Origin of the sequence: Deinococcus aestuarii, from assembly GCF_018863415.1 — a bacterium.
Lineage (GTDB): Bacteria > Deinococcota > Deinococci > Deinococcales > Deinococcaceae > Deinococcus > Deinococcus aestuarii.
In genome coordinates this window covers 1-111,373 of record NZ_JAHKSN010000002.1, presented here as the reverse complement: position 1 = coordinate 111,373, position 111,373 = coordinate 1, and the positions used below count along the sequence as shown (strand labels likewise).

Below are 111,373 nucleotides of genomic sequence, written 5' to 3'. Positions count from 1 at the left end.
CGGGGCGAGCGGGCGCCCGGCGGCTTCCTGGGCACCGGGACGGGCAAGGCCACCCCGGCGGGGCTGAAGGCGAGCGAGGCTTTCCTGCGCGCCGCTCTGCGAGACAACCCGCAGAACGCGCTCGCGGCGGGGGTCCTGGGCAGCGTGCAGCGCAAGCAGGGCAAGGAGGCGCAGGCCCGGGCGCAGTACCTCGCGGCGGGGCGGCTCTACGCGGCGCAGGGCCACACCCCGGCGGGCATGGCGGCGAACCTCGCCTGGGCGACGGGCGGGGCCGAGGCCCGCGTCGGCGGCGCGGCGGGTGTACGGTGAGCCCATGAGGCGCCGCCCCCTCGTCTGGCTGTCCGCGCTGCTGCTGTCCGTCCCCCCCCTGCCCACCGCGCGTGCCCAGGCGGCCCCGGCCCTTCCCGGGCAGGCCCAGCCCGTCGCGCCCGGCACCCGGCCCGCGCCGGGCGTCCCCACCCTCACGCTGACCCCGCCCGTGCCGGGGGTGGAGCGGGTGGAGGTCCTCGGCAACGGCTACATCGAGGTCGCCCACGCCCTGCTGACCCTCACGCCGGAGGAGCGGGCGGGGGCGCGGTCCCTGGCGGGCGAGGTCGTGCGCCGCGTGTTCGCCGCCCGTCCGGGGCTGGTGGAGGTGGATGTCAGCGTGTACGACAAGGCGACCTATGCGGGCTTCGGCGGCCCCCCGCCGCTGCTGACGGCCTCGGTGCCCCGGACGCGGCTGAACGACTTCGAGACCTGGGTCAGCGGGCAGGGAGACTACGAGCGGGCGTGGGTCGAGCCGGAGAGCCGCCCCACCTTCCGCGTGCCCGACCTCGTGCGCGAGGTGCTCCAGTTCTTCAGCCCGCGCCCGGAGGGGCAAAGCCAGGCCGCGCAGAGCCGGGCGGCGGTGGAGCTGACGAGCGCCCGCGTCCTCGGGGGGCTGCGCGGCGGGCTGCTGTTCAAGGGCAGGCGTGACGCCGGGCGGGTCGCCGCCCTCACCTTCGACGACGCGCCGCACCCGATGTACGAGCCGCTGCTCCTCGACCTGCTGCGGCGCACGGGAGATCGGGCCACCTTCTTCGTGATCGGGCGCAACGCGCGGGCCTACCCCTACTTCGTGCGCGACATGGTGGCGGGGGGGCACGAGGTCGGCAACCACACCTACGACCACGTCCGGCTCCCGCCCCTGAGCCTCGCCGCTGCCACCGACGAGATGCGGCGCGCCAATGAGACCCTCACCGGGATCACCGGCCAGCCCGTCCGCTACTTCCGCCCGCCGGGGGGCGACTACACGCCGGGGACCCTCCAGGCCGCCGAGAGCCTGGGCCTCGTCACCGTCTTCTGGACCGACGACCCCGGCGACTTCACCAACCCCGGCGACGCCACCCTCGAAAACCGCCTGAGGCTGGGGCTGCGCCCGGGCGGCATCGTCCTCCTCCACGACAACGCCCCCGAGACGCTGGACGTGCTGCGCCCCTTCCTGCAACTCGCCCGCCGCGAGGGCGTGGAGCTGACGACGGTGGGGGGATTGCCGAAGTAGGGGCGGCGGGGACGGTCAGGCCCCCGTCGGGTGGATGACCGCAGGGACTGGTCCGTCTCGTTTCGGAGGGCGCCCGGCCCGTTCACCCCCTCTGCAAGCAGTTCTGCGAGTTCCGGCTTCCCCCTGCAAGACGCTTGGTGCGAGTTGCAGGAAGGGGCTGTTAGGGCATTTTCGTCGTTCGGGAGCAGGACGAGCCGTGCTCGTCACCCCTCTCCCCTTGCGGGAGAGGGGGTGAAAGAACGCACCTGGACGATGTTCTCCCTGTTGCGCGTTGAGCGTTCAAGGGGGAGGAGCAAAAAGAATAGTCCTCGTCTTCCCGTGGTCCTCCACTACCGCGCCGTCCACCCCAGGTCGAGGTCGAGCACCGCCCCCGTCATCCCCCAGGCGGCGGGGCTGGCGACGTAGCTGGCGAGGGCGGCCACGTCCTCCGGGTCGAGCAGTCTCTTGATGGCGGCGGCTTCGAGCAGGACTTTGCCCTCGACCTCCTCCTCGCTCATGCCGCGGGTGCGGGCCTGATCCCTGATCTGCCTATCGACCAGGGGCGTGCGGACGTAGGCGGGGCAGAGCGCGTTGACGGTGAGGCCCTGGTCCCCCGCCTCCAGCGCCGCCGTGCGCGTCAGGCCGATCAATCCGTGCTTGGCGCTGATGTAGGCGCTCTTGTAGGGGCTGGCGACGTGCCCGTGGATGCTCGCCACGTTGATGATCCGGCCCTGCCCGCTGCGGGTGAGGTGCGCCCAGGCGTACTTGCTGAGCAGGAAGGGCGCGGTCAGCATCACGTGGAGCATGGCGTCCCAGGTGTCCTCGGGAAACTCGGCGATGGGGTCGATGTGCTGGAACCCCGCGTTGTTCACGAGCACGTCGAGCCCACCGAGCGCGGCGACCGCCCCCTCGACCGCCCGCACGCAGTCCTCGCGGCGGGTGAGGTCGCCGGGAATGAAGGTCAGGCCGTGTTCCGAGGCGACCCCGCGCGCCTGGGGCCGGTCGAGGTCGAGGACCGCGACCCGCAGGCCGTCACGCTGAAGGCGCCGGGCGATGGCGAGGCCGATACCGCTCGTGCCCCCCGTGACGAGGGCGGCGCGCGTTTCTGGGGAAGTCATGCGGGGAGTCTAGGGAGGGCGCGTCACGGCGCGGTTGCAGTGGAGGGGGAGGGCCGGCGCCACCTCATCCCCCGTCCCTCACTCCGCCCGTCAGCGCCCGGTGCAGCCCTTCCGTCTCGGGCAGGGGAGTCAGGCCGAGGTCCGCGAGGGCGGCGCGCAGGGCGGCGTAGGTCCGGGCGGCGGCGGCGGGGTGGGCGCGGGCGGCGTGGGCGCGCATCAGGGCGCGGGCGGCGGGCTCGTGCGCGGGGTCGAGGGTCAGCGCGCGCTCTGCCAGCCGCGCGGCGAGGTCGGGTCGGGCGGCGCGCAGGGCATGGCCCGCCTCCGCCGCCAGCGCCTCGGGCAGCCGGGCGGCGTAGCGTTCGGCCTCGGCCTGCACCGCCTCCAGGTCGGTGTCGGCCAGGCCCCCCGGCAGGGCGAGGAGGGCCCCGGCGCGGCCCGGGGTGCCGGGGGGGGCACCGAGGTGCGCCCGGGCCTCCCACAGGTCCACCGTCAGGTCCGGCCCGCCCCTCAGCCGCAGCCACTCGCCGCGCTCCAGGAAGGTGCCGCTCGTCACCCCCTCCTCCAGCACCTGCCCGAGCGCGTGCAGGGTCACCCGGAAGTTGCGCTCGCCCACCTGGGGATCGGCCCCCGGGAAAAGGGCCTCCTGCGCCGCCTCGCGCGCCAGCCCCGGGTCGTGGACGGTGAGCAGGGCGAGGAGGTCGCGGGCGCGGGCGCGGCCCCACTCGCGCGCCGCCTGTCCCCCCCGCGTGACGGCCACCCGCCCGAGCACCTGGACCCGCACGTCCACCCCGGGCACCTCGCCCTGGCGGGGCAGATGACCGTAGCCCAGCGCGTGCGCGACGGGCCGCAGCCCCGCCTCTTCCCCGGGCGCGTCCGCCGCGAGCCGGGCGAGGAGCGCCGCCCGGGCGGCGCGCTCGGGGGTGGGGGAGAGCAGCGAGCGCCGGGCGAGCAGGAAGGGGAAGGCGGCGGCGGCCCGCGCCGCCGCCGGGGCGTCCCCCGCCCGGCCGGTCGCCGCGTACACGGCCAGCGCCGCCGCCCCCGTCCCGAAGGCGTCCCCGCAGGCGGTGAAGACCTCGCGCGCCGCCTCCAATTCGGGCAGCGCCCCCGCCGCGTCCCCCCCGTGCAGCCGCCCGAGCGCGGCCGTGAGCCGGGTCAGGCCCTCCACATAGCGGTCGCCGCCCGCGTGGGCCAGGGCCCGGGCCTCGTGCTCGGCGGCGGGGGCGGGGTGTCCGGCCCGCGCCTCCAGGTAGGCCAGCCCCAGGCGCGGCTCGACCTGGAGGCGGGGCACCACGTCCTGCGCGAGGGTCAGCGCCCCCTCGTAGGCGGCCCGCGCGTCCTCCGGGCAACCCGCCACCACCTCCGCGTGGCCCAGCCGTGCCAGGGCGAGCGAGCGCACGAAGAGGCTCTCCAGCCGCTCGCCCTCGGCCAGCCCCTCGCGGGCGCGGCGGGCGGCCTCCCCCGGCTCGCCGAGGACCGCGTGCAGGAAGCTGGCGAGCAGCAGCCCCTCGCGGTGGTTTTGCGCCGCCCGCGCCCCCCCCGCCTCACCCCGGGCGGCGTCCAGCGCGAGCGCGAGCGCGTCCCCGAGCCGCCCGGAACGCAGGGCGTAGCGCGCGCCCCGCGCCAGGTCGGGGTGCAGGGCGAGCGCCCGCGCCGGGTCACCCGCGTTGAGATAATTCTCCGCCCGCATCCGCTCTGTTCGCGCCACGTCGGTCCCGCTCGCCAGGGTCTGCGCCGTGTCCAGCGGCCCCCACGCGAGGTCCGGCTGCACGGTGTCGAGGGCCACCTGCGCCTCGCCGAGTGAGCGCGCCAGGGGGTCCGCCCGCCCGTAGGCCGCCAGCGCCTCGGCGTAGCGGGACGAGAGCCGCAGGGCGTCTCCCGACAGGGCGTGCAGGGCGGGCGTCCAGGCATCGGGCGGCACCCGGGCGAGGCTGCGCTCGACCAGGGTGACCCGGCCCCCGTCGAGCCAGCGGCCCCCGTGCTCGGCGAGGAGTTCGGCCGCCCGGGCGGTGTTGCCCGCCGTGAGGTGCGCGGCGAGCGCTTGCCGCGGCCGCCCCGTCCGCTCGAAGTAGGCCGCGCCGCGCGCCGCGAGGATCCGGGCCTCACCGGGGGCGAGCAGGCCGCGCAGGTGCGCCCGCAGCAGGGGGTGGGCGCGGTAGCTGTCCCCCGTCCGCGTCAGGAAGGTGCCGCCGCTCGCCAGCGCGCCGAGCAGGGTGCCCGCCTGGGTCTCCTCCAGCACGTCCGCGATCAATTCGGGCGTGAGGTCCTCGAAGACGCTCCCGCGCGTGAGCAGCGCCCGCAGGCTGGGGTCGAGCGGCCCGAGGACCTCCTGCGCGAGGTAGGCAAATAAGGTGCCGAGCTGCGCTTCCCCCCCGTCGAGGTCGGCGAGGGCCGAGAGCCGCACCCGCCCCTGAGCCGCCGCCTGCGCCAGAAAGCGCGCCGCGATGGGCCACCCCTCCGTGACCGCGTGGGCGAGCCGGACCTCGGCACCCGTCGCCACGACCCCCTGCGCCGCGAGCAGTTCGGCGAGTTCGGCGGGCGTAAAGGCGAGGTCGGGGGCGAAGACGCGCGTGAGGTCGCCGCTCAGCTCCAGCCGGGTGAGGCCCTGGCCCAGGAGCGGCGTGCGCGAGAGCAGGGCGACCCGGCCTCCCAGCAGCTCGCGCAGCACGCCCTCCGTCAGCGGCCCGGCGAGGTGCTGCGCCTCGTCGAGGACGAGCAGGGCGCCCGAACGGTCGAGCACGTCGGCCACCCGAGCCGCCACCCGCCGGGGGACGGCCCCCGCGTCGAGCAGGGCTCCGGGCCCCTCGCCCCCCGGCAGCCCCGCCACCGCGACCGCCAGCCCCGCCGCGAGGACCTGCGGGTCGGCGTCGTCCGCGTCGAGGGTCAGCCACGCCGCCCGCCCGAGGTCCGGCAGTCCGGCGGCGAGGGCCGTCGTCTTGCCGTACCCCGCCGGGGCGACCACCGCGACCACCCGCGAGGCCCCCAGCAAGGAAAGCAGCCGGGGCCGCGCCACCGCCCCCCGCACCTGCGGAGGCCGCGCCCGCCGCGAGGAGGCGTGCTCGCGCCAGTCTGTCGTCACGCCCGCCATGCTAGAGCATGGTGGGGAGGGGGCGGAGAAAGGAGCCGGGCCCAACCGACTGCCCCCGCCCGAAGCCTGTGGTGAGGATGCAGCTTTTACCCCTCCCCCCTCGTGGGGGAGGTCGGGAGGGGGGGAACGCGAACGCCATCCCAGCGCCCTCCGTCGCCCATACAAGTCCTTTCCACCCAAGCCCCTACAATCCCAGCCACGCCCCCACCGCCGCCGCCCCCAGCACGACCAGGGCGCTGTTCACCCGTGTCCGCCACAGCAAGAGGAAGGCGACCCCGGCGAGCAGCGCGGCGGGCCAGGACGTGACCGAGGTGCGGGCGAGCACGAGCGCCCCGGCAAGGATGACGCCCCCGCCGAAGGGCAGCAGGGCGTTCCGGAACGCCCCTACCCACGGATGCGCGCTGTGCCGCTGCCACACCAGGATCGCCACGGCGCTCAGGAGCGCGGTCGGGCCGTAAAAGCCCAGCGTGGCGGCCAGGGCGCCCGGCAACCCGGCGGCGGCGTACCCGTAGTGCGTCACCGCCAGCATGTTCGGCCCCGGCATGAGCTGACCCAGCGCGAAGCCGTTCGCCAGCGTCCGCGCGTCGATCCAGCCGTGCTGGAGTACCAGGGCGCGTTCGATCTCCGCCACGTTCGTCCCCCCGAAGCTGATCAGGCCCAGCCGGGCGAAGGCGAGCAGCATCTCCAAGAGGTTGACCGGATCGCCCGTCATGGTTGCCCGCCTCCCCGTGGACGGTGCAGCAGCAGCCCCGCCCCCACGAGCACGAGCAACACGGGCAGGAGGTCGAGCCGCCACACCCCCAGCGCCAGGAAGGCGAGCACCGTGACCACCGGACCGCCCCGCACGCCCCACCCCACCCGCACGACGGGGAGCGCCGCCGTGAGCAGCACCGCGAGCGCCGCGCAGGCCGCCCCGTGCAGGGCGCTTTGCAGGGTCGGCGGCAGCCCGCCGGGCAGCCCCAGCGTCACCGCGCTCACGGCCAGCATGGCGAGGAGGCCGGGGGTCAGCACCCCCACCGTCGAGGCCGCCGCCCCCGCCCGCCCGCCGAGGCGCGCCCCCACCATCGCGGCGAGGTTCACGGCGTTCGGCCCCGGCGTGAGCTGCGCGAGGGTAAAGGTCTCCGCGAAGTCCTCGTCCGTCATCCAGCCCCGCGTCGTCAGCGCCCGGCGGGTGTGGGCGGGCAGCCCCCCGCCGATGCCGGAGAGCGCCACCCCCACGAACATCCGGGCCAGCGCGAGCGGGGTGGGGGAGAGGGTGGCGGGCGGGTCGTCCTCCGGCGCGGCGGGGTGGGCGCGGGTCATGCCCGGAGGGTAAGCCGCCGCCCGCCGCCCCTGCCCGTGACTGGCGGGGGAACATCGGCGCACGCAACGCACGAAAGGAAGGAGCCGGGGCTCAGTCCAGCTTGCGGCGGCCCGGCACGGCCACACAAGCAGCTCGGCGAGTCTGGAGGCTTTTATCTCGACCAAGTTCAGAATATGTCCACTGGAACCAGGAAGGTTGGAGTCGCTTTTTTGACCCTCTCCCCCTGCGGGTGACTCGGAGCAACGGGTGAGGGGGCGTGTGCCCCACCACCCCGCTCACTCAGAGCCAGGAAACGCCTTGTCCTCGGTGGAGAGAAAAGCCTGGCGAATCTGGAGGCGAGTGGACAGCCGGAGAGACCAGCGGGCGGTCAGTGAAAAGCGTCCGGTAGGTGTCCGGCTGTTTCCCGAACTGGAGCAGGCCGGGCTTCAGGCGTTCCCGGTCCGGGCTCCAGCCGGGCGGCCCCTGGTCCCGTCCGCTGTCCGGTCCCGTCCCGTCCCCGCGTGCGCCAGCCAGATGGTGTGGTGGGCGCCCTTGCCGGGGCGGGCGCGGACGGTGTGGACCTCGACCCGGAAGCCCGCCCGGTTCAGGCGGGTGGTGAAGCGGGGCTCCGGCGTCGCCGACCAGACCGCCAGCACGCCGCCGGGCCGCAGCGTGCGCCGCGCGGCGGCCAGCCCCTGCGGCGAGTACAGCCAGTCATTCCCGTGGTGGGTCATGCCCTCGGGGCCGTTGTCCACGTCGAGCAGCACGGCGTCGTAGGCCCCCTGCCCCCGCCGCAGCAGCTCGGCCACGTCGCCGAGGTGGACGCGGGTGCGCGGGTCGTTCAGCGGGTAGCCCGCGCACTCGCCCAGCGGTCCTTTGTTCCACTCCACGACCTCCGGCACGAGTTCGGCGACCGTGACCACCCCCGCCGGGCCCAGCGTCCCCAGGGCGGCGGCCAGCGTGAAGCCCATGCCCAGGCCGCCCACCAGCACCTGCGGCTGCGCCCGCCCCGCGACGGCCGCGCAGGCGAGGTGGGCCAGCGCGTCCTCCGAGGCGTGCTGGCGGCTGTTCATCAGTTCGCTGACGTACCCGGAAATCTGGATGGAGAATTCGGGCAGCTCGCCCCGGCGGTACAGGCACAGCGACTGCCCGGTGCCGGGAATGGGCGCGCGGCCCAGGGGCTTCCAGGGAATCACGCGGGCGTCCGGGGCGGCAGGAACGGGAGACGGGCAGGCATTCGCCGACTCTACCCCTTCGGGCTTCCCCCTGACCGGCACAGCACGCCATTTCGCCCATTGCGCCGACCCACCCGCCGCGTACTCTGAGGCACCTATGACCACACCCACACCGGACGCCGCCGTGCACGTCCGCGACCTGCGCAAGAGCTACACGGTCCACGACAAGGAGCCGGGCTTCCTGGGCAGCCTGCGTTCCTTCGTTCGCCGCCAGTCCCGGCAGGTCGAGGCCGTGCGCGGCGTGTCCTTTGACCTCTCTCCGGGCGAGGTGGTCGGCTTCCTGGGACCCAACGGGGCGGGCAAGACGACCACCCTCAAGATGCTCTCGGGCCTGCTGCACCCTTCATCCGGCGTGGCGCGGGTGGCGGGCTTCGAGCCCCGGCGCCGCGAGACCGACTTTCTCAAGCGCATCACCCTGGTGATGGGGCAAAAGCAGCAGCTCATCTGGGACCTCCCGGCCCTCGACTCCTTTCTCGTCAACCAGGCGATCTACGAGATTCCCGACGCCCAGTACCGGGCGACGATGGCCGAATTCACCGAGGTCCTCGGGCTGGAGGGCATCCTGAAAAAGCAGGTCCGCAAGCTCTCCCTGGGCGAGCGGATGAAGTGCGAACTCGCCGCCGCGCTGCTCCACCGCCCGCAGGTCCTCTTTCTCGACGAGCCCACCATCGGCCTCGACGTGAACATGCAGGAGGCGGTGCGCGCCTTTATCCGCGACTACAACGGGCGGTACGGGGCCACCGTGATCCTCACGAGCCACTACATGGCCGACGTGACGGCCCTCGCCCGCCGCATCCTCGTGATCGACCGGGGCGAACTCGTCTTCGACGGCGACCTCGCCCACCTCGCCGCGCAGGGCAGCGCGGGCAAGACCGTGAGGCTGCAACTGCGCCACCCCGTGACGGAAGCCCACCTCACCCGCTACGGCTCGGACGTGCGCGTGGACGGCCTGAGCGCCGAACTCACCGTCCCCCGCGCCGAGGTGAGTGCCCGGGCCGCCCGGCTGCTCGCCGACCTCGACGTGGCCGACCTGACGGTGGAGGACCCGCCCATCGAGCAGGTCATGGGGGAGCTGTTCGGGCGGGGGCGGGAGGTCGAGCGTGTGTAGGCGGGTCGCTTGTCGCGTGTGGCTTGCCGAAGGCGGCCCCCCATGACCCGCCGCAAGATGGGCACCCTCTTCGCCGTCCACTTCGCCGAGATGACCGAGTACCGGGCGGAGATCATGATCTGGATGCTGTCGAGCACCCTCAGCCTCGTGATGATGCTGGTGTGGATGGCGCAGGCCGCCGCCGCGCCGGGCGGGCAGATTCGCGGGTACGGCCCGCAGGAGTTCGCCGGGTACTTCCTCGCCACCTGGGTCGTGTCGCAACTCCTCGTCGTCTGGGTCGCCTGGGACCTCGACCTCGACATCCGGCAGGGGACCCTCTCGCCCAAATTGCTGCGGCCCCTCGATCCGCTGTGGCTGCGGTACATGGACCACCTCGCGGGCCGGATCGTGCGGCTCCCCGCCCTGCTCGCCCTCGCGGCCCTCTTCGCCTGGATCACGGGCGCGCGCTTCGCCACCGACCCCGCCGCCTACCTCGCCTCTCTCGGCCTCGCCTTCCTGGGGTTCAACACCCGCTTCCTGTGGGAGTACGTGATCGGCCTGCTCGCCTTCTGGACCGAATCGAGCACGAGCTTTCAGGAGGTCGTGTGGCTCGTGTACGCCGCGCTCGGCGGCATGTTCGCGCCGCTGGCGTTCTACCCGGAGTGGGTGCAGCGGGTGGCGGTGTGGACGCCCTTCCCCTACATGCTCGGCCTGCCCGCGCAACTCCTGGCGGGCCAGGCCACCCTCGCCGACGCGGGGCGCGGGGCCCTCGTGCTCGCCCTCTGGCTGGCCGTCTTCTGGGCCCTGCGGCTCGTCGTGTGGCGGCGGGGGTTGAGGCAGTACGGGGCGGTGGGAGCGTGAGGCCCGTGGAAAAGGCCTGCCAGGGGCTACGGTCGGGCTGCCTGCCCGCCGCACCCGCTGGGCCCCACAGCGGAGGCACCCCATGACCGCCACCTGGCGCAAGGTCCGCACCCTCTTCGCCACCCAGTTCGCCGAGATGACCGAGTTCCGCGCCGAGATCGTCATCTGGATGCTCTCGGGGACCCTGAGCCTGGTGATGATGCTCGTCTGGATGGCGCAGGCGGGGGCGGCTCCGGGCGGGCAGATCGGCGGGTACAGCCCCGCCGAGTTCGCCACCTACTTCCTCTCGACGTGGCTGATCTCGCAACTGATGGTCGTGTGGGTCTCCTGGGAACTCGACCTCGACATCCGGCAGGGCACCCTCTCGCCCAAGCTGCTGCGCCCGCTCGACCCCCTCTGGATGTGGTACGCCAGCCACCTCGCCGAGCGGGTGGTGCGTTTTCCCCTGCTGCTCGGCCTCGTCGCCCTCTTCGCGTGGCTCGCCGGGGCCCGCTTCACGACCGACCCCACCGCCTACCTCGCTGCCCTGGGGCTCGCCTTCCTGGGCTTTTGCGCCCGCTTCCTGTGGGAATACACCATCGGGCTGCTCGCCTTCTGGACCGAATCGAGCACCAGTTTTCAGGAGGTCGTGTGGCTCGTGTACGCCGCGCTCGGCGGGATGTTCGCCCCGCTCGCCTTCTACCCCGAGTGGGTGCAGCGGGTGGCGGTGTGGACCCCCTTCCCCTACATGCTCGGTCTCCCCGCGCAACTTCTGGCGGGCAAGGCCACCCTGGGCGACGCCGGACGGGGCGCCCTGGTCCTGACCGCGTGGCTGGTCGTCTTCTGGAGCCTGCGCCTGCTGGTGTGGCGGCGGGGCCTGCGGAAGTACGGGGCGGTGGGGGCGTGAGGCGCGTGGGGCGTGGCCTGTGGCCCGGACAGGGGGCCCTCCTCTTCCTCAACAAGCCACGGGCAACAGACCACAAGCGCACCGAAGGTGCCCCATGACCCGCTACCTCCGCCTCATCCGCATCTTCACGGGGGCGACCCTCGCCGCGCAGCTCGAATATCGGGCGAACTTCGTGGGGGCCGTGCTCGCCTCGCTGGGCGAAGTGGGCGTGGCCCTGCTCGGCATCGCGGTGCTGTTCGGGCAGCCGGGCACGACCTCGGTGGGCGGCTGGTCCTTCCACGAGGCGCTGCTCGTCGTGGGGCTCTTCACCTTGACGGAAGGCTTCATCAGCGTCTTCATCCAGCCCAACCTCTCCAAGATCGCCGAGGCGGTGCGCACGGGCAGCATGGACTTCACCCTCCTCAAGCCCATCGACGCGCAGTTCGGGGTGAGCACGCGCTACATGAACGTCCTGCGGGTGACCGACCTCCTGATCGGCCTGGGGCTGACGATCTACGCCGCCTCGCACCTGACCGTGACGCCCCTCGGGGTGCTGGGGGCCGCTGCCCTGTACGTCTCCGCGCTCGTGATCGTGTACTGCATCTGGCTGGTGCTCTCCACGACCGCCTTCTGGTTCGTGAAGACGCAAAACGTCACCGAACTCTTTAACGGCGTCTTCGGCGCGGCCCGCTTCCCGGTCACGGCCTTCCCGCTGCCCGTCCGCGCCTTTCTCACCTTCGTCGTGCCCGTCGCCTTCATCACGACGGTGCCCGCGCAGGCCTTGACCGGCGAGCTGACGCCCGCCCTCGCCCTCGCCTCGCCGCTGGTCGCCGCCGCGTTCTTCGTCGGCGCGCGGCTCTTCTGGCTCAGGGCGGTGGGGAGCTACACGAGCGCGAGCAGTTGAAGCCCGCCGGAAAACTCACGACATGGCCGCCCGATGAAGGTATCGTGTAGGCCGCCTCAACGCATGGGTGTGGTGGGTCGCTCGCCGGGTCCGGTGGGCCAGGGTGGGCGCCCGGTCGTCAGGGTTTTGTGACGGTGGCCGCCGTGGAATGGCCTGTCCCGGACGGGCTCACCCTTCCGAAAAGGCGCGTAAAGGAGCTTGCGATGTTTCCAGTCAACTTCGAGTACAGACGGGCTCACTCGGCCCAGGAGGCGTTGGCGGCCCTCCAGGAGCACGGCGGGGAGGCGCGGGTTCTGGCGGGCGGCCAGAGCCTGATCCCGGCGATGCGCTACCGGCTGGCGCGTCCCGCCGTCTTGGTGGACATCAACCCGGTGCGCGAGTTCGACTTCCTGCGTGAGGAAGGCGGCCAGCTCCGCATCGGCGCGACCCTGCGGGACGCCGCGCTGGAATTCACCCCCTGGGTGGGCGAACGCTACAGCCTCCTCGCCGACGTGTCGCGGGTGGTGGCCGATCCGGTCGTGCGGCACCTGGGCACCGTCGTGGGCAGCGTGTGCCACAACGACCCCGCCGGGGACTGGACGAGTGCGGCGCTCGCCGCCCGCGCGACCATGCTCGTCCACGGCGCGGACGGCGAGCGCGAGGTGCCGATAGACGATTTTCTGGTGGACGCCTACACGACCGCCGTGCAGGACGGGGAACTGGCCGTCGAACTCCGCATTCCCACCCCGGGCGCCCGCACCCGGGGCTCCTACCAGAAGATCGAGCGCAAGGTCGGCGACTACGCGACCGCCGCCGCCGCCGTGCAGCTCAGCCTGAACGAGGACGGCACCGTGCGCGAGGCGGGCGTAGCGATCACGGCGGCGGGCAGCACCGCCCTGCGGGTCGCCCAGGCCGAGGCGATGCTGCGCGGCCAGCGCCCCACCCTGGAGCTGCTCCAGGCCGCCGCCGCCGAGGCCTCCACCCTCGCCTCCCCGATGGCGGACGCCCGCGGCAGCGTCGCCTACAAGAAAGACATGGCCCGCGTCCTCGTGCTGCGCGGCCTCAAACAGTCCCTCTCGCGCCTGGGAGTCCCCGCATGACCACCCCCCCCTCCAAGCTTCCCGTCTCCATGACCGTCAACGGTCGCCCCGTCACGGGCTACGTCGAGCCCCGCACCCTGCTCGCCCACTTCATCCGCGAGCAGGCGGGCCTGACGGGCACCCACGTCGGCTGCGACTCGTCGAGCTGCGGCTGCTGCGTGGTGCTGATGGACGGCGCCCCCGTCAAGTCCTGCACGGTGTTCGCCCCGATGGCGGAGGGCCACTCCATCCAGACGGTCGAGGGGCTGGCGCAGGGCGGGCAGCTCCACCCCATCCAGCAGGCCTTCTCCGACCAGCACGGCCTGCAATGCGGCTACTGCACCCCGGGGATGATGATGACCAGCCTCGCCCTGCTCTCCCGCAACCCCGACCCCAGCGAGCACGAGATCCGGGAGGGCCTGTCGGGCAACCTGTGCCGCTGCACGGGCTACAACAACATCGTCAAGGCCGTGCAGCAGGCGGCGGGGGCGATGGCGGCGAGCGCGAGCACGGCGGCGGACGACTGAGCCTGTCTCCCGGAACGTAGAACCGGGCCCCCCCGCCTGAACGCCAAAGCCGCTCCCGACCCCGCCGGAGGACTCCTATGGGCATTCCCGACACCACCCCCGAAAAGCACGCCATCGGCAAGTCCATGAAGCGCCGCGAGGACCCGCGCTTCCTCCAGGGCAAGGGCCGTTACCTCGACGACATCAACCTCCCGGGCCAGCTCTACATGGCGCTCGTGCACAGCCCCTACCCGCACGCCAACATCCTGAACATCGACTCCACGGAGGCCATGAAGGTGCCCGGCGCGGTCGCCGTCGTCACCGCCAAGGAGCTCAACGCCCACGGGGTCGGGCGCCTGCCGACCTTCCACGGCTTCGACACCCAGATGGTGCTCGCCGACGGCAAGGTTCTCTACCAGCACCAGGAGGTCGCCGCCGTCTTCGCCGAGACGAGGGAGGCCGCCTACGACGCCGCCGAACTCGTGGAGGTCGAGTACGAGCCGCTGCCCGCCGTGGTGGACCCCTACCACGCCAGGACCGACGAGGTGATCATCCGCGCCGACCGCGAGGCGCAGACGAACCACATCTTCGAGTGGGAGGTCGGGCAGGAGGAGGAGGCCGACCGTGCCCTCGCGGAAAGTGCCCACGTCGTCCGCCAGCACATCAAGTACCAGCGGGTCCACGCCGCGCCGCTGGAGACCTGCGGCTGCATCGCCGAGTTCGACGTGATGGGGCGGCTGAACTTCTACGTCACCTCGCAGGCGCCGCACGTGTACCGCACGGCCCTCTTCCTCGTCACCGGCATCCCTGAGGACAAGATCCGGGTGATCGCCCCCGACATCGGCGGCGGTTTCGGCAACAAGGTGCCCGTGTACCCCGGCTACGTCTGCGCCATCGCGGGGGCGCTGGTGATCGGGCGGCCCGTGAAGTGGATCGAGACGCGCACCGAGAACCTCTCTTCGTCCTTCGCCCGCGACTACCACATGGACATCGAACTCGGGGCCGACGCCGAGGGCAAGATCACCGCCCTGAAGGTGAACACGGTGGCCGACCACGGGGCCTTCGACGCCGCCGCCGACCCCAGCAAGTACCCGGCGGGCATGTTCGGCATCATCACCGGGTCGTACGACGTGCCGCAGGCCTACGCGAAGGTAGACGCCTACTACACGAACAAGATGCCCGGCGGCATCGCCTACCGCTGCTCCTTCCGCGTGACGGAGGCCGCCTACTGCATCGAGCGCGCGATGGACATCTTGGCCGACGACCTCGGCATGGACCCGGTGGAGCTGCGCCGAAAAAACTTCCTGCGGCCCGAGCAGTTCCCCTACGCCTCGCCCCTGAGCTTCACCTACGACAGCGGCGACTACGAGAAGACGCTCGACGTGGCGCTCGAAAAGATCGGGTACGCCGACCTCCTGAAAGAGCAGGCCGAGAAGCGGGCGCGCGGCGAACTCATGGGCATCGGCCTCAGCTCCTTCACGGAGGTGACGGGGGCGGGGCCGTCGAAGCAGTTCGACATCCTGGGCATCAAGATGTTCGACGGCGCCGAAATCCGCATTCACCCCAGCGGCTCGGGCATCATCCGCACGGGCAGCAAGTCGCAGGGCCAGGGGCACGAGACGACCTGGGCGCAGATCGTGGCCGAGGAGCTGGGCCTCGACCCCCAGAACTTCCTGGTGGAGGAGGGCGACACCGACACCTCGCCCTACGGTCTGGGCACCTACGCCAGCCGCTCCACGCCGGTCGCGGGCGGCGCGCTCGCCCTGGCGGCCCGCAAGATCCGGGACAAGGCGAGGAAGATCGCCGCGCACCTGCTCGAAGCCGACGAGCAAGACGTGGAGTGGAAGAACTACAAGTTTCAGGTCATGGGCGCCCCCAGCCAGTCGGTGACGATGCAGCAGGTCGCCTTCGCCGCCTACACCAACCCCGGCGACAACGAGCCCGGTCTGGAGGCGACCCTCTACTACGACCCGCCCAACATGGTCTTTCCGCACGGCACCTACGTCGCGGTGGTGGACGTGGACCGCGAGACGGGCGAGGTGAAGGTGCGGCGCTTCCTCGCGGTAGACGACTGCGGCACGGTCATCAACCCGATGATCGTGGAGGGCCAGATTCACGGCGGGCTGGCGGAGGGCTTCGCCATCGCCTTCATGCAGGAGATTCCCTACGACGAGTACGGCAACAACCTCGCCACCAACTTCACCGAGTACCTGATTCCCACGTCGCTGGAGACCCCGAAGTGGGAGACGGGCAGCACCGTCACCCCCAGCCCCCACCACCCCATCGGCGCCAAGAGCATCGGCGAGAGCCCCAACGTCGGCTCGCCCGCCGCCTTCGTCAACGCGGTGATCGACGCCCTCTCGCCCCTGGGCGTGCGCCACCTCGACATGCCGCTCACCCGCGAGAAGGTGTGGAGCGCCATCCGCGAGGCGGAGGGTCAGCCGGTCTGAGTCCGGACGCGGCTGGATGAGGAGGGGGAGCGGACGCAGAATTGGGTTCGCTCTCCCTCCGGCCCTGAGAGTCAGGAACCTATAGGCATTTTGTTGGACTTCGACAGAACAAGGACGGCTGAGACGATGTTTTTTGCTCTTCTCCCTTGAGGGGGGAGGCTGGGACTGGCACAGCTCCGCAGGAGAGGGGGTGAACCGTCACGCCGTCCAGAGGCCAAGAGGAAAGGTGAAACCATCTTCCTGGCCGTGAAGTTGGCTCGCCTGCCCCCTCACCCCAACCCTCTCCCGCGAGGGGAGAGGGAGCATAAGACCGCATCCGTCACGCCGTCCCCCACGTCACACCCCCAGGAGGTACCCTCAACCATGTCCCCTGAGTTCTCGTCCCGCTCCGGCCATTTCGCGCGCATCGCGGCGCTGGAGACGGCGGGACAAAGCTTCGTGACGGCCACGGTGGTTATGCGCCGGGCCCCGGTGTCCTCGCACCTGGGAGACCGGGCGATCATCCATCCGGATGGCCGGATGGAGGGCTTCGTCGGCGGCGCCTGTTCGCGGGAGATCGTCCGGAAACACGCGCTGCTGGCCCTGGACCTCGGGCAACCCCGGCTGGTGATGATCCGCCCCGACGCCTCGGAGTTTCCGGCTGCCGGGGTGAGCGAGACCGAGGTCGTCGTGCCCATGACCTGCGCCTCTGAGGGCTCGGTGAACGTGTACCTCGAACCCCACCTGCCCACCCGGACCCTGCTGGTGGTGGGCCTGACCCCGGTGGCCGAGCTGGTGGCGCGGCTGGGGGAGACGGTGGGCGAGCGGGTGTGGCGGGTGGTCACCGCTGAGGAACGCCGCGATCTGGAGCCCGGCGCGCAGGGACCCACGCTGGAGGAGCTGGGCGCCGCCCTGGAGGCCCTGCCCGCCCCGCTGCGCGCCGGGCTGTCCGCCGTCGTCGCCTCCCAGGGGCACTACGACGAGCTGGCGCTGGAGGCGCTGCTGCGCGCGGGCGTGGGCTCGGTCTCGCTGCTGGCGAGCCGCCGCCGGGCCGCGAGCGTGGTGGAGTTGCTGCACCTCCAGGGCCTCGGCCCCGAGCAGACGGGCCGCATTCGTGCCCCGGCCGGTCTGGACCTGGGGGCCCGCACGCCGGGCGAGGTCGCCGTGTCTATCCTGGCGGGGCTGATCGCGGAGCGCCGGGGCGGGCGGCGTGACGTGGAGGCCCAGTCGGCCGGGGCCACGCCCCCAGCTCCGGCCCGGGCGCCCCAGGTCGGCGAACCGTCCGCGTCCGGGCCGGGGGACAGCCCGGAGTTCGCCGTCAGCCCGGTGGACGGCGAGCGGGTGCGGATCGCGGGGGCGCTGCACTTCGCCGACCACGAGGGCACGCGCTACTACTTCAGTTGCCCCAACTGCAAGCGCCGCTTCCTCAAGGAGCCCGAGCGGTACCTGAGGGCCCCCGCGCCCGAGGCCTGAGCTGGAGGACTCGGGGAGGTGGGCCAGGGGCACTCCCGACCTGCCCCCCCTCCCTCTCGACGTTTGCCGAGCACACGCCTGGCAACCTGAGCGCCACCCGGTGCGGCGAGCCCTTCACGCGGAACCGGACCGGACGGGCGTGTGCCGTTCCGGAGCGTGATCTCCCCGCCGTGGCGTCCCTGGGCAGTGCCCACACGCCCACCCTGGGGGCTGTTCCTGCCTTCACCCCCGACCCCACATGAAGCGTGCGCCATCTGGCGCGGGGGGGGCGGGGGTGGCTAAATTCGGGGCATGACCCAGCCCGGCGCCACGCTGACCACCCCCGCGAGCGGGACCCCGCCTCTGCTGTTCACGCCGCTCAAACTCCGCAGCCTGACCCTGCAAAACCGCGCGGTCGTCTCGCCGATGTGCATGTACAGCGCGCAGGGCGGGCTGGCGAACGACTTCCACCTCGCCCACCTCGGGCAGTTCGCGCTCGGCGGGGCGGGGCTGATCTTCACCGAGGCGACCGCCGTCTCCCCGGAGGGCCGCATCAGCCCGGAAGACCTCGGCCTGTGGACCGACGAGCAGATCGTCCCGCTGGGGCACATCACCGACTTCGTGCACCGGTACGGCGCTTTGATCGGCGTGCAGCTCGCCCACGCGGGCCGCAAGGCGAGCACCTACGCCCCCTGGCGCGGGCGGGGCGCGGTGCCCACCGAGGCGGGGGGCTGGCCGGTCCTCGGGCCGGGCGACGAGGGGTACAACGAAGTCTTCCCGCACCCGACCGCCATGACGGTGGACGATATCCGCCGGGTGACCGCCGACTTCGCCGCCGCCGCCCGCCGCGCGCAGATGGCGGGGTTCGACGCCGCCGAGATCCACGCCGCGCACGGTTACCTCCTCCACCAGTTCCTCTCGCCGCTCGCCAACACGCGCACCGACGAGTACGGCGGCTCCTTCGAGAACCGCACCCGTTTCCTGCTGGAGGTCGTCCGGGCCGTGCGGGCGGCGTGGCCGATGCACCTGCCCCTCTTCGTACGCGTCAGCGCGACCGACTGGGCGCCCGGCGGCTGGGACGTGGACCAGACCGTCGCCCTCGCGGGCCTGCTCCGCTTCGAGGGGGTGGACGTGCTCGACGTGAGCAGCGGCGGCCTGACGCCAGCGCAGCAGATCACCCCCGGCCCGCTCTATCAGGCCCCCTTCGCCGCCCGCGTGAGGCGCGAGGTCCCCGACCTGCTCACGATGGCGGTCGGCATGATCGATACCCCCGCCCAGGCCGAGCAGGTGCTCGCGGAAGGGATGGCCGACCTCACCGCCGTCGCCCGCGCCTTCCTGCGCGACCCCCACTGGCCGCAGCGGGCCGCCCGCGAGTTCGGCCTCACGCCCGCCCTGCCGGACGTGTACGCGCGGGCCGGGTGGTAGAGGGCGGGTGGCCTGTGGCTTGTCGCCTGGAGAGAAAGGACAGCGAGGTGGGAAACGTGGCCTCTGCCTCCCACCCCCACCCTCTTTGTCCACAAGCCACCCGCTACAGGCCACCCGCCTCCTCCTCGATCCGCCCGTCGAGCAGGTGCAGCGCCCGGTCGGCCCGGGCCGCGAGCCGCTCGTCGTGGGTGACGAGGAGGACCCCGGCGCCGTCCTCGCGGGCGAGCTGGGTCAGGAGGCCCGCGACGACCTCGGCGTTGGCGCGGTCGAGGCTGCCGGTGGGCTCGTCGGCGAGGACCACGGCGGGGCGGGCGGCGAGGGCGCGGGCGACGGCCACCCGCTGACGCTCGCCGCCGCTCAGGACGCCCGGCAGGTCGCGCTCGCGGCCCGTCAACCCCACCCGCGCGAGCAGGGCCCGGGCCCGCGCGCGGCCGTCCTGCCCGGTCAGCATTGCGGGCACGAGGACGTTGTGCAGCACGCTGAGGTCTTCGAGGAGGTAGTGGTGCTGGAAGACCAGCCCGACCCGACCCGCCCGCCGGAGGGCGCGGGCCTGGGTGCCGAGGGTGTCCACCCGCTCGCCCGCCCACCACACCTCGCCGCCCCGGGGGGTGTCGAGCCCGCCCACGAGGTGTAGCAGGGTGCTCTTGCCGCTGCCGCTCGGCCCGGTCACGGCGACGACCTCCCCGGCGGCGACCGCCAGCGAGACGCCGTGCAGCACCTCCACCCCACCGAAGCCGTGGCGCAGGTCGCGGGCGAGCAGGGCGGGAGCCGCGCCGGGAGCCGGGAACATCACGCGGGGAACTGTAGCGCAGCGGGCCGGGCCGCGCGGCTTGGGCGGGCCCTTGGCCCCGCCACCCCTCACGGGTGGGTGAGCACCCCGGTGACCGGCGGGGCACTCGCCGTCTCCTCGCGCATCAGGTGGGGGAAGTCCACCCGCGTGAAGACCCGCAGCCCCGCCTCCACGACCTCGGGGTCAAACTGGGTTCCCGCGTTCCGTCTCAACTCGGCGAGGACGTCCTCGCGCGGCCACGCCCGCTTGTAGGGCCGCTCGCTCGTCAGGGCGTCGAACACGTCGGCCACCGCGACGATGCGGCCGGTGACCGGGATACCCACCCCGGCCCGCCCGAGCGGGTAGCCCGCGCCGTCCCAGCGCTCGTGGTGCGACTCCGCGATCTCCTCGGCCATGCGCAGGAGCCGGGAGTGGCCGCCCGAGAGGATGCGCGCGCCGATCAGGGTGTGGGCCTTCATGCGCTCGAACTCCTCGGGGGTAAATTTGCCGGGCTTGAGCAAGATGGCGTCGGGAATCCCGATCTTGCCCACGTCGTGCAGCCGCGCGGCGATGCGCAGCAGGGCCACGTCCCCTTGCGGGAGCCCCAGTTCCCGCGCGATCAGGGCCGAGACGTGCCCCACCCGCCAGGTGTGCTCGCCGGTCAGGTCGTCGCGGTACTCGGCGGCTACCGCCAGCCGGGTGACGATCTCCACCTGCGCCTGCTCCAGCTCGTGGGTGCGCTCGCGGACGAGGGCCTCGGCCTCCTCACGTGCCGTCTCGGCCATCGCGCGCTGGAGGCGCTGCATCTCGGCGTCGTGGCGGGCGCGCTCCACGTCGAAGCGGGCGCTCAGCTCGCCCGTCTTCTTGTCGCTCTCCTCGTTGAACAGGGCCCGTTCGCCCTCGTGGTACCGCTCGTGGTGGTGCAGGGCCCGCTCGAAGTCGCGCGCCCGCTTGTGGACCTCCGCCAGCGCCCGGTGAGCCTCATAGACGGTTTTCCGGTGATCGGCCTCCTGGGCCAGGGTGAGCACCCGCTCCAGGGACACCAGCGCGGCGCCGAGGTCGCCCAGTTCCGCCTGGACCTCCCCGAGGTGGCGCAGGGCGTCGAGTTCGCCCTCCAGGTCCTCGATCTCGCGGGCGATGGTGACGGCCTCCGCGTGGGCGGCCGCCGCCTCGCGCCACTGGCCGCGCCCCGCGAAGATGTTGCCCAGGCCGTCGAGGGCGGACAGTTCGCCGGGCCGGTACTGGACCGCCCGTGAGAGCCCGAGCGCCTCCCGGAAGGAGTGCTCGGCCTGCCCGTCGTCGCCGGACCTTTCCTGGGCGATGCCCACGTTCAGGGTGGCCGTCGCCTCCATCAGCCGGTCCTCGCGGGAGCGGGCGGTTTGCAGGGCCTCGCGGAAGTACGCCAGGGCATGTTGCGACTCGCCGATCTCGGTGTAGAGCAGGCCCAGGTTGATCAGGACGATCCCCTTCGTTCGCTCGTTCTGGACGCTGCTGTTGAGCAGGTGATACGACCGGGTCAGGTTGGTGAGCGCGTCGGGATAGGCCCCGAGGCTGATCTGCAAGACGCCGATGTTACACAACAGGTTGGCCTCCTCCGCCGGGTTGCCGAGCTGCCGGTGAAGCTCCAGCGCCTTTTGTAGACGGTCCAGGGACCGGGCATAGGCCCCGCTGCGGTGGGAGACCCCCGCGAGCAGGTTGAGGACCCGGGCGGTCGAGGCGGCCTGCTCCCGCCCGGTGAGCGTGAGGGCCGCTTCGAGGTACCCCTCCGCACTGGGCAACTCCCCGAGCTGCAAGGCCGTCCGGCCCAGGGCCTCCAGCGTCTCGCCCTGCCCGCCGAGGTCGCCGAGGTGCTCGAAGCCGACCAGCGCCGCTTGCAAACACGCCAGGGCCTGCTCGCCGTCTCCCCGCCCGGCATGTCCCAGCCCCTGGAGGTAACTGGCGCGGGCGGCGCCCTGGGCATACCCGCCCTCGTGGGCCAGGCGGGTCGCCGTCAGGGCCAGCTCCACGGCGTGTCCGTCGTCGGTCCCCAGCGACGCGGCGGCGGCCTCGTTCAGCAGGTCCACCCTTTCCGGGAGGTCACGGTCCCCAGCGTCTGGCATTCCGTCGAGGACTCTCGGCACGGCTGCATCCTGTGCTCCCGCGCCTTTCCGGGGTCTTACAAGGGGGAAGGACGGGGAAAAGATCTCCCCGTCCTCCCGTGGTGTGCCGCTCAGTATTTGACCGCGTTGGTCAGGAACTTCTCGAGGTCGAGGCGTCCCTTGCCGAGCAGATCCTTGTAGGCCGAGTTCCTGCCGTTGTTGTAGAGATCCTGGCCGGTCTCGGCCATCTTCTTGGTCACGTCCTTGAGGGGAACCGCCAGCGTCTGGCCGAGCGCGAGCGCGAGGCCGCCCGCCACGATGGGCGCCGCCATCGACGTGCCGCTCCACGACACCAGCAGGCCGTCGGGACCTGCCGTGAAGATGTTCTCGCCGGGCGCCATCAGTTCGAGCCGGTCTTTCTGATAGTTGGAGAACGAGGACTTGAGGTCGAGGGCGTTGACGCTGCCCACGCTCAGGCTTCTCTCGCCGTCCGCGCCGTCGGAGGCGTGCTGGGCGGGGAAGGTGATGGTCTTGGCGTTGTCGTTGCCCGCCGAGGAGACGACCAGAACGTTTTTCTTCTCGGTGGCGTACTTGACCGCCTGCTCGATCACGTCGGACTTGGTGACGCTGCCCAGGCTGAGGTTGATCACCCGGGCGCCCTTCTCGACGGCGTAGTAGATGGCGCTCGCCACATGGTCCGTGTCGCCCGCGCCGTCCGAGTCCAGCACGCGGATCGGCAGGATGGTCGCCAGGGGGGCCACCTGCAAGACGATCCCGGCGACCGCCGTGCCGTGGCCGTGCCCACCGACCCCGAGGACGCCCTGCTCCTGGGGGAGCGCGTCGTTGCCCACGTAGTCCTTCCACTCGGTCGCGGGGGCCAGGCTGTCGATGAAGGCCGGGTGGGCCAGGTCGATGCCGGTGTCGATGACGGCGACCTTCACCCCTGCGCCCAGACCGGGGGCGAGCGCGTGGGCTTTTTCCAGCAGAATCTGCTTGAACGGGGCGGTGTTTTCCGGGACGAGGGCATAGGTGCCGCCCGCCCACATGCTGCGTGCCCCGCCCGCCCACATGCTCCGGGCGCCGCCCGCCCACATGCTGCGCGCCCCGCCCGCCCACATGCTCCGGGCGCCGCCCATGAGCGCGATCCCGCCCGCCTGGAACTGGTCGATGTTGGGCTCGGCGACGGGCTCGTCTCCCAGCGCCTGCGCGCGCAGGTTCCGGGTCTTCGCGGCGCCCGCGTCGAGCCCCACGACGGCAAAGCCCGCCTCCGCGTTCAGCTCGACGACCCGGCCGCCGTAGCGCGCCCCCAGGGTCTGCGGGGTGTCCTGCGGGGTGACGGGCACGCTCATCACGTACTCGGGGCGCTCGCTCTGCGCCGTGGGAACGGTGGAGGCCTGGTTGCAGCCCGCGATCAACGCCGCCGTACACAGCCCAAGCGCGGTTCGAACCAGAAGTTGAGGCTTCATGTTGCTCCTTTCGTGAGGGGGATGTGGCCCTCCGCCACGGGACGACACACATCCCTCTCCGGGCATAGTGTGAAAAATGCCTTGAAAGATTTCTTACATGAAGGTTTTCTTACGAATGCTCTGGAGAAGGCCGCGAGGAACCGGGAGCTGGCCCGTCTTCCAAATGGGGGCGCGCCGATGCTCTAGCATGGCGCCGATGTCGCGCCTGGACGATCTCCAACGTTCCCCCCTCTTCCAAAACGTCCCCGAAGACGCGGTGCGCGAGGCGGCCCGGGCCGTCACGGAACGGAGCTTCCGGCCCGGCGGGGTCCTGATCGAGCAGGACGCGCCCGGCGAGGCGCTGCACCTGATCACGCGCGGCGTGGTGCGGGTCAGCCGGGTCAGCCTGGGCACCCGCGAGCGCGTGATGGGCGACCTCTACGCGCCCGGCGTGGTGGGCGAGACCGCCGTGCTCTCGCGCCAGGAGCGCAGCGCGACCGTGCGGGCGCTGACCGAGGTCCACACGCTGATGCTCTACCGCGAGCACTTCGAGCAGATTCTCAGGCGCCACCCGCGCGTGTTGTGGAACCTCGCCGCCCTGCTCGCCGAGCGCGTGACTGCTCTCAACGACGAGCTGATCGCCTCCGGGCAGAACACCGAATCGGCGCTCGCCCACGTCTTCTCGAACCTCCACCGCCAGCGCGTGCGGGCGGGCGTGCCGCACCCCGAGGAGCTGCCGCTCACGACCCACGACATCATGCAGCGCGTGAGCAGCAGCCGTGAGACCGTCGCCCGCGTCCTGAGGCGCCTGGAGGACCGGGGAGTCCTGCGTGCCAGCGGCCACGCGGTCACCCTGCTCGACCCCGGCGCCCTGGAGGCCGTCGCCGTCGAGGAGGCCGATCCCGTCTGAGGGCTCCCTCCCCCTCCCCCCGTCACGCCTCCTTGCGCAGCAGCAGGCTCTTGAGGTAGAGGCTTTCGGGCACGCTCAGGAGGTGCGGGTGGTCGGCGGGCTGGTAGGTCACGGTGACGACCTCGGCGTCGCACCCGGCCTCCCCGGCGGCGACGCGGGCGGCGTCGAGGAGGTCGCTCACCCCGATGTAGTGGGCGCAGGTGCTCACGAGGAGGTGCCCGCCGGGCCGCAGCATCCGCAGGGCGCGCGCCGCGCCGTCGGTGAAGAGGCGCTTGGCGCGCGGCACGTCCTCGCGGCGCTTGGCGAGGGTGGGGGGATCGAGCACCGCCGCCCCGAAGGTTCGTTTCTCGCGCTCCAGCGCCGTCAGCGTCTCCAGCGCGTCCCCCCAGCGCACGCCGACCTCCACCCCGTTCTCGCGGGCCTCGCGCTCCAGCACGCCGAGGGCCTTCTCGTCCTTGTCGAGCGCGACGGGCCGCGCCCCCGCCCGCGCCGCGTGCAGGCTGAAGCCCCCGGTGTACGAGTACACGTCGAGAAAACCCTCGCCCGGACGGACGAGCGAGCGCATCAGGCGGCGGTTGTCGCGCTGGTCGAGGAAAAAGCCCGTCTTCTGCGCGTCGAAGGGACCAAAGTGCAGGGTGAGGTCGTCCTCGAAAAAGGTCACGCGCTCCGGCACGTCGCCCCAGAGGGGACCCGTGCGGAGGTCCAGCCCCTCGCGGCGGCGCTCGCCCGTGTCGCTGCGCTCGTAGGCTGATCCCGCCCCCGTCTCCTCGCGCAGGGCCCGCAGGATCAGGTCGCGGTGGCGCTCCGCGCCCGCGTTGCGGAGTTGCACCGCCAGCACGTCCCCGAAGCGGTCGGCCACCACGCCGGGCATCCCGTCCGCCTCGGCGTGCAGCACCCGCAGGGCGTCGGTGCCCCCAATCCGCCCCGCCCGCCGCGCCAGGGCTGAGCGCACCCGCGAGCGGTAGAAGTTCAGGTCGATCTCCTCGCGGGTCCAGGTCAGCATCCGCAGGGGCGTCGCCCCCTCGGGGTTGAAGTACCCGCGCCCGATGACCTTGCCGTCCGGCCCGCGCACGTCCACGACCTGCCCCGGGGTGAGGCCCGCGTCCGAACTCTCGATGTCCCCGGCGTGCCCGAAGGGGTAACGGCCGAGGGTTCGCCGCACCGCGCCCGGCTTCAGGGTCACGCCCGCCTGTCTGCTCGCCTTCGTCATCCGGGCAGGGTAGCAGGGGGCGGCTGGGGGTTTTGGAATGGGGAAGGGGGCTTCCCCGCCCGTCCAGACCCGCCGCGCATGACACGGCAAGAAGGCCTGGGCCGCGTGAGGCTCTGACCCCGGATGAACCCCGACCTCACCCCTTTCCTCGGCGGGCGGGTGCGCGTGGTCGTGGACCGCCCGCTGGGCAGCGTCCAACCGCGCTGGCCGAACCTCGTCTAAGAGGTGAATTACGGCGAACTCCCGGGAACGGTCGGCGGCGACGGCCAACCCATTGACGCCTATCTGCTCGGCTGGGCCGAACCCGTGCCCGAGGCGGAAGGGCTCGTCGCCGCCCTGATCGTCCGCGCGGACGCCGTGGAGGACAAGCTCGTCGTGCGGGATGGGGTGACCCTGACGGATGGGGAGATCATGAAGGCCGTATCGTTTCAGGAGCGGTATTTCAACTCGCGCGTGGTGCGTTAGCCTTCCGCCCATGACGGCTCCAGACAGACCCGTGACGCTGATCACCGGGGCGACGGGCGGGATCGGGACGGCGCTCGCGCGGGCCCTCGCGGGGAGGCACGGCCTGATCTTGCAGGGGCGGGACCGGGAGCGGCTCGCGGCCCTCGGCGCCGAGGTGGGCGGGACGGCGCTGCCGCTCGACCTCGCCCGCCCGGAGACCTTCGAGTCGGCGCTGGCGGGCGTCGGGCGCGTGACGAACGTGATCCATAACGCGGGCGTCGTTAAGCTGGGGGCGGTCGCCGGACAGGAGCACACGGTGTGGACCCACACCCTCGCGGTGAACGTGGTCGCCCCCGCCGAGCTGACCCGCCTGCTCTTGCCGCGCGTGCGGGCGGAGCGGGGCACCGTCGTCTTCGTGAACAGCGGCGCCGGGCTGCGGGCGAACCCGGAATGGGGCAGCTACGCGGCGAGCAAGTTCGCCCTCCGCGCCCTGGCCGACGCCCTGCGCGACGAGGAGGCCCGGCACGGGGTCCGGGTCACGACCGTCTACCCGGGCCGCACCGCCACTCCGATGCAGCAGAAGGTCCGCTCGCAGGAGGGGGGCGCCTACGATCCCGGCGACTTCATCGACCCGGCGACGGTCGCGGCCACCATCCGCTTCGTGCTGGAGGCGCCGCGCGACGCCACCCTGCCCGACGTGAGCGTGCGGCCCGGGCCGCGTTGAGGTTTGGGCATGGACACCTTCGACGTGATCGTGGTGGGGGCCGGAGCGGCGGGCGTGAATGCGGCGCTCGTGCTGGGGCGGGCCCGCCGGAGGGTCCTCCTTCTCGACGGCGGCCCGCCCCGCAACGCCCCGGCGGGGGAGGCCCACGGTCTGCTCACGCGCGACGGCATCCGGCCGCTGGACCTCAAGGCGCGGGCGCTCGCCGACCTCGCCCCCTACCCGGTGACGGTGTGCGCGGCGGCGGCGCGGGAAGCCCGCCGCACGCCGGAAGGCTTTGCGGTGCGGCACGACGGGGGGTGGGCGCTGGGCCGCCGCCTGCTCCTCGCCGCCGGGGTGCGGGACGTGTTGCCGCCGGTCGCGGGGCTGCGCGAGCGCTGGGGCCACCTCGTCCACCACTGCCCGTACTGCGACGGCTGGGAGTACCGGGGCCGCCCGCTCGGGGTGCTCGGGAGTGGGGACGCCGGGCACCACCTCGCCCTCAACATGCGCGCGTGGTCGGATCAGGTCACCCTCTTCACCGACGGGCCGGACGGCCTGACGGGCGTGCAGCGCCGGGACCTCGCGCGGCTGGGGGTAAAAATCGTGAGGGCGCCGCTCGCCCGCCTGACGGGACGGGACCGCCTGTGCCTCCACCTGCGTTCCCGCGAGACCCGCCTGCTCGACGGCCTCTTCCTCAGCCCCGAGCAGACGCCCGGCAGCACCCTGCCCGCCTCGCTGGGCTGCGAGCTGAACGAGAAGGGCCGGGTGATCGTGGACGAGCGCGGAGAGACGACGGTGCCGGGCGTGTTCGCGGCGGGGGACCTCGCCGGGGCCCCTCAGTACGTCGTCAACGCCGCCGCGAGCGGGATGACGGCCGCCGTGGGCATCAACACCACCCTCATCCACGAGGAGGTCGAAGCCCAGGGCGCGGCCTTCCATAAAGGTGGGGCTTGAGGGCTGTCCTTTTCGACCTCGACGGCACGTTGCACGACCGGGCCGCGACCCTGCGGGGCTGGCTCACCGGGCATGTGGAGCGGCACGCTCTCCCCGCCGGGTATGCCGAACGCTTCACCGTGCTCGATGACCTCGGCTACCGCCCCAAGCGCGAGGTGATGCCGCTCCTCGTGCGGGAGTTCGGCCTGACGCATGACCCGCGGGCGCTGCTGGACGACTTCTCGGTGCACTCGCTCGCCGATCCCGTCCCCATGCCCCACGCCCACGACGTGCTGTGGGAGTTGCGGGCGCGTGGCGTCCTCGTCGGCGTCGTGACGAATGGCTGGGTGGAGGCGCAGACCGCCTGCCTGGAGCGCTGCGGGCTCGCCGGGCTGGTGGACGACGTGGTGATCAGCAAGAGAGTCGGCCTGAGCAAGCCTGACCCTGCCATCTACACGCTTGCCCTGGAGCGATTGGGTGTCACGGCGGCGGACGCCTGGTTCGTCGGCGACTCGCCCCGCAACGACGTGTGGGGGCCGCAGCAGGTGGGATTGCGCGCGGCCTTCCTCCCCACCGGGCACGCGCTGAAGGGGGAGGTGCCCGACGCGCTGCTGGGCGACCTGCGGGACGTGCTGAGCCTGCCGGGATGTTGAGGGTCAATCCACCGCGCACCCCCTGCTACCATGCCCCGCGTGACCGCCGAGCCCCTGCCCGTCTTCGAGGTGCTGCCCGAGTTGCGGGCGGCCCTGGCACGGCACCCGCTGGTGGTCCTCCAGGCGCCGCCCGGGGCGGGGAAAAGCACCGGCCTGCCGCTGGAACTCCTGAACGAACCCTGGCTGGCGGGGCAGTCCATCGTGATTCTTCAGCCCCGGCGGGTGGCGGCGCGGGCGGTCGCGGCCCGGCTCGCCGAGGGGCTGGGCGAGGAGGTCGGGGAGACGGTGGGCTACCGGGTGCGCTTCGAGTCGCGTGTCTCCCCCCGCACCCGCATCGAGGTCGTCACGGAAGGCATCCTCACCCGCCGCCTGCAACACGACCCGGAGCTGCACGGCGTCGGCCTTGTCATCCTCGACGAGTTCCACGAGCGCTCGCTGAACGCCGACCTCGCCCTCGCCCTGCTGCGCGAGGTGCAAGGGGCGCTGAGGGACGACCTGCGGGTGCTCGTGATGAGCGCGACCCTCGACCCCGCCCTGCCTGGGCGGCTGGACGCGCCCCTGGTGCAGAGCGCGGGGCGGGCCTACCCGGTGGAGGTGCGGTACTTGAACGCCGATCCCACGGGCCGGGTGGAGGACACCGTGGCCCGGGCGGTGCGGGAGGCGCTGGCCGAGCACCCGGAGGGGGACCTCCTCGCCTTCCTGCCCGGCGTGCGCGAGATTCGTGGGACGCAGGCGGCCCTGTCGGACGTGGGCGCGGTCGTGCTGCCCCTCTATGGTGATCTGCCCCTTTCTGAGCAGCGCCGCGCCCTCGTCCCCGACCCCGCCGGGCGGCGCAAGGTCGTGCTGGCGACCTCCATCGCGGAGACGAGCCTGACGCTGGCGGGCGTGCGCGTGGTGGTGGACGGCGGGCTCAGCCGGACGCAACGCTTCGACCCCGGCACCGGCCTCACCCGCATGGTGACCGAGCGGGTCACGCGCGACGTCGCCGAGCAGCGGGCGGGCCGGGCGGGTCGCACCGCGCCGGGCACCGCCTACCGCCTCTGGAGCGAGCGGACGCACGCCCTGCTGCCCGCCGCCCGCCCCCCCGAGATCCAGGAGGCCGACCTCGCCCCCCTCACCCTCGAACTCGCCGGGTGGGGTGCGCCCGATCCGCAGTCGCTCGCCTGGCTCGACCCGCCGCCGGGGCCCCGTGTGGCCGTCGCCCGCGATCTGCTGCGCGACCTCGACGCCTTGGACGACGCCGGGCGCATCACCGGGCGCGGCTCGGCCCTTCTGGAACTTCCCACCCACCCGCGCCTCTCCCACCTGCTGCACGACGGCGCGGTGCTCGGCCTGGGTGCCCTCGCCGCCGACGTGGCCGCGTTGCTGGAGGAACGTGATCCCCTCGGAAGCGGAGCCGGGGCGGACCTCGCGGACCGGGTAGCCGCGCTGCGGGCGTGGCGGCGGGGCGAACGGGGCGGGGGAGAGATCGCCGTGCTGGAGCGGGTCGAGCGCCTCTCCCGCCAGTGGCGCGCGGCCCTGCGCGTCCGACCCGACGATACGCCCCCCGACGCCTTCGCGGTGGGGCGGCTGGTCGCCCTCGCCTACCCCGAGCGGGTGGCCCTGGGCCGGGAGGGCGGTGGGGGCCGCTCCCTCCTCGCGGGTGGGCAGGGGGCGCGGCTGCCGGAGGGGGACCCGCTCGCCGGGAGCCCCGCCCTCGCCGTCGCCCACCTCGACGCCGTGAGCGGGAAGGGGACCGGGGAAGGCCGCATCCACCTCGCCGCGCCCCTCGACCCCGCCGTGCTGGAGGAGCGGGCCCGGACGCGGGACGTGGTGCGCTGGGACGCCCGCACCGGAACCCTCGTCGCCCAGCGGGAGCGGCACGTCGGCGCCCTCGTGCTGGACGCGCGGCCACTGCGCGACCTGCCGCACGGGGCGCGGGTGGAGGCCCTCGCCGGGGCCGTCCGCTCCGAGGGGCTCCACCTCCTGAACTGGACCCCCGAGGCCGAAACCCTGCGCGCCCGCGTCGAGTCCCTGCGCCGCTGGCGACCCGAGGAAACGGAATGGCCCGATCTGAGTGACCCGGCCCTCCTCGCCACCCTGGAGGACTGGCTCGGCCCTCCTCTGGAAGGCGTCCGCACCCGCGACGACCTGAAACGGGTCAACCTCGTCCCGGCCCTGACCGCCTTCCTCCCCTGGCCCCTGCCACAGCGGCTCGACGAGCTGGCCCCCGCCCACCTCACCGTCCCCACGGGCTCGCGCATCCGGCTCACGTACTTCCCGGACGGCAGCCCGCCCGTCCTCGCCGTCAAGTTACAGGAACTGTTCGGCCTCGCCGAGACACCGACCGTGAACGGGGGCCGCACGCCCGTGCTGCTGCACCTGCTGAGCCCCGCCGGGCGGCCCGTGCAGGTGACGCAGGACCTGAGATCGTTCTGGAACTCCTCGTACTTCGAGGTCCGCAAGGACCTGCGGGGCCGCTACCCCAAGCACCCCTGGCCGGACGATCCCTGGACCCACGCGCCGATGCGCGGGACGAAGAGGCGGGGCGAGTAGCGTGCCTCCCGTCTCCCTCATCACCGGGATGATGGCCTCGGGCAAGTCCACGGTGGCGCAGGCGCTCGCGGAGCGGCTGCCCCGCAGCGTGCATGTGCGCGGCGACCTCTTCCGCCGCATGATCGTCTCGGGCCGGGTGGACATGACCCCGGACGCAGGCGAGGAGGCGTGGGCCCAGCTCCGCCTGCGCTACCGCCTCGCCGCTCAGACTGCTCTTGGCTATCACGCGTCAGGCTTCACGCCGGTCGTGCAGGACGTGATCCTCGGCCCCGTGCTGGGGGACGTGACCGCCCTGTACGCCGCCGTGCCCCTGCGCCTGGTCGTGCTGTGCCCGTCGCCGGACGTTGTGGCCGCCCGCGAGGCCGGACGGCACAAGCGCGGGTACGGCGCCTTCACCCCCGGGGACCTCGACCGCGCGCTGCGCGAGGAGACGCCGCGCCTGGGCCTGTGGCTGGACTCCTCGGTCCTGACCGTCGCCGGGACCGTGGAGGCCATCTTGCGGCACTTCGGCTCGGGGGAGTGAACGGATGAGGCCTCAGCCCGCGCCGCCCACGCCCTCGGCGGCCTCCTGCTCGTCCGGGTTGAGGGGGCCGCGCGTCGCCCAGGTCAGGAGCAGCGCCGCCGCGCACCCGAGGAGCGGGCCGAGCAGGTGCGGCCAGGCTTCCGCCAGCCTCCCCGACACGAGCGCCGGGCCGAAGACGCGGGCCGGGTTCATCGCCACCGCCGAGACACCCGCCGACACGAGGTGGTCGAGGGTGACCGCTCCCCCCACCGCGAGGCCGAGGGCGGGCTTGAGCCCCCCGCTGCGGTGGGCGGTTGCCAGGATCACGGCCACCAGCACGGCGCTGCACCCCGCGTCGAGGAGCAGCGCCCCCACCGCCGGGACGCGCTCGGTCGGCGGCGGGATGTGCGCGAAGGTCAGGACCAGCCCGCCCGCCAGGACCGAGGCGGCGAGCTGGGCGGCCCAGTACGGCCCCACCAGCCGCCACGGGAACGCCCCCCGCAGCGCGAAGGCCAGCGTCACCGCCGGGTTGATGTGCGCCCCCGACACGTCGCCGAACGCGTAGATCACCGTGAGCACCACCAGCCCGGGCACCACGGCGGCGGCCACCGTCTCGGGCAGGAGGCCCAGCCGCGCCAGCAGCAGCGCGCCCACCCCCGCGAGGGTGAGCAGGAACGTCCCGAACGCCTCCGCGACGAGCGCCCGCCCGACGTGGCGGACCGTCCACGCCTCCTGCCCCTCACGTTCCTTCGCGCCCGTCACGGACGGCAGCATGACACCGCCCCGACGGGAGAACCTTCACCAACCGCGAACCCTCCGGGGCACAAAAAACCCGCCCGGGTGGGGGCGGGGGTTACGTCGAGCAGAGGTCAGAACAGGCGGGCGAGCGCGCCGCCGATCAATGTGACGGCGAGGACGGCGGCCATCACGGCGAGGGTGCGGGCGGGGCTCAGCGGGTTCACGCGGCCCGTCCCTGCCCACCCTGCGAGGTGGGGTGGATGCTGCCCAGCGCGGCCTTGAGGTGCTTGTACACCTCGCGCTGGAGTTCGAGGTCCTCGGGCAGCTCGTACTTGAGCTGCTCCATCGCCTGCACGATGTGGGCGCCGCCGGGGCTGCGCTCGTGGTCGGGCCGCGCCCACTCGGGCAGCTCGGGCGTGGCGGCAGGCTCGCGCCGCCCGTCGTTCCAGTCCACCCACTGCTTGGGCAGGTCGTACAGGTAGCGCCCGATCCCGAACTGCACCGCGCAGCGCTTCAGCGCGTCCGAGGAGGCGGCCTTCAGCGTGCCGTACTCGCCCTCGCCCGCCTCGCCGATGTCCTCGCGGGTCACGCCGAGCACGGTCAGGCGACCCTTGACGGTAGGCGAGGTGGTGCCCGGGATCACCTCGATCTCGAAGGACCACGCATCGGGGCAGATGGCGTCCAGGCGGTCCTGCACGGCGCGGGCGTCCACGTAGGCGAGCAGCAGCGCGCGGCCGCGATCCTTGGTGAAGGACTGGGGCTTCCAGCCCACCAGGTGAGCGGGAAACGGAGCCTGGAGTCGTTTCTGAACATCGCTCAACTTCATGGATTTAGTCTATAACAGAACACAATTACGGTCAAGGCGTAATCGCGGGGCGTGAAGCCGGGCTTTGGATGAAGTGAGGCGGCGGAGGCTGGACCACGGTCCAGGGCGAAGATCGCCCGTCCTAGAACGCCGCACGATGGGTTCCCCCGCCACGCCGTACCATGCCCCGCATGACCCGCACCGCGACCGTTCACCGCGCCACCAGCGAGACCGACGTGACCGTCACGCTCGACCTCGACTCCGCCGCCTCCGAGCCGCCCGCGACCGGGCACGGCTTTCTCGACCACATGCTGGACGCCCTCGCGCGCCATGCCCGCGTCGGTCTGAGCGTGCGGGCGCGGGGGGACCTCCACATTGAGCCGCACCACCTGATCGAGGACGTGGGGATCACGCTGGGGCAGGCGCTGACGCAGGCGCTCGGCGACCGCCGGGGCATCGAGCGCTACGGCAGCGCCTTCGTGCCGATGGACGAGACGCTCGCCCACGTGGTCCTCGACCTCTCGGGGCGGGCACACCTCGCCTTCGAGCCGGAGCGGCTGGACGTGTGGGGGGACGCGGGCGGCATGACCCACTACCACCTGCGCGAATTCCTGCGGGGGCTTTGCAACCACGCCGGGGTGACCCTGCACGTCCGCCTCCTCGCCGGGCGTGAGGCGCACCACGTCATCGAGGCGATTGTGAAGGCGTTCGCCCGGGCGCTGCGGGACGCGGTGCAGGTGACCTCCTCCGACCTCGCCAGCACGAAGGGAGTCCTGTGAGCGCTCCCGAAGTCCTCCTCCTCGACTACGGCGCCGGGAACGTCCGCAGCGCCGCCAAGGCCCTGGAGCGCGCGGGGATGCGGGTGCGCGTCTCCGACTCGCCCGCCGACGTGCCCCATGCTCCCGCCCTCGTCGTGCCCGGGCAGGGCCACTTCCGGCAGGTCATGGAGGCCTTCGACACGGGCGGGTTTCACGGCCCGGTTATGGACGCCGCCCGCGCGGGCACGCCCCTCCTGGGCATCTGCGTGGGGATGCAGATGCTCCTCACCGACTCCGAGGAGGCGCCCGGCACCCCGGGGCTGGGCCTCGTGCCCGGCACGGTCCGCAAGTTCGAGCCTGTCCCCGAACGCAAGGTCCCGCAGATGGGCTGGAACAGCCTCGACCCGGTGGGCGACTCGCCCCTGCTGCGTGATCTCGCCTGCCCCGCCTACGCCTACTTCGTTCACTCGTACTACGTGCCGCTGACGGTGGACGTGGACGCGGGGGCCGTGACCGAGTACGGGGTGCCCTTCTGGGCGGCCTTCAGCCAGGGCAATGTCCACGCCACCCAGTTCCACCCGGAAAAGAGCGGGGCGGTGGGGCTGGCGATCCTCGAACGCTTCCGGCGTCATGTGCTGGAGGGCTGAGGCGCAGATGTCGGATGAAGATGTGACGTTAACGCTCGGTCGGTCAGAGGCCCCCGTCCTTTTCGAGTGGCCCGCCCGTCGTGATGACGCTGGGGTCTGCTTCGCTCATTCGGCCAAGCAAAGGGCCGTCTGGCTGTTTGAGGGGAGACTCGAACAGGCTCTTGAAGAGATTTTGAAGCCGGACTACAGACTCATGCTCCAGCAGGCCAGGGAAGACTTGCTCGGCTCCTGACTCCGTACTTCTTTCACCCGCCCCGCCCGGTCTGGATTCCCCCGTCCGGCTCCCAACCCCAGCCGGTAGACTCGCCCCATGACCAACGTGCTTCCGCCGGGTGTGCTGCCCCTCGACCACGGCCACCTGCAAAAGCTCGCCACCGCCGATCTGGTGCGGCCCGACCACCTCCTTGGGGCGCACCCGGTCACGGAAGGCGGCGTGGAGGGCGTGCGCTTCGCCGTGTGGGCGCCGAACGCCCAGCACGTCAGCGTGGTGGGAGACTTCAACGGCTGGAACGGCTTCGACAATGCCATGCAGAGGCTCGACTTCGGCTTCTGGGGGGTGTTCGTGCCCTCGGCGCGCCACGGGCAGCGCTACAAGTTCCGGGTGACGGGCGCGGACGGGCGCACCGTGGACAAGCTGGACCCTTACGGCACCTTCTTCGAGGTCCGGCCCCTCACCGCCAGCATCGTCTGGGACCAGCCCTTCGAATGGTCCGACGACACCTGGATGCGGGGGCGCCGGGCCGGGTACGACCGCCCTATCAGCGTCTACGAGGTCCACGTCGAGTCCTGGGCGCGGCGCGAGGACGGCTGGTTCCTCAACTACCGCGACCTCGCCCACCGCCTCGCGGAGTACGTGACCTACCTCGGCTACACCCACGTCGAGCTGATGGGCGTGATGGAACACCCCTTCGACGGCTCGTGGGGCTATCAGGTCACCGGCTACTACGCCCCGACGAGCCGGATGGGCAGCCCCGAGGACTTCAAGTACCTCGTCAACCACCTCCACGAGAAAGGCATCGGCGTGTACCTCGACTGGGTGCCCGGCCACTTCCCGACCGACGAGGTGGGCCTCGCGCACTTCGACGGCGGCCCCCTCTACGAGTACGCCGACCCCCGCAAGGGCTTCCACAACGATTGGAACACCTACATCTTCGACTACGGCCGCAACGAGGTCGTGATGTTTCTGATCGGTTCGGCCCTGAAGTGGTTGCAGGACTTCCACATCGACGGGCTGCGGGTGGACGCGGTGGCCTCCATGCTCTACCTCGACTTCTCGCGCACCGAGTGGGTGCCCAACATCCACGGCGGGCGCGAGAATCTGGAGGCCATCGCCTTTCTCAAGCGGCTGAACGAGGTGACGCATCACATGGCGCCCGGCAGCGTGACCATCGCGGAGGAGAGCACCGCCTTCTCCGGCGTGACGACGCCGACGCCCCACGGCCTGGGCTTCGACTACAAGTGGGCGATGGGCTGGATGAACGACACCCTGCGCTACTTCGAGGAAGACCCCCTCTGGCGCAAGTACCACCACCACGCGCTGACTTTCTTCAACGTGTACCGCGCCACCGAGAACTACGTCCTGGCGATCAGCCACGACGAGGTGGTCCACATGAAGAAGTCGATGGTCATGAAGATGCCCGGCGACTGGTACGCCCAGCGCGCGAACTACCGCGCCTTCCTGGCCCTGATGTGGAGCACGCCCGGCAAGAAGCTCCTCTTCATGGGGCAGGAATTCGCCCAGCCGACCGAGTGGAGCTTCGAGGGCGGGCTCCCGTGGCACCTCGCCGACATTCCCGACCACCGGGGGGTCATGAACCTCGTGCGGCGGCTCAACGCCCTCTACCGCGAGCGTCCCGACTGGCACGTGGGCGACGTGGGTTCCGAGGGGCAGGTGTGGGTCAGCGGGGACGACGCCGACAACAGCGTGTACGCCTACCTGCGCCGCGACCCCACGGGCACGGCCTGGAGTCTCGTCGTCGCCAACCTGACTCCGGTGTACCGCGACCTGTACCCCATCGGCGTGCCCCAGAAGGGCGAGTACCGGGTGCTCCTCTCCACCGACGACGGCGAGTACGGCGGCTTCGGCACCCAGCAGCCCGACCTGACGACCAGGGACGAGGGGTGGCACGGTCAGCCCTGCCACCTGCGGCTGAACCTCCCGCCCACCAGCGTGCTCGTGCTCGAATACGCGGGGGAGACGGGGCCAACCGTGCCCGCCGAGCCCCTGGCCGAGGCGCGGACGACAGAGGCCGAGGCCCGGGAGGACGTGGCCGACCCTGAACTCAAGGAGACGGCCCCGCCCGTGACGCCGCCGACCGGAGACGGCGGGGCCGGGGACAGCGAGTCGCGTTGACCCCGCCCGAACGCCCCCGCCCCGACGCCTTGACCGCCGTCAGCCTCGCGCTGCTGGCGGTGGTGGCCGTGCTGCTGCTCCTGCCGCTGTTGGGTGGCCCGCTCCCCAGCCCGTACCTCGTGGCCCTGCTCCTCGTGGCGCGGCTGGGGGTGCAGTTCCTGCGGGCCCGGCGTGACCCCACCCTCCGCCGCCCGGCGAGCTGGGCCCTCGACCTCATCCTGATCGGGCTGCTGTTCTACGCGGCGTCCAACCAGCCGCCCGGCTGAGCTTCGACAAACCTTCAACGTCGAGCGGCAGAATTTCGGGGTGTCGTCCGCCCGGCGAGTTCTCCCAGACCTGCTGCGCCGCCTGTCCCCACCCCACCGCCTGCGAAGCGTCTACGAGCGCGTCCTGGGCACCGAGCTGGAGGTGCAGGTCGTCGCCGACACCCGCGCCCGGGCCGAGGAGGCCGAACGCGCCGCGCTAGACGAGATCGACCGCCTGACCCTCGTCCTCAACCGCTTCGACCCGGCGAGCGAGCTGCGGCGCTGGCAGACCCGGCCCGGCGAGCGGGTGGCGCTCAGCCCCGACCTCCTCCACGTCCTGCGCGCGGCGGACCGCTGGCGGGAGGCGACCGGGGGCGCGTTCCACCCCGGCGCGGACGCTTTCGGTGTCCTCTGGAAACGGGCCGAGGAGACGGGGCGTGTCCCTGACGACGGAGAACTGGCCGAACTCGCCAGGCGGTTGTGGGACCCCCCGTGGACCCTCCACCCGGACGGCACGGCCACCCTGCACGCCGACCACCCCCTGGGCCTGAACGCGCTGGCGAAGGGATACGTCGTGGACCGCGCCGCCGAGGCCGCCCTCGCCTGCCCGGGGGTGCGCGCCGTGCTCGTGAACGCCGGGGGGGACCTGCGCACGCTGGGGGGAGGGGGGCTGACCGTCGCCGTCGCCGACCCCTTCAGCGGGCGGGATGACCTGCCGCCCCTCTGCCGGGTTCCCGTGCGGGACGGGGCCCTCGCTACGAGCGGGGACACCCGCCGGGGCTACCGGGTGGGGGAGGGGTGGCACTCGCACCTCCTCGACCCGCGCACCGGCTGGCCCGTGACCGACGTGCCCGGCGTGACCGTCACCGCCCCCGACGGCCTCACCGCCGACGCGCTCGCCACATCCCTGAGCGTGCTCGGCGTGGGGGGGCTGGCCCTCGCGGACGCCACCCCGGGCGCGGCGGCCTTGATCGTCACGCGGGACGGGGGGCGGCACGCGAGCACCCGCTGGTCCGCCCAGCCCCCCTGACCGCCCGCCGCCTTAACGCCCAGCCAACCTGATCACGTCACCCTCGGCTACGGTTCGCCTCGCCCAAAAGACGCCAAGCTCAGGCCCGACGCTTTCCCCTCACGGAGACTCCGACCATGACCCAGGACACCCGCCGTTCCGTTCTCCGCAGGCTCGCCCTCGGCGCCGCCGCCCTCCTCGCCTCCCGCGCCCTGCCCGCTGGGGCCGCCGCCGTGAGCCCGACCACCGGGAAGAAATGGGTGGCAGGTCAGGCCCTCGACATCACCTTCACCGTCGCCACCCAGGCGGGGGGCCGGGTGAGACGCCCCTACGTCGCCGTCTGGATCGAGGACACCCAGGGCAACCCGGTGCGGACCCTGACCGTCTGGGCGCAGACCACCGGGCGCGGCCCGCGCTGGATTCCCGATCTGCGCCGCTGGTACCGCGAGAACAGCGAGCTGCTGGACACCGTGAGCAGCCCCACCCGCAACCCCGGCACGTACGCGGTCGCCTGGGACGGCAAGACCGACCGGGGCGCCCTCGTCCCCCAGGGCGACTACTACGTGTGCATCGAGACCGCCCGCGAACACGGCCCCTACAGCCTGGTCCGCGAGAAGGTGACGGTGGCGGCCACCTCCTTCAAGAAGACCCTGACGGCGAACAACGACATCGAGGCGGCCAGTGTCTCTTTCGGCAAAGCCTGAGTCCACCGCTCCCGCCACGGCAGCCCGCCGCCCCCGCTCCCTGAAAGCCCGGACGCACGTCTGGCTGCGCTGGCTGCACACCTACACCAGCATGATCAGCCTGCTCGTGGTGCTGTTTTTCAGCCTCACGGGCATCACCCTCAACCACCCTGACTGGGCCTTCGGGAGCGCCGACACGCGGCGGGAGGTGACGGGCACCCTGCCCGCCGGGTGGATTCGGGACGGGGAGGTGAACTGGCTCGCCGTCGCCGAGGAGCTGCGGGCGCGGCAGGGCCTGCATGGCCGCGCCGAGGACACCCGCGTGGACGGGAACGAGGCCAGCCTGTCCTTCCGGGCTCCGGGGTACAGCGCCGACGCCTTCATCGACACGCGGACCGGGAAGTACACGGTCAACGTGGAGGCGCAGGGGGCCGTCGCGGTCCTCAACGACCTGCACCGGGGACGGGACGCGGGCGGGGCGTGGGCGTGGCTGATCGACCTCAGCGGCGTGTTCCTGACAGTCGTGTCGCTGACTGGGCTGGGCATCCTGCTCTACCTGAAAAAGACCCGGGTAAAGGCGCTGGCCGCCATGCTCGGGGCGGGGGTGCTCGTCCTCGTGCTCGCCCGGCTCGCCATCCGCTAGGGCGAGGCTTGAGCGCCCGGCCCGGGTCGCGCTATGCTCCTCCCATGACCGTGAACGGCGCGTGGTGGTGGCCCAGCTTCGCCTGGGCATAAGCCGCGCCGTTTTTCCCTTCCGCAGACCGGACGCGCCCAGGTGGACTCCCTTCCACCGGGCGCGTCTCCTTTTGCCCCTTCACCCAATGACACAGCACCCAACGACCCAGCCCAGGAGCCCCATGACCCAGCCCACGCCGCAACCCGCGCCCCGCCCCACGCCCCCCGCCGCCGTCGCCGTCCATGAGCTGAACGCCGACCTCGACACGCCCGTCACCGCGTACCTCAAGGTCGCCCGGGGGCACGCGGTCAGCTTCCTGCTGGAGAGCGTGGAGGCGGGCGAGAAACTGGGCCGCTACTCCTTCATCGGCGTGGGGGAGGCGGGCCGCTTCACCTCTCGCGCCGGGCGGGTGACGGCGACGGGCACCTTCGGGAACTTCGACGGGCCTGAACCTGACCCCCTCGCCCGCCTGTACCACGCCACCACGCGACCCGTGGCCCTGCCGCCCGGCCTGCCCGCCTTCGTGGGCGGCGCGGTCGGGTACGCGGCCTACGACCTCATCCGCGCCTACGAACGCCTCCCCGACGCCAACCCCGACGAGCTGAACGTTCCCGACGCCCTCTTCATCGTGCCCGAGGGCATGGTCATCTACGACCACCTCAAGCACCGGTTGATCGCGGTCGCCACCGCCGACACCCAGGAGCGGGCGGACGCGACGGTCGAGAATCTCACTGCCCGGCTGCGCGGCCCGCTCCCCGACGAAGTACCCGGACGTGAGCCCACCCCCGCCCCCCGCTTCACGAGCAACTTCACCCCGCAGGGGTACATGGACGCCGTGGAGCGCAGCCTGGAGTACATCCGCGCCGGGGACGTGTTTCAAGTCGTGCCCTCGCAGCGGTTCAGCGCCGAGCTGGAGACGCACCCCTTCGCCCTCTACCGCGCCCTGCGGCGGGTCAATCCCAGCCCCTACCTCGGTTACCTGGCGCTGGGGGACGTGACGCTGGTGGCGTCGAGCCCCGAGAGCCTGCTGCGGAGCGACGGGCATACCGTGATCACCCGTCCCATCGCCGGGACCCGCCCGCGCGGCTCGGACCCCGAGACCGACGACGCCCTCGCCGCCGAACTCCTCGCCGACGAGAAGGAGCGGGCCGAACACCTGATGCTGGTGGACCTGGGCCGCAACGACCTCGGGCGGGTGAGCGGCTACGGGACGGTGCGGGTGCGGGACGCCTTTTCGGTCGAACGCTACAGCCACGTCATGCACATCGTCTCCACCGTGACGGGCGAGCTGCGGGAGGGCCAGACGCCCCTGCACGCCCTCGCCTCCGTCCTGCCGATGGGCACGGTCTCCGGCGCCCCCAAGATTCGGGCGATGGAAATTATCGACGAACTCGAACCCGTCCGGCGCGGCCCCTACGGCGGCGCCTTCGGTTACATCGCCTTCGACGGCAGCCTCGACATGGCCCTGACCTTGCGGACGATGGTGATTGCGCACGGGAAGGTCCACATCCAGGCGGGGGCGGGCATCGTGGCGGACAGCGACCCGGCGAGCGAGGAACTGGAGACGCGGAACAAGGCGGCGGCGCTGATGCGGGCGGTGGAAATGGCGGCGGGGGGGCTGTGATGGTCGTTGAACCCGCCGTGCCGGAAGACCTGCCGGACATCCTCGACCTGCAACGCCGCGCCTATATGTCTGAGGCGGCCCTGTACCCGGAGGCGACTCTCCCGGCCATGACACAGACTCTGAAGGAGTTGCGGGCAGAGGCTGAAAGACAGACCCTTCTGAAAGGCACGCTGGACGGACGGCTCATCGCCTCCGTGCGGGGCTTTGTCGACGAGGCGGGAGTGGGGCAGATCGGGCGTCTGATCGTGGACCCCTTCGAGCAGGGCCGGGGCTATGGCACCCGCCTCCTGCACAGCATGGAGTCCATGCTCCCTGTTCAAACTCTGGAACTGTTCACGGGCGAGCGCAGCACCCCTAACCTCAGGCTCTACGAGCGCCTGGGCTATGTGTGCGACCGCTCCGAGCATCACGGCGGCGTGACCCTGATCTTCCTGCGAAAAGAGAAAGCGACGGTGACGGCATGACTCCGCGAATCCTCCTCATCGACAACTACGACTCCTTCACCTACAACCTCGTCCAGTACCTCGGCGAGTTGGGCTGCGACCTGACGGTGTGGCGGAATGACGACTTCTCTCTCGAAGACGTGCGGAGGTTGAATCCCGACGCCATCGTCGTTTCTCCCGGTCCCTGCACACCGCTCGAAGCGGGGATGAGCGTGGAAGTCGTCCGCGAACTGGGGCCCGAGTTCCCCACCCTCGGCGTCTGCCTGGGCCACCAGAGCATCGGCGAGGCGTTCGGGGCGCGGGTGGGGCGGGCGCTGCAACCTGTCCACGGCAAGACGAGTCCGGTCAGGCATGACGGCTCGGGCCTCTTCGCGGGGATCGGCGACGACGTGCGCGTGACCCGCTACCACTCCCTCGTGGTGCGCGACCTGCCGCCCGAACTCGTGCCCGTCGCGTGGACGAGCGACCCCGGCGAGGAGGTGCTGATGGCCCTGCGCCACCGCGACTACCCCGTCTTCGGCGTCCAGTTTCACCCCGAATCCATCGCTACCGAGGACGGCAAGACGATGCTGCACAACTTCCTGAACGTGGTCCGCGAGTACCGGGCGCAGAAGGAGCCCGCGTGACCCCTCTCTTTTCGCTGGCGGCTGGCCGCTGCAAGCTGGTGGCCCCGTGATGCACGCCCGCCTGATGAACGGTGAACTCCTGTCCCAGCCCGAGGCGGCGGCCTTCATGCGTCAGGTCATGGACGGGGACGTGAGCGGCGTGCGCCTCGCCGCGGCCCTGGCGGCGCTGCGCGTGCGGGGCGAGACGCCGGAGGAGATCGCGGGCTTCGCCCAGGCCATGCGCGAACACGCAGTGCGGGTGGAGGTCGAGCCGCGTGACGTTCTGTTAGACGTGGTGGGCACCGGGGGCGACGGGGCGCACACCTTCAACATCTCCACGACGACCGCCTTCGTGGTGGCGGCGGCGGGCGTGCCGGTCGCCAAGCACGGCAACCGTGCCGCGAGCAGCCGGGCGGGCAGCGCGGACGTGCTCGAATCCCTTGGCGTGAACCTCGACGCCTCCCCGGAGGCCGTGGCGGAGGGCATCAACTCCCTAGGCATCGGCTTCATGTTCGCGCGCAACTACCATCCAGCGCTGCGCCACGCTGCCCCCGTCCGCGCCGACCTCGCCGCCCGGACGGTCTTCAACATCCTGGGGCCGCTCTCCAACCCCGCCGGGGCCACCCACCTCGTCGTAGGAGTCTTCAAGCCGGACCTGACCCGCACCCTGGCCGAGGTGTTGCGTCTCCTGGGTGCGAAGGGAGCTACCGTCGTCCACGGCAACGGCCTTGACGAGTTCACCGTCTGCGGCGAGAACACCGTCACGGGCCTGCGGGACGGCGAGGTGATCGACCGCGCCGTGCATCCCGAGGAGGCGGGCGTCGGCCTGCACCCCCGCGAGGCCATCGTGGGTGGCACCCCCGCCGAGAACGCCGAGATCACCCGCGCCCTGCTGACGGGCGGCGGCACCCCGGCCCAGCGCGACATCGTGGCGCTGAATGTGGGGGCGGCCCTGCGGACGGCGGAACGGGTGGGCAGCATCCGCGAGGGGGTCGAGCAGGCCCGTGAGGTCATGGCGAGCGGGGCCGCGTGGGAGTTGCTGGAGCGGTACGCGGCGCACACGCGGCGGGGTGTGGAGGGCTGAGGGCAGGCTGAGCGTCACCGTGTCCGCCATTTCGCCCATCCGGTCCCGGAAGGGGAACGTGTAACCTGGTTCCAGCGCGCCAAAGACGCCTCCCGTCCACGGAAAGGGCCCAGCCCACTGCCGAGCCCCGCCTCCGACAACCCTGACCTTCCTTTCGGCCCGACACTGTGGACTCGGGGCCTCTCGAAAGGGAGTCGTCATGCGCAACCTGCCCGTCCGTCCACTGCCCGCCTCGCCCAGCCTCGACCACCTCAGGGGGCAGGCGAAGTCCCTGCTGAAAGCCTTCCTCGCCGGGGACGCTGGTGCCCGAGAACGTGTCGTCGCGCAACTGCCCCAGCTCGGGGACGTTCCCTGGGACCGGCACGCGAGGCTGGCCGATGCCCAGTTCGTCCTCGCGCGGGAGTACGGCTTTCCGAACTGGGCAAGGCTCAAGACCTATGTCGAAGCGGCCGGGCCGTCGGCGACGACCGTCAACCCCCGCGACCAACGCCGCTCGGCCCGTCGGCAGGTTGTTTACGAATTGGCGGCGTCCCTGCTGATCTGGTCACGGCAACACGAGGCTCAGGCCCTCGGCGCCCGCTTCGCGCTCATGCCCCTGCGTGACATTCTGGCCGTTCGGGAACAGTTGAACGGCGCAGGCGAACTCCCGGCCGTGGTGGACGGACTTCTTGAAGGATTGCGTCACCCTCGACCCAGAGTGCGTTTCGACTGCGCGAACGCCCTTGACCACCTCGCGGACGAACGCTGTGCCGGGCCCCTGCGGCGACTGTTGGACGATCCCGTTCCGCGTGTCCGCCGTGCCGCCCTGCACTCCCTGAGCTGCGACGCTTGTAAGCTCAGCCCGCTTGAGCCCGGTGAAGACCTTGTGCCTACCTTAATCAACATGGCGTTGAGCGACCCGAGCATTCGCGTCCGCCGCGCCGCCGTCCCGTTGCTCGAAAGTCACTGCCGGGACGGGCGGGTGGAGGAGACCCTGCGGACGTTGGCCCTGAGCGACGACCCGGCAATCGGGCGCACGGCCCGTGAGGTCCTGCGGCGACGTGACCTCCTCAGAGACGACACCGCCTGAGCCTCACCTCGGCGGCAACAACACCTTCCCCTCCAGCGGCGAACTCAGCACGATGCTCGTGTCGCAGGTGAAGCCCATCCCGATCAGGTCGCCCAGCATCGTCTCCAGCGCCCCCACGTCGGGCACGGCCACCTTGAGGATGCAGGAGTTGTCCCCCGTCACGCTGTGGCACTCCAGCACCCCGTCGTGCTTCTTGGCCCACCGGACGAGCGTCGGGTCGTTGCGCCCCGAGTCCTGCACCCCGATGAAGGCCGTGATCGTCCGTCCCAGCGGCTTGCTTGCCACCCGCACCCCGTACCCCAGAATCACGCCCGCGTCCTCCAGCCGCCGCACCCGCTCGGTGACCGCCGGGGCCGAGAGCCCGACCCGCCGCCCCAGTTCCCGCATACTCAGCCGCGAGTCGGTCTGAAGTTCTTCGAGAATGCGGTGGTCGAGGTGGTCGAGGTGGCCGCCGTGCTGCTTCATGACCGCATCTTATCAATTGCAAGGTCAGAAGTGGCGTTTGACAGCCTGTCGCGTACCGGGCGTCTCACGTGTACGGCCCGCGCCCATTCCAAAGGCCTCCCCCAAGCCCAACAATGGAGGAGGAAAAGTCACATTTCGTTCCAGCCCGAGGAGACCCGAATGTCCCGTTCAACGACACTGCACCCGCAGGCGACCGTCCGGTCCCAGCAGATGCTGCCCCGCAACCACCGCGCGCCGAGGTGGGCCAGCGTGCCCGACGAGCAGTGGTACGACTGGAAGTGGCAGCTCAAGAACCGCATCAACTCCGCCCTGGAGCTGGAAGAGGTCATCCGCCTCACCGAGAGCGAGCGGGCGGGCGCGAGCGCCAAGGGCATCTTCCGCCTCGACATCACCCCGTACTTCGCCTCGCTGATGGACCCGGAGGACCCCACCTGTCCGGTGCGGCGTCAGGTCATCCCCACCCATCACGAACTCGAACCCTTCACGGCGATGATGGAGGACTCGCTCGCCGAGGACAAGCACAGCCCCGTGCCCGGCCTGGTCCACCGCTACCCCGACCGGGTACTGATGCTGGTGACGACCCAGTGCGCCAGTTATTGCCGCTACTGCACCCGCAGCCGCATCGTGGGCGACCCCTCCGAGACCTTCAACCCCGCCGAGTACGAGGCGCAGCTCAACTACCTGCGGAACACGCCCCAGGTGCGCGACGTGCTCCTCTCGGGCGGTGACCCCCTGACCCTCGCCCCGAAGGTGCTGGGCCGTCTTCTCTCCGAACTGCGCAAGATCGAGCACATCGAGATCATCCGCATCGGCACGCGCGTCCCGGTGTTCATGCCCATGCGCGTGACCCAGGAACTGTGCGACGTTCTGGCCGAGAATCACCCGCTGTGGATGAACATTCACGTCAACCACCCCAAGGAGATCACGCCGGAAGTCGCGGAGGCGTGCGACCGCCTCACGCGGGCGGGCGTGCCCCTCGGCAACCAGAGTGTCCTCCTGCGCGGCGTGAACGACCATCCCGTGATCATGCAGAAGCTGTTGCGCGAACTCGTCAAGATTCGGGTGCGGCCCTATTACATCTATCAGTGCGACCTCGTGCATGGGGCGGGGCACCTGCGGACCACGGTGAGCAAGGGCCTGGAGATCATGGAGAGCCTGCGCGGGCACACCAGCGGCTATTCGGTGCCGACCTACGTGGTGGACGCGCCCGGCGGCGGCGGCAAGATTCCCGTCGCGCCTAACTACGTCCTGTCCCACTCGCCCGAGAAGCTGATCCTCCGCAACTTCGAGGGCTATATCGCCGCCTACTCCGAGCCGACTGACTACACCGGCCCCGACATGGCTATCCCCGAGGAGTGGCAGCGCCGCGAGCCCGGCCAGAGCGGGATTTACGGTCTGATGGAGGGCGAGCGCATTTCCATCGAGCCGCGTGAGTTCAGCGAGAGCCGCGTGAGACCCGGCGCGACCCAGCACCGCCTCAACAGCCGCGAGGACAAGTGGGCGGCGTACGGGGTGGGGAGCGTGGCCGTGACCGACACTGCGCCGGATGGGATGGTGCAGGTGGCAGAGACGGTGAGCGGGGATTGAGGCAGGGCGACTTGCTGTAAGCGGCGATCACTCCGTCGCCCCCTCACCCCAGCCCTCTCCCACCAGGGGAGAGGGAGCAAAAGAAGCAAATGCTTGAGCCAAAGCGTCGTTCTCCCCTCTTCCCTTGCGGGAGAGGGGTCGGGGGTGAGGGGGCGTGTGACCAACCCTGCCGCCCCACCCCACAGGAGCCCCCATGACCACCCTCCCCAAGCCCCGCCAGCCCCTCCTCAAAACTGCCCTCCCCGGCCCCAAGACCGCCGAGATCATGGCGCGCGACGCGAAGCACCTCTCCACCTCCTACATGCGGCCCTATCCCTTCGTGCCGGACCACGGCGAGGGCGTGTGGCTGACCGACGTGGACGGAAACACCATGCTCGACTTCTTCGCGGGCATCGCCGTCAGCACGACGGGGCATGCGCACCCGCATGTCGTGAAGGCCGTGCAGGAGCAGATCACCAAGTTCGCCCACGTCTGCCTCACCGACTACCCGCAGGAAATCACGACGAGCCTGGCCGAACGCCTCGTCGCCCAGATCGAGCGTCCCGGCGAGAAGTGGCGCGTGTTCTTCGGCAACTCGGGGGCGGAGGCGGTCGAGGCGGCGGTGAAGCTCGCGCGGAATCACACCGGGCGCACGCATATCATCTCCACGCTGGGGTCCTTCCACGGGCGGACGTACGGCGCGATCACGCTCACGGGCTCCAAGACGAAGTACAAGCGCGGCTTCGGTCCCCTGCTGCCGAACGTCTCGCACGTCCCCTATCCCAACCCCTTCCGCCCGCCGCTGGGCAGCACGCCCGAAACGTGCGGTCAGGCCGTCCTCGACCACATCGAACTGCTGTTCCAGACGGTCATTCCTGCCGATGAGGTCGCCGCCGTCGTCATCGAGCCGATGCAGGGTGAGGGCGGGTACATCGTGCCGCCCGCGGACTTCCTGCCGGGGCTGCGCGCGTTGTGCGACAAGCACGGCATCCTGCTGATCTTCGACGAGGTGCAGGCGGGGATGGGGCGCACCGGGAAGATGTTCTCGTTCCAGCACTTCGACGTTCAGCCCGATATCGTGACCCTCGCCAAAGGCATCGCCTCAGGCCTGCCCATCTCCGCGATGCTCGCCAAGGAGTCGGTCATGACCTGGCCCGTCGGCTCGCACGGCAGTACGTTCGGCGGCAACCCGGTCGCGGCGGCGGCGGCCCACGCCACGCTCGACCTCCTCGAAGGTGTGGTGAAGCACCCCGGCTGTGGCGAGAGCCTGATGGACAACGCGCGGGAGGTCGGCGCCTCCATCCTGGCCGAGCTGCGGAAGATGCAGTCGGACTTCCCCTTCCTGGGCGACGTGCGCGGCGAGGGGCTCTTCATCGGCCTGGAGTTCGTGAGGCCGGACGGGAGCCCCGACGGGGGGCTGCGGGACCGCGCCAGCCTCGCCCTGTTCGAGCGCGGCCTCCTGAACCTCGACTGCGGCGAGGCCGTCATCCGCATCAGCCCGCCCCTGATCCTGACGCGCGAGGAGGCGGGGACGGGGCTCAAGATCATGCGGGAGACGCTGGCGGCGCTGTAGGTCGGGATGGGGCGAAGGTGGGACTGGATGTGGGGAAGTTCACGGTCCACCTTCCACAGTTCACACTCCCCCGGGCGTGTTACGCTGTGATCAGAAAGGGGGCCGACCTTGACCGTCACCATCGACGATCCGACCAAGACCGGGTACGCCGCCGAGGTGGTGGCGAACGCCTTCCTCGACCTCGCGCGGGCGGAGGGGCGGACCCTGACGCAGATGCAGGTGCACAAGCTGGTGTACATCGCGCACGGGTGGACGCTGGCGCTGCTGGGGCGGCCCCTGATCTACAACACGGTCCACGCCTGGCAACGCGGCCCGGTCGTCCGGCGGTTGTGGGACCACTGGGGAAGCCGGGGCCGCACGCCCATCGCCGAGCCGCTCGACGTGTCGCCGGGCGAACCTGACCTGAGCAATGATCCCGCCGCCCTGGAAGTGATCCGCAGCGTCTGGATGACCTACGGGCAGATGGACGGCGACGAACTCTCGCGGCTGACGCACCTTCAGGGCACCCCCTGGATGCAGGTCTTCGGGCGCCCGAACGACCTGATTCCCAACGAGGTCACCCGCGAGTACTACACGGCGCTCTCCCGCAGCGCCTGAGCCGGAGCGCATGACTGGTCCCCCGCCCAATCCGGTCACGCCGCAGGGCGCCACGCCCATCACCGCCGTGCAGATGAGCGCCATCCAGGCCCGGGTGGAGGGCGGCCTGGAGAGCGAGCGCCGCCAGCGGGCCGACGAGGACTACCTCCGCGAACGGCAGGCCCTCTCGCTCCGGGAGGTCCGGGCGCAGCAGCGCTGGCGCGGCTGGGCGGGCTTCGCGGTCTTCGCCCTGGCGACCGCGTGGCTCGTCGCCGACGTGGTGCTGACGGTCGCGGTCGGGTGGGGCACGTTGGGGGGCCGCCCCTTCCGGCTGGAGGCGGGCGTCATCATCGCCTTCCTGACGACGAGCACGGCGACGGTGATCGGCCTGTTCCTCGTCTTCTTGCGCTGGCTCTACCCCCAGGAACCGGAGCGGGAGCAGGCGGTGCCGACGCGGGACGCTAGGACGCGCTGACCCCGGAGGCCACCCCCTCTAGGTGCCGCAGCACGTCGGCGGCGTGGGTGGCCGGATTCACCCCGCGCCAGTGGTGGGCGACCCGGCCCTGGGGGTCGATCAGAAAGGTCTCGCGCGCCGCCAGCCCCAGCAGGCCGCCCAGCCCGCCGATCACCCCGTAGGCGCGGCTGACGCTGCGGTCGCCGTCGGGAATCAGGGGGAAAGACAGCGAGCAGGTGTCGCGGAAGTTCGCCTGCCGGGCCTCGGTGTCGGTGCTCACGCCGACGACCTGCGCGTTCAGGCGCCCGAACTCGGGAAGGGCCGCCTCGAAACGCCGGGCCTCGACTGAGCAGCCGGGCGTGTTCGCGCGGGGGTAGAAGTACAGCACCACCCAGGACCCGCGCAACTCGGTGAGGCGGACGGGGCGGCCGTCGTCGCTGCGCGCGTCGAACTCGGGGGCGGGTTGACCGACAGAGGGGCTCATGGACCCGATTCTAAGGCCCCCGCCTAGAATGCCCGCGTGCCCCGCCCCGCGCCGTCCGCCCTCACCGCGCCGCTGCTGCCCTTCGCCGGGCGTGTGGTCGTGGTCGGTGTCTCGGGCGGCGCAGACAGCGTGGCGTTGCTGCGGGCCCTCCTCCTGATCGGCGCCCGGCCCATCGCCGCCCACCTCGACCATGCCCTGCGCGAGGGGTCGGGGGGGGATGCCGAGTGGGTGAGGGCTCTTGCGGAGGAACTGGGTGTTCCCTTCGAGGGGACGCGGGTGGACGTGGCGGCGGTGGCCGAGCGGCGCGGCTGGAACGTGGAGGACGCCGCCCGCCGCGTGCGCTACGAGTTCCTGGGCCGGGTGGCGAGGCGGCACGGCGCCTCTGCCGTCCTGACCGCCCACACCCGGCGCGACCAGGCGGAGACGGTGCTGATGGAACTCCTGCGCGGGGAGGCCGTCCCGAGCGGCATCCCCCCGGCCCGGGGCCGGGTGCGCCGCCCCTGGCTGGACGTGCCCCGCGCCGAGGTCGAGACGTTCCTGCACGCCCTCGGGCAGGGCTGGCGCGAGGACCCCACGAACGCCGATCCCACCCAGACCCGCGCCTGGCTGCGGACGGTCGTGATGCCCACCCTCACCGCCCGTTTCCCCGAGGTCGAGTCGGCCCTGGCCCGCGTCGCCACCTTTGCCCGCGAGGACGACGCGGCGCTGGGGGAGTGGGCCGCGCGTCTGACCGACCACGCGCCCCTCGCCGCCCAGCCGCCCGCCGTGCTGAGACGCTTCGTCGTGCGGGCGCTGAGGGAGGCTGGCCTGCCGTACCACGCCGAACACGTCCTCACGCTCACGCACGCTCTCGCACGGGGAGAGACGGCCCACCTCACCCTCCCCGGCGCGCGGACCGTGACCGTCACCGGGGGGAAAGTGCACCTCGCCCCGCAAGTCTGGCCCGACCCCCTCTTCCCCCTCCCCGGGGGCTGGACCCGTCGCACCCGGCAGGGCGGCGACCGCATCCGCCTTCCCGGCGGCACGCGCAAGCTCAGCGACGTGCTCACCGACTTGCACGTTCCGAGAGGCGAGCGCGACCGGGTGCTCCTCCTCGCGGTGGGCCAGGACGTTCAGTGGGTGGGCCTGCGCCCTCCCCTCTGGGCAGTGGGGGCGTGCGAGGAGGCGGGGCAGCCGGAAGACCCCCTCCACGCCGCGATGGGGGAGGCCCTCACCCTGGCCCGCGAGGCGGCCTCGGCGGGCGAGGTTCCGGTCGGCGCGGTCGTCCTGGGGCCTGGCGGAGCGGTCGTCGGGCGCGGGCGCAACCTCAGCCGGGAGGCGGGCGACATGACCCGTCACGCCGAGGTGGAGGCGCTGCGGGAGGCCGCCCGCACCCTCGGCCCCTACCTGACGGCTTGTACCCTCGTCGTCACGCTCGAACCCTGCCCGATGTGCCTGGGCGCGGCGGTCGAGGCCCGGGTGGGACAGATCGTCTTCGGGGCGCGCAATCCCAAGGCGGGTGCCCTCGGGGGGGTGACCGACCTCCTCGCCCACTCCTGGGGCCACACGCCGCGCGTGACGGGCGGCGTCCGGGCGCGCGAGGCGGCGCGGCTGCTGCGCGACACCTTCCGCTCGTGGCGGGGCGGCTAGGGGAAGGCTCTACGTGCCCCCGCACCCTCCGCCGTCCCCGCCGCTCCCACCGTCGCCGCCCGCGTCGCACCCTCCCCCGTGCCCGCCGGAATCGCCCGGGCTCCAGGCCCAGTCCCCGCCGCCGGTCCCGACCGCCCGGCCCCGGCCACCCCGCCGCTCCCGCCCGCGCCCGGAGGCCGTGGTGAGAAGCAGCAGGACGACCACGAGGACCACGCCCGCCGCCACCCACCCGGCGACCAGGAAGGTGAGCAGGCCAAAGGCCGTGAGCAGGAGAACCAGGGGAAGGGTCGAGGGTGAAGCCTGCATCTGACCTCCAGGGGTGTGGGGCGTGGTCCGGGCGGGTGAGCCCCCGTGCCCGCAGGGTGGAGCCGGATGGTCAGCGGCCTGTCATGGCAGGAAAGGAAGGAGGGGCCGCGCCGCCTACTCGCCCCTCCGGACGGTGCGGCGGCGAACGGACGGGGTGCCCAGGACGGCGCTCCCCGCCAGCAGGGTCCACACCTGAAGCGGGAAGACCGTCACCCGTTCCATTCCGCCCATCCCGAGCCCCAGAAACTGACCGCCGAACAAAAGCCCCATGCCCAGCAGCCCGGCGGCCCCCAGGAGGGCCCCCAGCCGGGGGAGGGCCAGACCGGGACGCCCCGCGAAGGCGGGCCCGGCCAGCAGCAGCCCGAGGTTCCCGGCGAAAAAGATCAGCACCGCCCCCAGCACGTGCAGGTTCTCGTTCACGTCGGCGGGAAAGAGCCCCGCCGCGACCCAGCCGGCACCGCCCGCCAGGAGCAGCACGCGCCCGGCCCGCGAGGCCCGGGTGGGCCGCCAGCACGTCCACAGCAGCAGGGCCCCGAGGAGCAGGGCGGCGCCCTGCACGGCGAACGACACGTTCATGAGGCCGTGCAGCGGGGAGCACACGTCCCTCGGCGGGTCGCCCCAGGGTCCGCACCGCACGTTCCCCAGGTCGCTGATGTTGTTCGCCGACCAGCGGTACGGGGCGCTCCACGCCGTCTGGACGATCAGGTGCGCGGCGAGGAACTGGAGCGCGCCGACCACCCAGAGGGCAGCGCCGAACCGCGGGAGGAGGCGCGGCGGGGCGGGGGCCCTGTCGGTCATGGCCGCGCCTTCCTCGGCATGGCCCCAGTCTCGCGGTGAGCCGGGGGGCGCGCGTCCGCCGGAAGGATGACCGCGAGAGGCGGGCCCGGCCCCTATCCTGTGCCCCATGCGCGTCGTCCTGAAGCTCGGCACCAGCGTCCTCACGGCGGGCACCGACCGCCTACACCGCCCCCGCCTCGTGGACCTGATCCGCGACGTGGCGGCGGTGCGCGCGGGCGGGCACGAGGTCGTCCTCGTCACGAGCGGCGCGGTGCTCGCGGGCTGGGAGGCGCTGGGCTTCCCGCCGCGCGACCGGACGCTGGCCGAAAAGCAGCTCCTCGCGGCAGTCGGGCAGGGGCGCCTGATGCACACCTACGCGACCCTCGCCGACCTGTACGGGATCAGCGTCGCCCAGGTGCTCCTCACCGCCGACGACTTCCGCGACCGCACCCGCTACCTCAACGCGCGCACGACCCTGGAGGGTTGCCTCACGCGCGGCGTCTTGCCCGTCATCAACGAGAACGACGCCGTGGCGACCCGGCAACTCAGGGTGGGCGACAACGACACCCTCTCGGCCTTCGTGGCGAACCTCGTGGAGGCCGACCTCCTCGTGATCCTCACCGACGCGCCGGGGCTCTACACCGCCGACCCGCGCACCCACCCGGCGGCGACCCTGATTCCCGTGGTCGAGCGGGTGACGCCCGAGGTCTGGGCCCTGGCGGGTGGGGCGGGCAGTCACCGGGGCACGGGCGGGATGCACACCAAGGTCCAGGCCGCCGAGATCGCCACCCGCGCCGGAACGCCCGTCGTGATCGCGCCCGGCGACGCGGGGAGTGCGCTCACCCGCCTCGTGGCGGGCGAGGAGATCGGCACGCGCTTTCTCGCCCACGGCTCGCGGCTGGAGGCCCGCAAACGCTGGATTCTCGCCGAGATCGCCACGGGCCGCGTCACCCTCGACGACGGCGCCGCCCGGGCGGTGCGCGAGCGGGGCGGGAGCCTCCTGCCCGCCGGGATCGCCGCCGTCCACGGCCCCTTCGAGCGCGGCCACACCGTGCGCCTCCTCGCCCCCGACGGCTCCGAGGTCGCCCGGGGCCTCACCCGCTACCGCGCCGCCGACCTCGCGCGCATCGCGGGCCGCCACTCGCGCGAGATCGAGGGCGTGCTGGGCTTCACCTACGGGCCCGAGGCGGTCCACCGGGATGATCTGGTGCGGCTGTAGCGGGCCCGTGGCGCGCGGCCTGTCGCTGGTGGGGGCGGTTCCGGTCTCCTCTACACGCCACACGCGACCCGCCACCCACCCCTGCTACCCTGGCCCCATGACGACCACCGGGACCCTCTCCGTCCGTGAGCTGGGCGTGCGGGCGCGGCGGGCGGCGCGGGTGCTGCGCTCGCTGCCCACCGCGCGCAAGGCGGCGGCCCTGCACGCGGTCGCGCGGGAGCTGCGGGCGCGCGAGGGGGACATCCTCGCCGCGAACGCGCGGGACGTGGCGGCGGCGCAGGCGGCGGGCCTCCCCGCGCACCTGGTCGCCCGGCTGCGGCTGGACGCGGCCTCGCTCTGTGCCATCGCCGCCGACGTGGAGGCCGTCGCCCGCCTGCCCGACCCGGTGGGGGAGACCACGCCCGAGGAGGTGCGCCCCAACGGCATCCGCGTGTCGCGCCGCCGGGTGCCCCTCGGCGTTCTCGGCGTGATCTACGAGAGCCGCCCGAACGTGACCGTGGACGTCTCGGCCCTGGCCCTGATGAGCGGCAACGCCGCCATCCTGCGCGGGGGCAAGGAGACGGTCAGCAGCAACGCGGCGCTGGAGGGGGCCGTCCGCGCCGCCCTGGAGCAAGAGGGGTTGCCGGGCGACGCCGTGCAGGTCATGGGCGACCCCGCCCGCGAAAGGATGCTCGAACTCCTGCGCCTCGACGACCTCGTGGACGCGATCATCCCCCGGGGCGGGGCGGGCCTGCACCGCTACTGCGTGGAAAACGCCACCGTCCCCGTCATCGTGGGCGGCATCGGCGTCGTGCATGTGTATCTCGACGAGACGTTCACCCGCGACCCGGCGGACGTGGAGCGGGCCGTCCGGCTTATCCGCAATGCCAAGGTACAAAAGCCCAGCGCCTGCAACGCCCTCGACACCCTGCTCGTCCACGCGGGGGCGCTGCCCGCCCTGCCCGCCATCGCCCGTGATCTGGTCTCGCACGGGGTCACCCTGCGCGCCGATTCCCCCGCCCTCGCCACCTTGCACGCCGCCGGAATCGAGGCCGAGCCCGCCCGGGACTCCGACTACGGCACCGAGTTCCTCGCCCTGACCGCCAGCCTCCGCACCGTCTCCGGGCTGGAGGGGGCCCTCGACTTCATCGCCGCGCACGGCAACCACACCGACGTGATCCTGACGCGCGACCCCGCCCAGGCTGAGCGCTTCGTGGCCGACGTGGACAGCGCCGCCGTGATGGTGAACGCCAGCCCCCGCTTCAACGACGGCGGGCAACTCGGCCTCGGCGCCGAGGTCGCCATCAGCACCCAGAAGCTCCACGCCCGGGGCCCGATGGGCCTGCGCGAGCTGACGACGACGAAGTGGGTCGTGGTGGGGGAAGGACAGGTTCGGGACTGAGGCCCGCCCGGGTCTACAATCCGACATGCTCGAATACCGCACCTTCGGGGCGAACACGTATCTGCTCCAGACGGACGAGGGAACGCTCCTCGTAGACAGCGGCCTCGCAGGCACCCGCGAAAGGGTCCTGGCCTGGGCGCGGGCGTCGGGTGTCAAGGCCCTCTTTCTCACCCACCACCACCCCGACCACGCGGGCGGTGCCCGGCACCTGTGGGAGTCGCTGGGCCTGCCGATCTACGCGCACGCTCTCGACCTGCCGTACCTCACCGGGGAGACGCCGCGCCCGCCACTGCCCATACCTGTCCTCGGGCGCCTGCTCAACTTCCCGGTGCCGCCCGTGCCGCGTGCTGCCCTCCAAACGCTCGCCGAGGGCGACACGTTGATGGGCTGGCAGGTCATTCACCTTCCCGGGCACACGCCGGGGCAGATCGGGCTGCTGCGGGACGGCGTGCTCGTCGCCGCCGACGCGCTGGCCTCGCGGCGTGGTCAGGCGGCGATGGGTCCGGCCTTCCTCAGCGCCGACGTGGCGCAGGCCCAGCGCACGGTTCGCAAGATCGCCGATATCGCGCCGAGCGAGGTGTACGTCGGCCACGGCCCGGTAACGACGGGCCGGTCGGTGCGGGCACTGGCCGACCGGCTGGGCGTCTGATCAGGGACCTGGGAAACCTGACCGAACTTGCAAAGCTTCGCAGGAAAGGGGCTGTCCCGGCTGATTCAAAGGCCGTCTGCCCCCTGGCCTCCTGACGGCCGCAAAACGAAGGCGGAGGACAAGTTTCTCCTGTCCCCCGCCTTCTCCTTCCCGTCCTACACCTCTATCGGCACGTTCACGCCCAGTTCGGCGAGCACGGTGCGGATCGCCTGCGCGTCGATCCCTGCCCGCGCGTGGACGCTCTCGACGGTCGCGTGATCCTGGAACTCGTCGGGGATGCCCAGGACGCGCACCGGGGTCCGCAGGCCCATGGCGCTCAGCGCCTCCAGCACCGCGCTCCCGAAGCCGCCGACGACGGTGTTGTCCTCGACCGTGATCAGGGCGCGCGCCCTGGAAGCCACCTCGCGCAGCAGCGCCTCGTCGAGCGGCTTCACGAAGCGGGCGTTCACCACCCCGACGCCGGGAAGGTCGGCACTCGCCCGCAGCGCGTACTCCAGCGCCTTGCCGCCCGCCAGGATCACCACGTCGTCGCCTTCCCGCAGCCGCTCCCAGGTGCCCCACCTCAGGTCGGGCCACGTCCCCTCCGGCACCCGCTCGGTGTTGCCGCGCGGGTAGCGGAGGGCGAAGGGGCCGGGGCTCTCCTGCGCGGCCCTCAGCATCCCGCGCAGCTCGGCGGCGTCCTTGGGCAGGCCGACGCGCACGTTCGGGATGGACCGCAGGTAGCTCAGGTCGAAGACGCCGTTGTGGGTCGCCCCGTCCGCGCCCACGATGCCGCCCCGGTCGATGGCGAAGGTGACGTTCAGGTTCTCGATGGCGACGTCGTGCAGCACCTGATCGTAGGCCCGTTGCAGGAAGGTCGAGTAGATCGCCACGATGGGCCGCATCCCCTGGAGGGCCATCCCGGCGGCGGTCGTCACCGCCACGTCCTCCGCGATCCCCACGTCGAGATAGCGGTGCGGGTGGACCTGGCTGTACTTCACGAGGCCGCTGCCCTCGCGCATCGCGGGCGTGATCACGAAGGTGCGCGGGTCCTGCCTGGCGAGTTCCGTCACCGCGTCCCCGAAGGCCGCGCTCCACGAGTAGGCGTCACTCGGTTTGAACTCGCCCGTCGCCGGGTCGAACTTGCCCGGCCCGTGCCAGTAGATCGGATCGGCCTCCGCGTAGCTCAGGCCCTTGCCCTTTTTCGTCACGACGTGCAGGATGGTCGGCCCATCCAGATCGACCAGCCGCTCGATCAGCCACACGAGTTCCTGCACGTTGTGGCCGTCCACCGGGCCGACGTAGCGCACGCCCATCGCGGCGAAGGGGTTCACGCTCGCGGGGTCGAAGAAGTGGCGGGTGCTGCTCTTGGCCCGGCTCATGAAGTCGGCGAGCGGCTTGCTGACCGCCTGCACGGCCTTCTTCCCGGCGCCCTCGCCCTCCTGAAACCACTTCTGGACCTGGAGGCCGCGCATGAACTTGTTCAGGGCGCCCACGTTCTCGGAGATGCTCATCTCGTTGTCGTTGAGGACGATCAGCATCTTGCGGCCCATGTCGCCGATGGTGTTCAGCGCGGCGAGGGCCATCCCGCCCGTCAGCGACCCGTCCCCGATCACGGCGGCGACCTTGTGGTCTTGCCCCAGCGAGTCGCGGGCGAGCGCCATGCCGAGCGCGTTCGCAAGGCTCGTGCTCGCGTGCCCCACCGTGATCGCGTCGTGTTCGCTCTCGCTGACCTTGGTGAAACCGCTGAGGCCGCCCTCCTTCTTCACGGACGACATCCGCGAGCGGCGCCCGGTCAGCATCTTGTGCGCGTACGCCTGATGCCCCACGTCGAAGAGGATGCGGTCGCGCGGGGAGTTCAGGACGTAGTGCAGCGCCACGATCAGGTCGGTCGCGCCCAGAGAGCTCGCCAGGTGCAGGCCGCCCACCGAGCACACCCGCACGATCTCGCCCCGCAGCTCCTCCGCGAGGAGGGTGAGCTGGTCGCGCGCGAGGGTCTTGAGGTCTTCCGGGCTGTTCACCCGGTCGAGGAGCGGGGTTCGGCTCGCCGGGGACAGGCTGGAGGTGGTCGTCGGCTCGCTCATGGCTGGCCTCCCTTGGGGATGAGCTTAAGGACGGGGGGCCCTCCGAATGTCCCGCGGGGCACAGGCCCCTCAGCGCACATTGAAGTTCCTCCCGGTGAGGAGCAGCCCCTCGGGCGTCCGCACGTCCCCCACGAAGGGCGCGAACCACAGTTGCTGGGCCTGGGGAAAGAGGCCCCCCACGTCGTCGGTGATCTGGCGGGTGACGACCCACACGTCGAAACTTCCGCCCGGGGTGCTCACCCGGCGGCGGTCCTGCACGTCGTAGCGGTAGCGCAGGGTTCCTTGCGCCTGGACCTTGCCGTCGTCGCTCGTGATCGTCACGCGGCTCTCGCCCTGCCAGCCCAGACCCACCCGCCACGCGCTCTCGGCGGGGGCCTCCACCCAGGCGGGGTCGAGGCTGACGGTGACGCCCGGCTTGCGGAAGCCCAGCAGCCGCACGCCGCTGGCATCCACCCGCCGGTACCACGTCTGCTCGGCGCCGCGCCCGGTGAGCCCGGAGGCGAGGACGCTCTGCCCGGCGAAGACGGTGGGTCCGAGCCCCCGCAGGGTGTAGGGCACGCCGCCCGCCGCCTCCCCCTCGGGGAGGTAGGTCCAGGTGAGCCCCGTCTCCTGGGGATAAAAGGACACGCGGTTGACGGGGGTGCTGGCCTGGACGGGGGGTGCGCCCGTGGGGTTGGCGGCGGGCGCGCAGGCCCCCAGCGCCGCCGTCAGCGGAAGGGCGAGGAGGAGCAAGCGGCCTCGCATGTTCTGGAGGGTAAGGCAGGGCATCGGCCCCATTCTGTCAGCATTCCTGAAGTCTGGCTGACCGGAACCGCACGGGAAAAGGGAGAAAGGGCGCTGCGGGCGCCCCTTCCCGGTCAAGGCTCCGCGCCTCAACCCTGCTTGTCCCCGCCCTGCACGCGGGCCTTGAGGGCGGCGAAGGCGTCGTCGAGGTCACGGTCGCGGCCCAGGTTCGCCAATTGCGCGTCGATGTCGTTCTCCTCGCGCAGCTCGGTCATCGCCCGGTTGCGGTCCTCCATCCCGGCGACCTTGCGCTCCATCTCCTCGAAGGCGCCCATCGCGCTCCCCGCTTGGTCGAAGCCGCTCACCCGGTCGAGGGTCGCGCCCGCCTGGGCCGTCTTCTGCCGGGCGGCGAGCAGGGACTTGCGCGACTCCAGCTCGTCGATCTTGGCCTCCAGCGCGCGCAGTTGCGTCTTGAGCTGATCGACGGTGCTGCGCTGGACGGATACCTGCTCCTCGAACCCCCGGGCGAGGTCCTTGTGGTTTTGCGCGCGGCGCAGCGCCTCGCGGGCCAGCTCCTCGCTGCCGCCGCGCAGGGCCTCTTCGGCCTTCTTCTCGTACTCCTCGGAAAGGCGGCGGTTGGTGTTCGCCTCGCGCTCGAGTTTGGCGCCCTGGCTCATCGCGTCGGCCACCTCGGCCCGCGCCTCGCCGTAGGCGGCCCGCATGTCGCGCAGGGCCTGCTCGATGATCTTGGCGGGGTCCTCCGCGCGACTGATCATGTCGTTCACGTTGGCGCGCAGCAGTCTGGACAGTCGGTCGAGAATACTCATGGTGGGGTGTGCCTCCTTGGCGGTTATGATTACGCACCCTGCCCGCCCGAAGTTGCCCCTGGGCGCGACCCTCAAGGCAAGGTGAACGTGGGAAGGCGGCCAGCGGCCAGCCACCGGCAGGGGCTCGCGGCCCCAGGTCCGTCGCCACCCCGCGGGACGAGAGGGGAGGAGCCCTCCCGGACCCCTCCCCTCTGTTCTCCCTTCCGCTGCTGGCGGCTGGAAGCTGACCGCTCAGAACACGATGGGCTTGAGCCCCACGCTCGCCGTCCCGCACGCGACCGTCACGTTGGCTCCCGCCGGGGTCAGGGTGCAGCCCAGCGCGCGCAGTCCGGCGAGCGGGAAGATCAGGTTGCGCCCGTCGGTGGCCGGAAGCAGGGGCAACTCGACGCTGCCGTTCCCGAGCTGCGCGGTCTTTTGCCCGACGGTGACGGTCAGGGGCTGCCCGCTGGCGCCCAGCAGGCGGAACTTGCCCGATCCCAGCGAGGTCACGCTCACCACGCCGACGAGATCGCGACCCAGGACGTAGGGCTGGCCCTTCACGATCCCGACGGGCGCGGTGCTCGGCGAGGCCGCCTGGGCGACCGCCGGGTTCGCCGCGTCCACGACGACGAGGGTTTCGCGGTCCCCCAGCGCCGTCAGCAGCACGTAGGCGGCGACCGGGCCGTTCGGGGCGGAGGACACCAGCAGGGAACTGGCCTTGCCGCTCGGGGTCGACTTCCAGTCGCCGAGCGCGCGGGCGCCGAGCTTGCCGCGCACCAGGGGGCGCAGCGCGGCGGGGGCATTCTGCACGTACAGGCACACCGCCGAGGCCCCCACCCGCAGCGCCGCCGGGCAGGAGACGATCTGGCCCCGGACGGTGCCGCTGACCTCGACCGCGAGGCTGCTCGCCGCCTTGGTGGTCGCGGCGGACACGGACGCGGACGCGGCGGGCCGGGCCGGAGCCGCCGGGGTGGAGGCGGGGCGGGCGGGAGCGGCCGTGCCCTGGGCGCTGACGGCCCCCGAAAGGCCTGCCAGGAGCAGACCCGCGACGCGAAGCGTTTGGGAAACTTGAGGCATGGCGCCCATCCTACCCGCCTCCCATGAGCGCCGACTTTGAGCTTCTCACGTCGCTGGCCGCGCCCGCTGCCGGTCCTCCCACATGCCTCTGCGGCCCGGGCGGACCCGCACGGCGGCGGGACGGAGCGAGGGGCCGGGGTGAGCGCCGTCCTCGGGCGGGGGCGGGACAGACCGTGCCCCACCCCAGAACCGGGGCGCCGCGCTCACGGCCCGGTCTGTTTCCCCGCGCGGCGGCAAAGTGACAGCGCCCGGGCGACCTCGCGGGGTAGACTTGGGGGCGTGCTCTGGCTGCGGCTTGTTCTCATTTTGCTCGGTCTGCTCGCCGGTCTGGGGGTCGGCCGGGCGCTGGAAGGCGGCAGCGGCGACCCCGACCTGGCGCGGGTGAATACCCTCAGCCTGGGGCTGGCGGGGGCGCTCGCCGCCCTGCTGCTCGCTCCCCGCGCCGAACGTCTCGCCGCCGGATGGGTGGGCAGGCTGGGGCGCTGGTACGCCGGGCTCTCTCCCCGGCGGGTGGCGGCGGCCACCTTCGGGCTGATGGTCGCCCTGCTCCTGAGCGTGCTGCTCGGGAGTCTGCTGCGCGGCCTGCCCTTTTCGACCTGGCTGTGGAGCGTCCTCGCCACCCTGCTGCTCGCGGCCTTTTTCGTGCCCTTTGCCCTGCGCCACGAAGGCGCCTTCGCGCCCCTCGCCCTGCCGCCCGCCCGGCGCCCCGCCGGGGGCAAGCTGCTCGACACCAACGTCATCATCGACGGACGCATCCTCGACCTCGCCCGCAGCGGCTTTCTGGAGGGTGAGCTGATCGTGCCCGGCTTCGTGCTGCGCGAGTTGCAGCTTCTCGCCGACCACGGCGACCCCCAGAAACGCACGCGCGGCAAACGCGGCCTCGCCGTGCTGGAGGAGTTGCGCGAGGCCCGCCCCCTGCGCGTCGAGGACTGGGACGACCCGACCCTTTCCACCGTGGACGACAAGCTCGTGCGCCTCGCCCGCCAGACGGGGGCCGCCCTCCTCTCGAACGACGGCAACCTCGGCAAGATCGCCCGGCTGCACGGCCTCACGGTCCTGAGCCTGCACGCCCTCGCCGTGGCCCTGAGACCCCAGGTCCAGGCCGGGGACTACCTCACCGTCACGGTCACGAAGAACGGGCAGCAGCAGGGTCAGGGGGTCGGCTACCTGGAAGACGGCACGATGGTCGTGGTCGAGGACGGCCTGAAGTACCGCGGCAAGCCCACCCGCGTCCTCGTGGTGAACAACGTGCAGACCAACGTGGGCCGCATGATCTTCGCGCGGGCGGAGAAAAGCGACGCGGCGTGACGGCGGGGGCGTTTGAAAAGACGCCTGGGTGACGAGACGGTCTCCGGAGCAGAGGTGAGGAGGGGGTGTGCGGGCACCCCGTCCCAGGGTCAGTCAGAAGGTCGCGGCCACTCTCTGCTGGCCGTGCGGGTGGGGCGGTTGCGGCTTCCCCCTCTGCAAACTGCTTCGCGAGGCTCGCGGTGCGGGCTGTGTCCGTCTCCCACGAGGGGGTGTCAACCCCAGTCCCTCGCCCTCACACGGTGACGGGTTCGACCGTCACGCCCATCGTGCCGGGGCCGGTGTGGGTGGCGATCACGGCGCCGATCTGGTGGTCGCCGAGGTCGGTGAAGGTCACGCCCTCCAGTCCGGCGCGGATTTCCCGGACGTACTCCTCGCCGCCCAGAGTCGCCAGAAAGGCCACCCGCACCTCGCCGTGCGCGGAGGCATAGGTGCGGACGTGATCCACGATGTCCGCGACCGCCTTCTTGTGCCCGCGCACCCGCCCGGCGGACTCGACCCGCCCGTCCTTGACCGTCAGGATCGGCTTGATGTTGAGCAGGCTCCCGAGCAGGGCCTGCGCGCCCCCGATGCGCCCGTTGATCCGCAGGAAGTCGAGGGTGTCCACCGTGAAGCGGATGTTGGCGACCGCCGCGACCCGTTCCAGCTCGGCGACGATCTCGGCGCTGTTTCGACCCTCGCGGGCCCGGTCGGCGGCGCGCAGGGCCATCATCCCGAGGGTCAGGCTCGCCGAGCGGCTGTCCACCACCGTCACCCGGCCTCCGAAGTCCTGGGCCGCCAGCCGCGCGCTGCCCACCGTGCCCGAGAGCTGCCCGCTGATGTGGACGCTGATCACCTCGTCGGCCGCCGAAAGCGCCTCCCCGTACACGGCGGCGAACTCGGCGGGGCTGGGCTGTGACGTGCTGGGCGTCTTCTTGCCCTCCTTCAGGCCCCGGAAGAGGTCGGCGGGGGTGATGTCGATGCCGTCTTTGTGCATCTTGCCGTCGAACAGCACGTACAGCGGCACGCTCCGGATGCCGTGCTGTTCGCGCAGCGCGGGTGCGAGGTCGCTGGTCGAGTCCGTCACGATGGCGATGGTCATGGCCCGATCTTACCGCGACGGTGACGGCCCTCCCTGACGCGCAGGAACCGCTCGTCAGGGCAAAAGATGGACGGGGGTGAGGGTGCCCCCGTCCAGTCCCGCGCCCCTCCGGTCAGCCCCCGGTGTACTGGATGCGGTAGACCCGCCCCTCGCCGTCGTCGGTCAGCAGCAGCGAGCCGTCCCGCGCCACCACGAGGTCCACCGGGCGGCCCAGCACGTTTTGCCCACGCAGGAAGCCCGTCAGGAAGTCGGTCACCTTGCCCGTCTGCGGGTCGACCGTCACGACCTTGTAGCCGCTCTTGGTGCTGCGGTTCCACGAGCCGTGGAGGGCGGCGAACATCTTGCCCCGGTAATTCTGCGGAAAGGTCTGGCCGTCGTAGAAGGTCAGGCCCAGCGGCGCCGAGTGCGCGGTCGTCAGGGCGAAGGCGGGTGTGGCCCCCCCGCACACGCTCGCGTTTTTGCGCCCGAAGTCCTTGTCCCACACCTGGGGCTGGCCGGGCCGCGTCGTGTAGCAGTACGGCCAGCCGTAGAAGCCGCCCGCCTTCGTCCGGTAGAAGCCCTCGGGCGGAATGTTGTCCCCGAGCATGTCGCGCCCGTTGTTGGTCGCGTAGAGGGCGCCGCCGTACCACTCCAGGCCGACCGCGTTCCGCAGGCCGGTCGCGTAGGGTTTGCCGTTCTTGCCGTCCGCGTCGTAGACCCACACGGCGGCGCGGCGCTTGTCGCCCTCCTCGCAGACGTTGCAGGTGGAGCCCGTCGAGACGTACATCTTCCCGTCCGGCCCGAAGACGACCGTGCGTGTCCAGTGCCCGCCGTTGGGGGGCAGGCTGACGATCTGTTGCGCCGCCCCGCTCGCCCTCGTCTGGCCCGTCTGGTAGGCGAAGCGCACCACCCCGTCCGTGTTCGCCACGTAGAGGGCCCCGTTCTGGAAGGCGAGGCCGTGCGGACGGTTAAGGCCCGAGGCGAAGACCGTCTTGCCGTCGGCCCGCCCGTTCGCGTCCCGGTCGGGCAGCACGGTCACGGTCCCGGCGCGCGGGTCCGACACGAACACGTCCCCGTTCGGCGCCACTGCCATGAAGCGCGGCTGCCCGAAGCCCTCGGCGAAGACCGTCACCTTGAAGCCGTCCGGCACCTGGAGGTCCGGCGTCTGCGCCCCCGCCCCGCCCGCGAGGAGCAGGCCAGCCGCGACCAGCCACCCTTTCGTTCTGCTCAGCATGAAAAAAGTCGAGCATACCGGGGTGAGAACAGACGGGGAGGAGGATGAGGGCGGGTCAGAACCGTCCGGGCATTCCGGCGGCGAGCTGAACGAGGGCGGCGATTAGGACCACGAGCAGGACGGCCTGCGAGAAGGTCAGGCCCACACCCGCGATACCGCGGGCCCTCTGCGGGTGCGTGTCCCGGAACCACAAGAACGCCAGGCGCCCAGACGAGCAGCAGCGGTGGGAAGAACAGCGGCGGCACGAGCGGCTGGCTGGAGGGGAGGGAAGACGGCCCAGCCTCCCGGCTCATTGAGCCCCCGTCTCCGCGTACCCGAACCGCGCCCCCAGCTCCTCCAGGTGCTGGAAGAACTCCGGGTAGCTCTTGCGGATGTGGTGCGCGCCCGTGATGCGGACGGGCGCCTCCGCCCGCAGGCCGAGCAACGTGAGCAGCATGATCATCCGGTGGTCGCCGTGCCCGTCGGCGGTGACCCCACCGGGGATTCGCGGCGTGCCCGTCACGGTCAGACTGTTTCTTGTCTCGCCCGCCGTCACCCCCAGCCGCTCCAGTTCCCGCCGTGTGTCGCTGATGCGGTCGCATTCCTTGAGGCGAAGCGTCTCCACATTCTCCCAGGTCGTCGTGCCCTGCGCCGAGGCGGCGGCGGCGGTGAGGGCCTGCACGGCGTCGGTGAAGCCGTCCCCGTCGCGGGTGACCGCGTGCAGGGGCCGCCCGCCGCGCACGGTCACCCGGTCCCCCTCGTGCACGAGGTCGGCTCCCATCTCGCGCAGCACGTCCACGGCCTCGCGCTCGCCCTGGAGGTCGTTCGCCCGCAGGTTCGTGACCGTCACCTCGCCGGGGAGGAGGGCGGCGGCGGCCAGGATCGCCGCGCTGCCGGGGTAGTCGCCGGGCACGAGCACGCGGCCCGCCTGGTACGTCTGCCCGCCGGGGATGGTGACGCGGCTCAGGTCAGCGCTCGCGCTCGCCGTGACCCCGAACGCCGCGAGGGTGTCGAGGGTCTGCCGCAGCGGCGCGTGGCTCTTGATCTCGCCCGTGAGCCTCAGATCGAGCCCGTCCGGCAGCAATGGCGCGAGGAACATCAACGCCGAGGCGTACTGGCTGGAGCGTTCCGCGCCGACCTGCACCAGCCCGCCGCGCACCGGGCCGCTGATCGTGACGGGCAACTTGCCGTCCCGGCTGGTCACCCGCGCTCCCAGCCGCTCCAGCGCCTCCAACAAATCACCTTGTGGCCGCCGACCCAGCGAGTCGGCGTGGTCGGTGACGAAAGTCGTGCCCTCGGTCAGCGCCGCGACCCCCATCAGGAACCGGGCGACGGCGCCCGCGTTGCCGGGGTCGAGGGTCACGCCCGCACGGGGATGGGCGCCGAAGCCACGCACGACGGCATCTTCCCCGAGCCGCTCCACGCCCGCGCCCCAGTCGCGCAGGCAGCGAATCATCGCCTCCGCGTCCTCGCTCGTCGCCACGCCGACCACGCGGGTCTCTCCCTGGGCCAGGGCCGCCGCGAGGAGATACCGGGTCGTGTAGTTCTTGCTCGGCTGTGCCCGCAATTCCCCGCGCAACTCGCGGGCGGGATGGACGATCACGTCGAAGCGTTCGGGCAGGCCGCCTTGGGTCATGGAGAGGAGGCTAGCGCCGTGCCGTCCACGAGAAGGACGAGGCTTCAAGACAAGCCGTGCCGCCCCCGCATCCCGGCATTGAAGCTGGCCGACCCGCCGCGCGGAATGCTCAGCGTCTCCCACCCTTCCCCGCGCAAAGTCTTGACGAGGAAAACGAGCTGGTAGACGTGCCCGCTGTAGTGCGCCACCTGGCGCTGGATGGCCGCCAGCACGGTATGCGCCTCGCCCCGGATGGTCAGCGTCCGGGTGAGGTCGGCGGGCCCTAGATGGTCCAGGGCGTCCAGAAACACGGCCCAGCCGTCCTCCCACTCGGCGCGCAACTCGGTCAGGCTCAGCTCGCTCTCCTCGAACTCGGCATCCCGGTCACGGCTGCCCGTCTCGCCTTCCATGCCCGCCGCGTACCCCGACCGCAGGCCGCCCCAGCGCGAGCGCATATTTCCGGCGAGGTGCCGCACGAGGACCCCGGCGCTGTTCCCGCCCGGCGAGAGCACCACGCCCACCTCGTCCTCCCGCAGTTGGGCGAGGGCGCCCTCGCCGAGCGCCTTCACGCCACGCATCCGCCCGCGTACGTCGGAGAGGTACAGCTCTGCAAGGTCCATGCCCGGAGCCTACTCCGTCCATCAAGGCGCCACGCGGGCCACCCGTCCGCCCTCCAGCGTCAGCGTGGCCGCCAGCCGCCCGTTCTCTACCCGCACCACGCACCGCTCGACGTTGGAGGGCGGCCGACGGCCCAGCACCTCGGCGCAGTTCACCCCGGCGGGGGTAATCGGTGTCAGGCCGCGTTGCTGCGCTGCCCGCACGGCCTCCAGCCCGTAGTCGCGTGCTGTCCGTCCCTGCCAGGAGAAGTAGGTCACCAGGATTCCGACGAGCGCAAGAAAGGCCACGAGAATCCACACGAAGGTCCGCATGGCGCGCAGGCTACCGCAGGGGCCACAACGGCAAGGGCCGCGCCAGGAGGAGGGGGACGGCGCGGCCCGGGGACACGAGCGGGAAGCATCGGGGGGCTCCTTGACCGCTCGGCCGTCATTCTGGGCGGCGAATCTGACGCGGGCGTGACCGGGCCGGACCGGGGGCACGGGGTACACTGGCTCCCGACATGAGCCGAATCATCATCATCGGGGCGGGCGGCGTGGGCAACGTCGTCGCCAAGAAGTGCGCCCAGAACGACGAAGTGTTCACCGAGGTCCTGCTCGCCAGCCGCACGGTGGGCAAGTGCGACAAGATCGTCGCCGAGATTCACGAGCACTTCCCCCAGAGCAAGGCGAAGTTCACGACCGCCGCCGTGGACGCCGACAACGTGCCCGAACTCGTGGCGCTGATCCGCTCCTTCCAGCCGGAACTGGTCATCAACGTGGCCCTGCCCTACCAGGACCTCACGATCATGGACGCGTGCCTGGAAACGGGCGTGCATTACCTTGACACCGCCAACTACGAGCCGCGCGACGAGGCCAAGTTCGAGTACCACTGGCAGTGGGCCTACCGCGAACGCTTCGAGAGAGCGGGGCTGATGGCGCTGCTCGGCTGCGGCTTCGACCCCGGCGCCACGAACGTCTTCACGGCGCACCACGCCAAGCACCACTTCGAGGAAATCCATTACCTCGACATCGTGGACTGCAACAACGGCAACCACGGCAAGGCGTTCGCCACCAATTTCAACCCGGAAATCAACATCCGCGAGATCACCGCGAACGGGCGCTACTGGGAAAACGGCGGGTGGGTCGAAACTCAGCCCCTCGAAATCTCGCAGGACATCTACTACCCCAACGTGGCGACCCGCAAGAGCTTCGTCCTCTACCACGAGGAACTCGAATCGCTCGTCGTCAACTTCCCGACCATCAAGCGGGCCCGCTTCTGGATGACCTTCGGGGAAGCCTACATCAAGCACCTCACCGTGCTGGAGGCGGTGGGCATGACGAGCATCGAGCCCATCAACTTCCGCGGACAGCAGATCGCGCCCATCGAGTTCCTCAAGGCCGTGCTCCCCGCCCCCGAGTCGCTGGCGGCGAACTATACCGGGCAGACCTGCATCGGCGTGCAGGCGCGCGGCATCGGCAAGGACGGCGAGCCGAACAAGGTCCACTTCGTCTACAACGTCAAGGACCACGCCGAATGCTACCGCGAGGTGCAGGCGCAGGGCGTCTCGTACACGACCGGCGTGCCCGCCATGATCGGCGCGATGCTGATGCTGCAAAAGACGTGGTTCAAACCCGGCGTCTACAACGTCGAGGAGTTCGACCCCGACCCCTTCATCGCCGGGATGAACAGGTGGGGCCTGCCGGTGGACGAACTGGGCGGCATTCAGCTCGTGTTGGACTGAAGCCGGATGTCAAGAGGGGGCGTGGCCGCGTGGGTCCGCCCCCTTTCTTCCGAGGGAGGGGGTTATTCCGCCGCGTCCACCCGCGCGAGTTCGGCGCTGATCGCCTCGTCCAGCTTTTCCCGCACCTCCGGGTAGGAGAGGGCTACCGTCGCCCCCGCCGCCGGGACATGTCCGCCCCCGCCGAGCGCGACGGCGATGTTCTGCGCGCTGACGGGCCCCCGCGAGCGCAGGGAGAGCTTCACCCGGTCGCCGTAGTCCTTGGCGATGACGGCGAGTTCGGCGCCCTCCGCGCTGCGCAGCAGACCCGAGTACGACTCCACGTCCTCCCAGCTCGCGCCCGCCCGCGTGAGCATGGCGTCGTCCACCCGGGCGAGGACCACCCGCCCGCCGTGCAGGAATTCGAGGGTGCCCAGCACCTCGCGCAGCAGCAGGTAATAGGTGCGCGGGTTCTGGCCGAGTTGGTCGTTCAGCCAGCCGAGTCTTGCGCCGTGAGAAAGGAGCCGGGCGGCGGTCTCGAAGGTCGCCGGGGTCACGCTACTGAAGCGGAACGAGCCCGTGTCCGTGATCATGCCGAGCATCAAGGGGGTGGCAATCGCCTCCGACCACGGCGCCCCCAACTCGTCCACAAGGTCGGCGACCATCATCGCGGTCGCGGGCTGGGCGGGGTCCACCATCAGCGCCGTCGCCTGCCTGCGGTTGGTGCCGTGGTGGTCCACGTTGACGACCCCGCCCGTGAAGGTGGTCAGGTCGGCGCCCGCCACCCGCGCCGGGTCGTTGTTGTCCACGTCGAGGACGGCGGCGAGGGCGTTCTCGGGCCATTCGGTCAGCGGCTCACTCAGCTCTCCGGGCTCGGGCAGGAAGCGCAGGTAGCGGGGCACGTCCATCGGGGCGATCACCGTCTTGCCCATCGCCCGCAGCGCCCGCGCGAGGCCGAGGACGCTGCCCAGCGCGTCGCCGTCGGGGTTCTCGTGGCTGAGCACGACGAGGGGGCCGGGGTGGTTCTGGAGTTTGGCCGCGACCGCCGCGACGTCCTGAGCGTAGTTCGAGGCGACGTCATTCATGGCGGGAGTATAGGCGGGGTGGTCAATCGTGGCCGTGGGCCTTCCCCCGCACAGGAGCGACGTTATGCTGCCGGGATGCCCGCCCGGCTCAACCTCTGCGCCCTAACTGCCGACGAGCTGGAAACGCTGCTCGGCGAGGGGGCCGCGCAGGGAAGACTTCCCGACGTGAACCGCGCCCGCCTGGAGGGCCGCCCGCTGCCCGGCCCGCCCATCCACACGGCCCTGACCTTCGAGGCCCTGGAGGAACGCGCCTGGGGGGCCACGCCTGAGCAGGCCCGCACGCTCGCCGCCCTCGATACCGAATTGCGGGAGAGCGGGGCCGAGCCGCTCGGCGTGTACTACGCGCCCACCCTTCCCGAGTCGCGCCACCTGCGCGCCTACCTGTGGGGCCCCGACGTGGCCTTCGCCCTGCGCTGGAGCGAGACGCCCGACTCGCCCCGCCCGGCCCCACCGCTCGTGCAGGCCGTGACCTGGCTGCGTGACCGGGCGAGCGGCGTCGCCTGCGTCCTGAGCACGACCGCCGAGCCCTCCGCCCCCGCCCTCAGCGAGGAGGTGGACGTGCGGGTCCTGCCCGGAGCCAGCTCGTCCGAACTGCTCACCGCCCACCGCGCGAGTGTGGTGCGTCACGGTCGCGGCGGCAAACTGGCGGGCGAGGGCGGCTGGGTGCGCGCCTGGCAGGAACTCCACGCCCTGAACGTCGTCGCCTGGATACGCCGGGGCCTGCTGCTGGAGGACTGAGAGGCCCGTCCGTCTGCACAGCCGCCTGCCGGGTTGAGGAACGCTGCGCCAGAATCGGCCCATGACCGATTCGACCCGGGCCTACCATCACGTCGCCTTCGACTGGGGCGGCGTCTTCACCATCGGGACCTTCGACGGGCGCTCCACCCAGAACGTCGCCGACCGAAGCGGTGTGCCCGTCGAGCGCGTGCGGGAGAGTTACTTCCGGCACGTCCGGCAACTGGAGGTCGGCGAGTGGACCCTGCCGCAGTTCTGGGCCGTCATGCAGGAGGAGACGGGCGTCAGGCTGCCCTACGACGAGTTCGAGGCCCTGTACCTCGGCAGCGTCCACGACAACCTCCCGATGTACGCCACCCTCGCCGCGCTGCCCCGCTCGGTCCGGGTCGGCCTGCTGAGCAACAACTATCCCGTCGTCAGCGACCACCTGCGCCGCGACCCGCGCTTCGCCCGCTTCGACGCCCTGGTCTTCAGCAACGAGCTGCGGCAGAAAAAGCCTCACCCCGACGCCTTCTCCGCCCTGCAAGGCGCGATGGGGGTGCCCGCCGCCCAGGTCGCCTTCGTGGACGACGTGGAAGAGAACATCGACGCGGCGCGGGTCGCGGGCTTCCACGGCCTGCTCTACCACCACGACCGCCACGCCGAGTTCGAGCGTGAACTGGAGGCGTGGCTGGGCGTGGGCGTCAGGGTCTGAACCCCGCCCTTCCCAGCGTCCCATCTCCCCGGCGAGGTGGGGCATTCCTCTTTGTGGCCTCTGGTGGTGTACCTGCCGAAGTGGTGTACCCCGCCGCGCCGCGAGTACACCACCCCGGCGGCGGGGTCGCCTCGCCCACAATGGCCTCATTCGTCACCGGGGCCGAGCGCCCCACCGCCGTTCCCGCCGACCTGCCTCACAGGCAGGACAGCCTCTCACACCCCTTAGGAGCCCACCATGACCCCCACCCCCCGCACGCACGCCGAGATTCTGGAAAAGACCTGGAAGACCGAGGAGCGCTGGCAGGGCATCCGGCGCAACTACTCCGCCGATGAGGTGGTGCGGCTGCGCGGCAGCCTGCCCGTCGAGCACACCCTCGCCAAGCACGGGGCGCAGAAGCTCTGGCGGCTGATGAAGGAAGAACCCTTCGTGAACGCCCTCGGCGCGCTGACGGGCAACCAGGCGATGCAGCAGGTGAAGGCGGGACTCAAGGCGATCTACCTCAGCGGCTGGCAGGTGGCCGCCGACGCCAACAACGCCGGGCAGATGTACCCCGACCAGAGCCTTTACCCGGCGTCCTCGGTGCCGGACGTGGTGCGGCGGATCAACCACACCCTGCGGCGGGCCGACCAGATTCAGCACGCCGAGGGCAGGGGCGACGTGGACTACTTCGTGCCCATCGTCGCTGACGCGGAGGCGGGCTTCGGCGGCCCCCTGAACGCCTTCGAACTCATGAAGGCGATGATCGAGGCGGGCGCGGCGGGCGTCCACTTCGAGGACCAGCTCGCCTCCGAGAAGAAGTGCGGCCACCTGGGCGGCAAGGTGCTCGTGCCCACCTCCCAGTTCATCCGCACGCTCAACGCCGCCCGCCTCGCCGCCGACGTGTCCGGCGTGCCCACCGTCCTGATCGCCCGCACCGACGCGGACGCCGCCAACCTCCTCACCAGCGACATCGACGACAACGACAGGCCCTTCACGACGGGCGAGCGCACCCCGGAGGGCTTTTTCTACGTCCGCCCCGGCATCGAGCAGGCGATCAGCCGCGCGCTGGCCTACGCCCCCTACGCCGACGTGATCTGGTGCGAGACGAGCGTTCCCAACCTCGAAGACGCGCGGCGCTTCGCCGAGGCCGTCCACGCCAGGTTCCCCGGCAAGCTCCTCGCGTACAACTGCTCGCCGTCGTTCAACTGGCGGAAGAACCTCGACGACGAGACCATCGCCCGCTTCCAGCGCGAACTGGGCGCGATGGGCTACAAGTTCCAGTTCATCACGCTGGCGGGCTTTCACTCGCTGAACTACTCGATGTTCGAGCTGGCCCACGGCTACGCCCGCAAGCAGATGAGCGCCTTCGTCGAGCTTCAGGAAAAGGAGTTCGCCGCCCAGGACCGGGGCTTCACCGCCGTCAAGCACCAGCGCGAGGTCGGCACCGGCTACTTCGATCTCGTCGCCAACGCGGCGGGCGGCGGCCAGAGCAGCACGACGGCGCTGGCGGGGAGCACCGAGGCGCAGCAGTTCGCGGCGGCGCACGACTGAGGGGAAGCGGCCCGCCGCCAGACATGACAGGCAGAGGGGGAGGGCCAGGAAGGTTCTCCCCCTCTGCGTTTTATGGGGCGATGACCAGCCGTTCCACATCCGCCCCAAGTCGCCGGAAGTGCCTGGGGTTCAAGGTGACGAGGGCTGACGCGCCTGCTTGAAGTGCCGCTTCAGCGATCAGGGTGTCGTAGATCGCGCCGCCCTGTAAGGCCAAGTCCCGGCACCGCTCGGCGGCGCGAAGGTAGTGGGCTGGGGTCAGCAGAAGGACGGTCCAGTTTTGCTCGAGGGTGGACAGAAGACGAACAGCCTGTACCGCTGGCAGGCGAATCTGTGGGCTGGCCGTGATGATCGCGTAACACTCTGCAAGGCTGTGAGCACAAAGTGCGGGGTGCTCTGCCCGTGCGAGCTGTTGGGAGGCCTACCCGAACTGCTCGTGGGTTAAGGTGTTGGCGGCAACGATAGCGCTGGTATCAAAAACGGTGATCACAGGTCGAGGAGGTCCCTGAGCCGCTGCTGGCGCATTTCCTCAACGAGATCGATGTCCGCCTTGATCGGCTGCGCGGTCATGATGACCAAACGGCCTTCGAACTCCACCAGTTCCGCCTCGGCTACCTGGGGACGCAGGACCAGCCGCCCCCCCTCCACCTCGGCGTCCAATGTCTCACCGGGCCGCAGGCCTAACGCCTCCCGAAGTTCCTGGGGGATCAGGACCCGGCCCTGCTCGTCCATCTGGAGGTGAGCGGTCATACCCCAGTGTAGCTACTCCGTCCCCACCCCATGCCCGTCGTCCCGCTGGTCCAGCCGGAAACCGTGCGGCAGGAAGTCGCGGACGAGGCCGCTCACCACGTCGCCGTGCTGGTTGACGCACACCACGCGGGCCTCGGGGCTGAACTCGAAGAGAATCTGGCGGCACGCCCCACACGGGCTGGCGGGCGGCGTGGCCTCCGAGTAGACCACGAGGTCGGTGAACTCGCGCGCCCCGGCGGTCGCCATCGCCTGCACGGCGCTTTGCTCGGCGCAGCGGGCCAGGCCGTAGCTGGCGTTCTCAACGTTGGCGCCGAAGAAGACCCGCCCATCGGGCGTCCGCAGGGCCGCCCCCACGCGAAACCGGCTGTAGGGCACGTAGGCCTGCCGGAACGCGGTCTGGGCGGCCTCCAGCAGTTGCGGGTCGGGGGTCGGCTGAACGTCACTCACGGAGGCTCTCCTCCTGCACCGGGGGCTCCAGGGCGTCCACGTACGGCGCGCGCTCGACCCGCACCCGCACCACGCGGCGCTGATCGGCCTCCTCGACGGTGAAGGTCCAGCCCTCGTGCAAGAAGCTCTGGCCGACCTCCGGAATGTCCCCGAAGTGGCTCGTCATGAAGCCTGACAGGGTGTCGTACTCGCCGTCGCCGTCTTCCAAGTTGCTGCCCAGCCGCTCCTCGACCTCGCCCACCGTGAGGCTCGCGTCCATCAGGTACAGCCCCTCGCCGAGCACCTCGATCAGCGGCGCCTCGTCCTCGTCGGTCTCGTCGTAGATCTCGCCGACGATCTCCTCCAGCGCGTCCTCCAGCGTCACCAGCCCCGAGGTGCCGCCGAATTCGTCCACCACGATGCTCAGGTGAGACTTCTTCTCGCGCATCTTGGTGAGGAGGTCCTTGATCTTCATGCCCTCGGGCACGAAGAAGACCGGGCGCATGATGTCGGCGATGGTCGTCTCGTCCAGCTCGTTCAGGTGCCGCAGCATGTCCGAGGTGTGCGCGATCCCGACGATGTTGTCGGCGGTGTCCTGATACACGGGCACGCGCGAGTAGCCGTGCTCGGTGTTCACCTCCAGCAACCTTCGCAGCGGGCTCGCCCCGTCCACGACCACCATGTCGATGCGCGGGGTCATGATCTCGCGCACCGTCGTGTCCGAGAGGTCGAAGACGTTGTAGACGAGTTCTTTCTCGTCGTCCTCAAGCACGCCCTCCTGGCTCGACGCGCTGACGATCATGCGGATTTCCTCTTCCGAGTAGGCGGTGTGGTGCCCGGCCACGCCCCGCAGCCCGAAGAGGCGCACCACGCCGTTGCCCATCGCGTTCAGGCCCCGGATGGCCCACTTGAAGACCGTCGTGAAGATCAACAGGGGCCGGGTCACCCACAGCGACACCTGCTCGCTGCGCTGGAGGGCCCAGCTCTTGGGCGCGAGTTCCCCGAAGACGATGTGGAGAACCGTGCTCACCGCGAAGGCGATCCCGAACGAGAGCGCCGTGATCTGTCCTTCCGTGAGCGTGGTGTCGCCGAGCAGCGGGTGGATCAGGTGCTCGATGGCGGGCTCGGCCACGAAGCCGATGCCCAGGGACGCCATCGTGATCCCGAGCTGGGTCGCGGCGATGTACAGGTCGAGATTGTGCAGGGCGCGCTGGGTCGCCCGGGCCGTCTTGTTGCCCTCGTCGGCGAGCTGGTCGATGCGGGTGCGCCGAACGCTGACGAGCGCGAACTCCGCCGCGACGAAAAATCCGTTCACGAGCACGAGGACGAACAGGGCGACGATGCCGAGGAGATCATTCATGAATGGGCGCGCTCCATCGCGCCCCGGCGTTCCGCGCGGCACAAGCTGCCCACCTCTCCTGCCGCACGGGGCAAGGCCGAGGCGTCGGTCGCCGGTAGGGGGGCCACAGCAAAAACGCCGCCCGCAGGCGGAGTTCACCGGGCGTCAGACCAGAGCCAGAACTGGGAGGCTCCATAAGCAAAACAGAGTATACCACTTCGGTCGGGGCAGAATGCGTTTTGCTCTCCATCCGGCAGGCCTGCCGGGAGAACACGCGTGGCAGGCTACCGGACCAGGGCCAGCAGCGGCGGCCCGAGGACGGCCACGCCGACGAGCAGCGCCCCCCCGCTCGCCACGAGCACCGCGCCCGCCGCCGCGTCCTTGGCGACCTTGGCGAGGGGATGCAGGCCAGGGCTGGCGAGGTCCACGACCGCCTCCAGCGCCGTGTTCAGGAGTTCGAGGCTCAGCACGAGCGCGCACGCGAGCAGGATGGGGGCGAGGGGGGCTCGGAGGAAAAGGGCGAGCCCGACCGCCACCACGCCCGCCCAGACCTCGATGCGGAAGTTGGCCTGCACCCGGTAGCTGGAGACGAGACCCGCCCACGCGAAGCCCGCCGAGCGCCACCAGCGCCGCAGGGAGAGGGCCGAGCCGCCCTGCCTCACGCGTCCGCGGGCAGGGCCGCCCGGGCGGCCTCCCAGGCGTCGTGGAAGACCTGCCATTCCTCCCCGGTCGCGCCCTCCTCGAAGCCCAGGCCCTCCGCGTGGGGGTGGTCATGTCCGACGAGGTGGGTCAGGCCGTGGCTGGCGAGGAGGGCGACCTCGCGCGTGAGCGAGTGCCCGCGCGCCGCCGCCTGCCGCCCCGCCGTGTCCAGGCTGATGAAGACGTCCCCGAGGTGCGGCGGCACGAAGGGGTCGCCCGGCTCCCAGGTGGGGAAGCTCAGCACGTCCGTCGGCGCGTCCTCGCCCCAGTGCTCGCGCTTGAGGTCACGGATGGTCCGGTCACCCACGAGCACGACGGTCACCTCGCGGTCCTCCACCCCGAAGTGCCGCATCGCCGCCGCGAGCGAGGCGCGCAGGGCGGGCCGCAGGCCGGGGGGAGGGGTCTTGCGGGCGATGAGGTCGATCACGGGGACCAGAGTAGTGCAGACGGAAGCGGGGGTTGTCCTCCGCGCGGGGAGGCCGGGCCGAGGATTGGACGCCCCCTCCGGCCGCGTGCGGGGGCGAGGCGCGCCGCCTGCGGGCGGTGATGCTGGCGTGCCTGTCCCGAGGGCCCCCCGTGTCTCAGGCGGCTGGACGGTGGCCTGGTCCCCCAGCGTGAAGGGTGCCCCCGCCGAGCAATACACTCCCCCCATGACCCTGACCCTCCCCGACCTCGCCGCCCTCCGGGCCCAGTTCCCGCCCCTCGCCTCGGGCCGCGCGTACCTCGACAACGCGGCGGGGGGGCTCCTCCCCACCCGTTCCATCGCGGCGATCACCGATCACCTGACCCGCTACGGCGCCACGAACGCCCTGCCGGGCCACCGGCCGGGCCGGGACGTGCTCGCCCTCAAACACCGGGCGCGGGAGGGCACCGCCCTCTTCCTGAACGCCAATCCCGAGGACGTGGCCCTCGGCCCCAGCGCGACGGCCCTCGCCTTCCGGCTGTCCGCCGCCTTCGCCCGCTTGTGGGGTCCCGGCGACGAGGTGATCCTGGGCGGCCTGGAACACGAGGCGAACGCGAGCCCCTGGCGCGAGCTGGAGCGGGTGGGCGTGACGGTGAAGGTGTGGCACGCCCGGCCGCCGGAGATGCGGCTGCACCAAGGCGACCTCGGGGCGCTGCTGACCCCCCGGACCCGGCTGGTGGCTGTGACCGGGGCGAGCAACGTCCTGGGGGTGGCGGTGGACGTGCCCGCCGTCGCGGCGCAGGCTCAGGCGGCGGGGGCGTGGACGGTCGTGGACGCCGTGCACACGGCCCCGCACCGTTTCCCCGACGTGCGGGCGTGGGGCGCCGACTTCGTGACCTTCAGCCCCTACAAGGTCTGGGGACCGCACCTGGGCGCCCTGTGGGTCAACCCGGAGTTGCGCCCGACGCTGCCGTGGCCGCGCCTGAGCTTCGTCCCGCCAGGAGACATCACCGGGCTGGAGTACGGCACGCCGCAGTTCGAGCTGCTCGCCGGGTGGCTGGGCACCCTCGACTACCTGCGCGAACTCGGCGGGGGCGAGGCGCTGACCCGCGCGGCGCTGGAGGCGGCCTCGGCCCGCATCGGGGAGCTGGAGCGGCCCGTGGCCGGGCGGCTGCTCGGCGGCCTGCTGGACACCCCCGGCGTGACGGTCTACGGGCCCCGGACGATGGAGGGCCGACTCGGGGCCGTCGCCTTCCGGGTGGAGGGGGAGACGCCGGAGGTCACCGCCGACCGCCTCACCCGGCAGGGGGTGGACGTGGCGGCGGGACACTTCTACGCGGTGCAGCCCCTCAAGGACCTCGGGCTCTACCCCGAGGGGGTGGTGCGGGCGAGCATCGCCCACTACACGGGCCTGGAGGATGTGGAGCGGCTGCTCGCTGGTCTGCGCGGGGGCTGAAGGGCGTATCCCCCGTCTTCTTCAATCCACGCGGGGGGCGGGTTCGTCGTCGAGCGTCTCGCCGGGGCGGGCCTCGTCGGCCCAGACCAACATGCGCGTGAGGCGGGCGTTGCCGAAGGTGGTGGTAAAGGCCACGTCGCTGGCGTCGCGGCCCTGGGCGATGAGGACCCGCCCGATGCGCGGCTGGTTGTGGCGGGCGTCGAAGGTGCGCCACTCGCCGTCGAGGAAGGCCTCGAACCAGGCGTGGAAGTCCATCGGCACGCCGCCCGAGTCGAAGTCGATGTCGGGGAGGTAGCCGCACACGTAGCGGGCGGGGATGTTCAGCGCCCGGCAAAAGGCCACGCCCATGTGGGCGAAGTCGCGGCACACGGCCCGCTTGCTGTCGAAGGCCTGCTTGGCGGTGGTGGTCGAGTTGCTGCCGTAGCCGTACACGCACTCGTCTTGCAGGAAGTCGCTGATCGCCTGCACCTGCGCCCACCCGCCCTGGATGTGTCCGAACCTCTCCCACGCCTCGCCGCTGATCAGGTCGCTGTCCACGTAGCGGCTGGGCAGCAGGTAGGTGATGGTCTCGTCGGGCAACTCCTCGACGAGATGCTTGCGCAGGCCAGGCAGCACCGGGTCGGGGTGGCCCGTCACCTCCGCGATCAGGTCGTGCCCGATCACGAACTCGCCGGGCTGGGCGAGCGTGCGCCAGATCAGGTTGCCGTGCAGGTCGGTGTAGGTGTGGATGCCCTGCGCCTCCCCCAGCATCCGTTCGTCGAGGAGACGCTGGCGGGTGCCGGTGGGCTCCAGGCGGGTGCGGGGCTGCACCACGAACAGCATCGGCGTGGGGTGGCGCACGTCGAAGGTCAGGGAAAAGCCGGCGCGGATGCGCACGGGCTGCTCGATGGGGGCGGGGGAGACTTCAGTCTGGGCATCGAGCGGGGCCATACCCCGACATTGTGCCGTGCCCCGGCCATGAGCCGGATGTGTGGTCTATTCCTTAACCAGCTTGGGCCTCCGGCTGGGCACACCCCCGGCGCGGCCCGCTAGCCTGCGTGTATGAACCGCCTCGCCCGGGAGTCCAGCCCCTACCTCCTCCAGCACGCCGACAACCCGGTGGACTGGTGGCCGTGGGGCCCAGAAGCCTTCGCCGAGGCGAGGCGGCGCGACGTGCCCGTCTTGCTGAGCATCGGCTATTCCACCTGCCACTGGTGCCACGTGATGGCCCACGAGAGCTTCGAGGACGACCGGACCGCCGCCCTGATGAACGAGCACTTCGTCAACATCAAGGTCGACCGCGAGGAGCGCCCCGACGTGGACGCGGTGTACATGACGGCCACCCAACTGATGACCGGGCAGGGCGGCTGGCCGATGACCGTCTTCCTGACCCCGGAGGGCGAACCCTTCTACGCGGGCACCTACTTCCCGCCGGTGGACCGTTACGGGATGCCCGGCTTCCCCCGCCTCCTCGCCAGCGTCGCCCACACCTGGCAGGAGGGCCGCGAAAAGATCGTCGGCAACGCCCAGGCGCTGACCGAACACGTCCGCGAGGCGAGCCGTCCCCGCCCGGGTCAGGGGGAGGGTGAACTCCCCGCCGACTTCCTGCGCCGGGGGGTCGAGAACCTGCGCCGCGTGTTCGACGCCGACCGGGGGGGCTTCGGGCGCGCACCCAAGTTCCCCGCGCCGACCACCCTCGACTTCCTGCTCACCCAGCTCGGCGGGCGTGACATGGCCCTGCACACCCTGCGTCTGATGGGGCGCGGCGGAATTTACGACCAGCTCGGCGGCGGCTTCCACCGCTACTCCGTGGACGACCGCTGGCTGGTCCCCCACTTCGAGAAGATGCTCTACGACAACGCGCAGCTCACCCGCACCCTCCTGCGTGCTTATCAGTCCACCGGGGACGAGGAGTTCGCGCGGCTGGCCCGTGAGACTCTGGCCTACCTGGAACGGGAGCTGCTGTTGCCTGAAGGTGGGTTTTACTCCGCCCAGGACGCCGACACCCAGGGGGTCGAGGGGCTGACCTTCACCTGGACGCCCGCCGAGATTCGGGCGGTGCTGGGCGAGGGGCCGGACGCCGACCTCGTGCTGCGGGTGTACGGCGTGACGGAGGAGGGCAACTTCGAGGACCCCCACCGTCCGGATGCCGGGCGGCGGAGCGTGCTGCACGTACCCACACCGCCTGCTGCCCTCGCCCGCGACCTGGGGGAGTCTGAGGAGAGCCTCACCGCCCGCCTAAACGCCGCCCGCGCCCGTCTCCTCGCCGCACGGCAGGCCCGGCCCCAGCCCGGCACGGACCGGAAGGTCCTCACCTCCTGGAACGGGCTGGCGCTCGCCGCCTTCGCCGACGCGGGGCGAATCCTGGGGGAGGGGCACTCCCTGGAGATCGCCCGGCGCAACGCCGACTTCGTGCGGGAGAGGTTGCGGCTCGAAGACGGCACCCTCTCCCACACCTTCAAGGACGGGGCGGCGCGGGTCGAGGGATTGCTGGAGGATCACGCGCTGTACGGCCTCGGCCTCATCGCGCTGTACCAGGCGGGCGGCGACCTCGCGCACCTGAACTGGGCCCGTGAACTGTGGGAGATCGTCCGCCGCGACTTCTGGGACGAGGAGGCGGGCCTCTTCCGCTCGACCGGGGGGAGGGCCGAGACGCTGCTCACCCGGCAGGCGCAGGGCTTCGACTCCGCCGTCCTCAGCGACAACGCCGCCGCCGCCCTGCTCGGGCTGTGGGTGGGGCGCTACTTCGGGGACGAGGAGGCTGAGCGGCTGTCGCGGATGACGGTGCTGACCTACCGCAGCGACATGCTGGCGGCGGTAAGTGGGTTCGGTGGGCTGTGGCAGGCTGCCGCCTTCCTGGAGGCGCCGCACGTCGAGGTGGCCTTAATCGGGACAGCGGGGGAGAGGGCGCCGCTGGAGCGGGTGGTGGCGCGGTATCCGCTGCCCTTCGCGGCGCTGGCGCCTGCGGAGCGGGGGGAGGGGTTGCCTGTGCTGGAGGGGCGGCCGGGTGGGGGGACGGCGTATGTGTGTGTCGGGCATACGTGCGACCTGCCGACCCGGGAGCCGGGGGTGTTGGAGGGGCAGCTTCGGCGGCTGGAGGGGTGAGGGTTTTGGGGCGGGGCAACTTGCCACGGTTTACCCCCACCCCCCAGCCCCCTCCCCCCAAAGGGGGCAGGGGGAGCGGCGCTGCGCTGAGCAAGGGCACACGGGCGGCGCGGGTGGACGGGTCTTTCCGAACGCAATGTTTGATCTTGTCGCGTCCCAGCCACGTACCCACCGTCTCGCTGCGCGAGCCGACGTGGCCGTGGGCCAGGAGCGTTTAGTCGCCGGCACTTATGGGGCGTCATTGACGTTTTGAACAGCGGAAAGGCTCAAGCTTTTCTCCTCCCTCTCCCCTCGTGGGAGAGGGCCGGGGTGAGGGGGCGTGTGACCCACGCTACCGCCCTTTTCCAGTCAACAGCCGCTCTTTTTGCTCCTCCCCCTTGTGGGGGAGGCTGGGAGGGGGGGTAAACGAAGCGTCCCCAATACCCTCCCCCTACCGCGCCCCCTCCGGCAGCGTGATCAGCTCGTTCTCGCGCACGAAGGCCTCCATGAAGCGGGGCATCACCTCCATCTGGCTGGCGTGGGCACGCAGGGCGCGGAGTTTGGTGTCCTGCTGCCCGCCAGTGAGGCCGAAGCGGGTCCAGGCGAGGTGGCGCCCGCGCGGGGGGATCAGCAGGGGAAAGCCCTCGTGCAGGCCCTTGGGCACGGGCCATTCCAGGCCGCCGTGGACGATCCAGAGCCGCTCGCGGCCCGTCTCGCCGCGCGCCGCGAGAAGCTGGGCCGTGACGAGGCTGGTCGCCACGTGGTCGTGGTGGAAGTCGTGGGTCGAGGGCAGCAGCACCACGTCGGGCCGCACCCGCCCCAGGACCGTGCTCAGGTCGCGCCGCAGGCTGGCGGCGGTGTAGGGGGCGCCGGGCGAGAGGGCCTGCGGGTAGGGCACGCGGGTGGCCCCGGTGTGGGGCGAAACCGTCGGGGCAGACGAGTTGGCCGTCAGCATGTGCAGGAGGGCGCCGTCCGGGTAACCCAGGAAGAACAGGTGACTTGCGGGCACCCCGAGCGCGGCGGCGGCGCGGGTGGCCTCGCGGATGCGGACGCTGCCCAGCGACTCGGAGGCGCGGCCGTAGGGGCGGGGTGTGCGTTCGAGCAGGGCCGCGTCGAGCTCGAAGCCGTCGCCGCTCGTGAGCCACACGATGTAGACCTGCGCCCCGGCGGCGAGGGCCTGCTGCATATTGCCCGCGCAGCACAGCGATTCGTCGTCGGGGTGGGGGCTCACCATCAGCACCCGCTGACCCGCCCGGTAGCCGGGGGCGGGGGGCAGCGCGGCGACCTCGGCGACGGCACGGGGGTAGAGCAGCTTGAGGGCCCCCGTCGAGTTGATCGCGAAGGCGGCGAACAGGGCCGCGAGGAGGACGGCCCCCACCCAGAGGCGGCGGCGCCGTGGCCTCCCCAGCAGTCGGCTCAAGGGCGGCGCACCTCCCGCACCCCCTCCGGCGAGGCGACGAAGGCCAGCTCGGCCATTCCCAGGAAAAAGCCCGTCTCCACCACGCCCAGCGTTCCCTTGACCTGCCGTTCCAGCGCGGCGGGGTCGAAACTCTCCGGCAGCGCCGCGTCGAAGATGTAGTTGCCGTTGTCGGTCACGTACGGCTGGGCGCCGGGTTGCCGCAGCCGCCCTCCCAGCCCCAGGGCCCGCAGCCGCTCGATGGTCGAGAGGAAGCCGAAGCGCGCGATCTCCACGGGGAGGGGGGCTTTCTCCCCCAGCCGCGAGACGACCTTGGTGTGGTCGGCGATGATGACGAGTCGCCTAGCCTGTACCTCGGTCAGCTTCTCGCGCAGGAGGGCGCCGCCGAGGCCCTTAATCAGGTTCAGCCCCGGGTCGATCTCGTCCGCCCCGTCGATGGCGAGGTCGAGGGGCCGGGGGTCGAGGGGCTCGACCGGGATACCGAGGTCACGGGCCAGCGCCTCCGAGGCCTCGCTCGTCGCCACGCCCACGATGTTCCTCACCTCGCCTGCCGCGAGCCGCCGCCCGAGTTCCTGGATCGCATACTTCGCGGTGCTGCCCGTGCCCAGGCCGACCCGCATGCCGCTCTCGACCAGCAGGGCGGCGCGGATCGCGGCCTGTTCCTTCAACCCCTCCAGGTCAGGCATCGCGCCCCTGACGGTCGGCGTCGATGGCGGCGGCTACCGCGTCGGCGTGGCCCTCGACCTGCACGGTGGGCCAGACCTGCACGAGCCTCCCGTCCGGGCCGATCAAGAAGGTCGCCCGGCGCACGCCCTCCGTCACCTTGCCGAAGCTGTTCTTCGGGCCGTAGGCGCCCACCGTCTTCAGGAAGGCGGCGTCCTCGTCGGTCAGCAGGGGGAAGGGCAGGCCGTACTTCTCCCCGAAGGCGCGGTGGCTCTCGGCGTCGTCGCGGCTCACGCCGAGGATGGCGGCGCCGTGGGCCTTGAGGAGGGCGCTGTCGCGGAAGTCGCACGCCTCCCGCGTGCAGCCGGGGGTGTCGTCCTTGGGATAGGCATAGAGCACCACGTAGCGGCCCGCGTAGTCGGCGAGGCGGTGGGTGCGCCCGTCAGCGTCGGGGAGGGTGAAGCTGGGGAAGGGTTCGCCGGGGGTGAGGGTGGGCGTGGCCTGGGTCATATCTCAGAGCGTAACGGAAAGGTGGCCCCACACCGTTCAGGTTGGACCCGGCGGATGAAGTCCGGTTTACGTTTCTTAGCCCCCAGCGCGTATTCTGAGCGCGTGAAGCTCGCCCCCTACATCGACCACACGCTGCTCAAGGCGACCGCCACGCCCGCCGACATCCGCCTCCTGTGCGCCGAGGCGCGCGAGCATACCTTCTACGCCGTCTGCGTGAACCCAGTTTACGTCCCCCTCGCAGTGGCCGAGCTGGAGGGCTCCGGGGTCAAGGTGGCGACCGTGTGCGGCTTCCCCCTGGGCGCGACCCTGGGCGAGCAGAAGGCGGTCGAGGCGCGGCTGAGCGTCGAGGCGGGCGCGGACGAGGTGGATATGGTCATCCACATCGGCGCGGCGCTGGAGGGCGACTGGGACGCCGTGGAGGCCGACGTGCGGGCGGTGCGGCGGGCGATTCCCGACTCGGTGCTCAAGGTCATCATCGAGACCTGCTATCTCGACGACGAGCAGAAGCGCGCGGCGACCGAGGCGGCGGTCCTGGGCGGGGCCGACTTCGTGAAGACCTCGACGGGCTTCGGAACGGGGGGGGCGACGGTGGAGGACGTGCGCCTGATGGCCGAGGTCATCGCGGGCCGGGCGGCGATCAAGGCGGCGGGCGGTGTGAGGACCCCCGAGGACGCGCGGCTCATGATCGAGGCGGGCGCGACCCGGCTGGGCACCTCGGGCGGCGTGGCCCTGGTGGCGGGCGAGCAGACGGGGGCGGGGTACTAGCGTGGCGCCGGATGTCATCCTCGCCTCGGGCAGTCCCCGGCGGCGCGAACTGCTGGGCAACCTCGGCGTGACGTTCCGGATCGTCGTGAGCGGCGCGGACGAGGAGAGTCCCGAGACGGACCCGGCGCGGCTGGCGGGCGACCTCGCTGCGCTCAAGGCGGCTTCCGTCGCACGTGAGCATCCCGGCGCGGTCGTGATCGCCGCCGACACCGTGGTCGCGGCGGACGGCGCCCTCCTCGCCAAGCCGCTGGATGAGGCGGAGAACCGCGCCTTTCTCCGGCAGCTTTCGGGCCGCACCCATCAGGTCTACACCGGGGTCACCGTCGCCTCTCCGGGGGGCACGGCGGGCGGCGTCGAGCGCACGGACGTCACCTTCCGCGACCTGACCGACGCCGAAGTTGCCCATTACGCCCGCACCGGGGAGGGCCTCGACAAGGCGGGCGGGTACGGCATCCAGGGGGTCGGGATGGCGCTCGTCTCCCGCATCGACGGCGACTACTCGAACGTGGTGGGCTTTCCGCTCGGGCTGGTGATCCGCCTGATGCGTGAGGCGGGCGTCCCCGTCTGGGGCGAGGCCGCCGGGGTGAGAGAGGTGCGCGGGGCGCTGTGAGGGGCTTCCGGGAACTGCTGCTGCTGTACGCGGCGCTTCTGCTCGTGAGCATGGTCGCCACCCGCTTCCAGGTCGTCGCGCCAACCGCGCTGAGCGCGGCGACCGCACCCGTCACCCGCGTCGTGCTCGCCGCCACCGACAACGTGCGCCGGGCCTACACGAACGTGGTGCAGGAGCGCAATCTCGCGGGGGAGGTGCAGTCCCTCCGGCGCCAGAACGACGCCCTGGCCCAGCGCAACGAGCTGCTCGCCCGCGAGGTCGCCCGGCTGCGGCAGGTCGTGCAGATTCGCGCGACCCAGGCGCCCAACGCCGTCGGCCTCGCGCAGGTCGTGGCGGTGGACCCCAGCCCCCTGCTCGCCCGCCTGACCCTCAACCGGGGCAGCGCGGACGGGGTGCGGATGCGGATGCCCGTCACCGTCCCCGCCGGGCTCGTCGGGCAGGTCGTGGGGGTCAGCGGGCGCCGCGCGACGGTGATCGGCCTGGTGGACCCCGAGAGCAGCGTCGGCGTCACCCTAGAGGGGAACCGGGGCGGGCGCGGCCTCGCCGTGGGATTGCCGCCCGATAGGTTGCGCGCCCAGTTCTCGCGCAGCGTGCCCGTCAAGCCGGGGGACGTGCTCGTCACGAGCAGCCTCGGCGGCGTGTACCCGGTCGGCATCCGGGTGGGCACCGTCGAGCGGGTGCTGCCGCTCGGGCCCAACGACGTGAACCGCACGGTCGTCGTCAAGCCCGCCGTGGACGTCGGCGCGGTCGAGGACGTGACCCTGCTGGAGGGGTTGTGACGCGCGCCCGCCTGCCCGCGCTCGCGGTCGGCACCCCGGGTCGCCCGGTGCTGTACGTCCTCTACGCCCTGATCCTGATCACGGTGCAGGGTGCCCTCTCCCGGCTCCTCGACGGCTCGCCCGTGCCGCCGCCCAACCTCTTCCTGCTGACGGGCGTGGCGCTGGTGTGGCGGCTCTCGCCCACCGTCGCGCTCCTCGGGGCGTATGGGGTGGGGCTCGCCCAGGACGTGCTCGGCGGCGGGGCGCTGGGCCTGCACGCGGCGGGGGTGGCGGGCGGGGTGCTCCTTGTCCTGACCGTGCGGCGCCTCGTCGTGGATTCGGGGGTGATCCAGGGGGTGGTGACCGTTCTCGCGGCCACGGCGGGGCAGTGGCTCGCCTTCCTGTTCCTGACGTACTGGCTCAGATCGGACCTCGTGACGACCGATACACTGATCCGGACCGTGCCCCTCGCCTTCCTGACGACCTTGATCGCCTATCCGCTCTGGGAGCGGGTGGTGAACTGGGCTCTCGGGCCGCGCGCCGGGTCTCAGCGAGGGCTCGGATGAGCCGGGCCGGGGACAGTTTCGACCGCCGCTCGCGGCTGCGCCGGAGGGCGGGCGGGCGCAGGCGGGCGGGCGAACACTCCGCCGCCGGGGCCCTCCCCGTCCGGCTGCTGGCGCTGGGCTTCAGCCTGGGGCTCGCGGTGCTCGGCGGGCGGCTCTTCCAGCTTCAGGTCACGCGGCACGACGAGTTCGCGGTGCAGTCGGCGAGCAACTTCCAGCGCGACGAGGTGGTGCGCGCCCTGCGCGGCGAGATTCGCACGCGCGACGGCGTGCTCCTCGCCACCAACCGCCTCGCCGTCGATCTGGTGTACACCGGCAGGCGCAACCCGCAAGACCCCGCCCAGGCCATCCCCGCCTGGGAGCGGATTCAGGCCCTCGCCGGGGTCAGGCCCGACGTGCTCGTGAACGGGCAGCCGCGCGAGCCCGACCCCGAGAAGGAGACCGCGACCGTCCTCGCCCGCAACGTGCCGCAAGACCGCCTCGCCGCCCTGTACGAGTACACGGTCCTCGTCCCCAGCCTGGAGCTGCGCGAGCGGGTCGAGCGCGTCTATCCGGAGGGCAAGATGGCCGCGCACCTCCTCGGGTACGTGCTGGAGGCGAACCGTCGCCAGGTCGAGGAGGAGGGCTACACGGTCGGCGACATGGTGGGCGTCTCCGGGCTGGAGTACAGCCAGCAATCGGTCCTGGCGGGCGTGAACGGCCTGCGCCGCCGCGAGGTGACGGCGAACGGGCGCCCCCTCACCGAGCGGGTGATCGACCCCGGGCGCCAGGGCAAAGACCTCACCCTCACCATCGACAGCACCCTCCAGCGGGCCGCCGAATCCGTGCTGCGCGAGGGGCTCGCCGACGTGAACCGGGGCCGCGCCGCGCACGGGGGCCGCCCCGACCCCTACGCGCGCGGCGCCGTCATCGCCATCGACCCGCGCACGAACGAGGTGCTGGCGATGGCGAGCAGCCCCACCTTCGACCCCAACTGGTTCTCGCGGGTGCCCGGCCCCGACCCGGTGGCGAAACGCTGGGCGGTGGACCCCAACCGCCCGGACGCGGCGCTCGACGCCGTGACGAGCAACCGGGTGGTGCAGGCGTACAACCCCGGCAGCGTGTTCAAGCTCACCTCCACCATCGCCTTCGTGGAGAAGTGGGGCAACTTCACCACGAACTGTTCCCCGGTGTACTACTTCGGGCGGGCGGCCTTCCGCAACTGGGCGTCCTACAGCCTGGGGCCGGTGGACGGGCGCAAGGCCATCGCCTTTTCCTGCAACCCGTGGTTTTACACCTCGGCGGTCAAGGCGGGCCCGACCGGGTACTCCCGGCAGCTCAAGGCGCGCGCCACCGAACTCGGCTTCCGCTCGCCCACCGGCCTCGAACTCGTCGGCGAGAAGCTGGGCGACGTGCCCGACCGGGACGACTACACCAGCAACGAGCACCCCTGGTACGAGGGCTCGGGCCTGAACATGAGCATCGGCCAGGGGGACGTGCTCGTCACGCCCGCCCAGCTCGTCTCGGTGATGTCCACCATCATCAACGACGGGATGAAGCGGCCCCTCACGGTCCTCAAGGCGGTCGGAGACGAGCCCGTCGCCCGCAAGCCCGCCGTCAGCGTGGTGAAGAACGGCAACACCGAGATTTTCAAGTTCGTCAAGGAGGGCATGTCCTGGGTGACGAGCATCCGCACGGGCACCGCCCGCCACGAGGTCGGCCCGCTGCTCTTCCCCGTCCGCACGGGCGGCAAGACGGGCACGGCGGAAAACGGGTTGTCGCGCCGCTACAACTACGCCTACACCCACGCCTGGTACGAGGGCTACGGGCCGCTGGAGAACCCCAACTTCGCCGTCGTCACCTTCTTCCAGAACGGGGGAGAGGGTTCGGGCCCGGCGCTCAAAGCTGCCAAGAAGATGTTCGCCGCGCGCTGGTGTGTCACGCTGGACGAGCGGGGGAGTGCGCTGCCGCTGGACGCCCAGCAGCCGTGCACCGGGGAACTCGACCAGATGCACAAGGTCTACAAGGTTCGGGCCCAGCGGGAGGCGGCGCAGCAGGCGGGGGCGGAGGAGGAGTAGGGCTGGGAGGGGGCTGGGAGGCGTTGGGCGGCTACCCCCCTCCCAGCCTCCCCCACAAGGGGGGAGGAGCTAAAAACATAGGGCGTGAGGGGGTGTGTCACCTCCACGCTGAGCGAAAGAGAATACCCCCTCTTGTGGCCCGGAAGAGGCGAGCTTTTCCAGCTTTCCTGATGGCAGGCTAGAGGCGCTGGAGCTTTCTATTCCTCCTCCCCCCTTGTGGGGGAGGCCGGGAAGGGGGGTAACCGCCCAATCCCTCCCCGAACCACAGGAAACAAAAAGCCTCCAACAAACGGGCGAGGCGGCCCGCAGCCAACCCCGCCCCCACCCATACCCCGCCCTACTCCACCCGCGTCTCCAGCATGATCTCGCTGTTCAGGCTCGCCGCCACCGAGCAGTATTTCTCGTGGCTGAGGTGCGCCGCCCGGCTCAGCGCGTCCCCGGTGAGCCCTTCGCCGCTGGCGATGTGGCGCACGGTGATGCGGGTGTAGCGCTTCGGGGTGGTCTCCGCCCGCTCGCCCTCGACCTCGACCCGGTAGGAGGTCAGCGGCGTGCGGCGCTTTTTCATGATCTCCACGATGTCGTAGGCGGTGCAGGTGGCGAGGGCCCCGAGCAGGGCCTCCATCGGGGAGACGCCCACCTTGACGGGGCTGTTGTCGATCAGAAGCTGGTGCCCGCTCTCGCTGACGCCGACGTAGCGCTGCTCGCCGAGCCAGGTGACGTGCATGGTCTTTTTCAGGAGGTCGGCCATACGTGCAGGGTAGACCATTTGTTGGTGGGGGGCGAAGAGGGAGGGGGACGGGACTTCCACCCCCTCCCCCCTTGCTCCCCGCGTCCGCGGCCCGGTTCAGCGGTGCTGGCCCAGGTCGCCCTTCAGGGTGTAGACCTGGCCCCGGCTGTCCCGGAAGCTCAGGGTAAAGGCCCCCGAGGTGGGCAGCGTCCGGGCGTCGAAGGTGTAGAACACCACGCCGAGGTTTCTGGACTCGGCCTCGCCGCTCGGGAGGGTGAAGTTGTCGCGGTAGGGACCGTCGAGGACGGGGGACGCGGTGTGGGTCCGCCCGGCGACCGTCAGGGTGGCGGGTTTGTAGAAGTCGAGGTAGCTCTTGGCCCGGTCCTCGTCGAAGGTCACGCGGTCGGTGCGGTAGGCCCGCTGCCACTGCTCCTCTTCCTCCTCCACCGGGTAGGGGCTGTGCGAGTACACGCGGAAGGTCAGTTTCCCGCCGAGCCCCCGGGCCAGGGCGGCGGCCTGCTCCCCGGTCATCGGCTTGGCCTCCAGGTGCGAGAGGTAGGTCTCGTACCGGACCCGCTCGAAGGGCGTGCTGATCACCACGCCGTCGATCTCGGGCGAGCCGGGGCGCAGGATGATGTCGTCGTTGTACGCCCGCAGCAGATATCCCCCCAGGACGTACCCGCCCTCCTTGACGCTCATCGCGTCGCCCTCGGCCCTGGCCTGACCCACCTGCGCCGCGCTCAGGGAGGGAATCCAGGCGTGGGCCGGGCCCGCCAGCGTCAGGGCCCACAGGGCAGCCCCCAGCCGCCGCGCCCGGGCCGGGCGATCAGGGAAGGGCATAGATGGCGATCCGGCCCGTCACGTTCTTCGAGCCCGAGCCCACGGCCCCCTTGGACGTGTTGCCCGCCGCGACGGCGAGGTACTGCTTGCCGTTCACGAGGTAGGTCGAGACCCCGCCGCCGATCAGCGCCTTGTCCACGTTGTCCTTGAAGAGGACCTTGCCGCTCCGCGCGTCGAGGGCGAAGAGGGTGCCGTTCATCGCGCCGCCCAGCACGAGGTTCCCGGCGGTGGTCGTGAGGCCGCCGATGATGCGGATGCCGGGAGTGCTGTAGCGCCAGATTTCCCTGCCGCTCAGGGCGTCGAAGGCGACGACGTTGCCGATGGCCTTTTCCGCCGGGTCGAGCTGCATCGCGCCGCCGAAGAACAGTTGCCCCTTGATGAGCCGGACCTCGCCCAGCTTCACCACACCGCACCAGTCCACGGCGGGCACGACCAGGGTCGCGTTCGCCGCGTGGTAGGAGGGCCCCGACCACTGCGAGCCCGCGCTGTAGTTCGGGCAGATCGCCAGCCCCTCGCGGGTGGTGGGCTTTTCCTGATTCGTGACCTTGATCATCGGCTGCTTGAACGCCTGGGTCTGCTGGCTGTCGTCGTACCCGAACAGCCACCCGGCCTTGGTCGCCACCGCCAGGCGCCGCTCGCCGCCCAGGTCGTAGAGCACGGGCGCGGCGGCGGTGTCGTAGTCCTTGTCGTCGTTGGGAATCTGCTGGTAGTGGTGGCTGTACTGGCCCGTCCTCGCGTCGAGCACCGTCACCGTGTTCGTGAAGAGGTTGTCGCCGGGCCGGTACTGGGCCGCGAAGTCGGGGGCCGGGTTCCCCACCGAGAAGTAGAGCTTGCCCGACTGCGGGTCGAGCGTGTAGCTCGTCCAGACGCTGCCCCCGCCCGTCACGGTCGCGTCTGCGCGCTTCCAGGTGTCGGCGCCGAGCTGGTTGCCGGTGGGAATCAGGTCGAAGCTCCAGGCCTTCTGGCCGGTCTTGGCGTCGAAGGCGTACATCTTGGCCTTGATGCCCCAGTCGGCCCCCGCGTCCCCGATGTAGACCTTGCCGTCGTAGTAGATCGGCGCGGAGCTCAGGAAGTACCCCACCGAGGAGTCCTCCACCTTGGTGTTCCACAGCTCCCTGCCCGTTCCGGCGTCCAGCGCGATCAGCCGGGCGTCGGGCGTGCCCCGGTACAGCACCCCGTCCGCGATGGCGAGGCCCCGGTTGGTCGTGAGCACCGAAGAGTCCTCGGTCAGGTGCTTGTGGGTCCACAGCGGCTTGCAGGTCGTGGCGTCGATGGCGAAGGTGCGGTACATCTGCGTGAAGAAGATGACCCCCTTGTACACCTGCGGCGTGACCTGAAAGCCCCCGTCGTCCCCCGTGTCGAAGGTGCAGAGCCGCCGCAGCCCCGCCACGTTCTCGGTGTTGATCTGCTCCAGCGGCGAGTACCGCTGGCCCTTGTACCCCTTGTTGTACATCAGCCAGGAGTCGGTCGCCTCGTCGGCCCGGTTCAGCTCCTCCTGGGTGGGCCCCACCACCGCCCACGCCGAGCCCAACAGCAGCGCCCCGCACAGCCCCCACCGCCTGGGGAGCCCTCCGCGCCTCGCCCCTTTCGTCATACGTCCCTCCTCGCCCCGTCCCTCAGGTCCGGCCCCCGTCATTTCTGGAAGGTGTAGGTCTTGAGGTCGGCCGCCGCCAGCGGTTTGGTTCCCGCCTTGAAGCCGTTTTGCTGCAACACGTACGCCAGCACGTTCAGGTACTCGGCCTCCTTCAGGGAGCCGGGGTGGGTCTGCGGCATCGTCGTGCTCTCGATGAAGTAGTAGTCGTCGAGGGTGTTCTTCGACCACTTCTTCAGGAAGTCCGGCCCGGCGAGCTTGGGGGCGCCGCCGTTGCTCAGCGTGGTGCCGTGGCAGGCGGCACACTGCGCGGCGTAGACCTTGGCCCCGGCGGTGGCCTGCGCCTTGGTGTAGGCGGGCGTGGTGGGCGCGGCGGCCAGCGTGAGCCCCGCCAGGGCGACCGTCAGGGGGTAAGCCACCTTGTTCATTCCGGGGACTCCTTTCGGAAGACGGGCAACAGGAGCGCCGTGACCTCCCGGGCGGTGGCGCGCGCCGAGCGCTGCCCGGTGTACAGCCGCGCCAGGAAGAAGCGTTCGGTGACGGCGGTGTAGGTCTGGGCCAGGGTCTCGGCCGGAAGGGCGGACGTGACGAGGCCCCGCGCCTGCATCCCCGTGAAGACCCGCGTGTAGATGGCGATGAAGGGCAGGTGACGGTCGGGGTTCTTGTCGGTCTCGCGCAGCACCAGCCGGGTGAGTTCGAGGTCGCGCACGAGCAGCGTGTAGAGCTGCTCCAGCCCCTCCCCGATCCGGTCCCCCAGCGCGAGGTCGGGCGGCCCGGCCATCACCTGCGCGGCGGCCCCCTGCCAGGCCTGGATGGTCTGGACGATGATCTCCTCGTACGCGGCCTCCTTGCTCGGCCAGGTCCGGTAAAAGGAAGGCTGGGTGAGCTGCGCCGCCGTCACGATGTTGCTGACCTTGCTGCCCTGGAGGCCGTGGCGCGCGAACTCCCGGATCGCCGCCTCGCGCAGCCGCTGGGTGTTGTGCAGGTGCCGCCTGGTCTGCGGGTGCAGCGTGGAGCCTGGCGAACTGTCCATGCCCCTCTCCCTCCTTTGCCGTGCGTGTGTCCCCCAAGCTAAGCGCGGGTAGATGTATTCTCAAGCGGGAACACAGTACCTTTGGCTGCAAAGGGGCCTTGGGGCAGACGGGGCGGCGGGGAAGGGCTGGGGGCCCTGCTCGCGCTGCGGCCAGACGTGGCCCGCCGGGCCGGAGACAGGGAAGGAGCCGGTGGCCCTGCCTCCCGGCCACTCCCTCCCGTGGGTCTGTGAAGCTGCCGACCCGACTCCGGGCCCGGGCGGGTCGGGTGTCCCGCGGTCCTCTTACAGGGCCGGGCCGTCTGCCCCCACCGCCCGCGGGTCGTCCACGTCGTCCTCGTCCTCGTCGGGGAGGGGGAGGTTGACGCGGAAGGTCGCGCCCCCGCCCGGGGTGTCGAGCACGTCGATCTGACCGCCGTGGGCGTGGGTGACCTGCTGGGCGATGGTGAGCCCCAGGCCCGCCGAGCCCGCCTCCTTGCCCCGGTAGAACTTGTCGAAGATGCGCCCCTTGATGTGGTCGGGGATGCCGGGGCCGTGGTCCACGATGCAGACCTCGACGTGGCCCTCCCGCACGTCGGCCTCCAGTTGGACGAGGCCGGGGCTTCCGCAGACCCGGATCGCGTTGCTCACGAGGTTCACGAACACCTGGGTCAGCCGCCCGGGGTCGCCGATGATCTCCACGTCGGGGGCGCTCGCCTGCACCCCGTAGTCGCGCCCGACCTGCCGGACGATGTTGCCCACGTTGATGAAGTGCATCTCGATCCCCTGCACGAGTTCGCCGCGCGAGAGTTGCAGCAGGTCGTTGACCAGCCGGGTCATGTTCTCGGCGACCCGCTGGGCGTCCTGGAGGGTCTGGGAGCCCCCCGCCTCGCGCTCGGCTCGGCGCAGGTAGCCCAGCAGCGCGGTGAGCGGCGTGCGCAGCTCGTGGCTCGTCTCGGCGAGGAAGGTCTTCTGGAGGTTGAGCGCCTCCTCGAGTTGCCGGGCCTGGGTCTCCAGGCGCTGGCGCTGGCCCTCGGCGATGCCGCGCAGCCGCTCGACCTCCTCCAGCCGCGCTTGCAGCGAGAGGTTGAGTTCACGCACCGCCTGCTCGGCGCGCTCGCGGCGCTCGCGGGCGTCGGCCTCGGCGATGGCGCGTTTCACGCTCGGCGCGAGGCGTTCGAGCCGCTGCTTGAGGATGTAGTCGGTCACCCCCTGGCGCAGGGTGTCCACCGCGACCTCCTCCCCCATCGCGCCCGTCACGATGATGAAGGGCAGGTGCGGATCGAAGGCGTGCGCGGCGTGGTAGGCCGAGAGGCCGTCGTAACTCGGCAGGGCGTAGTCGCTCAGGACGAGGTGCGGGCGGTGGGTGCGCAGGGCCCCTTGAAAACCCGGCTCGTCCTCGACCCGCTCGACCTGCACCGGCCAGGGAAGGTCGCCCTCCAGGTGCAAGATCACGAGTTCGTGGTCGAGTTCGTTGTCCTCCAGGTGCAGGATCCTCAGCGGCTGGCCGGGGACGGGCAGCGAGCGGTCGGGGGAGGGCGCGGTCATGGGGCGCGGTCCAGTTCGGGCGCCGGGGCGGGGGCGTCCAGCGGCAGGGTGACGTGGAAGGCCGCTCCTGAGCCGGGCACCCCCTCGGCGCGGACCCGGCCCCCGTGGCGGGTGACGATGCGGCGGACGTTGGCGAGGCCGATCCCGGTCCCCTCGAACTCCTCGGCGCGGTGCAGGCGTTGGAACACGCCGAACAGTTTATCCGTGTAGCGGGGATCGAAGCCCACCCCGTTGTCCCGCACCGTCACGGTGAGGTCATGCCCCTGCACCTGCGCCCCGACCTCGATCTCGGCGCGCTCGCGGGTGCGGCTGTACTTCAGCGCGTTGCCGAGCAGGTTGGAAAACACCTGGGTCAGGAGCGCCCCGTCCCCCTGCACGGTGGGCAGCGGCGCGAAGTGCGTAATGATCTCCCGGCCCGCCCGGTCGGGCTCCAGCCCCGCCCAGACCTCGGCGAGCACGGCGTTCAGGTCCACCGTTCCCCGGCGCAGCTCCTGGCGGCCCATCCGCGAAAAGGCGAGCAGGTCGTCGATCAGGCGGCTCATCCGGGCCGCCGCGTCGGTGATCACGCCGAGGTAGCGCTCCCCCTTGGGCGAGAGGTCGTCTCCCACCTCCTTGCGCAGCAGGTCGCCGAAGCCCACGATGTGGCGCAGCGGCGTGCGCAGGTCGTGCGAGACGGAGTAGGAAAAGGCCTCCAGCTCGCGGTTGGCCTCCTGAAGCTCCAGGGTCCGCTGCCGCACGCGCTCCTCGAGCGAGAGGTTGAGGACCTCGAGGTCCGCGCGCGCGGCCTCCGCCTGGGCACGCAGGGCGTCGTTGTCGAGCGCGGTGGCAAACCGCTTGGCGAGTTCGAGGGCGAGGTCGTGGTCGCGCTCGGTGGGTTCTTGCCGGAAGGTCAGCCCCAGCACCCCGCGCACGGTGCCGTCGCGCCCGGTCAGCGGATAGAGCCCGGCCCCGCTCGCCCCGACCTCGTGCAGGAGGGGATGCGACCGCAGCAGGCGTTCCTCGCCGCCCTGCGCCACCTCCGCCGTCAGGCCGCGCAGGGCGTCTTGCACCCCGGCCGCCGACCACGCCTGCCCCACCCGCGAGGTGGCGAGGGGGCGGGACATGGGCGCAGGGCCCCACAGCGCCCCGCTCTCGGCGAGTTGCAGGGTGATGCGGTCGAGCGCCGCGCGGTAGGGCTCACTTCGCGCCGCCAGCGGGTCCTCCGCCCGCGCCGTGAGCCGCTCGGACACGTCGGCGAGGAGCCGGGCGGCGGCCTCGGCGTGGACCTGATCGTCCACGTCGGTGCTCGTGCCCACCCACTCGATGATTCCTCCGCCCGCGTCCCGCACCGGGAGACCGCGCGTGACGAAGGTGCGGTACATGCCCTCCTGGCTCAGCAGCCGGTGTTCGGCCTCGAAGGGGCGCCCGGCGCGCACCGCTGCCGCCCAGCGCGCCCTGTACTCGGCGCGGTCTCCCGGGTGCAGCAGGGTGAGGAAGCTGTCCCCGGCCCGCGCCGGGCCCACGTACTCCGCCCAGCGGCGGTTGAAGTAGGTGGGCTGGCCCCCCGCGTCGGTGAGCCACACGATCTGCGGCAAGCCCTCCAGCACCCCGCGCGAACGTTCCTCGTTGCGCTGGGCGAGGCGCTCGGCGCTCACCCGGTCGTGGATGTCGGTCGCCGAGGCCACCCACTCGGTGACCTCGCCCCCCGCGGCCCGCACCGGGGAGACGCGCAGCACGAACCAGCGGTGGGCCCCGGAGAGCCCCGCCCCGGACAGCTCGAGCCGCACCTCCGCCTGGGCGCGTGTCTCGCCCCCCTGCGCCTCCTCCCACAGCCGGGCGTAGGCGGGCAGGTCCCCCGGATGCACGCGCGCCCGCACGGGGTCAGCGCCCAGCCGCTCGCGGTGCTGGGCGTTCACGTAGGTGACCCGGCCGCCGGGGTCGCTCACCCACAGCATGTGGGGAATCGCGTCGAGCACGCCCCGGTAGCGCCGCTCCCCCGCCTGAAGGGCCCGCTCGGCCTCCAGCCGCTCGGTCACGTCGCGCACGACCTCGAGCAGGCCCAGCACCTCGCCCCCCGGGCCGACGACCTCGCTGCGCCCGGTCTCGCCGGAAAAGACGCTGCCGTCCGAGCGGCGGTAGGGGGTGGTCACCCCGTGGAAGGTGCGGCGGTCCTCCAGCCGGGGGTCGAGGTGCAGCCGCGCGAGGGGCTCCCCGGCGAGGGCTCCCGGCGCGTGCCCGAACTGCCGCGAGAGGGCCGGGTTGACGAGCTGGATGCGGCCCCCGGGATCGGTAAAGGCCGCTGCGTCCTGCATCGCCTGGAAGATCGCCTCGAACTCCGCGCGCGACCGCTCCAGCCGCTCCTGCGACTGGGCGAGGCGGCGGCTGGCGACCTCGGCGCGCTCGCGGGCGTGAACCTGCGCCTGGGTGAGCAAAAAGGCCAGCCCCGCCACGAACAGCCCCGCGACGAGCACCCCCACCGGCACCCCCGCCGCCACGTCCCGCCCGAAGCTGAAGGGCGCGGCGAAGCGCAGCTCCCAGGTCGCGCCCGCCACCTCCAGCCGCGAGACGTCCCGGAAGCCGACCGGGCCCGGGGGCGTGGGGGGCGCGCCGCGCAGGGGCACCCCGTCGAGCAGCGGGCGCACGCTCAGGTCGCCCGCCCCGCCGGAGGTGAGCAGCCCCTCCAGGAACTGGTCGGTGCGCACGGCGAGGTACACGAAGCCGCGCAGATTGCCCGATTGCTCGACCGGCAGCAGCAGCAGCAGCCCCGGCAGGGGCCGCCCCGAGTCGTCGGTCTGCACGAGGTCGAGGGGCCGGGTGGTCTGCACCGCGCCCCGCTCACGCGCCCGCAAGATCGCCTCGCGGCGCCGGGGCTCGGTCATCATGTCAAACCCCAGGGCGCGGCGGTTGCTGGCGTTCAGGGGGGAGATCAGCGTGATGGGGGTCGCCACCGCCCCGCCCTGGCCCACCGTCCAGCGGACGAAGCCCACCGCCTGCACCCCCGGGTAGCGGCCCCCCAGCCCCAGCGTCCCCACGTACGCCGTGAACTGGGCCGGGCTGGGTCCCTGCGGGCCCTCCACCAGCCAGAAGGACCGGGTGGCCCGCAGCAGGTTCTCGTAGTCGCTCAGGCGGTCGCGCAGCCCGAAGGTGTACGCCCCCGCCTCGCGCTCGAATCTGGCCTGCTGCTGGTCGAGCACGAAGCGGTTGAGCAGCGCCGACGCCGCCACCGTCAGCAGCAGCACGAGCACGAGCACCGCGAGCGGAATGCTGCGGTGGCGCGGCAACCCCCTGCCCCACAGCCGCGTCAACGCGCGACCTCCAGCGCCCCCAGAAACACGCCCGTCGGCACGTCCGCCCCCGTCCAGGCGAGGAAAGACAGCCGCGCCTGGTGGGCGAGCATGGAAAGGCCGTTCTCGGTGCGGGCACCCACCCGGCGAACATCGCGCATCAGGCGGGTCTCACGCGGCGTGTACACCATGTCGCTGACCAGGGCGCCGGGGGCGAGTGCGGGCGGGTCGGGCAGCGGGGTGGCCTCGGGGTCGCTCAGGCCGCCGCTGCTGGCGTTCACGAGCAGCCGCACCTCCCCCCACGGCACCTCCTCGCGGGGCTGGGCCAGGCCGCCCAGGCTCCCGGCGAGCGCCCGCGCCTTTTCGAAGGTCCGGTTCACCACCCGCACGTCGTGCCCGCGTGTGCTCAGCGCCCACACCGCCGCCCGCGCCGCCCCCCCCGCCCCCAGGACCACGGCGACGCCTCCCCGGGGTGCCCCCGCCGCCTCCAGCGCGGCGGCGAGCCCCGGCGCGTCCGTGTTCTCGCCGATCAACCGCCCTCCCCGGTGGATCACCGTGTTCACCGCGCCGATGGCCCGCGCCCCCGGCGAGAGGTCGTCGAGGAGCGCGAGGGCGTCTTCCTTGTGCGGCAGGCTGAGGTTCGCGCCCAGGACGCCGGGTTCGCGCAGCCGCTCCAGCGCCCCGCCCAGTTCCCCGGCGGGCACCCGCAGCGCCGTGTACTCGCCCCTGAGCCCCGCGTGCCCGAAAGCGGCGCGGTGCATGGCGGGCGAGAGGGAATGCGCCGCCGGGTCGGCGTACAAGAAGGCGCGCAGGACGTCGGGAGAACTCACGCCCGTCAGTCTAGCGCCCGGTTTCTGAGCCCGGCGAGGCGGGCCGAGGGCAGGTTGAGCTTTCGCTCAGGTCGCGGGTGGATTGTGGGTCGCCACACGTCACCCCCGCCCCACGCGCCGGACAATGCGGGCGTCCGAAATGATCTCACGTTTCCCGACTCCCCCCGACACCGCCGCTGGGGGGAGAGTGCGTTTCGCACGCCCCACAGGACAGGAGCCACGTTGACCGACCGCACCCCAGGCCAGCCCACCCCCGCCCCAGGCGGCGCCCCGACCGAAGCCGCGAGCGGCGGCGCGTCCGCGACCCTGCACCTCGCCAACCAGCGTGAGGCCTTTGCGCTGCTCGGCGCGGGCGACGCGAACCTGCGCCGGATGCGCGAGCTGACCCCCGCCCGGATCATCGCGCGCGGGGAGACCGTCACCATCACCGGGGAGAGCGCCGACGTGCAGGCCGCCGAGCGCATGGTGCGCGACGCCCTCGACGTCGTTCGCGGGGGCGGCGAACTCACCCCGGAAAGCCTGCTGCGCAGCGCCCGCCTCAGCGGCGAGGGCCGCAGCCTCGCCCAGGAGACGCAGGTCAGCGGCCTGAGCCTGCCGCGCGGCCTCAAGCCCAAGACGCCCGGCCAGAAGGTCTACCTCGACCGGATCGAGCGCTCCGACATCACCTTCGGCGTCGGTCCCGCCGGGACGGGCAAGACCTACCTCGCGGTGGCGATGGCGGTGCAGGCCCTCAAGGGCAAAAAGGTCAAGCGCATCATCCTGACCCGCCCGGCGGTCGAGGCGGGCGAGCGGCTGGGGTTCCTCCCCGGCGACCTCCAGGCCAAGATCGATCCCTACCTGCGGCCCCTGTACGACGCCCTGTACGACATGCTCGACCAGGAGAAGTTCGAGTCGTACCTGACGAGCGGGGTGATCGAGGTGGCGCCGCTGGCATTCATGCGGGGCCGAACCCTTAACGACGCCTTCGTCATCCTCGACGAGGCCCAGAACACCACCGGCGAGCAGATGAAGATGTTTCTCACCCGCATGGGCTTTTCCTCGAAGGTCGTGGTGACGGGCGACGTGACCCAGATCGACCTGCCGCGCCACGTGACGAGCGGGCTGGCGGTCGCCAAGCGGGTGCTGGGCAACATCGAGGGCATCGCCTGGCACGAGTTCACCGACGTGGACGTGGTGCGCCACCCCCTGGTCGGCAAGATCATCAAGGCCTACGAGAAGGCCGAGGATGCCGAGCAGGACAAGCGGGCGGCGCGCCGGGGCGAACTCGCCAGCGTCTCCGAGGAGACCGTCGACACGCGGGAGTAGGGGATCGGGAGAGAAGGCGGGCACTCCGGGAAGGGGCGCCCGCTTCCCTTTTGAGCCCTGCTACCTCTGCCTCGCCTTCCAGCGACTCAGGCTCAGGAGCCCCCCGCCCAGCACCAGCCCCCACACCGCGCTTCCCACGCCCAGGAAGCTCACGCCGCTGGCGGTCACGGCCAGAGTGAGGAAGGCCGCCTCCCGCTCGCCCTCCGTCCCCAGCGCGGAGGCGGCGCTGCTCAGCGTCGTGGAGACGAGCGCGAGCCCGGCGAGGGCGGCGACCACGGGCGCGGGAACGGCCCCCACCGCGCCCACGACCCAGCCCGCGAACACGCCCAGCATCAGGTAAAAAAAGGCCGCGCTCAGGCCCGCGACCCAGCGCCGCTCGGGGTCGGGGTGCGCCTCCTCGCCCGCCGCGATGGCCGCCGTGATCGCCGCGAGGTTGGTCGTGTGCGCCCCGAAGGGGGCCGAGAGCAGGCTCGCCACCCCCGACCACGTGATCAGCGGCGAGGTCGGCACCCGCCCGAACCCGCACGCCCGCAGCACCGCCACCCCCGGGAGCTGCTGGGAGGCGAGCGTGAGGACCGTCATCGGCAGCGCGAGGGTCAGCATGGCCCCCACGCTGAACTCGGGCGTCGTCCAGACGAGGGTGCCCGGCCCGCCCCCCGTGACCGGCCCCACCACGCCCGACGCGAGGGAGAGGGCCGCCCCCGCCAGCAGCGCCGCCGGGACCGCCCAGCGGGCGAACCACACCCGCCCCGCCAGGAAGACCGCGATCATCCCGCCCACCGGCAGCGGTGCGGCGGGAAGCGCCCGAAAGGCCCCCAGCACGAAGGGCAGCAGCACGCCCGCCAGCAGGGCGTTCGCCAGGGTGGAGGGAATGCGGCGGGTGACGTTCTCGAAGGCCCCTGTCACCCCCAGCCCGGTCATGATCAGGGCGCTCAGCACGTAGGCGCCGAGCACCTCGGGATAGCCCAGGCCGCGGGCGGCGGCCAGCGAGGCGACGAGGGCCAGGCCCGGCGTCGTCCACGCCATCTTGACGGGGGCGCGGTATCGCCAGGTCAGCACCCCGCCCGTCACGCTGATCGCCAGGTAGCAGCTCAGGACCCAGCTCACCGTCTGCCCGTGCGTGAGCCCGAAGTCCCGCGCCGCCCCCACCAGCAGCCCGATGCTGCTCGCCGCGCCCACCACCACGGCCACGAAGCCCGCCGTGACCGCCGACCCCGAGCCGTCCCGCCGCAGGTCCGCCAGCGCCGTCAAGGCTGGAACCGCTCCGCACGCCCGCCCACCCACACGTCCGCCGCGCCGTTGTCAGCGGGTGTGAACTGTGCCGTCAGCCGCGAGGGTGCCCCCGGCATCCGCTGTGCCCCCCGAATCATGTTCGTGGTGGTCGGCAGGCGGCCCGTCACCCCGAGGACCCCCACCAAACAGGCGAACATGTTGCTGCTCGCGCCGTCCTCCAGAAAGCCCTTCAAGGGCCCGAAGGCTCGGAAACTCACGTCCGCCCGGTTGGGTCCGCCCATCGTGAAGAGGATCAAACCCGTCGTGTCCGTCGCCCGGTTGAGGCCCGAGATGGCGTCCGCGTCCGGTGTGAAGCCTTCGAGTGCCGCCAGATCAGCGACCTCCACCGCCAGATTCGGGCGGCCCGCCGAGGCAATCCAGGCTGTTCCTCCCGTCACGCCGAGCGGGGAGAGGTCCGCCTCCACCTTCCGCGCCGTCACGTCCCCCTGACGCAGCAGCCACTCGCCGCCGCACAGTTGCGCGGGCATCACCTCACCGCCCATCGTCACGTCCACCACGTCGAGCAGTACTCCTTGAGGTTGCAGGAAGGCGAGGGCCGCGAGCGCTCCGGAGTCCGAAGTGCCCTTCTCCTTGCCCGGGGTGAAGACCCGCAGCGACACGCCCGCTACGTCCGCCGACCCGACGAAGACGGAGAGGGGAGCACCGGACTGAGCGGCCTGGGCCTGGAGGTCGCCGGAGGCGCCTTGGAAGACGGCGACCGTTTTGCCGCCCTCGGGGCCGGGGGGGGAGAGGACGCGGTAGTGGGCGAAGGTCTCGGTCGGGGTCATCTCCGGGCTATTTCAGCACGTCAACGGAGAGGGACGCCGTCCTTGCCTTGAAGTCCTCTATGTCCCTCCGCACGGTCTCAAACAGGTCAGCGGCAGCGAGCACACGATCTGCCACTGCTTGAATTCTTGCCAGGAGGTCAGGCGAAGTCTTCCAGAAAGCTGTTGCCTGATGCAGCGTGCCGCTGAGAAGGTCGCCCGGGTAAAGCTCGGCGTCCAGCAGGGGGTTCTCTTCCAGCAACGGCAGTGCAAGAGGCACCAATGTTTCTGGGTAGAACTGTTGGCCGAGCATGACTCTAAGGTCGCCCGGCTTGAAGTTCCGCAGAGGAGTGACCAGCAGGCGCTCACAGCGATCAATCAACCCTGAACGGAAGCTCGAAGGCTTCAGCGGGAGAAGGTGATGGAGTTGGGCGAGGGACTGTCCTACGTCCACCTCCCGGTGTTTCTTCTGTCGAGAGGGTTTTGCTCTAGGCACTCACCCATTCTCTCAACACCTGCTCCAGGTGCGCGTCGTCCAGCTCGCCGTGCTCGGCCAGCGCCTTGATATGGTCGGTCACCTGCCGCAGCGCCTCGTCGCCGTAGTGCAGGCCCAGCTCGCGCGCCCTGTAGGCGATGGCGTGCTTGCCCGTCACCTTGCTCGCGGCCTGGATGCGGCGGCCCACCCCGAAGACGCCGGGCGGGATGGCCTCGTAGGCGCCGGGGTTGAGGTAGATCGCCTTGAGGTGCATCCCCGCCTTGTGGTTGTAGGCGAATTCGCCGGTCAGGTAGTTGTTCCAGGGAATCGGCAACTCCACCATCCGCGCGATCATGCGGTCGAGTTCGGGCAGCAGGTCGAGGTTGTACTTGTCGATCAGGCCCTGCGGGTCGAAGGTGAACATCCGCGCCAGGAAGCCCCCCAGCGGCGTGATCCCGTTGCGCTCCCCGATCCCCAGGATGGTCGTGTCGATGTGGGTCGCGCCCGCCTCGACCGCCTCGTAGGCGTTCGACACCGCGCAGCCCGTGTCGTTGTGCCCGTGGAACTCGATGCCGCACTCGGCGTGGATGACCTTGCGGACCTCGCGCACGAGCGTGTACACCTGCCGCGGCGTGGCGACCCCCACCGTGTCCGCCAGCCCGACCCGGTGGACGCCCAGGTCGGAGACGGCCCGGTACACCGCCATCAGGTCCGCCTCCTGGGAGCGGAAGGTGTCCTCGGCGCTGAAGCGAATCTGGAGGTTCGGGTGGTTGGTCTTGATCCACCCGATCACCTCGGACGCCGTGTCGATGATCTGGCCGATGTCCTTGCCGTGGGAAAATTCCCGGAGAAAGGAACTCGTGCCGAACAGCAGGTCCAGCCCGTCCACCCCGAGGTCCACCGCCCGCCGCACGTCCTCCATGTGGCAGCGGACGTGGGTCAGAATCTTCGACCGCAGCCCCAGCCCGGCGAGCAGGCGGATGTCCTCGGCCGTCTGCGCACTCACCATCGGCGTGGTGACCTCGATGAATTCCGCCCCGAAGGCGTCGAGCGCCCGCGCGATCTCGATCTTGTCGCCCTGTTTGAAGTTCCCGCGCGCGAACTGCTCGCCCTCCCGCAGCGTGGAGTCGATGATGGCCCAGGACCGGGCGGGGATGGGGGGAACCGGGGAGTCTGTCGTCATGGGAGGCCTCTCGCCCCGGCATTCTGCCGATAAACCTGATGAGTGTCAATCGAAGAGGGGTATATGATTTTCATTTGAAAGGCAGTCGTGCTCACGATCCGGCAGGCTGCCACCCGAACCGCTCAGGCACGGTGACCCTTTGCTGAACCTCGTCCTCACGCCCACCGTTCCCCGCGCGGCGTAGGGTTCGGGCTATGACGCTGCACAAGAGGACGCTGGGCCGCACGGGCCTGCAAGTCACGGAGATCGGGTACGGCGCGTGGGGCATCGGCGCCGACGCGTGGAAGGGCGCGCAGGACGACGAGAGCCTGGAGGCGCTGCGGCGGTACGTCGAACTCGGCGGCAACTTCATCGACACGGCGATGGGCTACGGCGACGGCCACAGCGAGCGGCTGGTCGGCCAGGTGGCCCGCGAGCACGAGGGGGTGTACGTCGCCACGAAGATCAGCCCGAAGAACGGGCAGTGGCCCGCCGCCCCGGAGACGACCGCCGAGCAGGCTTTTCCCGCCGATCATGTCATCCGCTGCACCGAGGCCAGCCTGGAGCGGCTGGGCCTGCCCACCATCGACGTGCAGCAGCTCCACGTCTGGAACGACTCGTGGCTGGGGCAGGGCGACTGGCAAGACGCGGTGGCGCAGCTCAAGCGCGACGGCAAGATTCGTCACTTCGGCATCTCCATCAACGACCACCAGCCGGACAATGCCGTCCGCGCCGTTGAGGAGGGCGTGGTCGAGACGGTGCAGGTGATCTACAACGTCTTCGACCAGTCGCCGCAAGACCGCTTGCTCGACGCCTGCCGGGCCAACGGGGTGGGCGTGATCGTCCGTGTCGCGCTCGACGAGGGGAGCCTGACGGGCAACATCACGCCCGGCACCACCTTCCCGGAGGGCGACTGGCGGAACAACTACTTCGGCGGCGACCGCAAGGTGGAATTGCAGTCGCACCTGCGGGCCATCGAACAGGAACTGGGCATCACGACGGCGCAGCTTCCCGAGACGACCCTGCGCTTCGTCCTCAGCCACCCGGCGGTGAGCACCGTGATCGTGGGGATGCGCAGCGTCCGGAACGTGGAGCGCAACGCGGCGCTGGCCGACGGGCGCGGCCTGCCCGCCGAACAGGTGGCCCGGCTCTACGGGCACCGCTGGGACCGCAACTGGTACAACCCGGCGGAGTAGAAGGCGGAGGAGAGGGGCGGTGTGGGGTAGGTCCCGCCGCCCTTCTTCCTTGACTCCCTGTCGTGGGGGATCCGGGGAGGTGCGAAGCGGATTTGCCAAGCTCTGCTGGGCGGCCCTGTCAGTCGAGGGGTGCGAAGCAGAGGAGCAAAAGAGCGCTGTTTTCTACCGCTCCAACGGCAACTCCACTGGCTGCCCGCCCTCGCGTGAAGACCTCTGCATCGCCAGCACGATCTCCTGGTCGAGCCGCGCCTGCTCCCCGCCGTAGGTCGGCTCACCGCCCGTCCGCACCGCATCCACCAGGCTCATCAGGCAGCCCGCCACGGCGATCTCGTCGTCGTGCCACTGGACATTGTGGCCCTTGCGGGCGGTGGCGAAGGGGTTTTCCCAGACGACCGTGGGGTGCTCGGGGTCCCCGGTGTGGGCGACGATGGCCCTGAGTGCCCCGCCGTCGTTGCGTTCCAGCCGCCGCTCCAGGGTGATGAACTGCGGGGCCTCGCCGTCGGGGGTCAGCAGGCTCAGGCGCTCGTCCTGGCTGTGGGCCATGCCGACCGTGATGCCCATGCCCTTTTCCGCCAGGAAGCGGCTGCTCCGCCACCAGCGCAGGGGGGAGTCGTAGCCCACGCTCGTCCAGTGGAAAATCCCGAGCCGCCCGTCCTCGAACTCGACGAGGGCGTGCTCCTGCGTCTCGGTGCGCTCCCCGCGCGTGTCTGCCAGAAAGGACCAGTGGGGGGCGAGGCGGTAGTCCCGCACCATCCCGACCACCCGCACGGGCCGGGCATCGAAGCCCAGGTAGCTCCGCATCACGCTGACCCCGTGGTAGCCGTGCCCCGCGAAGTCGCTGAAGGAGGAGTGGACGCGCCCGAAGACCCCGGCCTCGATCAACTTCAGCTTGATCTGTTCCAGTGGGCGGCGGTGGAACTGCTCGGCCACCTCGACCTTCAGGCCCCGCTCCCGCGCCGCCCCGATGATCGCGTCCGCCTCCCGCAGGTCGTGGGCGATGGGCGTTTCCAGGAGCACGTGCAACCCGTGCTGGGCGGCCATCAGCCCCACCTGTCCATTGGCCCCGTAGGCGACGGAGACGATACCGAGCTGCGCCCCCGTCTCCCGGATCAGGCGAGCGAGGTCGGTGAAGGGCGGCACGCCCAGGCTTTCCCCCAGCCGCCGCGCCGACGCCTCGCTCCGCCCCCACACGCCGACGAGGGTGACGTGCTCTGGAAGCGCCTGGACGAGCGGCCCATAGAGGTAGTCGGCGCGGGCGGCGGTGCCCACGATGGCGACGCGCAGGGGTTCAGGCATGGCCCAGGAATACACCCTGGGGCGCCCGGCGGGGCTGGCCTTCCCTTCAGGGTCCGCCGCCTGTCGGGTCGTCCCCGGTGGCTGGACGTGGAGCTGGGCCTTGGTCCGCGCTTAAGACGCCCCGGACCTGTCCCGACGCCCCTCTCCGTAGAGTGCCCGGCGGAGGTTTTTCCCTTGTTCAGCCCTCACTTGCGAGACATCCTGCGGTTGGCCCTGCCCGCGAGCGCGGAGGCCGTGATCCAACTGCTGTTCAATTTTCTGGCGCAACTGATCGTCGCCTCCCTCGGGGCGACCGCCGTGGCCGCCGTCGGTTTTTCCAACAACGTCACCCTGATCGCGATCTTCACGCTCGCCACCCTGGGGACGGGCGCGGGCATCCTCGTCGCGCGGGCGCGGGGGGCGGGGGACCGGGAGGCGGTGGCGCGGACCACCGGCACCGCCCTGCTCCTCGCCTCCGCCGTGACGCTCGCGCTCGTACTCGTCCTGAGCGTCTTTGCCCGGCCCGTGCTGGGGGGGCTGGGGGCTCCCGCCGAGCTGGCCGAGACCGCCACGCCCTTCTTTCAGGTCGCCCTCCTCGGGGTGCCCCTGATCGTCCTGAGCGTGGTGGCGGGGAGCGTCATGCGTTCGCTGGAGCAGCCGCGGGTGCCCATGTTCGCCACCCTCGTCGCGGCGGCGGTGAACGTGGCGGTGGGGTACGCGCTGGTGCGGGGCGTCGCCGGGCTTCCCCGCCTCGGGTTGGTGGGGGCCGCGTGGGGCGCTCTCGCCGGGCAGGTGCTGCGGGTCGTGCTGCTGGGCGCCTTTCTGTACGGGCCGCGCGGGCTCGTGCCCTGGGGCTGGTCGGGGGTGGGAGCCAGGGGCCGCGCCCTCGTCGGCGAACTGCTGCACCTCTCGCTGCCCCTGGCGGCCACGCAGCTCGCGTGGAGCGGTGGAAATCTGCTCTACGCGCTGTTTCTCGCGCGGCTCGGGACGGAGGTGCTGGCCGGGGTGCAGATCTCGAACACGCTGGAGGGCATCTTCATCGTGGCGTCGTCGGGGCTGGTGCCCGCCGCCACCGCGCTGATCGGTCAGGCGGTCGGGCAGGGGGACGCGGGCCTCGCGCGCGAGCGGGCGCGGGTGGTCGAGCGCTTCGGGCTGGTGACCGGGGTGGTCTTCGGGGCGCTGTTCGCCCTCTCGGCCCTGGCGCTGCCCGCGCTCTACCCGGCGGTGGGGGCGGAGGTCCGGCAGGTCGCCCTGAGCGCCATCCTCGTCAACGCCGCCATCCAGGTCGTCAAGGTCGCCAACCTCGTGCGCGGCGGCGGCATCCTCCCCTCGGGCAGCGACACGCGCGGCGTCTTGATCGGCGACGCCGTGGGCGCCTTCGCGGTCGGGCTGCCGCTGGCCTGGGGGCTCGCCTTCGGGCTGGGGCTCGGCGTGTGGGGCGTGCTCCTCGCCCGGGTGGCGGAGGAGGTCGCCAAGGTGCTGATCTTCGCGTGGCGGGCAAAAAAGCTCGCGTGGCCGCGCGTGATCGCCGCTCAGGCGGGGGTGGCGGCGGCCTCGGATTGAGGAGCCAGGAGAGAGGGGGGCAGGGTTCCCGGCAGCAACGCCGCCCCTGCCCAGGCTTTTCTCTTGACCAGGTTCAACCTCTCGGGTCACCAAAGCAAGGTGCCGCTGGCTCAGGCTGCTGACCCTTGCGGGAGACTCGGAGAGCCGCGAAGCGGACTTGTCAAGCTCTGCAAGCAGCTCTGCGAGTCCGCGAGTCCGCAGGAGAGGGCGCCCGCGCAGCAACGGGTAAGGGGCGTGTGACCCACGCATCCGCTCCACCAAAGGCACCAGACACAGCGCACACTCGGCCAAGATGACAGCCTGGCCCCTGCCCCCTCCCTTTCACGGCCTCTTCTGCATCAGCGCCGTCCGGTTGCAGCGCGCCACGACCTCGCCCCGCTGGTTGATCGCCCGGTGTTCGACGGTGACGATCCCGGCGTCCGGTCGGCTGCGGCTCTCCCTCACCTCCAGCACCTCCGACTCCGCGCGCAGGGTGTCGCCGTGGAAGACGGGTGTGGGGAACACCACGTCACTCAGCCCGAGGTTGGCGACCAGGGTGCCCAGGGTCAGCTCGTGGACGCTCAGGCCGACGAGCAGGCTCAGGGTCAGGAGGCTGTTCACCAGCGGGCGCCCGAACTCGGTCGCGGCGGCGTACTCGTGGTCGAGGTGCAGCGGCTGCGGGTTCATCGTCAGCGTGGTGAAAAAGACGTTATCCGCCTCCGTCACCGTGCGCGTCACCCGGTGGCGGATGACGGTGCCGACCGGCAGCTCCTCGAAGTAGCGGCCCTGGGGGCGGTTGAGGTCCTCGTTCACGGATGCTCTCCCCGCGCGTGCAGGGTCGCCCGCGCCCGCGCCATCATGGGCTCGTCCACCATCTGCCCCTCGAAGGAAAAGGCGCCCCGGCCCGACTGCGCCGCCTCGTGTGCGGCGCCCAGGAGACGGCGGGCCCGCTCGGCCTCGGCGTCGGTGGGGCCGAAATGCTCGTGGGCCAGGGGCACCTGCGCGGGGTGGATGCACAGCTTCCCCGCGTACCCCAGCGCCCGGCCCTGCGCGGCGTCCTCCCGGAAGGCGGCCTCGTCCCCCAGCCGCGTCACCACGATGTCGAGGGCGGGCACCCCCGCCAGCCGGGCGGCGAGGGCCACCCGCGAGCGGGCATACAGCACCTCCAGGTTTCCCACGGTCCGCTGCCCCCCCAGGTCGGTCACGTAATCCTCCGCCCCGAAGTACGCCCACGCCACGGGCGGCACCAGGATCTCCCGCGCGTTCCAAACCCCCGCGCCCGTTTCCAGCCCCGCCATGACGGGCAGGCTCAGGCCCCGCCCCGAGAGCGCCTGCGCCACGAGCCGCACGTCCGCCGCCGACTCCAGCTTGGGGACGACCACGCCCGCGAGCTCGGGGGTCAGCACCCCGAGGTCGTCCCCGAAAAAGGGCGAGTGGACGGCGTTCACCCGCACGAAGACCGCGAGGTGGGGGTGCGCGGCGATCAGGTCACGCGCCGCGTCCCGCGTGACCGTGCGGGCCGCCGCCTTGGCCTCGGGGCCGCTGGGCACGGCGTCCTCCAGGTCGAGGACGACGGCATCCGGCTCAGCGCGGGGCAGCTTGGCGATCAATTCGGCGCGGTTGCCCGGCGCGAAGAGCACGCTGCGGGGGCGCGGGATGGGGGAGGTCAAGCGGCTCCCTCCCTGGTCTGGACGGTGAGTTCTGGACTGGGCACGCCCACCAGCATAGTCGGCGGCGGGAAGGCGGGCGGTCCCTACACGTCCAGCTCGTACCGCACGACGTGAAACCCCCTGACCTGCCGCTCGTCCACCGCCCGGAAGCCCGCCGCCTCGTACAGGGCGCGGAGCTTGGGCCGGGTGGCGGCGGTGTCGAGGCGCAGGAAGGGGACCCCGGCGGCCCGCGTTTCCCGCACGGCCTCCTCCAGCAGTCGGGAGGCGAGGCCCTGGCCCTGTGCTTCCGGGTGGACGCCGAGTTTGTGCAGGTACAACGCCTCCCCGGGCGCCGCCTGCGGCCAGAAGAGCGGGTCCTCGGAAAGCAGGGCGAAGGTGCCGACGGGCCGGGTTTCCAACCACGCGACCCGCCAGCTCTGCGCCGGGTACTGCCGCTCCAGGCGCTGCGGCGTCAGGCTGGACACGGGCCACAGCGGCCTGCCCAGCGCGGCGAGGTGGGCGGCGGTCGCCGTGAGCACGCCCGAGGCGGCCCCCACGTCCCCCCGGGTGAAGGTGAGACTCGTCATGGACCCGGGCCTAGCCTCCCAGCGCCGGGGCGGGCTCGATGCCCGTCGCGGAGAGGTTGCCGCCGCGCGCCTCCAGCCGCACCCGGGGCAGCGGGCCGTTCGCCTTGCCGAAGACGGCTTCCCCGGCCCTCAGCGGGTCGAACACGCTGTAATGACACGGGCAGCCGAGCTGCGGGTGACGGTCCTGGGCGGGCGGGCGGTAGTTGTACGCGAAGGCGAGCACCTCCGGGTCACGCACGAGGTTGACCGGGCAGCCCAGGTGGGTGCAGACCCGTGAGTAGGCCACGTAGTGCACCCCGTCCTCGCTCAGGCCGCCGGGCACGGGCTCGGGCACCCGCAGCAGGACGCAGGGCCGCCCGGCGTAGGTGAACTCCACCTGCGCCCACTCGGCGGCGAGGTCCGACCGTGCCGCCACCCGCACGGCCTCCCCCGGCAAGAAGTCGGGCTCGCCCGCCCCCTCCTTCCCGAAGGTCACGCGCGAGGCGTACCAGCCCATATAGCCGAACGCCCCCAGCGTGCCCGCCACCGGCACCACCCACCAGCGTTCGAGCAGGTCGCGTCGGGTGAATTTTTTGGAACTGGGCCTCACTGCCCTTCCTTCTGCCACCGCTCCAGCACGTCGAGGAGGGCGTTCAGCTCGTCCGGCTTCAGGTTCGGGTAGGCGGGCATGGCCCCCTTGCCGTTGACGGTCACGCTTCTAAGCGCCTCGCGGGAGAGGGCGGACACCCGCAGGCTGGGACCCAGGCCGCCCTGACCGTTCGGGCCGTGGCAGCTCGCGCAGTTCGCGGCGTAGACCTTGAGCCCGGGGTCGTCCTCGTTCTGCCGGGCACGGATGGCAGTGATGAGGTCGTCGGCGTCCCGCCCCTTGGGGTCGAGGGTCCGGTAGCGTTCGAGCGCCGTCAACGCGTCTGCGTCCTGCCCGAAGCGGGCGAGCGCGAAGCCGAGGAGGAGTTGCGACTCGGGCTCCCGCGGGGCGAGCTGCGCCGCCGCCTGGATGAGGCGGAAAGCCTGCTGCGCTTCCTCGGGCGTAGGGTCCTTCGCGTTCTGCCCCTGCTGGTCGGGCCGCGTCAGGAGCAGGATGCCCAGCCGCCGCAACGCCTCGGGCTGGCGGGGATCGAGCCTCAGCGCGTTCCCGTACGCGAGGACGGCCTGCGCGTACCGTGCGGAGTCGAAGGCGGCCCGGCCCCAGGCGACGTACGCCGCTTTGTCCCCTGTGGCCTCGGCCCTCTTCCTCAGGCCCGGCAGCGCGAGCACGTCCCGCACGTCCTGCGCCTCGCCCGCCCCCAGCGAGGCGAGCTGCCAGCGCGGCACGAGGGTCACCGCCCCGGCGACAGTCACGAGCGCGGCCGCGGTCAGCCCCGTCAGCGCGAGGGTGCGGGTGCGTCCGCTCCGCTCCCGGGGCGGAGGGGCGGGCGGCAGGGCGTCCAGTGAGCGCAGGGTCAGCGCCGCGCGGCGTTCGAGGTCGGGGCGGCGCGAATCGTCCGTCAGGTTCGCCAGTTCCCCGTACAGGCGGTCCTGCTCGGCGGTCAGCCGCTCGCGCTCCGGGGCGTCGGGGTCGGCGGGCAGCCCCCCGCGTAAGGGGAGCAGGACGAGCCACAGCGCGGCGAGGACGACGAGGGCGAAGACGGTCAGGCCCAGGATCACGCCCCACCTCCCGCCCGGTCGTCCCGCCGGGTGTCCCGCCTCACCTGGGCGAGGAAGGGGTCAAAGGGTTCATCGGCGACCGGCTCGGGGGTGGACGCGGGCGCAGCATTCTTCTTCCGCAGAAAGCCCCACAGCACCAAGCCGCCCCCCGCCAGCGCGAGCAGCGGCGCCCCCCACAGCAGCAGATTGCTCCCCTCCTTGGGCGGGTCCAGGAGCACGAAATTCCCGTACCGCGCCGAGAAGTAGGCATAGATGTCCCGGTCGCTGCGCCCTGCCGCCACCTGCTCGCGCACGTCGCGCAGCATCTCCCGGCTGATGTCGTTCGTGCTCTCCGTGATCGGCACCCCCGTGCAGATCGGGCAGCGCAGGTTCGACCCGACGAACTTCGCCCGCGCCTCCTGCTCCGGCGTCAGGGCCAGCGACACGGACAGCAGCACCCCCACGACGAGGGCGACGAGCCGCCGCAGGGCTGACGGCTGACGGCTGACGGCTGACCGCTCCCTCACAGCCCCGTCACCCCGATCTTCTCCAGCCCCACGTTCAGCCGCTCGCGGTCCAGGCCGCCCCGGTCCACGTGCTGAACCACGCCCGCCCGGTCGATGAAAAACGTCTCGGGAATGCCCGCCACGCCGTAGTTGATGCCCGTCTTGATGCCCGGGTCCCGCAGCGAGGGATAGGCGAGGGCGTACTCGCGGATGAAGTCGCGCGCATTGCCCTCGTTCGTCTCCTGAAACAGCACGCCGACGACCGCCAGCCCCTGCCCGGCCCCCTGCCGCTCGCTGAGTTCCCGGAAGAGGGGCGCCTCCTCCCGGCACGGCCCGCACCACGACGCCCAGAAGTTCACGACGACCGGGCGGCCCCTGAGCGAGGCGAGGCTGACCCGCGTGCCGTCCAGACTCTCCAGGGTAAATGCGGGGGCAGGCTTGCCGACGAGCGGCCCGCCGTCCGTGGCATTGCGCGCCGGACTCAGCAGCGCCGCGCCGAGCACCCCGACGAGGCCCGCGGCGAGCACGGGCGGCAGCAACCGCCGCCACAGGGGGACGGGCGCCTTGGTGGTCGAATTTGTCTTTGTGGAGAGGTCAGTCACAGAGTACCGTCCCGTGTTTTTGAGAGCGTGGGTGGTCAAAAGGGCGATCACACCGACGCATTAGGTTTCTTTTACCCCTTCCCCTTGAGGGGGAGGTCGGGACTCGCAGAGCTGCGGAGCAGAGGGGGTGAGCGGGCGGAGCGTCACAGGAAAGGCAGTCTTCACCTCTCCGCCTCAGTCCGTCGCCGGGGCCGTCCGCGTCACGGGCACCCGCACCGCTGCCCGCCGGGGCGTCACGAGCGTCAGCCCCGCCCCCAGCACCACGACCAGCGTGCCCCACCAGATCCACGACACCAGCGGGCTCTCGATCAGCCGCACGCTCGCCCACTTCCCGTCCGCGTCGAAGGCCGTCACCACGAGGTAGGTGTCGCCCAGCAGCCCGTAGCGCACGGCGGGCGCGGCGAAGGCGGAGTCCCCGCCCTGCACGTAGGTGTTCAGCCGTGCCTCGAAGGGCTGACCGTCGATCAGGACGCGGGCCACCTGCGACTGCCTGTAAGGCCTGACCTCCCGCCGGATGCCTTGCAGCGCCAGCGTCTCGTGCAGCAGTGTGGTGGAGGGGGCGCCGACGTTGAGCGTCGTCTGCGCGTCCTGCCGGTACGCCCCCGAAAAGGCGATCCCGAGCGCCATCACGACGAGGCCGACGTGGGCGAGGTAGGCCCCGTAGCGGCGGGGCTGCTCACGCACGAGGGTCATCAGGCCGCCGCCCCGCTGCCGCATCGCCCGGACCGTGAGCAGCCCGAGGCCGACGAGGTTGTAGGCCGACAGCGCAACCGTCCCCAGCACGCCGGGACTCCGCACCCCGAGCGCGAAGGCGATCACGCCCGCCCCGACACCCGCGATCAAGAGCGGACGCAGCGCCCGCCACAATCCCTGACCTTCCGCCCGCCGCCAGGGGAGCAGCGGCCCCACGCCCATCAAGAGCAGCAGGCCCAGCCCCAGCGGAATGGCAAAGGCGTTGTAGAAGGCGGGCCCCACCGACGCGTCCCGCCGCCCCTGCACCGCCTCCACGAAGGTGGGGAAGAGGGTCCCGACGAGGACCATCACCGCGAAGACGAGGAACAGCCAGTTGCCTGCCAGGAAGGCACCCTCACGGCTCAGCG

The 111,373-nt window shown here is 71.6% G+C and carries 108 protein-coding genes and 1 pseudogene (1 of these 109 cut by a window edge); 53 read left to right on the top strand and 56 right to left on the bottom strand.

The features are described 5' to 3' along the window. Positions 1 to 309, top strand: the final stretch of a protein-coding gene (locus IC605_RS03610; protein WP_216319152.1) for a hypothetical protein. Its footprint begins 756 nt before the window's first position; 309 of the gene's 1,065 nt are visible here — the last part of the coding sequence; the start codon falls outside the window, past its left edge; the stop codon is at positions 307 to 309. Between the two features lie 4 nt (positions 310 to 313). Further along, entirely contained in the window at positions 314 to 1,522 is a 1,209-nt protein-coding gene (locus IC605_RS03605) for a polysaccharide deacetylase family protein (RefSeq protein WP_216319150.1), read from the top strand. A 329-nt stretch (positions 1,523 to 1,851) separates the two neighbouring features. On the opposite strand, the gene IC605_RS03600 is transcribed toward IC605_RS03605, so the two are convergent. From IC605_RS03600 to IC605_RS03580, 5 genes are all read right to left on the bottom strand, one after another. Further along, positions 1,852 to 2,619, bottom strand: a complete 768-nt coding sequence (locus tag IC605_RS03600) for a 3-hydroxybutyrate dehydrogenase (protein ID WP_216319147.1) — start codon at positions 2,617 to 2,619, stop codon at positions 1,852 to 1,854. Positions 2,620 to 2,683: 64 nt separating this feature from the next. Continuing rightward, positions 2,684 to 5,704 (bottom strand): AfsR/SARP family transcriptional regulator, encoded by a 3,021-nt coding sequence (locus IC605_RS03595; protein WP_216319144.1) that lies wholly within the window; start codon positions 5,702 to 5,704, stop codon positions 2,684 to 2,686. Between the two features lie 184 nt (positions 5,705 to 5,888). Beyond that, positions 5,889 to 6,416 carry a chromate transporter gene (locus IC605_RS03590; RefSeq protein WP_216319142.1) on the bottom strand — a complete coding sequence of 176 codons (528 nt, stop codon included), beginning with the start codon at positions 6,414 to 6,416 and terminating at the stop codon, positions 5,889 to 5,891. Beyond that, the gene (locus IC605_RS03585; protein WP_216319139.1) at positions 6,413 to 7,006 is read right to left on the bottom strand and encodes a chromate transporter; all 594 of its coding nucleotides are present in this window, start codon (positions 7,004 to 7,006) and stop codon (positions 6,413 to 6,415) included. Before IC605_RS03585 ends, IC605_RS03590 begins: the two co-directional genes overlap by 4 nt. 426 nt (positions 7,007 to 7,432) lie before the next feature. Next, entirely contained in the window at positions 7,433 to 8,182 is a 750-nt protein-coding gene (locus tag IC605_RS03580; RefSeq protein ID WP_216319136.1) for a spermidine synthase, read from the bottom strand. A gap of 136 nt (positions 8,183 to 8,318) precedes the next feature. Here IC605_RS03580 and IC605_RS03575 point away from each other — a divergent pair, with 136 nt between their 5' ends. The 9 genes from IC605_RS03575 (at position 8,319) to IC605_RS03535 (ending at position 18,808) form a co-directional block, all read left to right on the top strand. Continuing rightward, entirely contained in the window at positions 8,319 to 9,329 is a 1,011-nt protein-coding gene (locus tag IC605_RS03575) for an ABC transporter ATP-binding protein (protein WP_216319133.1), read from the top strand. Positions 9,330 to 9,371: 42 nt separating this feature from the next. Then, positions 9,372 to 10,169: an ABC transporter permease gene (locus tag IC605_RS03570; protein WP_216319130.1), complete on the top strand. Its 798-nt coding sequence runs from the start codon at positions 9,372 to 9,374 to the stop codon at positions 10,167 to 10,169. A gap of 82 nt (positions 10,170 to 10,251) precedes the next feature. Then, the gene (locus IC605_RS03565; protein ID WP_216319127.1) at positions 10,252 to 11,055 is read left to right on the top strand and encodes an ABC transporter permease; all 804 of its coding nucleotides are present in this window, start codon (positions 10,252 to 10,254) and stop codon (positions 11,053 to 11,055) included. Between the two features lie 94 nt (positions 11,056 to 11,149). Beyond that, entirely contained in the window at positions 11,150 to 11,938 is a 789-nt protein-coding gene (locus IC605_RS03560) for an ABC transporter permease (protein ID WP_216319124.1), read from the top strand. Positions 11,939 to 12,141: 203 nt separating this feature from the next. Continuing rightward, the gene (locus tag IC605_RS03555) at positions 12,142 to 13,017 is read left to right on the top strand and encodes an FAD binding domain-containing protein (RefSeq protein WP_216319121.1); all 876 of its coding nucleotides are present in this window, start codon (positions 12,142 to 12,144) and stop codon (positions 13,015 to 13,017) included. Beyond that, positions 13,014 to 13,523, top strand: coding sequence for a (2Fe-2S)-binding protein (locus tag IC605_RS03550; RefSeq protein ID WP_216319118.1), 510 nt, complete (start codon positions 13,014 to 13,016; stop codon positions 13,521 to 13,523). Before IC605_RS03555 ends, IC605_RS03550 begins: the two co-directional genes overlap by 4 nt. A gap of 77 nt (positions 13,524 to 13,600) precedes the next feature. Continuing rightward, on the top strand, positions 13,601 to 15,952 hold the full coding sequence (locus tag IC605_RS03545; protein ID WP_216319116.1) for an aerobic carbon-monoxide dehydrogenase large subunit: 2,352 nt from the start codon (positions 13,601 to 13,603) through the stop codon (positions 15,950 to 15,952). Between the two features lie 363 nt (positions 15,953 to 16,315). Beyond that, on the top strand, positions 16,316 to 17,404 hold the full coding sequence (locus IC605_RS03540; RefSeq protein WP_216319113.1) for an XdhC family protein: 1,089 nt from the start codon (positions 16,316 to 16,318) through the stop codon (positions 17,402 to 17,404). Between the two features lie 291 nt (positions 17,405 to 17,695). Next, positions 17,696 to 18,808 carry an NADH:flavin oxidoreductase/NADH oxidase gene (locus IC605_RS03535; RefSeq protein ID WP_216319110.1) on the top strand — a complete coding sequence of 371 codons (1,113 nt, stop codon included), beginning with the start codon at positions 17,696 to 17,698 and terminating at the stop codon, positions 18,806 to 18,808. A gap of 103 nt (positions 18,809 to 18,911) precedes the next feature. Here the strand turns inward: IC605_RS03535 and IC605_RS03530 are convergent, their stop codons facing one another. The 3 genes from IC605_RS03530 to IC605_RS03520 all read right to left on the bottom strand — a co-directional run bounded on the left by IC605_RS03530 (position 18,912) and on the right by IC605_RS03520 (position 23,121). After that, a complete protein-coding gene (locus tag IC605_RS03530) occupies positions 18,912 to 19,598 on the bottom strand; it encodes an ABC transporter ATP-binding protein (protein WP_216320250.1) in 687 nt (228 codons plus the stop codon). Between the two features lie 68 nt (positions 19,599 to 19,666). Continuing rightward, positions 19,667 to 21,697 carry an HD domain-containing phosphohydrolase gene (locus tag IC605_RS03525; protein ID WP_216319107.1) on the bottom strand — a complete coding sequence of 677 codons (2,031 nt, stop codon included), beginning with the start codon at positions 21,695 to 21,697 and terminating at the stop codon, positions 19,667 to 19,669. Positions 21,698 to 21,786: 89 nt separating this feature from the next. Beyond that, positions 21,787 to 23,121 (bottom strand): S8 family serine peptidase, encoded by a 1,335-nt coding sequence (locus IC605_RS03520; protein WP_216319104.1) that lies wholly within the window; start codon positions 23,119 to 23,121, stop codon positions 21,787 to 21,789. 196 nt (positions 23,122 to 23,317) lie between these two features. Between IC605_RS03520 and IC605_RS03515 the strand changes: the two genes are divergently transcribed. Beyond that, positions 23,318 to 24,010, top strand: coding sequence for a Crp/Fnr family transcriptional regulator (locus IC605_RS03515; protein WP_216319102.1), 693 nt, complete (start codon positions 23,318 to 23,320; stop codon positions 24,008 to 24,010). 22 nt (positions 24,011 to 24,032) lie between these two features. On the opposite strand, the gene IC605_RS03510 is transcribed toward IC605_RS03515, so the two are convergent. Beyond that, positions 24,033 to 25,220 (bottom strand): class I SAM-dependent rRNA methyltransferase, encoded by a 1,188-nt coding sequence (locus tag IC605_RS03510; protein WP_216319098.1) that lies wholly within the window; start codon positions 25,218 to 25,220, stop codon positions 24,033 to 24,035. 225 nt (positions 25,221 to 25,445) lie between these two features. Here IC605_RS03510 and IC605_RS03505 point away from each other — a divergent pair, with 225 nt between their 5' ends. From IC605_RS03505 to IC605_RS03480, 6 genes are read left to right on the top strand one after another with little or no spacing between them, the layout of a single operon-like run. Next, on the top strand, positions 25,446 to 25,685 hold the full coding sequence (locus tag IC605_RS03505; RefSeq protein ID WP_246580369.1) for a hypothetical protein: 240 nt from the start codon (positions 25,446 to 25,448) through the stop codon (positions 25,683 to 25,685). 10 nt (positions 25,686 to 25,695) lie between these two features. Continuing rightward, positions 25,696 to 26,388 (top strand): SDR family oxidoreductase, encoded by a 693-nt coding sequence (locus tag IC605_RS03500; RefSeq protein WP_216319095.1) that lies wholly within the window; start codon positions 25,696 to 25,698, stop codon positions 26,386 to 26,388. A 9-nt stretch (positions 26,389 to 26,397) separates the two neighbouring features. Further along, a complete protein-coding gene (locus IC605_RS03495; protein ID WP_216319092.1) occupies positions 26,398 to 27,321 on the top strand; it encodes an NAD(P)/FAD-dependent oxidoreductase in 924 nt (307 codons plus the stop codon). Then, positions 27,318 to 27,953, top strand: a complete 636-nt coding sequence (locus tag IC605_RS03490) for an HAD family hydrolase (protein WP_216319089.1) — start codon at positions 27,318 to 27,320, stop codon at positions 27,951 to 27,953. The genes IC605_RS03495 and IC605_RS03490 overlap by 4 nt, the downstream gene beginning before the upstream one ends. Before the next feature lie 30 nt (positions 27,954 to 27,983). Next, positions 27,984 to 30,488 (top strand): ATP-dependent helicase HrpB, encoded by a 2,505-nt coding sequence (hrpB, locus tag IC605_RS03485; protein WP_216319086.1) that lies wholly within the window; start codon positions 27,984 to 27,986, stop codon positions 30,486 to 30,488. 1 nt (position 30,489) lies between these two features. Beyond that, on the top strand, positions 30,490 to 31,011 hold the full coding sequence (locus tag IC605_RS03480) for an AAA family ATPase (protein WP_216319084.1): 522 nt from the start codon (positions 30,490 to 30,492) through the stop codon (positions 31,009 to 31,011). 12 nt (positions 31,012 to 31,023) lie between these two features. Here the strand turns inward: IC605_RS03480 and IC605_RS03475 are convergent, their stop codons facing one another. Both IC605_RS03475 and ddrA read right to left on the bottom strand, forming a co-directional pair. Further along, entirely contained in the window at positions 31,024 to 31,752 is a 729-nt protein-coding gene (locus IC605_RS03475; RefSeq protein WP_343216491.1) for an MIP/aquaporin family protein, read from the bottom strand. Between the two features lie 196 nt (positions 31,753 to 31,948). Then, positions 31,949 to 32,554, bottom strand: a complete 606-nt coding sequence (gene ddrA, locus IC605_RS03470) for a single-stranded DNA-binding protein DdrA (RefSeq protein WP_216319078.1) — start codon at positions 32,552 to 32,554, stop codon at positions 31,949 to 31,951. Between the two features lie 170 nt (positions 32,555 to 32,724). Between ddrA and hisB the strand changes: the two genes are divergently transcribed. From hisB to IC605_RS03410, 12 genes are all read left to right on the top strand, one after another. Next, positions 32,725 to 33,312: an imidazoleglycerol-phosphate dehydratase HisB gene (hisB, locus tag IC605_RS03465; protein WP_216319074.1), complete on the top strand. Its 588-nt coding sequence runs from the start codon at positions 32,725 to 32,727 to the stop codon at positions 33,310 to 33,312. Beyond that, positions 33,309 to 33,938, top strand: a complete 630-nt coding sequence (gene hisH / locus IC605_RS03460) for an imidazole glycerol phosphate synthase subunit HisH (RefSeq protein WP_216319071.1) — start codon at positions 33,309 to 33,311, stop codon at positions 33,936 to 33,938. The genes hisB and hisH overlap by 4 nt, the downstream gene beginning before the upstream one ends. 310 nt (positions 33,939 to 34,248) lie before the next feature. Further along, complete coding sequence (locus tag IC605_RS03455; RefSeq protein ID WP_216319067.1) at positions 34,249 to 36,291, top strand: 1,4-alpha-glucan branching enzyme; 2,043 nt, start codon at positions 34,249 to 34,251, stop codon at positions 36,289 to 36,291. Continuing rightward, positions 36,288 to 36,557, top strand: coding sequence for a hypothetical protein (locus tag IC605_RS03450; protein ID WP_216319064.1), 270 nt, complete (start codon positions 36,288 to 36,290; stop codon positions 36,555 to 36,557). Before IC605_RS03455 ends, IC605_RS03450 begins: the two co-directional genes overlap by 4 nt. 40 nt (positions 36,558 to 36,597) lie before the next feature. Then, complete coding sequence (locus IC605_RS03445) at positions 36,598 to 37,566, top strand: FAD:protein FMN transferase (RefSeq protein WP_216319061.1); 969 nt, start codon at positions 36,598 to 36,600, stop codon at positions 37,564 to 37,566. Positions 37,567 to 37,682: 116 nt separating this feature from the next. Further along, entirely contained in the window at positions 37,683 to 38,249 is a 567-nt protein-coding gene (locus tag IC605_RS03440) for a DUF2271 domain-containing protein (RefSeq protein ID WP_216319057.1), read from the top strand. After that, positions 38,227 to 38,871: a PepSY-associated TM helix domain-containing protein gene (locus IC605_RS03435; RefSeq protein ID WP_343216490.1), complete on the top strand. Its 645-nt coding sequence runs from the start codon at positions 38,227 to 38,229 to the stop codon at positions 38,869 to 38,871. Before IC605_RS03440 ends, IC605_RS03435 begins: the two co-directional genes overlap by 23 nt. Before the next feature lie 214 nt (positions 38,872 to 39,085). After that, entirely contained in the window at positions 39,086 to 40,528 is a 1,443-nt protein-coding gene (gene trpE, locus IC605_RS03430; protein WP_216319056.1) for an anthranilate synthase component I, read from the top strand. Then, on the top strand, positions 40,528 to 40,992 hold the full coding sequence (locus tag IC605_RS03425) for a GNAT family N-acetyltransferase (protein ID WP_216319053.1): 465 nt from the start codon (positions 40,528 to 40,530) through the stop codon (positions 40,990 to 40,992). The genes trpE and IC605_RS03425 overlap by 1 nt, the downstream gene beginning before the upstream one ends. Further along, complete coding sequence (locus tag IC605_RS03420; RefSeq protein ID WP_216319050.1) at positions 40,989 to 41,597, top strand: anthranilate synthase component II; 609 nt, start codon at positions 40,989 to 40,991, stop codon at positions 41,595 to 41,597. Before IC605_RS03425 ends, IC605_RS03420 begins: the two co-directional genes overlap by 4 nt. A gap of 49 nt (positions 41,598 to 41,646) precedes the next feature. After that, the gene (gene trpD, locus IC605_RS03415) at positions 41,647 to 42,660 is read left to right on the top strand and encodes an anthranilate phosphoribosyltransferase (protein WP_246580405.1); all 1,014 of its coding nucleotides are present in this window, start codon (positions 41,647 to 41,649) and stop codon (positions 42,658 to 42,660) included. 199 nt (positions 42,661 to 42,859) lie between these two features. Continuing rightward, positions 42,860 to 43,729 carry a HEAT repeat domain-containing protein gene (locus tag IC605_RS03410; RefSeq protein ID WP_216319047.1) on the top strand — a complete coding sequence of 290 codons (870 nt, stop codon included), beginning with the start codon at positions 42,860 to 42,862 and terminating at the stop codon, positions 43,727 to 43,729. Positions 43,730 to 43,732: 3 nt separating this feature from the next. Here the strand turns inward: IC605_RS03410 and IC605_RS03405 are convergent, their stop codons facing one another. Then, a complete protein-coding gene (locus IC605_RS03405) occupies positions 43,733 to 44,194 on the bottom strand; it encodes an Lrp/AsnC family transcriptional regulator (RefSeq protein ID WP_216319044.1) in 462 nt (153 codons plus the stop codon). Between the two features lie 159 nt (positions 44,195 to 44,353). Between IC605_RS03405 and IC605_RS03400 the strand changes: the two genes are divergently transcribed. From IC605_RS03400 to IC605_RS24395, 4 genes are all read left to right on the top strand, one after another. Beyond that, positions 44,354 to 45,781, top strand: coding sequence for a KamA family radical SAM protein (locus tag IC605_RS03400; protein ID WP_216319040.1), 1,428 nt, complete (start codon positions 44,354 to 44,356; stop codon positions 45,779 to 45,781). 193 nt (positions 45,782 to 45,974) lie between these two features. Beyond that, the gene (locus IC605_RS03395) at positions 45,975 to 47,333 is read left to right on the top strand and encodes an acetyl ornithine aminotransferase family protein (protein ID WP_216319037.1); all 1,359 of its coding nucleotides are present in this window, start codon (positions 45,975 to 45,977) and stop codon (positions 47,331 to 47,333) included. A gap of 108 nt (positions 47,334 to 47,441) precedes the next feature. Beyond that, the gene (locus IC605_RS03390; RefSeq protein ID WP_216319034.1) at positions 47,442 to 47,930 is read left to right on the top strand and encodes a Panacea domain-containing protein; all 489 of its coding nucleotides are present in this window, start codon (positions 47,442 to 47,444) and stop codon (positions 47,928 to 47,930) included. A 10-nt stretch (positions 47,931 to 47,940) separates the two neighbouring features. Then, on the top strand, positions 47,941 to 48,384 hold the full coding sequence (locus IC605_RS24395) for a hypothetical protein (RefSeq protein WP_246580368.1): 444 nt from the start codon (positions 47,941 to 47,943) through the stop codon (positions 48,382 to 48,384). Here IC605_RS24395 and IC605_RS03380 read toward each other — a convergent pair. Then, on the bottom strand, positions 48,371 to 48,847 hold the full coding sequence (locus IC605_RS03380; RefSeq protein WP_216319031.1) for a peroxiredoxin: 477 nt from the start codon (positions 48,845 to 48,847) through the stop codon (positions 48,371 to 48,373). The genes IC605_RS24395 and IC605_RS03380 overlap by 14 nt on opposite strands. A 36-nt stretch (positions 48,848 to 48,883) precedes the next feature. Here IC605_RS03380 and tilS point away from each other — a divergent pair, with 36 nt between their 5' ends. Then, positions 48,884 to 50,476 (top strand): tRNA lysidine(34) synthetase TilS, encoded by a 1,593-nt coding sequence (tilS, locus tag IC605_RS03375; RefSeq protein ID WP_216319028.1) that lies wholly within the window; start codon positions 48,884 to 48,886, stop codon positions 50,474 to 50,476. A gap of 9 nt (positions 50,477 to 50,485) precedes the next feature. On the opposite strand, the gene IC605_RS03370 is transcribed toward tilS, so the two are convergent. Beyond that, positions 50,486 to 50,782 (bottom strand): hypothetical protein, encoded by a 297-nt coding sequence (locus tag IC605_RS03370; protein WP_216319025.1) that lies wholly within the window; start codon positions 50,780 to 50,782, stop codon positions 50,486 to 50,488. A 114-nt stretch (positions 50,783 to 50,896) separates the two neighbouring features. Beyond that, positions 50,897 to 51,580, bottom strand: coding sequence for a DUF998 domain-containing protein (locus IC605_RS03365; RefSeq protein WP_216319022.1), 684 nt, complete (start codon positions 51,578 to 51,580; stop codon positions 50,897 to 50,899). Positions 51,581 to 51,686: 106 nt separating this feature from the next. Between IC605_RS03365 and proB the strand changes: the two genes are divergently transcribed. From proB to IC605_RS03350, 3 genes are all read left to right on the top strand, one after another. After that, the gene (gene proB, locus IC605_RS03360) at positions 51,687 to 52,778 is read left to right on the top strand and encodes a glutamate 5-kinase (protein ID WP_216319019.1); all 1,092 of its coding nucleotides are present in this window, start codon (positions 51,687 to 51,689) and stop codon (positions 52,776 to 52,778) included. A gap of 97 nt (positions 52,779 to 52,875) precedes the next feature. Further along, a complete protein-coding gene (locus IC605_RS03355) occupies positions 52,876 to 54,159 on the top strand; it encodes a glutamate-5-semialdehyde dehydrogenase (RefSeq protein ID WP_216319015.1) in 1,284 nt (427 codons plus the stop codon). Positions 54,160 to 54,184: 25 nt separating this feature from the next. Next, positions 54,185 to 54,808, top strand: a complete 624-nt coding sequence (locus IC605_RS03350; RefSeq protein WP_216319012.1) for an MBL fold metallo-hydrolase — start codon at positions 54,185 to 54,187, stop codon at positions 54,806 to 54,808. Between the two features lie 155 nt (positions 54,809 to 54,963). Here IC605_RS03350 and dxs read toward each other — a convergent pair whose 3' ends face one another. The 4 genes from dxs to IC605_RS03330 form a co-directional block, all read right to left on the bottom strand. Continuing rightward, the gene (gene dxs, locus IC605_RS03345; protein ID WP_216319008.1) at positions 54,964 to 56,871 is read right to left on the bottom strand and encodes a 1-deoxy-D-xylulose-5-phosphate synthase; all 1,908 of its coding nucleotides are present in this window, start codon (positions 56,869 to 56,871) and stop codon (positions 54,964 to 54,966) included. Between the two features lie 69 nt (positions 56,872 to 56,940). Next, a complete protein-coding gene (locus IC605_RS03340; protein ID WP_216319004.1) occupies positions 56,941 to 57,615 on the bottom strand; it encodes a hypothetical protein in 675 nt (224 codons plus the stop codon). A gap of 128 nt (positions 57,616 to 57,743) precedes the next feature. Continuing rightward, positions 57,744 to 58,421, bottom strand: a complete 678-nt coding sequence (locus IC605_RS03335; RefSeq protein WP_216319001.1) for a PspA/IM30 family protein — start codon at positions 58,419 to 58,421, stop codon at positions 57,744 to 57,746. 231 nt (positions 58,422 to 58,652) lie between these two features. Continuing rightward, entirely contained in the window at positions 58,653 to 59,477 is an 825-nt protein-coding gene (locus tag IC605_RS03330; RefSeq protein ID WP_216318999.1) for a hypothetical protein, read from the bottom strand. A gap of 279 nt (positions 59,478 to 59,756) precedes the next feature. Between IC605_RS03330 and IC605_RS03325 the strand changes: the two genes are divergently transcribed. Further along, complete coding sequence (locus IC605_RS03325; RefSeq protein ID WP_216318995.1) at positions 59,757 to 60,785, top strand: PIN/TRAM domain-containing protein; 1,029 nt, start codon at positions 59,757 to 59,759, stop codon at positions 60,783 to 60,785. 232 nt (positions 60,786 to 61,017) lie between these two features. On the opposite strand, the gene IC605_RS03320 is transcribed toward IC605_RS03325, so the two are convergent. The 5 genes from IC605_RS03320 to IC605_RS03295 form a co-directional block, all read right to left on the bottom strand. Then, positions 61,018 to 61,863, bottom strand: a complete 846-nt coding sequence (locus tag IC605_RS03320) for a DegV family protein (protein ID WP_216318991.1) — start codon at positions 61,861 to 61,863, stop codon at positions 61,018 to 61,020. A 112-nt stretch (positions 61,864 to 61,975) separates the two neighbouring features. Continuing rightward, a complete protein-coding gene (locus IC605_RS03315; RefSeq protein WP_216318988.1) occupies positions 61,976 to 63,076 on the bottom strand; it encodes a PQQ-dependent sugar dehydrogenase in 1,101 nt (366 codons plus the stop codon). 289 nt (positions 63,077 to 63,365) lie between these two features. Continuing rightward, positions 63,366 to 64,691 carry a 3-phosphoshikimate 1-carboxyvinyltransferase gene (gene aroA / locus IC605_RS03305; protein ID WP_216318986.1) on the bottom strand — a complete coding sequence of 442 codons (1,326 nt, stop codon included), beginning with the start codon at positions 64,689 to 64,691 and terminating at the stop codon, positions 63,366 to 63,368. Between the two features lie 44 nt (positions 64,692 to 64,735). Next, positions 64,736 to 65,290: a DUF1572 family protein gene (locus tag IC605_RS03300; RefSeq protein ID WP_216318982.1), complete on the bottom strand. Its 555-nt coding sequence runs from the start codon at positions 65,288 to 65,290 to the stop codon at positions 64,736 to 64,738. 21 nt (positions 65,291 to 65,311) lie between these two features. Then, a complete protein-coding gene (locus IC605_RS03295; RefSeq protein WP_216318979.1) occupies positions 65,312 to 65,599 on the bottom strand; it encodes a hypothetical protein in 288 nt (95 codons plus the stop codon). 188 nt (positions 65,600 to 65,787) lie between these two features. Between IC605_RS03295 and IC605_RS03290 the strand changes: the two genes are divergently transcribed. Beyond that, positions 65,788 to 67,008: a saccharopine dehydrogenase family protein gene (locus IC605_RS03290; RefSeq protein WP_216318975.1), complete on the top strand. Its 1,221-nt coding sequence runs from the start codon at positions 65,788 to 65,790 to the stop codon at positions 67,006 to 67,008. Between the two features lie 62 nt (positions 67,009 to 67,070). Here IC605_RS03290 and IC605_RS03285 read toward each other — a convergent pair whose 3' ends face one another. After that, positions 67,071 to 68,069, bottom strand: a complete 999-nt coding sequence (locus tag IC605_RS03285; protein WP_216318972.1) for a DHH family phosphoesterase — start codon at positions 68,067 to 68,069, stop codon at positions 67,071 to 67,073. 75 nt (positions 68,070 to 68,144) lie between these two features. Between IC605_RS03285 and IC605_RS03280 the strand changes: the two genes are divergently transcribed. The 3 genes from IC605_RS03280 to aceA all read left to right on the top strand — a co-directional run bounded on the left by IC605_RS03280 (position 68,145) and on the right by aceA (position 71,031). After that, positions 68,145 to 68,807 (top strand): hypothetical protein, encoded by a 663-nt coding sequence (locus IC605_RS03280; RefSeq protein ID WP_216318968.1) that lies wholly within the window; start codon positions 68,145 to 68,147, stop codon positions 68,805 to 68,807. 61 nt (positions 68,808 to 68,868) lie between these two features. Next, complete coding sequence (locus IC605_RS03275) at positions 68,869 to 69,498, top strand: HAD family hydrolase (protein WP_216318965.1); 630 nt, start codon at positions 68,869 to 68,871, stop codon at positions 69,496 to 69,498. A gap of 237 nt (positions 69,499 to 69,735) precedes the next feature. Continuing rightward, on the top strand, positions 69,736 to 71,031 hold the full coding sequence (aceA, locus tag IC605_RS03270) for an isocitrate lyase (protein ID WP_216318962.1): 1,296 nt from the start codon (positions 69,736 to 69,738) through the stop codon (positions 71,029 to 71,031). A 70-nt stretch (positions 71,032 to 71,101) separates the two neighbouring features. On the opposite strand, the pseudogene IC605_RS25530 reads toward aceA, so the two are convergent. The 6 genes and pseudogenes from IC605_RS25530 to ybeY form a co-directional block, all read right to left on the bottom strand. Next, positions 71,102 to 71,431: pseudogene (locus IC605_RS25530) on the bottom strand (type II toxin-antitoxin system VapC family toxin); the annotation flags it as partial. Positions 71,432 to 71,514: 83 nt separating this feature from the next. Next, a complete protein-coding gene (locus IC605_RS03260; RefSeq protein WP_216318959.1) occupies positions 71,515 to 71,778 on the bottom strand; it encodes an AbrB/MazE/SpoVT family DNA-binding domain-containing protein in 264 nt (87 codons plus the stop codon). Positions 71,779 to 71,790: 12 nt separating this feature from the next. Continuing rightward, the gene (gene cdd / locus IC605_RS03255; RefSeq protein WP_216318956.1) at positions 71,791 to 72,225 is read right to left on the bottom strand and encodes a cytidine deaminase; all 435 of its coding nucleotides are present in this window, start codon (positions 72,223 to 72,225) and stop codon (positions 71,791 to 71,793) included. Beyond that, a complete protein-coding gene (locus IC605_RS03250) occupies positions 72,218 to 73,564 on the bottom strand; it encodes a hemolysin family protein (protein ID WP_216318953.1) in 1,347 nt (448 codons plus the stop codon). Before IC605_RS03250 ends, cdd begins: the two co-directional genes overlap by 8 nt. A gap of 263 nt (positions 73,565 to 73,827) precedes the next feature. Next, the gene (locus IC605_RS03245) at positions 73,828 to 74,205 is read right to left on the bottom strand and encodes a diacylglycerol kinase (RefSeq protein ID WP_216318950.1); all 378 of its coding nucleotides are present in this window, start codon (positions 74,203 to 74,205) and stop codon (positions 73,828 to 73,830) included. Continuing rightward, positions 74,202 to 74,669 (bottom strand): rRNA maturation RNase YbeY, encoded by a 468-nt coding sequence (gene ybeY / locus IC605_RS03240; RefSeq protein ID WP_216318947.1) that lies wholly within the window; start codon positions 74,667 to 74,669, stop codon positions 74,202 to 74,204. The genes IC605_RS03245 and ybeY overlap by 4 nt, the downstream gene beginning before the upstream one ends. A gap of 223 nt (positions 74,670 to 74,892) precedes the next feature. Here ybeY and IC605_RS03235 point away from each other — a divergent pair, with 223 nt between their 5' ends. Continuing rightward, a complete protein-coding gene (locus tag IC605_RS03235) occupies positions 74,893 to 76,101 on the top strand; it encodes a cysteine desulfurase-like protein (RefSeq protein WP_216318944.1) in 1,209 nt (402 codons plus the stop codon). Positions 76,102 to 76,122: 21 nt separating this feature from the next. Here the strand turns inward: IC605_RS03235 and IC605_RS03230 are convergent, their stop codons facing one another. Further along, on the bottom strand, positions 76,123 to 77,031 hold the full coding sequence (locus tag IC605_RS03230) for a transglutaminase-like domain-containing protein (RefSeq protein WP_216318942.1): 909 nt from the start codon (positions 77,029 to 77,031) through the stop codon (positions 76,123 to 76,125). A gap of 111 nt (positions 77,032 to 77,142) precedes the next feature. Between IC605_RS03230 and IC605_RS03225 the strand changes: the two genes are divergently transcribed. After that, entirely contained in the window at positions 77,143 to 79,185 is a 2,043-nt protein-coding gene (locus tag IC605_RS03225; RefSeq protein ID WP_216318938.1) for a thioredoxin domain-containing protein, read from the top strand. A gap of 430 nt (positions 79,186 to 79,615) precedes the next feature. Here the strand turns inward: IC605_RS03225 and IC605_RS03220 are convergent, their stop codons facing one another. From IC605_RS03220 to prxQ, 3 genes are read right to left on the bottom strand one after another with little or no spacing between them, the layout of a single operon-like run. Then, complete coding sequence (locus IC605_RS03220; RefSeq protein WP_216318935.1) at positions 79,616 to 80,584, bottom strand: PIG-L deacetylase family protein; 969 nt, start codon at positions 80,582 to 80,584, stop codon at positions 79,616 to 79,618. Continuing rightward, complete coding sequence (gene rpiA / locus IC605_RS03215) at positions 80,581 to 81,267, bottom strand: ribose 5-phosphate isomerase A (RefSeq protein WP_216318931.1); 687 nt, start codon at positions 81,265 to 81,267, stop codon at positions 80,581 to 80,583. The genes IC605_RS03220 and rpiA overlap by 4 nt, the downstream gene beginning before the upstream one ends. Next, positions 81,260 to 81,754, bottom strand: a complete 495-nt coding sequence (prxQ, locus tag IC605_RS03210) for a thioredoxin-dependent peroxiredoxin PrxQ (protein ID WP_216318927.1) — start codon at positions 81,752 to 81,754, stop codon at positions 81,260 to 81,262. Before prxQ ends, rpiA begins: the two co-directional genes overlap by 8 nt. A gap of 102 nt (positions 81,755 to 81,856) precedes the next feature. Here prxQ and deoC point away from each other — a divergent pair, with 102 nt between their 5' ends. The 5 genes from deoC to IC605_RS03185 are packed head-to-tail and all read left to right on the top strand — an operon-like array spanning position 81,857 to position 86,507. Continuing rightward, complete coding sequence (gene deoC, locus IC605_RS03205; RefSeq protein ID WP_216318923.1) at positions 81,857 to 82,519, top strand: deoxyribose-phosphate aldolase; 663 nt, start codon at positions 81,857 to 81,859, stop codon at positions 82,517 to 82,519. A gap of 1 nt (position 82,520) precedes the next feature. After that, positions 82,521 to 83,129, top strand: coding sequence for a Maf family nucleotide pyrophosphatase (locus IC605_RS03200; protein ID WP_216318920.1), 609 nt, complete (start codon positions 82,521 to 82,523; stop codon positions 83,127 to 83,129). Continuing rightward, entirely contained in the window at positions 83,126 to 83,908 is a 783-nt protein-coding gene (gene mreC, locus IC605_RS03195; protein ID WP_216318917.1) for a rod shape-determining protein MreC, read from the top strand. The genes IC605_RS03200 and mreC overlap by 4 nt, the downstream gene beginning before the upstream one ends. Further along, entirely contained in the window at positions 83,905 to 84,453 is a 549-nt protein-coding gene (locus IC605_RS03190) for a Rod shape-determining protein MreD (protein WP_343216489.1), read from the top strand. The genes mreC and IC605_RS03190 overlap by 4 nt, the downstream gene beginning before the upstream one ends. Further along, positions 84,450 to 86,507, top strand: coding sequence for a peptidoglycan D,D-transpeptidase FtsI family protein (locus IC605_RS03185; RefSeq protein ID WP_216318914.1), 2,058 nt, complete (start codon positions 84,450 to 84,452; stop codon positions 86,505 to 86,507). The genes IC605_RS03190 and IC605_RS03185 overlap by 4 nt, the downstream gene beginning before the upstream one ends. Before the next feature lie 337 nt (positions 86,508 to 86,844). On the opposite strand, the gene IC605_RS03180 is transcribed toward IC605_RS03185, so the two are convergent. From IC605_RS03180 to aroE, 8 genes are all read right to left on the bottom strand, one after another. Continuing rightward, positions 86,845 to 87,243 carry an OsmC family protein gene (locus IC605_RS03180; protein ID WP_216320236.1) on the bottom strand — a complete coding sequence of 133 codons (399 nt, stop codon included), beginning with the start codon at positions 87,241 to 87,243 and terminating at the stop codon, positions 86,845 to 86,847. Between the two features lie 108 nt (positions 87,244 to 87,351). Further along, positions 87,352 to 88,074 (bottom strand): hypothetical protein, encoded by a 723-nt coding sequence (locus tag IC605_RS03175; protein WP_216318911.1) that lies wholly within the window; start codon positions 88,072 to 88,074, stop codon positions 87,352 to 87,354. Further along, complete coding sequence (locus tag IC605_RS03170) at positions 88,061 to 89,668, bottom strand: pyrroloquinoline quinone-dependent dehydrogenase (protein ID WP_216318908.1); 1,608 nt, start codon at positions 89,666 to 89,668, stop codon at positions 88,061 to 88,063. Before IC605_RS03170 ends, IC605_RS03175 begins: the two co-directional genes overlap by 14 nt. 38 nt (positions 89,669 to 89,706) lie before the next feature. Then, complete coding sequence (locus IC605_RS03165) at positions 89,707 to 90,093, bottom strand: c-type cytochrome (protein WP_216318904.1); 387 nt, start codon at positions 90,091 to 90,093, stop codon at positions 89,707 to 89,709. Further along, positions 90,090 to 90,698 (bottom strand): TetR/AcrR family transcriptional regulator, encoded by a 609-nt coding sequence (locus IC605_RS03160; protein ID WP_216318901.1) that lies wholly within the window; start codon positions 90,696 to 90,698, stop codon positions 90,090 to 90,092. The genes IC605_RS03165 and IC605_RS03160 overlap by 4 nt, the downstream gene beginning before the upstream one ends. 282 nt (positions 90,699 to 90,980) lie before the next feature. Beyond that, the gene (locus tag IC605_RS03155; RefSeq protein WP_216318899.1) at positions 90,981 to 92,222 is read right to left on the bottom strand and encodes a hybrid sensor histidine kinase/response regulator; all 1,242 of its coding nucleotides are present in this window, start codon (positions 92,220 to 92,222) and stop codon (positions 90,981 to 90,983) included. Further along, positions 92,219 to 95,506, bottom strand: a complete 3,288-nt coding sequence (locus IC605_RS03150) for a PAS domain S-box protein (protein ID WP_246580367.1) — start codon at positions 95,504 to 95,506, stop codon at positions 92,219 to 92,221. The genes IC605_RS03155 and IC605_RS03150 overlap by 4 nt, the downstream gene beginning before the upstream one ends. Continuing rightward, on the bottom strand, positions 95,503 to 96,315 hold the full coding sequence (gene aroE, locus IC605_RS03145; RefSeq protein WP_343216488.1) for a shikimate dehydrogenase: 813 nt from the start codon (positions 96,313 to 96,315) through the stop codon (positions 95,503 to 95,505). The genes IC605_RS03150 and aroE overlap by 4 nt, the downstream gene beginning before the upstream one ends. 222 nt (positions 96,316 to 96,537) lie before the next feature. Here aroE and IC605_RS03140 point away from each other — a divergent pair, with 222 nt between their 5' ends. Further along, positions 96,538 to 97,620, top strand: coding sequence for a PhoH family protein (locus IC605_RS03140; protein WP_216318896.1), 1,083 nt, complete (start codon positions 96,538 to 96,540; stop codon positions 97,618 to 97,620). 60 nt (positions 97,621 to 97,680) lie between these two features. Here IC605_RS03140 and IC605_RS03135 read toward each other — a convergent pair whose 3' ends face one another. The 4 genes from IC605_RS03135 to lysS are packed head-to-tail and all read right to left on the bottom strand — an operon-like array spanning position 97,681 to position 101,314. Beyond that, a complete protein-coding gene (locus tag IC605_RS03135) occupies positions 97,681 to 98,871 on the bottom strand; it encodes a benzoate/H(+) symporter BenE family transporter (RefSeq protein ID WP_216318893.1) in 1,191 nt (396 codons plus the stop codon). Then, the gene (locus IC605_RS03130) at positions 98,868 to 99,680 is read right to left on the bottom strand and encodes a PhzF family phenazine biosynthesis protein (protein ID WP_216318890.1); all 813 of its coding nucleotides are present in this window, start codon (positions 99,678 to 99,680) and stop codon (positions 98,868 to 98,870) included. The genes IC605_RS03135 and IC605_RS03130 overlap by 4 nt, the downstream gene beginning before the upstream one ends. 7 nt (positions 99,681 to 99,687) lie before the next feature. Continuing rightward, positions 99,688 to 100,110, bottom strand: a complete 423-nt coding sequence (locus tag IC605_RS03125) for a contact-dependent growth inhibition system immunity protein (protein ID WP_216318887.1) — start codon at positions 100,108 to 100,110, stop codon at positions 99,688 to 99,690. A 34-nt stretch (positions 100,111 to 100,144) separates the two neighbouring features. Then, positions 100,145 to 101,314: a homocitrate synthase gene (gene lysS, locus IC605_RS03120; protein ID WP_216318884.1), complete on the bottom strand. Its 1,170-nt coding sequence runs from the start codon at positions 101,312 to 101,314 to the stop codon at positions 100,145 to 100,147. Between the two features lie 194 nt (positions 101,315 to 101,508). Here lysS and IC605_RS03115 point away from each other — a divergent pair, with 194 nt between their 5' ends. Beyond that, on the top strand, positions 101,509 to 102,489 hold the full coding sequence (locus tag IC605_RS03115) for an aldo/keto reductase (protein ID WP_216318881.1): 981 nt from the start codon (positions 101,509 to 101,511) through the stop codon (positions 102,487 to 102,489). A 162-nt stretch (positions 102,490 to 102,651) separates the two neighbouring features. Here IC605_RS03115 and IC605_RS03110 read toward each other — a convergent pair whose 3' ends face one another. Next, a complete protein-coding gene (locus IC605_RS03110; protein WP_216318878.1) occupies positions 102,652 to 103,785 on the bottom strand; it encodes a Gfo/Idh/MocA family protein in 1,134 nt (377 codons plus the stop codon). 174 nt (positions 103,786 to 103,959) lie between these two features. Here IC605_RS03110 and IC605_RS03105 point away from each other — a divergent pair, with 174 nt between their 5' ends. Next, entirely contained in the window at positions 103,960 to 105,327 is a 1,368-nt protein-coding gene (locus tag IC605_RS03105; RefSeq protein ID WP_216318875.1) for an MATE family efflux transporter, read from the top strand. Positions 105,328 to 105,648: 321 nt separating this feature from the next. Here the strand turns inward: IC605_RS03105 and IC605_RS03100 are convergent, their stop codons facing one another. The 8 genes from IC605_RS03100 to IC605_RS03065 all read right to left on the bottom strand — a co-directional run. After that, complete coding sequence (locus IC605_RS03100; protein WP_216318872.1) at positions 105,649 to 106,119, bottom strand: MaoC family dehydratase; 471 nt, start codon at positions 106,117 to 106,119, stop codon at positions 105,649 to 105,651. Continuing rightward, positions 106,116 to 106,976 (bottom strand): HpcH/HpaI aldolase/citrate lyase family protein, encoded by an 861-nt coding sequence (locus tag IC605_RS03095; protein WP_216318869.1) that lies wholly within the window; start codon positions 106,974 to 106,976, stop codon positions 106,116 to 106,118. Before IC605_RS03095 ends, IC605_RS03100 begins: the two co-directional genes overlap by 4 nt. 83 nt (positions 106,977 to 107,059) lie before the next feature. Beyond that, the gene (locus tag IC605_RS03090; protein WP_216318865.1) at positions 107,060 to 107,542 is read right to left on the bottom strand and encodes a GNAT family N-acetyltransferase; all 483 of its coding nucleotides are present in this window, start codon (positions 107,540 to 107,542) and stop codon (positions 107,060 to 107,062) included. A gap of 10 nt (positions 107,543 to 107,552) precedes the next feature. Beyond that, positions 107,553 to 108,131, bottom strand: coding sequence for a Rieske 2Fe-2S domain-containing protein (locus IC605_RS03085; protein ID WP_216318861.1), 579 nt, complete (start codon positions 108,129 to 108,131; stop codon positions 107,553 to 107,555). Further along, positions 108,128 to 109,186: a c-type cytochrome gene (locus IC605_RS03080; protein WP_216318858.1), complete on the bottom strand. Its 1,059-nt coding sequence runs from the start codon at positions 109,184 to 109,186 to the stop codon at positions 108,128 to 108,130. The genes IC605_RS03085 and IC605_RS03080 overlap by 4 nt, the downstream gene beginning before the upstream one ends. Continuing rightward, a complete protein-coding gene (locus tag IC605_RS03075; protein ID WP_343216487.1) occupies positions 109,183 to 109,692 on the bottom strand; it encodes a cytochrome c-type biogenesis protein in 510 nt (169 codons plus the stop codon). Before IC605_RS03075 ends, IC605_RS03080 begins: the two co-directional genes overlap by 4 nt. Then, complete coding sequence (locus tag IC605_RS03070) at positions 109,689 to 110,273, bottom strand: TlpA family protein disulfide reductase (RefSeq protein ID WP_216318855.1); 585 nt, start codon at positions 110,271 to 110,273, stop codon at positions 109,689 to 109,691. The genes IC605_RS03075 and IC605_RS03070 overlap by 4 nt, the downstream gene beginning before the upstream one ends. A 174-nt stretch (positions 110,274 to 110,447) precedes the next feature. Continuing rightward, a partial coding sequence (locus tag IC605_RS03065; RefSeq protein ID WP_281416195.1) for a cytochrome c-type biogenesis CcmF C-terminal domain-containing protein occupies positions 110,448 to 111,373 on the bottom strand: 926 nt, incomplete at its 5' end.

What these genes read in the sequence shown, in the direction of transcription:
- IC605_RS03405 (WP_216319044.1), bottom strand. Translation starts at nt 44,194, where the DNA reads ATGAAGCAGCACGGCGGCCACCTCGACCACCTCGACCACCGCATTCTC.
- aceA (WP_216318962.1), top strand. Translation starts at nt 69,736, where the DNA reads ATGACCCCCACCCCCCGCACGCACGCCGAGATTCTGGAAAAGACCTGG.
- IC605_RS03410 (WP_216319047.1), top strand. Translation starts at nt 42,860, where the DNA reads ATGCGCAACCTGCCCGTCCGTCCACTGCCCGCCTCGCCCAGCCTCGAC.
- IC605_RS03110 (WP_216318878.1), bottom strand. Translation starts at nt 103,785, where the DNA reads ATGCCTGAACCCCTGCGCGTCGCCATCGTGGGCACCGCCGCCCGCGCC.
- IC605_RS03130 (WP_216318890.1), bottom strand. Translation starts at nt 99,680, where the DNA reads ATGACCCCGACCGAGACCTTCGCCCACTACCGCGTCCTCTCCCCCCCC.
- IC605_RS03545 (WP_216319116.1), top strand. Translation starts at nt 13,601, where the DNA reads ATGGGCATTCCCGACACCACCCCCGAAAAGCACGCCATCGGCAAGTCC.
- IC605_RS03330 (WP_216318999.1), bottom strand. Translation starts at nt 59,477, where the DNA reads ATGCCTCAAGTTTCCCAAACGCTTCGCGTCGCGGGTCTGCTCCTGGCA.
- IC605_RS03170 (WP_216318908.1), bottom strand. Translation starts at nt 89,668, where the DNA reads ATGACGAAAGGGGCGAGGCGCGGAGGGCTCCCCAGGCGGTGGGGGCTG.
- IC605_RS03605 (WP_216319150.1), top strand. Translation starts at nt 314, where the DNA reads ATGAGGCGCCGCCCCCTCGTCTGGCTGTCCGCGCTGCTGCTGTCCGTC.
- IC605_RS03350 (WP_216319012.1), top strand. Translation starts at nt 54,185, where the DNA reads ATGCTCGAATACCGCACCTTCGGGGCGAACACGTATCTGCTCCAGACG.
- IC605_RS03540 (WP_216319113.1), top strand. Translation starts at nt 16,316, where the DNA reads ATGTCCCCTGAGTTCTCGTCCCGCTCCGGCCATTTCGCGCGCATCGCG.
- IC605_RS03455 (WP_216319067.1), top strand. Translation starts at nt 34,249, where the DNA reads ATGACCAACGTGCTTCCGCCGGGTGTGCTGCCCCTCGACCACGGCCAC.
- IC605_RS03290 (WP_216318975.1), top strand. Translation starts at nt 65,788, where the DNA reads ATGAGCCGAATCATCATCATCGGGGCGGGCGGCGTGGGCAACGTCGTC.
- IC605_RS03370 (WP_216319025.1), bottom strand. Translation starts at nt 50,782, where the DNA reads ATGCAGGCTTCACCCTCGACCCTTCCCCTGGTTCTCCTGCTCACGGCC.
- IC605_RS03560 (WP_216319124.1), top strand. Translation starts at nt 11,150, where the DNA reads ATGACCCGCTACCTCCGCCTCATCCGCATCTTCACGGGGGCGACCCTC.
- IC605_RS03275 (WP_216318965.1), top strand. Translation starts at nt 68,869, where the DNA reads ATGACCGATTCGACCCGGGCCTACCATCACGTCGCCTTCGACTGGGGC.
- trpD (WP_246580405.1), top strand. Translation starts at nt 41,647, where the DNA reads ATGCACGCCCGCCTGATGAACGGTGAACTCCTGTCCCAGCCCGAGGCG.
- IC605_RS03565 (WP_216319127.1), top strand. Translation starts at nt 10,252, where the DNA reads ATGACCGCCACCTGGCGCAAGGTCCGCACCCTCTTCGCCACCCAGTTC.
- hrpB (WP_216319086.1), top strand. Translation starts at nt 27,984, where the DNA reads ATGCCCCGCGTGACCGCCGAGCCCCTGCCCGTCTTCGAGGTGCTGCCC.
- IC605_RS03530 (WP_216320250.1), bottom strand. Translation starts at nt 19,598, where the DNA reads ATGTTCCCGGCTCCCGGCGCGGCTCCCGCCCTGCTCGCCCGCGACCTG.
- prxQ (WP_216318927.1), bottom strand. Translation starts at nt 81,754, where the DNA reads ATGACCCAGGCCACGCCCACCCTCACCCCCGGCGAACCCTTCCCCAGC.
- trpE (WP_216319056.1), top strand. Translation starts at nt 39,086, where the DNA reads ATGACCCAGCCCACGCCGCAACCCGCGCCCCGCCCCACGCCCCCCGCC.
- lysS (WP_216318884.1), bottom strand. Translation starts at nt 101,314, where the DNA reads ATGACGACAGACTCCCCGGTTCCCCCCATCCCCGCCCGGTCCTGGGCC.
- IC605_RS03260 (WP_216318959.1), bottom strand. Translation starts at nt 71,778, where the DNA reads ATGACCGCTCACCTCCAGATGGACGAGCAGGGCCGGGTCCTGATCCCC.
- IC605_RS03315 (WP_216318988.1), bottom strand. Translation starts at nt 63,076, where the DNA reads ATGCTGAGCAGAACGAAAGGGTGGCTGGTCGCGGCTGGCCTGCTCCTC.
- IC605_RS03335 (WP_216319001.1), bottom strand. Translation starts at nt 58,421, where the DNA reads ATGAGTATTCTCGACCGACTGTCCAGACTGCTGCGCGCCAACGTGAAC.
- ddrA (WP_216319078.1), bottom strand. Translation starts at nt 32,554, where the DNA reads ATGAAGTTGAGCGATGTTCAGAAACGACTCCAGGCTCCGTTTCCCGCT.
- IC605_RS03510 (WP_216319098.1), bottom strand. Translation starts at nt 25,220, where the DNA reads ATGACGAAGGCGAGCAGACAGGCGGGCGTGACCCTGAAGCCGGGCGCG.
- IC605_RS03165 (WP_216318904.1), bottom strand. Translation starts at nt 90,093, where the DNA reads ATGAACAAGGTGGCTTACCCCCTGACGGTCGCCCTGGCGGGGCTCACG.
- IC605_RS03500 (WP_216319095.1), top strand. Translation starts at nt 25,696, where the DNA reads ATGACGGCTCCAGACAGACCCGTGACGCTGATCACCGGGGCGACGGGC.
- IC605_RS03555 (WP_216319121.1), top strand. Translation starts at nt 12,142, where the DNA reads ATGTTTCCAGTCAACTTCGAGTACAGACGGGCTCACTCGGCCCAGGAG.
- IC605_RS03090 (WP_216318865.1), bottom strand. Translation starts at nt 107,542, where the DNA reads ATGACGAGTCTCACCTTCACCCGGGGGGACGTGGGGGCCGCCTCGGGC.
- IC605_RS03285 (WP_216318972.1), bottom strand. Translation starts at nt 68,069, where the DNA reads ATGAATGACGTCGCCTCGAACTACGCTCAGGACGTCGCGGCGGTCGCG.
- IC605_RS03590 (WP_216319142.1), bottom strand. Translation starts at nt 6,416, where the DNA reads ATGACGGGCGATCCGGTCAACCTCTTGGAGATGCTGCTCGCCTTCGCC.
- IC605_RS03235 (WP_216318944.1), top strand. Translation starts at nt 74,893, where the DNA reads ATGACCCTGACCCTCCCCGACCTCGCCGCCCTCCGGGCCCAGTTCCCG.
- IC605_RS03535 (WP_216319110.1), top strand. Translation starts at nt 17,696, where the DNA reads ATGACCCAGCCCGGCGCCACGCTGACCACCCCCGCGAGCGGGACCCCG.
- IC605_RS03295 (WP_216318979.1), bottom strand. Translation starts at nt 65,599, where the DNA reads ATGCGGACCTTCGTGTGGATTCTCGTGGCCTTTCTTGCGCTCGTCGGA.
- IC605_RS03185 (WP_216318914.1), top strand. Translation starts at nt 84,450, where the DNA reads ATGAGCCGGGCCGGGGACAGTTTCGACCGCCGCTCGCGGCTGCGCCGG.
- IC605_RS03230 (WP_216318942.1), bottom strand. Translation starts at nt 77,031, where the DNA reads ATGGCCCCGCTCGATGCCCAGACTGAAGTCTCCCCCGCCCCCATCGAG.
- IC605_RS03250 (WP_216318953.1), bottom strand. Translation starts at nt 73,564, where the DNA reads ATGAATGATCTCCTCGGCATCGTCGCCCTGTTCGTCCTCGTGCTCGTG.
- IC605_RS03225 (WP_216318938.1), top strand. Translation starts at nt 77,143, where the DNA reads ATGAACCGCCTCGCCCGGGAGTCCAGCCCCTACCTCCTCCAGCACGCC.
- IC605_RS03115 (WP_216318881.1), top strand. Translation starts at nt 101,509, where the DNA reads ATGACGCTGCACAAGAGGACGCTGGGCCGCACGGGCCTGCAAGTCACG.
- hisB (WP_216319074.1), top strand. Translation starts at nt 32,725, where the DNA reads ATGACCCGCACCGCGACCGTTCACCGCGCCACCAGCGAGACCGACGTG.
- IC605_RS03495 (WP_216319092.1), top strand. Translation starts at nt 26,398, where the DNA reads ATGGACACCTTCGACGTGATCGTGGTGGGGGCCGGAGCGGCGGGCGTG.
- IC605_RS03400 (WP_216319040.1), top strand. Translation starts at nt 44,354, where the DNA reads ATGTCCCGTTCAACGACACTGCACCCGCAGGCGACCGTCCGGTCCCAG.
- IC605_RS03520 (WP_216319104.1), bottom strand. Translation starts at nt 23,121, where the DNA reads ATGAAGCCTCAACTTCTGGTTCGAACCGCGCTTGGGCTGTGTACGGCG.
- IC605_RS03600 (WP_216319147.1), bottom strand. Translation starts at nt 2,619, where the DNA reads ATGACTTCCCCAGAAACGCGCGCCGCCCTCGTCACGGGGGGCACGAGC.
- IC605_RS03175 (WP_216318911.1), bottom strand. Translation starts at nt 88,074, where the DNA reads ATGCCCTTCCCTGATCGCCCGGCCCGGGCGCGGCGGCTGGGGGCTGCC.
- IC605_RS03550 (WP_216319118.1), top strand. Translation starts at nt 13,014, where the DNA reads ATGACCACCCCCCCCTCCAAGCTTCCCGTCTCCATGACCGTCAACGGT.
- IC605_RS03515 (WP_216319102.1), top strand. Translation starts at nt 23,318, where the DNA reads ATGTCGCGCCTGGACGATCTCCAACGTTCCCCCCTCTTCCAAAACGTC.
- IC605_RS03340 (WP_216319004.1), bottom strand. Translation starts at nt 57,615, where the DNA reads ATGCGAGGCCGCTTGCTCCTCCTCGCCCTTCCGCTGACGGCGGCGCTG.
- IC605_RS03280 (WP_216318968.1), top strand. Translation starts at nt 68,145, where the DNA reads ATGCCCGCCCGGCTCAACCTCTGCGCCCTAACTGCCGACGAGCTGGAA.
- IC605_RS03425 (WP_216319053.1), top strand. Translation starts at nt 40,528, where the DNA reads ATGGTCGTTGAACCCGCCGTGCCGGAAGACCTGCCGGACATCCTCGAC.
- IC605_RS03155 (WP_216318899.1), bottom strand. Translation starts at nt 92,222, where the DNA reads ATGACCGCGCCCTCCCCCGACCGCTCGCTGCCCGTCCCCGGCCAGCCG.
- IC605_RS03380 (WP_216319031.1), bottom strand. Translation starts at nt 48,847, where the DNA reads ATGAGCCCCTCTGTCGGTCAACCCGCCCCCGAGTTCGACGCGCGCAGC.
- IC605_RS03395 (WP_216319037.1), top strand. Translation starts at nt 45,975, where the DNA reads ATGACCACCCTCCCCAAGCCCCGCCAGCCCCTCCTCAAAACTGCCCTC.
- aroA (WP_216318986.1), bottom strand. Translation starts at nt 64,691, where the DNA reads ATGACCCAAGGCGGCCTGCCCGAACGCTTCGACGTGATCGTCCATCCC.
- IC605_RS03440 (WP_216319057.1), top strand. Translation starts at nt 37,683, where the DNA reads ATGACCCAGGACACCCGCCGTTCCGTTCTCCGCAGGCTCGCCCTCGGC.
- IC605_RS03320 (WP_216318991.1), bottom strand. Translation starts at nt 61,863, where the DNA reads ATGACCATCGCCATCGTGACGGACTCGACCAGCGACCTCGCACCCGCG.
- dxs (WP_216319008.1), bottom strand. Translation starts at nt 56,871, where the DNA reads ATGAGCGAGCCGACGACCACCTCCAGCCTGTCCCCGGCGAGCCGAACC.
- rpiA (WP_216318931.1), bottom strand. Translation starts at nt 81,267, where the DNA reads ATGCCTGACCTGGAGGGGTTGAAGGAACAGGCCGCGATCCGCGCCGCC.
- proB (WP_216319019.1), top strand. Translation starts at nt 51,687, where the DNA reads ATGCGCGTCGTCCTGAAGCTCGGCACCAGCGTCCTCACGGCGGGCACC.
- IC605_RS24395 (WP_246580368.1), top strand. Translation starts at nt 47,941, where the DNA reads ATGACTGGTCCCCCGCCCAATCCGGTCACGCCGCAGGGCGCCACGCCC.
- IC605_RS03570 (WP_216319130.1), top strand. Translation starts at nt 9,372, where the DNA reads ATGACCCGCCGCAAGATGGGCACCCTCTTCGCCGTCCACTTCGCCGAG.
- IC605_RS03575 (WP_216319133.1), top strand. Translation starts at nt 8,319, where the DNA reads ATGACCACACCCACACCGGACGCCGCCGTGCACGTCCGCGACCTGCGC.
- IC605_RS03160 (WP_216318901.1), bottom strand. Translation starts at nt 90,698, where the DNA reads ATGGACAGTTCGCCAGGCTCCACGCTGCACCCGCAGACCAGGCGGCAC.
- IC605_RS03355 (WP_216319015.1), top strand. Translation starts at nt 52,876, where the DNA reads ATGACGACCACCGGGACCCTCTCCGTCCGTGAGCTGGGCGTGCGGGCG.
- IC605_RS03300 (WP_216318982.1), bottom strand. Translation starts at nt 65,290, where the DNA reads ATGGACCTTGCAGAGCTGTACCTCTCCGACGTACGCGGGCGGATGCGT.
- IC605_RS03585 (WP_216319139.1), bottom strand. Translation starts at nt 7,006, where the DNA reads ATGACCCGCGCCCACCCCGCCGCGCCGGAGGACGACCCGCCCGCCACC.
- IC605_RS03595 (WP_216319144.1), bottom strand. Translation starts at nt 5,704, where the DNA reads ATGGCGGGCGTGACGACAGACTGGCGCGAGCACGCCTCCTCGCGGCGG.
- IC605_RS03365 (WP_216319022.1), bottom strand. Translation starts at nt 51,580, where the DNA reads ATGACCGACAGGGCCCCCGCCCCGCCGCGCCTCCTCCCGCGGTTCGGC.
- IC605_RS03420 (WP_216319050.1), top strand. Translation starts at nt 40,989, where the DNA reads ATGACTCCGCGAATCCTCCTCATCGACAACTACGACTCCTTCACCTAC.